This window comes from Pedobacter sp. L105 (assembly GCF_009765875.1).
In the GTDB taxonomy this organism is placed as follows: domain Bacteria; phylum Bacteroidota; class Bacteroidia; order Sphingobacteriales; family Sphingobacteriaceae; genus Pedobacter.
Genome location: NZ_LMUP01000006.1, coordinates 1 through 115,343 on the forward strand (window position 1 = coordinate 1; position 115,343 = coordinate 115,343).

The 115,343-nt window shown below is 40.7% G+C and carries 89 protein-coding genes and 1 tRNA gene (1 of these 90 running past the window's edge); 51 read left to right on the forward strand and 39 right to left on the reverse strand.

Translation table 11 applies throughout. The features are described 5' to 3' along the window. Window positions 1–429: 429 nt before the first annotated feature. Entirely contained in the window at window positions 430–1,926 is a 1,497-nt protein-coding gene (locus tag GSQ84_RS12260; RefSeq protein ID WP_158797567.1) for a TlpA disulfide reductase family protein, read from the reverse strand. 449 nt (window positions 1,927–2,375) lie between these two features. Between GSQ84_RS12260 and GSQ84_RS12265 the strand changes: the two genes are divergently transcribed. Beyond that, complete coding sequence (locus GSQ84_RS12265; RefSeq protein WP_158797568.1) at window positions 2,376–2,693, forward strand: helix-turn-helix transcriptional regulator; 318 nt, start codon at window positions 2,376–2,378, stop codon at window positions 2,691–2,693. Between the two features lie 10 nt (window positions 2,694–2,703). Then, on the forward strand, window positions 2,704–5,811 hold the full coding sequence (locus GSQ84_RS12270) for an efflux RND transporter permease subunit (RefSeq protein ID WP_158797569.1): 3,108 nt from the start codon (window positions 2,704–2,706) through the stop codon (window positions 5,809–5,811). A 29-nt stretch (window positions 5,812–5,840) separates the two neighbouring features. Here the strand turns inward: GSQ84_RS12270 and GSQ84_RS12275 are convergent, their stop codons facing one another. Genes GSQ84_RS12275 through GSQ84_RS12285 form a run of 3 tightly spaced genes read right to left on the reverse strand, consistent with a single transcriptional unit; the run spans window position 5,841 to window position 11,408 of the window. Continuing rightward, window positions 5,841–7,241 carry a TolC family protein gene (locus GSQ84_RS12275; protein WP_216848916.1) on the reverse strand — a complete coding sequence of 467 codons (1,401 nt, stop codon included), beginning with the start codon at window positions 7,239–7,241 and terminating at the stop codon, window positions 5,841–5,843. 25 nt (window positions 7,242–7,266) lie between these two features. Beyond that, a complete protein-coding gene (locus GSQ84_RS12280) occupies window positions 7,267–10,302 on the reverse strand; it encodes an efflux RND transporter permease subunit (protein ID WP_158797571.1) in 3,036 nt (1,011 codons plus the stop codon). Between the two features lie 29 nt (window positions 10,303–10,331). Further along, a complete protein-coding gene (locus tag GSQ84_RS12285) occupies window positions 10,332–11,408 on the reverse strand; it encodes an efflux RND transporter periplasmic adaptor subunit (protein ID WP_158797572.1) in 1,077 nt (358 codons plus the stop codon). Between the two features lie 366 nt (window positions 11,409–11,774). Between GSQ84_RS12285 and GSQ84_RS12290 the strand changes: the two genes are divergently transcribed. From GSQ84_RS12290 to galB, 6 genes are all read left to right on the forward strand, one after another. Further along, the gene (locus GSQ84_RS12290; RefSeq protein ID WP_158797573.1) at window positions 11,775–12,491 is read left to right on the forward strand and encodes a LytTR family DNA-binding domain-containing protein; all 717 of its coding nucleotides are present in this window, start codon (window positions 11,775–11,777) and stop codon (window positions 12,489–12,491) included. A 251-nt stretch (window positions 12,492–12,742) separates the two neighbouring features. After that, a complete protein-coding gene (locus GSQ84_RS12295) occupies window positions 12,743–12,961 on the forward strand; it encodes a hypothetical protein (protein ID WP_158797574.1) in 219 nt (72 codons plus the stop codon). 57 nt (window positions 12,962–13,018) lie between these two features. Continuing rightward, entirely contained in the window at window positions 13,019–14,251 is a 1,233-nt protein-coding gene (locus tag GSQ84_RS12300; protein WP_158797575.1) for a DUF4221 family protein, read from the forward strand. After that, window positions 14,248–14,727 carry a hypothetical protein gene (locus GSQ84_RS12305; protein ID WP_158797576.1) on the forward strand — a complete coding sequence of 160 codons (480 nt, stop codon included), beginning with the start codon at window positions 14,248–14,250 and terminating at the stop codon, window positions 14,725–14,727. The genes GSQ84_RS12300 and GSQ84_RS12305 overlap by 4 nt, the downstream gene beginning before the upstream one ends. Before the next feature lie 290 nt (window positions 14,728–15,017). After that, window positions 15,018–15,923, forward strand: a complete 906-nt coding sequence (locus tag GSQ84_RS12310) for a class I SAM-dependent methyltransferase (RefSeq protein ID WP_158797577.1) — start codon at window positions 15,018–15,020, stop codon at window positions 15,921–15,923. Between the two features lie 180 nt (window positions 15,924–16,103). After that, entirely contained in the window at window positions 16,104–18,581 is a 2,478-nt protein-coding gene (gene galB / locus GSQ84_RS12315) for a beta-galactosidase GalB (RefSeq protein WP_158797578.1), read from the forward strand. Window positions 18,582–18,623: 42 nt separating this feature from the next. Here galB and GSQ84_RS12320 read toward each other — a convergent pair whose 3' ends face one another. Continuing rightward, on the reverse strand, window positions 18,624–19,388 hold the full coding sequence (locus tag GSQ84_RS12320; protein WP_158797579.1) for a DeoR/GlpR family DNA-binding transcription regulator: 765 nt from the start codon (window positions 19,386–19,388) through the stop codon (window positions 18,624–18,626). Window positions 19,389–19,678: 290 nt separating this feature from the next. On the opposite strand from GSQ84_RS12320, the gene GSQ84_RS12325 reads away from it, so the two are divergent. From GSQ84_RS12325 to GSQ84_RS12340, 4 genes are read left to right on the forward strand one after another with little or no spacing between them, the layout of a single operon-like run. After that, window positions 19,679–21,271 (forward strand): glycerol-3-phosphate dehydrogenase/oxidase, encoded by a 1,593-nt coding sequence (locus GSQ84_RS12325; protein ID WP_158797580.1) that lies wholly within the window; start codon window positions 19,679–19,681, stop codon window positions 21,269–21,271. A gap of 57 nt (window positions 21,272–21,328) precedes the next feature. Next, window positions 21,329–22,846 carry a glycerol kinase GlpK gene (gene glpK, locus GSQ84_RS12330; protein WP_158797581.1) on the forward strand — a complete coding sequence of 506 codons (1,518 nt, stop codon included), beginning with the start codon at window positions 21,329–21,331 and terminating at the stop codon, window positions 22,844–22,846. A 27-nt stretch (window positions 22,847–22,873) separates the two neighbouring features. Further along, window positions 22,874–23,605: an MIP/aquaporin family protein gene (locus GSQ84_RS12335; RefSeq protein ID WP_158797582.1), complete on the forward strand. Its 732-nt coding sequence runs from the start codon at window positions 22,874–22,876 to the stop codon at window positions 23,603–23,605. Between the two features lie 35 nt (window positions 23,606–23,640). Continuing rightward, window positions 23,641–24,420 (forward strand): hypothetical protein, encoded by a 780-nt coding sequence (locus GSQ84_RS12340; protein WP_158797583.1) that lies wholly within the window; start codon window positions 23,641–23,643, stop codon window positions 24,418–24,420. 164 nt (window positions 24,421–24,584) lie between these two features. Here the strand turns inward: GSQ84_RS12340 and GSQ84_RS12345 are convergent, their stop codons facing one another. Next, a complete protein-coding gene (locus GSQ84_RS12345) occupies window positions 24,585–25,499 on the reverse strand; it encodes an AraC family transcriptional regulator (protein ID WP_158797584.1) in 915 nt (304 codons plus the stop codon). A 285-nt stretch (window positions 25,500–25,784) separates the two neighbouring features. Between GSQ84_RS12345 and GSQ84_RS12350 the strand changes: the two genes are divergently transcribed. The 7 genes from GSQ84_RS12350 (at window position 25,785) to GSQ84_RS12380 (ending at window position 38,727) form a co-directional block, all read left to right on the forward strand. Further along, complete coding sequence (locus tag GSQ84_RS12350) at window positions 25,785–26,561, forward strand: SDR family NAD(P)-dependent oxidoreductase (RefSeq protein ID WP_158797585.1); 777 nt, start codon at window positions 25,785–25,787, stop codon at window positions 26,559–26,561. A 15-nt stretch (window positions 26,562–26,576) separates the two neighbouring features. After that, a complete protein-coding gene (locus GSQ84_RS12355; protein WP_158797586.1) occupies window positions 26,577–27,809 on the forward strand; it encodes an enolase C-terminal domain-like protein in 1,233 nt (410 codons plus the stop codon). 11 nt (window positions 27,810–27,820) lie between these two features. Beyond that, complete coding sequence (locus tag GSQ84_RS12360; RefSeq protein WP_158797587.1) at window positions 27,821–29,476, forward strand: sodium:solute symporter; 1,656 nt, start codon at window positions 27,821–27,823, stop codon at window positions 29,474–29,476. A gap of 91 nt (window positions 29,477–29,567) precedes the next feature. Continuing rightward, window positions 29,568–32,723, forward strand: a complete 3,156-nt coding sequence (locus GSQ84_RS12365) for a TonB-dependent receptor (RefSeq protein ID WP_216848917.1) — start codon at window positions 29,568–29,570, stop codon at window positions 32,721–32,723. Window positions 32,724–32,733: 10 nt separating this feature from the next. Beyond that, on the forward strand, window positions 32,734–34,254 hold the full coding sequence (locus GSQ84_RS12370) for a RagB/SusD family nutrient uptake outer membrane protein (protein WP_158797588.1): 1,521 nt from the start codon (window positions 32,734–32,736) through the stop codon (window positions 34,252–34,254). Window positions 34,255–34,323: 69 nt separating this feature from the next. After that, window positions 34,324–36,666: a glycoside hydrolase N-terminal domain-containing protein gene (locus tag GSQ84_RS12375; RefSeq protein ID WP_158797589.1), complete on the forward strand. Its 2,343-nt coding sequence runs from the start codon at window positions 34,324–34,326 to the stop codon at window positions 36,664–36,666. Window positions 36,667–36,681: 15 nt separating this feature from the next. After that, window positions 36,682–38,727, forward strand: a complete 2,046-nt coding sequence (locus tag GSQ84_RS12380) for an alpha-galactosidase (protein WP_158797590.1) — start codon at window positions 36,682–36,684, stop codon at window positions 38,725–38,727. A gap of 119 nt (window positions 38,728–38,846) precedes the next feature. On the opposite strand, the gene GSQ84_RS12385 is transcribed toward GSQ84_RS12380, so the two are convergent. After that, window positions 38,847–38,920 (reverse strand) — tRNA-Met (locus tag GSQ84_RS12385). Window positions 38,921–39,025: 105 nt separating this feature from the next. Here GSQ84_RS12385 and GSQ84_RS12390 point away from each other — a divergent pair. The 3 genes from GSQ84_RS12390 to GSQ84_RS12400 all read left to right on the forward strand — a co-directional run bounded on the left by GSQ84_RS12390 (window position 39,026) and on the right by GSQ84_RS12400 (window position 42,348). Next, complete coding sequence (locus GSQ84_RS12390; protein WP_158797591.1) at window positions 39,026–39,406, forward strand: START-like domain-containing protein; 381 nt, start codon at window positions 39,026–39,028, stop codon at window positions 39,404–39,406. A gap of 155 nt (window positions 39,407–39,561) precedes the next feature. Beyond that, window positions 39,562–40,989, forward strand: coding sequence for an LptF/LptG family permease (locus GSQ84_RS12395; protein WP_158797592.1), 1,428 nt, complete (start codon window positions 39,562–39,564; stop codon window positions 40,987–40,989). Window positions 40,990–41,133: 144 nt separating this feature from the next. Beyond that, window positions 41,134–42,348 (forward strand): bifunctional 3,4-dihydroxy-2-butanone-4-phosphate synthase/GTP cyclohydrolase II, encoded by a 1,215-nt coding sequence (locus GSQ84_RS12400; protein ID WP_158797593.1) that lies wholly within the window; start codon window positions 41,134–41,136, stop codon window positions 42,346–42,348. Between the two features lie 81 nt (window positions 42,349–42,429). Here the strand turns inward: GSQ84_RS12400 and GSQ84_RS12405 are convergent, their stop codons facing one another. Beyond that, window positions 42,430–46,824, reverse strand: a complete 4,395-nt coding sequence (locus GSQ84_RS12405) for a translocation/assembly module TamB domain-containing protein (RefSeq protein ID WP_254070848.1) — start codon at window positions 46,822–46,824, stop codon at window positions 42,430–42,432. A gap of 102 nt (window positions 46,825–46,926) precedes the next feature. On the opposite strand from GSQ84_RS12405, the gene tsaD reads away from it, so the two are divergent. Then, window positions 46,927–47,928: a tRNA (adenosine(37)-N6)-threonylcarbamoyltransferase complex transferase subunit TsaD gene (gene tsaD, locus GSQ84_RS12410; RefSeq protein ID WP_158797594.1), complete on the forward strand. Its 1,002-nt coding sequence runs from the start codon at window positions 46,927–46,929 to the stop codon at window positions 47,926–47,928. 19 nt (window positions 47,929–47,947) lie between these two features. Beyond that, a complete protein-coding gene (locus GSQ84_RS12415; protein ID WP_158797595.1) occupies window positions 47,948–48,130 on the forward strand; it encodes a hypothetical protein in 183 nt (60 codons plus the stop codon). A 367-nt stretch (window positions 48,131–48,497) separates the two neighbouring features. Here GSQ84_RS12415 and recA read toward each other — a convergent pair whose 3' ends face one another. From recA to GSQ84_RS12435, 4 genes are all read right to left on the reverse strand, one after another. Next, window positions 48,498–49,511, reverse strand: a complete 1,014-nt coding sequence (recA, locus tag GSQ84_RS12420) for a recombinase RecA (RefSeq protein ID WP_158797596.1) — start codon at window positions 49,509–49,511, stop codon at window positions 48,498–48,500. A gap of 130 nt (window positions 49,512–49,641) precedes the next feature. Beyond that, complete coding sequence (gene nth, locus GSQ84_RS12425; protein WP_158797597.1) at window positions 49,642–50,316, reverse strand: endonuclease III; 675 nt, start codon at window positions 50,314–50,316, stop codon at window positions 49,642–49,644. Window positions 50,317–50,375: 59 nt separating this feature from the next. Beyond that, the gene (locus tag GSQ84_RS12430) at window positions 50,376–50,573 is read right to left on the reverse strand and encodes a hypothetical protein (RefSeq protein ID WP_158797598.1); all 198 of its coding nucleotides are present in this window, start codon (window positions 50,571–50,573) and stop codon (window positions 50,376–50,378) included. Between the two features lie 97 nt (window positions 50,574–50,670). Beyond that, window positions 50,671–51,246: an RNA polymerase sigma factor gene (locus GSQ84_RS12435; protein WP_158797599.1), complete on the reverse strand. Its 576-nt coding sequence runs from the start codon at window positions 51,244–51,246 to the stop codon at window positions 50,671–50,673. 264 nt (window positions 51,247–51,510) lie between these two features. Between GSQ84_RS12435 and uvrA the strand changes: the two genes are divergently transcribed. Both uvrA and GSQ84_RS12445 read left to right on the forward strand, forming a co-directional pair. Beyond that, window positions 51,511–54,330, forward strand: a complete 2,820-nt coding sequence (uvrA, locus tag GSQ84_RS12440) for an excinuclease ABC subunit UvrA (protein ID WP_158797600.1) — start codon at window positions 51,511–51,513, stop codon at window positions 54,328–54,330. Window positions 54,331–54,410: 80 nt separating this feature from the next. Further along, window positions 54,411–55,034: a LysE family transporter gene (locus GSQ84_RS12445; RefSeq protein ID WP_158797601.1), complete on the forward strand. Its 624-nt coding sequence runs from the start codon at window positions 54,411–54,413 to the stop codon at window positions 55,032–55,034. Window position 55,035: 1 nt separating this feature from the next. Here GSQ84_RS12445 and GSQ84_RS12450 read toward each other — a convergent pair whose 3' ends face one another. From GSQ84_RS12450 to GSQ84_RS12480, 7 genes are read right to left on the reverse strand one after another with little or no spacing between them, the layout of a single operon-like run. Continuing rightward, window positions 55,036–56,073 carry a DUF2157 domain-containing protein gene (locus GSQ84_RS12450; protein WP_158797602.1) on the reverse strand — a complete coding sequence of 346 codons (1,038 nt, stop codon included), beginning with the start codon at window positions 56,071–56,073 and terminating at the stop codon, window positions 55,036–55,038. Between the two features lie 43 nt (window positions 56,074–56,116). Further along, window positions 56,117–57,058 carry a bifunctional riboflavin kinase/FAD synthetase gene (locus tag GSQ84_RS12455; RefSeq protein WP_158797603.1) on the reverse strand — a complete coding sequence of 314 codons (942 nt, stop codon included), beginning with the start codon at window positions 57,056–57,058 and terminating at the stop codon, window positions 56,117–56,119. 11 nt (window positions 57,059–57,069) lie between these two features. Beyond that, window positions 57,070–57,933 (reverse strand): YitT family protein, encoded by an 864-nt coding sequence (locus GSQ84_RS12460; RefSeq protein ID WP_158797604.1) that lies wholly within the window; start codon window positions 57,931–57,933, stop codon window positions 57,070–57,072. Between the two features lies 1 nt (window position 57,934). Then, complete coding sequence (truB, locus tag GSQ84_RS12465) at window positions 57,935–58,657, reverse strand: tRNA pseudouridine(55) synthase TruB (RefSeq protein WP_158797856.1); 723 nt, start codon at window positions 58,655–58,657, stop codon at window positions 57,935–57,937. 52 nt (window positions 58,658–58,709) lie between these two features. Then, window positions 58,710–59,504 (reverse strand): undecaprenyl-diphosphate phosphatase, encoded by a 795-nt coding sequence (locus GSQ84_RS12470; RefSeq protein ID WP_158797605.1) that lies wholly within the window; start codon window positions 59,502–59,504, stop codon window positions 58,710–58,712. A gap of 4 nt (window positions 59,505–59,508) precedes the next feature. After that, window positions 59,509–59,730 carry a DUF3098 domain-containing protein gene (locus tag GSQ84_RS12475; protein ID WP_174238657.1) on the reverse strand — a complete coding sequence of 74 codons (222 nt, stop codon included), beginning with the start codon at window positions 59,728–59,730 and terminating at the stop codon, window positions 59,509–59,511. Beyond that, a complete protein-coding gene (locus GSQ84_RS12480; protein WP_158797606.1) occupies window positions 59,730–60,608 on the reverse strand; it encodes an ABC transporter permease in 879 nt (292 codons plus the stop codon). Before GSQ84_RS12480 ends, GSQ84_RS12475 begins: the two co-directional genes overlap by 1 nt. A gap of 219 nt (window positions 60,609–60,827) precedes the next feature. Between GSQ84_RS12480 and leuS the strand changes: the two genes are divergently transcribed. After that, entirely contained in the window at window positions 60,828–63,632 is a 2,805-nt protein-coding gene (leuS, locus tag GSQ84_RS12485) for a leucine--tRNA ligase (protein WP_158797607.1), read from the forward strand. Window positions 63,633–64,294: 662 nt separating this feature from the next. Here the strand turns inward: leuS and GSQ84_RS12490 are convergent. The 3 genes from GSQ84_RS12490 to GSQ84_RS12500 form a co-directional block, all read right to left on the reverse strand. Continuing rightward, a complete protein-coding gene (locus GSQ84_RS12490) occupies window positions 64,295–65,872 on the reverse strand; it encodes a SusD/RagB family nutrient-binding outer membrane lipoprotein (RefSeq protein ID WP_158797608.1) in 1,578 nt (525 codons plus the stop codon). A gap of 106 nt (window positions 65,873–65,978) precedes the next feature. Further along, window positions 65,979–69,263 carry a SusC/RagA family TonB-linked outer membrane protein gene (locus GSQ84_RS12495; protein WP_158797609.1) on the reverse strand — a complete coding sequence of 1,095 codons (3,285 nt, stop codon included), beginning with the start codon at window positions 69,261–69,263 and terminating at the stop codon, window positions 65,979–65,981. Between the two features lie 188 nt (window positions 69,264–69,451). Further along, window positions 69,452–70,033 (reverse strand): phosphonate degradation HD-domain oxygenase, encoded by a 582-nt coding sequence (locus tag GSQ84_RS12500; protein ID WP_158797610.1) that lies wholly within the window; start codon window positions 70,031–70,033, stop codon window positions 69,452–69,454. A 210-nt stretch (window positions 70,034–70,243) separates the two neighbouring features. Between GSQ84_RS12500 and GSQ84_RS12505 the strand changes: the two genes are divergently transcribed. The 6 genes from GSQ84_RS12505 (at window position 70,244) to GSQ84_RS12530 (ending at window position 79,216) form a co-directional block, all read left to right on the forward strand. After that, the gene (locus GSQ84_RS12505; RefSeq protein ID WP_158797611.1) at window positions 70,244–70,822 is read left to right on the forward strand and encodes a helix-turn-helix domain-containing protein; all 579 of its coding nucleotides are present in this window, start codon (window positions 70,244–70,246) and stop codon (window positions 70,820–70,822) included. An 87-nt stretch (window positions 70,823–70,909) separates the two neighbouring features. Continuing rightward, on the forward strand, window positions 70,910–71,596 hold the full coding sequence (locus tag GSQ84_RS12510) for an HAD hydrolase-like protein (protein WP_158797612.1): 687 nt from the start codon (window positions 70,910–70,912) through the stop codon (window positions 71,594–71,596). Between the two features lie 11 nt (window positions 71,597–71,607). Beyond that, complete coding sequence (locus GSQ84_RS12515; RefSeq protein WP_254070849.1) at window positions 71,608–72,909, forward strand: DUF5690 family protein; 1,302 nt, start codon at window positions 71,608–71,610, stop codon at window positions 72,907–72,909. Then, entirely contained in the window at window positions 72,906–74,045 is a 1,140-nt protein-coding gene (locus GSQ84_RS12520; RefSeq protein ID WP_158797614.1) for a TIGR03364 family FAD-dependent oxidoreductase, read from the forward strand. The genes GSQ84_RS12515 and GSQ84_RS12520 overlap by 4 nt, the downstream gene beginning before the upstream one ends. Window positions 74,046–74,055: 10 nt before the next feature. Further along, window positions 74,056–76,605: a phosphocholine-specific phospholipase C gene (locus GSQ84_RS12525; RefSeq protein WP_158797615.1), complete on the forward strand. Its 2,550-nt coding sequence runs from the start codon at window positions 74,056–74,058 to the stop codon at window positions 76,603–76,605. Between the two features lie 193 nt (window positions 76,606–76,798). Beyond that, a complete protein-coding gene (locus tag GSQ84_RS12530; protein ID WP_158797616.1) occupies window positions 76,799–79,216 on the forward strand; it encodes an outer membrane beta-barrel family protein in 2,418 nt (805 codons plus the stop codon). A gap of 96 nt (window positions 79,217–79,312) precedes the next feature. On the opposite strand, the gene GSQ84_RS12535 is transcribed toward GSQ84_RS12530, so the two are convergent. Beyond that, window positions 79,313–80,944 (reverse strand): ABC transporter substrate-binding protein, encoded by a 1,632-nt coding sequence (locus GSQ84_RS12535; RefSeq protein WP_158797617.1) that lies wholly within the window; start codon window positions 80,942–80,944, stop codon window positions 79,313–79,315. A gap of 45 nt (window positions 80,945–80,989) precedes the next feature. Here GSQ84_RS12535 and GSQ84_RS12540 point away from each other — a divergent pair, with 45 nt between their 5' ends. Further along, window positions 80,990–81,448 (forward strand): hypothetical protein, encoded by a 459-nt coding sequence (locus GSQ84_RS12540; protein ID WP_158797618.1) that lies wholly within the window; start codon window positions 80,990–80,992, stop codon window positions 81,446–81,448. A 16-nt stretch (window positions 81,449–81,464) separates the two neighbouring features. Here the strand turns inward: GSQ84_RS12540 and GSQ84_RS12545 are convergent, their stop codons facing one another. Next, window positions 81,465–81,986: an NADPH-dependent FMN reductase gene (locus tag GSQ84_RS12545; protein ID WP_158797619.1), complete on the reverse strand. Its 522-nt coding sequence runs from the start codon at window positions 81,984–81,986 to the stop codon at window positions 81,465–81,467. 177 nt (window positions 81,987–82,163) lie between these two features. Here GSQ84_RS12545 and GSQ84_RS12550 point away from each other — a divergent pair, with 177 nt between their 5' ends. Genes GSQ84_RS12550 through lepB form a run of 5 tightly spaced genes read left to right on the forward strand, consistent with a single transcriptional unit; the run spans window position 82,164 to window position 86,536 of the window. Then, window positions 82,164–82,967, forward strand: coding sequence for a ParA family protein (locus tag GSQ84_RS12550; protein WP_158797620.1), 804 nt, complete (start codon window positions 82,164–82,166; stop codon window positions 82,965–82,967). Between the two features lie 11 nt (window positions 82,968–82,978). Continuing rightward, window positions 82,979–83,902, forward strand: a complete 924-nt coding sequence (locus GSQ84_RS12555; protein ID WP_158797621.1) for a ParB/RepB/Spo0J family partition protein — start codon at window positions 82,979–82,981, stop codon at window positions 83,900–83,902. After that, window positions 83,902–84,546 carry a DUF5683 domain-containing protein gene (locus GSQ84_RS12560; RefSeq protein ID WP_158797622.1) on the forward strand — a complete coding sequence of 215 codons (645 nt, stop codon included), beginning with the start codon at window positions 83,902–83,904 and terminating at the stop codon, window positions 84,544–84,546. The genes GSQ84_RS12555 and GSQ84_RS12560 overlap by 1 nt, the downstream gene beginning before the upstream one ends. Before the next feature lie 45 nt (window positions 84,547–84,591). Continuing rightward, the gene (gene dapB, locus GSQ84_RS12565; protein ID WP_158797623.1) at window positions 84,592–85,329 is read left to right on the forward strand and encodes a 4-hydroxy-tetrahydrodipicolinate reductase; all 738 of its coding nucleotides are present in this window, start codon (window positions 84,592–84,594) and stop codon (window positions 85,327–85,329) included. Window positions 85,330–85,339: 10 nt separating this feature from the next. Beyond that, window positions 85,340–86,536 carry a signal peptidase I gene (gene lepB, locus GSQ84_RS12570; RefSeq protein WP_158797624.1) on the forward strand — a complete coding sequence of 399 codons (1,197 nt, stop codon included), beginning with the start codon at window positions 85,340–85,342 and terminating at the stop codon, window positions 86,534–86,536. A 498-nt stretch (window positions 86,537–87,034) separates the two neighbouring features. On the opposite strand, the gene GSQ84_RS12575 is transcribed toward lepB, so the two are convergent. The 7 genes from GSQ84_RS12575 to rpmB all read right to left on the reverse strand — a co-directional run bounded on the left by GSQ84_RS12575 (window position 87,035) and on the right by rpmB (window position 92,817). Beyond that, complete coding sequence (locus GSQ84_RS12575) at window positions 87,035–88,117, reverse strand: Ldh family oxidoreductase (protein WP_158797625.1); 1,083 nt, start codon at window positions 88,115–88,117, stop codon at window positions 87,035–87,037. A gap of 21 nt (window positions 88,118–88,138) precedes the next feature. Further along, a complete protein-coding gene (gene bshC / locus GSQ84_RS12580; RefSeq protein ID WP_158797626.1) occupies window positions 88,139–89,725 on the reverse strand; it encodes a bacillithiol biosynthesis cysteine-adding enzyme BshC in 1,587 nt (528 codons plus the stop codon). Between the two features lie 47 nt (window positions 89,726–89,772). Then, window positions 89,773–91,107 carry a 30S ribosomal protein S12 methylthiotransferase RimO gene (gene rimO, locus GSQ84_RS12585; RefSeq protein WP_158797627.1) on the reverse strand — a complete coding sequence of 445 codons (1,335 nt, stop codon included), beginning with the start codon at window positions 91,105–91,107 and terminating at the stop codon, window positions 89,773–89,775. A 31-nt stretch (window positions 91,108–91,138) separates the two neighbouring features. Beyond that, window positions 91,139–92,101, reverse strand: a complete 963-nt coding sequence (ftsY, locus tag GSQ84_RS12590; RefSeq protein WP_158797628.1) for a signal recognition particle-docking protein FtsY — start codon at window positions 92,099–92,101, stop codon at window positions 91,139–91,141. 72 nt (window positions 92,102–92,173) lie between these two features. Beyond that, window positions 92,174–92,338: a DUF4295 domain-containing protein gene (locus GSQ84_RS12595; protein ID WP_158797629.1), complete on the reverse strand. Its 165-nt coding sequence runs from the start codon at window positions 92,336–92,338 to the stop codon at window positions 92,174–92,176. A gap of 22 nt (window positions 92,339–92,360) precedes the next feature. After that, window positions 92,361–92,543: a 50S ribosomal protein L33 gene (gene rpmG / locus GSQ84_RS12600; RefSeq protein ID WP_008242799.1), complete on the reverse strand. Its 183-nt coding sequence runs from the start codon at window positions 92,541–92,543 to the stop codon at window positions 92,361–92,363. Between the two features lie 40 nt (window positions 92,544–92,583). Then, entirely contained in the window at window positions 92,584–92,817 is a 234-nt protein-coding gene (rpmB, locus tag GSQ84_RS12605; RefSeq protein WP_158797630.1) for a 50S ribosomal protein L28, read from the reverse strand. A 302-nt stretch (window positions 92,818–93,119) separates the two neighbouring features. On the opposite strand from rpmB, the gene acs reads away from it, so the two are divergent. Both acs and GSQ84_RS12615 read left to right on the forward strand, forming a co-directional pair. Continuing rightward, window positions 93,120–95,015 (forward strand): acetate--CoA ligase, encoded by a 1,896-nt coding sequence (acs, locus tag GSQ84_RS12610; protein WP_158797631.1) that lies wholly within the window; start codon window positions 93,120–93,122, stop codon window positions 95,013–95,015. A 97-nt stretch (window positions 95,016–95,112) separates the two neighbouring features. Further along, the gene (locus GSQ84_RS12615; RefSeq protein ID WP_158797632.1) at window positions 95,113–95,298 is read left to right on the forward strand and encodes a CsbD family protein; all 186 of its coding nucleotides are present in this window, start codon (window positions 95,113–95,115) and stop codon (window positions 95,296–95,298) included. Between the two features lie 76 nt (window positions 95,299–95,374). On the opposite strand, the gene GSQ84_RS12620 is transcribed toward GSQ84_RS12615, so the two are convergent. Beyond that, window positions 95,375–98,308: a pitrilysin family protein gene (locus tag GSQ84_RS12620; protein ID WP_158797633.1), complete on the reverse strand. Its 2,934-nt coding sequence runs from the start codon at window positions 98,306–98,308 to the stop codon at window positions 95,375–95,377. Window positions 98,309–98,465: 157 nt separating this feature from the next. Between GSQ84_RS12620 and surE the strand changes: the two genes are divergently transcribed. The 3 genes from surE to lpxB are packed head-to-tail and all read left to right on the forward strand — an operon-like array spanning window position 98,466 to window position 100,607. Continuing rightward, window positions 98,466–99,245 carry a 5'/3'-nucleotidase SurE gene (gene surE, locus GSQ84_RS12625; protein ID WP_158797634.1) on the forward strand — a complete coding sequence of 260 codons (780 nt, stop codon included), beginning with the start codon at window positions 98,466–98,468 and terminating at the stop codon, window positions 99,243–99,245. Then, the gene (locus tag GSQ84_RS12630) at window positions 99,238–99,507 is read left to right on the forward strand and encodes a stationary phase survival protein SurE (protein WP_158797635.1); all 270 of its coding nucleotides are present in this window, start codon (window positions 99,238–99,240) and stop codon (window positions 99,505–99,507) included. Before surE ends, GSQ84_RS12630 begins: the two co-directional genes overlap by 8 nt. After that, the gene (gene lpxB, locus GSQ84_RS12635; RefSeq protein WP_158797636.1) at window positions 99,504–100,607 is read left to right on the forward strand and encodes a lipid-A-disaccharide synthase; all 1,104 of its coding nucleotides are present in this window, start codon (window positions 99,504–99,506) and stop codon (window positions 100,605–100,607) included. The genes GSQ84_RS12630 and lpxB overlap by 4 nt, the downstream gene beginning before the upstream one ends. 8 nt (window positions 100,608–100,615) lie before the next feature. Here lpxB and GSQ84_RS12640 read toward each other — a convergent pair whose 3' ends face one another. The 3 genes from GSQ84_RS12640 to hxlB form a co-directional block, all read right to left on the reverse strand. Next, window positions 100,616–100,987 carry a response regulator transcription factor gene (locus GSQ84_RS12640; protein WP_158797637.1) on the reverse strand — a complete coding sequence of 124 codons (372 nt, stop codon included), beginning with the start codon at window positions 100,985–100,987 and terminating at the stop codon, window positions 100,616–100,618. Between the two features lie 112 nt (window positions 100,988–101,099). Then, complete coding sequence (gene hxlA, locus GSQ84_RS12645; protein WP_158797638.1) at window positions 101,100–101,732, reverse strand: 3-hexulose-6-phosphate synthase; 633 nt, start codon at window positions 101,730–101,732, stop codon at window positions 101,100–101,102. A gap of 40 nt (window positions 101,733–101,772) precedes the next feature. Then, the gene (gene hxlB / locus GSQ84_RS12650) at window positions 101,773–102,357 is read right to left on the reverse strand and encodes a 6-phospho-3-hexuloisomerase (protein ID WP_158797639.1); all 585 of its coding nucleotides are present in this window, start codon (window positions 102,355–102,357) and stop codon (window positions 101,773–101,775) included. Window positions 102,358–102,541: 184 nt separating this feature from the next. Here hxlB and GSQ84_RS12655 point away from each other — a divergent pair, with 184 nt between their 5' ends. Beyond that, on the forward strand, window positions 102,542–103,405 hold the full coding sequence (locus GSQ84_RS12655; RefSeq protein WP_158797640.1) for a helix-turn-helix domain-containing protein: 864 nt from the start codon (window positions 102,542–102,544) through the stop codon (window positions 103,403–103,405). A 44-nt stretch (window positions 103,406–103,449) separates the two neighbouring features. Continuing rightward, on the forward strand, window positions 103,450–105,228 hold the full coding sequence (locus tag GSQ84_RS12660) for a DUF885 family protein (RefSeq protein WP_158797641.1): 1,779 nt from the start codon (window positions 103,450–103,452) through the stop codon (window positions 105,226–105,228). Here GSQ84_RS12660 and GSQ84_RS12665 read toward each other — a convergent pair. The 4 genes from GSQ84_RS12665 to GSQ84_RS12680 all read right to left on the reverse strand — a co-directional run bounded on the left by GSQ84_RS12665 (window position 105,221) and on the right by GSQ84_RS12680 (window position 107,642). Next, entirely contained in the window at window positions 105,221–105,475 is a 255-nt protein-coding gene (locus GSQ84_RS12665; protein ID WP_158797642.1) for a hypothetical protein, read from the reverse strand. The two genes, GSQ84_RS12660 and GSQ84_RS12665, sit on opposite strands and share 8 nt — an antisense overlap. Before the next feature lie 12 nt (window positions 105,476–105,487). Then, window positions 105,488–105,847 carry a response regulator transcription factor gene (locus GSQ84_RS12670; protein WP_158797643.1) on the reverse strand — a complete coding sequence of 120 codons (360 nt, stop codon included), beginning with the start codon at window positions 105,845–105,847 and terminating at the stop codon, window positions 105,488–105,490. A 157-nt stretch (window positions 105,848–106,004) separates the two neighbouring features. Beyond that, the gene (locus tag GSQ84_RS12675) at window positions 106,005–106,376 is read right to left on the reverse strand and encodes a response regulator transcription factor (protein WP_158797644.1); all 372 of its coding nucleotides are present in this window, start codon (window positions 106,374–106,376) and stop codon (window positions 106,005–106,007) included. Window positions 106,377–106,454: 78 nt separating this feature from the next. Then, a complete protein-coding gene (locus GSQ84_RS12680) occupies window positions 106,455–107,642 on the reverse strand; it encodes an ROK family transcriptional regulator (protein WP_158797645.1) in 1,188 nt (395 codons plus the stop codon). Window positions 107,643–107,873: 231 nt separating this feature from the next. On the opposite strand from GSQ84_RS12680, the gene GSQ84_RS12685 reads away from it, so the two are divergent. The 5 genes from GSQ84_RS12685 to GSQ84_RS12705 all read left to right on the forward strand — a co-directional run. Then, a complete protein-coding gene (locus GSQ84_RS12685; RefSeq protein ID WP_158797646.1) occupies window positions 107,874–109,130 on the forward strand; it encodes a YdcF family protein in 1,257 nt (418 codons plus the stop codon). A gap of 122 nt (window positions 109,131–109,252) precedes the next feature. Beyond that, window positions 109,253–109,867, forward strand: coding sequence for an RNA polymerase sigma factor (locus GSQ84_RS12690; RefSeq protein WP_254070850.1), 615 nt, complete (start codon window positions 109,253–109,255; stop codon window positions 109,865–109,867). A gap of 60 nt (window positions 109,868–109,927) precedes the next feature. After that, a complete protein-coding gene (locus GSQ84_RS12695; RefSeq protein ID WP_158797647.1) occupies window positions 109,928–110,908 on the forward strand; it encodes a FecR family protein in 981 nt (326 codons plus the stop codon). Window positions 110,909–110,991: 83 nt separating this feature from the next. Beyond that, window positions 110,992–114,561 (forward strand): TonB-dependent receptor, encoded by a 3,570-nt coding sequence (locus GSQ84_RS12700; protein WP_158797648.1) that lies wholly within the window; start codon window positions 110,992–110,994, stop codon window positions 114,559–114,561. Window positions 114,562–114,617: 56 nt separating this feature from the next. Next, window positions 114,618–115,343: the 5' portion of a RagB/SusD family nutrient uptake outer membrane protein gene (locus GSQ84_RS12705; RefSeq protein WP_254070851.1), read on the forward strand. It continues 804 nt past the right edge of the window; the window shows 726 of its 1,530 coding nt (coding positions 1–726); it begins with the start codon at window positions 114,618–114,620; its stop codon lies beyond the right edge, outside the window.

Here is a 115,343-nt window from a genome sequence, read left to right on the forward strand (position 1 = left end):
TAACACGTGGGAGAGTAGGTCGGTGCCAAATCTTAAAGAAAGCCTTTCAGGAAACTGAGAGGCTTTTCTGGTTTTTAACCTTTTTTTATTTAGATATATCGCTTAAGCTTATATCCTTTTTCTTAGTTTTCTGCTAATGATCGGCGCAAAGCTTTCCCTCATAACTTACCGGTTTATACTATCCTCTCACTATGGGCGTAATCATATATTCCAACAATTGCTCTGGGTCTTCTTTACAGATAGCTTTCTCCTGGGGATCAGGAGTTGATGCAATAGCTTCTAGGTATCAGTATGAAAGCTGACAGGGATTATAGATGTTGAAATTTACAATTTTTAGTGAATCCTGCAGGCGTCTAATAAAATTGCCTGCAGGATTAGCTTAAAGCTTGTCAAGTATGTTTTATATACAAAGGTAAATTCTTCCAGAATTTATTTAAGTAAACCATCCAGTGCAGATCGAAACTCTTTATCAGATGGCCTAAACTTATTATCTACTTGCTTACCCTGTCTGTCATAGATAAAATATTGAGGGATCGAACTCATATGATAGAACATAGCCATAGGTGATTTGAAATTATTTATTATCCGGTAATTGTTGTTATTAACTTTCATTTCTTTTGATTTTGATATCCATTCGGATTGATTGTTATCAAATGAGAGGTAAATAAAGTCTACTTTGTCTCCGTATTCTTTTTCTAATACACTTTCATATGGCATTTCATAAAGACAGGGTTTGCACCAGCTTGCCCAACAAATAACGAGTACCGGTTTTTTATTTAAAAGACTTTTTAATGTTCTTTTGGTATTTGTAGAGTCTTTGATTTCAGAACTCATTGCTTGATCAAGGGTATAAACAGGAATTTTTTCATTCCTATTAATTACGATGTCGCTATCCAGGAACGCAATGTAGTTTTGAGTTGTACAATAACCTTTGAAATCAGTATAAAGAGAGTCAATCTGTTTTGAGAAGCTATGATATTGAGTAATATACTGATCGAGATGCACGGTGATTTGATGATCACGTATCTTTCCCTTATTGTTCTTTTTTATGAATTTGTATATTGATACTAAAGATTGGCTGGAAAAAGGCGGGCGGGATGACGTTTCATTATTTGTTTTTGAAAACTGGTAGGCTAGAAGCTGATATTGATTCGTTTTAAAATAAAGGTTCTTATCGTTGAATTTGTTGTTTTTGATCAGGTCTGCAAATTCTTTTGGATAGGAATCAAGATTAAATTTTACGCTGTTCAATGGAATTGTGAGGTTAAGTAGATACGAGCAATAAATCTCTGATAATACCATCTTTTGAATATTTACAGGGATTAAGTATTCTTTAAAATAGTCATTCACAAAATTAAGCCGCCTTACATAACGTTCCTTAACAGCATGACAGAAAGGGGAAAGGGTGGAATCAGTTTTTGATAATCTTTCACTGCTTCCGAGCCTAAGGTCACCTTCAAGGTTTGATAATGAATCGAACAGGCCATAGATATATTTATTTTTACCGGAATATGTAACGTCATGAGCCCATTCTTTGAAATATTTCCCCGCCAGTTTGTTGTGGTTTCTCGGTCCGATATTGATTGTAATATGATCGCCAGGAATTACAACGATCTCATGGCCATATAGGTCACCTAAAGTGGCGCATGTTGTATCCTTTATGCTATACTCACAAGTAGTTACACAGGTATCTCCCATTTGCGTGAACGAAATGATTTTTTGAGGGAATCTGTCACTCGGCTCAAATGACCATCCATTTAAAGGCTTATCAATTGGGAAAGCAAAAGAATCAACCATGTATGAATCTTTAATATACTTAAAAATGATGGTGGTAGTCTTTTCCTTTTGGGAATAGGATTTTGATGGTAAAATTAGCGCGATGATCGCAAGGAGGAACCTGAAGCTTGAACTTGTTTTGATGGACATACAGATGATGTTTAATAATTGTGATTTTCTATATTTACTTTGATCTTATAAAGATAAAATATATTTATAAGATATAACTAAGAAATTAGTTATTAAATTATAAAAATATAAATATCCGGGTAGAAAGGGAATGAGATCAGTCTGTAATATGATATCCGCCTCTTAAATTTCCCATCAGAGAAGTTAAGTCATTAAGACCTTTGATACACAAGCAATATGAAAAAGAGGAGTATTTATGACTAGGAATTTTATAAACTCTTTGCGGATCATATAATTAAATCTCAATCGGCAAACAAAATCTATATTCATCTATCAAAAATTTAGATACGTGTAAATTATTCTTATAAAACGATCATATTCTCTCATACTTGTTTTATAACTAAATATACTTTACCCTGGCATTTTTATTCTTGTTGGAAATAGAATTAGCTAACCTAAAATATCAGCCTGTGAATATTAAATATGGTTCTTCACTCATCAAATTAAGAAAGGGGCATAATTTTACCCAGCAACAAATTGCAGATGAATTATTTGTTTCCAGATCTACCTATGCTTCCTGGGAATCTGATAATAATGAAATTCCACTCACAAAATTCCTGAAGCTTTCCAAGTTTTATAACATTAGCCTTGTTGAGTTTATCCATCTGATTGAAACTGAAAATCATATTGTTTTATTGAAATCCGTGGAAAACGCTGAAACCCAGGTGATGCTTTTATTAAAAGAAGAACTGGCCAATATAAGATCTTTGCTCTCCAATAAGATGTAGCTGCCTAACTATGTCGAGCCCGTTTAGAATAGTCATTATTTTTATTGCAATTGCACTAAGCTGTTTATTATTCCTTCCTGATTTAAATATAAACCTGCTGCCTGAAGATACGGGTAATGAATTGGTTGTTTCTTTTGCACTTCCCGGTGCAACTCCAGATATCATTGAATTACAAGTCACTTCCTTACTGGAAAATGTTTTTTCACAGCTACGCGATCTAAAAGAGATTAAATCAGTCTCCTCCTATAGTCTGGGACAAATACAACTGCATTTTGATCGTAATGCAGACATGGAAATGAAAAGGTTTGAAATCTTATCCCTGATCAGGCAAGTTAAAAGTCAATTACCAGAGCAAATTTCCTATCCAACCGTTAGTCAGGCCATAGATGAACAGGCCGCGAAAATTAAGTCGCCAACACTAATCTATACGGTAAATGCAAGGGAAGCCAGCTATAAAGTAAAATACAATACGCAGGAACTGATTAAAAAGTCACTGTCTGCCGTTCCGGGGGTAGGAGAGGTTGAAGTTACAGGTGCAAGCGGGTTGCAGGTAACGATTAAATATAACCAGGAAAAACTAAAAAGTTATCAGCTAGAACCCTCGCAGCTCTTAAAGCTCATCGGTGAACAAACCAGGACTTCTTATCCAGGCAGCATAACAACCAGTAATCACCAGGAATTATTTATTAAAGTAAATAGTAATCAATTGGATATTAAGTCACTTCAGGACCTTGCTATATCAAAGCACGATCCGGCACTGCGATTAAAAGACGTGGCTGATGTTTATTTCGAAGAAGAAGAGCCTAACCAGTTTTTCCGGATAAATGGTAAAAACTCTGTTAATGTGAGTATTTATCCTAAGGTGGGTATCAACATCATCAAATTTGTTAAAGATGTAAAAGAACAGCTAAAAAATATTGAAGCTAAATTACCCCAGGGATATGAATTAAGATTAAGTTATGATGATACTGAATTTCTGCATAAAGAACTGACTAAAAATTATAGCCGGACAGTTATTGCCTTATTGATTTTGCTTTTATTCGTTCTATTGTCTTACCGTAACTGGCGGTATCTTTTAAACCTGTTTTTAAGTTTAACCATGAATTTTTGTTTAACCTTATTAATGGTGGGATACCTGCATATTCCTATACATATCTACAGCCTTGCCGGTTTGTCTATTGCATTTGGAATTATGATCGACCATGCTATCATTATGGTAGACTATTATAGCCAGTATAGAAACCGTAAAGTATTTCTGGCACTGCTTGGAGCTACGCTGACCACGATAACCGCACTCTTATTGATTTTCTTTTTGCCCGAAGAACAAAAGAAAGACTTGAAAGATTTTGCAGTCATTATTATCATCGCCTTAACCACCTCTTTGTTAACAAATTTATGGTTTACGGTAGGGTTACACCGAATATTTTTTCAAACGGAACCAATCAGGCGTGGTAATTATATTAAAAAGATATCCAGGATTAAGTTTCTCCGGTTTAAAAAATATAGCCATTTGATTGGCTTTCTGGCCCGGTACAGGAAGGCGTTCGTTATCATCATCGTATTCCTATTTGGACTTCCTTTGTTTATGCTGCCGGATAAAATTAATCATAGTGAATTATATAAAAGAACACTGGGTTCAGCGCTTTACCAGGAAAAGATCAGACCCATCACTGATCGATTGCTTGGAGGAACATTGTATCTTTTTAAATCGACGATTTACGAAAATAGTCGCCCCAGTGAGATTGGCAGGACTAAATTGTTTGTCAATGCTGAATTACCCATCGGAAATACGATCTTCCAGATGAATACTATATTCGAAAATCTGGAAAATTATCTGTCAGGGATTAAAGGAATCGATACATACGTTACCAATGTTTACTCCGGTCAGCAGGGGTCTATGGTGATCACATTTGATGAACAAGCTGAAAAAAGCAATTTTCCATTTGAACTCAAATCATTACTTACTGATAGGGCGCTGGAATGGGGTGGAGTGAAATGGAATATTTTTGGTTTTGGGCGGGGCTTTAGCAATGAGGATTTGAATGAGGTTCCTACATTCAAAATCATTGTAAGAGGTTACAATTATGATGAACTACAGCGCATCACCAACCAGCTTGCACAAGAACTCTCCATCAATAAGCGTATTCAAAATATCAACATCAATGCGAGTTTAGCAGATAATACAAAAGTTGGAATGGAATACAGGCTTAATTTAAATAATGACCGGCTTGGCTTCTTTAAAACTAATCCCCAGGAATTACTTTCTGCGCTGGTTGGTTATGCCAAACCGGGAAGCGCAGCTGCGCATATACTGATCAATAATGAATTGTACCCTTTAATGATAAAGGAGAAAAATTCTGATGAGTATAGCCAGTATCAAATGCTCAACGGGAATACAGAGATCAGCAGTGACAATCAGGTTAAGATAAAAGATATGGGCAGCGTGTCATTACAAAAATCAGCTACCCGGATCTATAAGGAAGACCGGCAGTACATCAAAGTAATCGGATTAGAATATATGGGCTCTTATGAGCTGGGTACCCATTTTCTTTTGGAAAAATTAAATTTGATCAATAAAAAAATACCAATAGGTTATTTGGCCAGGATACAACGAGATCATAGCCGCGATCAGTCGAAAGATGTACAATTCTTTTTGGTCCTGATTCTTTTGGTCCTCAATTATGTGATCATTGCTATTCTCTTTGAAAACCTGCGGCAGCCACTCTATATTATTTGTACCATTCCTATTTCTTTCATTGGTCTGTTTATGGCTTTTTACCTCTTCGATTTTCCATTTGACCAGGGGGGATATACCTCTTTTATCATGCTTGGCGGACTAATTGTCAATGCAGGAATATTTATAGTCAATGACCTGAACCAGGCAAAACCATTTTATAAGTCCTATAATAAGACTTTGATAAAAGTGGTTATAAACAGGGGAAGAACTATTTTTCTTACAACGGCAGCAACCATATGTGGCTTAATTCCCTTTTTAATTGACGGCCCTAATGAACCGTTTTGGTTTTCACTAGCTATAGGAACAATAGGTGGCTTGATCTTCTCGTTCTTTGCCATCTTTATAGCACTTCCTGTCTTTTTATATCAAAAGACAAAATGAGATCCGCAAAAGGCTTTGAAACTTGATGTTTATAAATTGTAGAGCGTAAGTACCCTAAGCTGATAATAAGATTCCCAGAAATTTCTTAGCGCAGAGATATAGGATCTCTTCGCTGTATCCTTCTCATTTAATGCGATGTTTAATTCTGTTACGGTAGTTTTCCCAAACCGGAACTGTTCCTGTGTCAATTCATAACGTTCTTCCGCAATAGTGTCGGCCTGCTGAGTGATAGAGATATTGTTTGATACCAATTGAAGGTTATCTACCAGGTTCGTAATTTCATGTTTTAATTCTATTTCTTCCTGGGCAATGGTATAGTTTACTGTTTCCAGGTTTGAGGTCGCAATATTAATCTTCTGTTTGGTCCTGCCCCAATCGATAATCGGAATGGCTAAAGTAAACGTAACGTTTGCCTGCGCACGTGTTTGGTTATAGAATAAACCTAATGTTTCACCTACACCGCTTAATCCATAAGCAGCTATCAATTTTACATTATACCTGTCTTTTTTTGCCTGATCAAGATCTCTCTGGGATTCCAGTTTTCTTCTTAAATAGGAAATGAACTCGGCGCGGTTTTTTTTTGCCTCTTCTATTGCTTTTTCTGCTGTAATACTGAGTTTCGGCAGCTTTTCAGGAACCAGTAAGTGAATTTTAACAGAATCTGCCAGCCCGGAATAATTGACCAGACTGGACAGCGCTGTTTTGATATTTACTTTTGCGGATTCCAGTTCCTGCTGGGAATTGAGAAGCTGTAACTTAATCTGCAAAATTTTATCTTTCGTTGTTGTTCCAAGGCTCACCCTCTTGTTTTCAATCTCATAAATGATTTTTTGACTCTCTAAGTTCTTCTTCGCAAGTTCCAGATTTGCCTGGGCATCTAATACATCAAAATAATCTTTTGTGGCCTGCAGTGATATACTTTCAGTATCTTTTATGTATTGTTTCTCTGCCTCCTGTAATTTTAGCGGTTCTATTTTCTTTTTCCATTTATATTCATTGAACGCTAAAAAAGGCTGTTCAAGACTTACATTTAAAGGAATGCCACTATACTGTTTGCTTTTTAATCCAAAATCGTCAAAACGCTGTAACCCGCTGTTAATGGAGACTGTACCTCCTGTGGATTGGATGGGCTCAGAAAAAGCCAGACCAAAATTGGCGTAATTCTGTGTTACGGGTAAAAATACTACAGTTCCATCTGGCTGTGTAACGGGAGAATAATTTTTGTTAAAATTCAGCAGGTTACCTGTCAGGGACAAAAGCGGCTTGTTGCCGGCCTGATAACTTAAGTATTGATAATACAGGTTAAACTTTGTGCTCTTTGCAATCTTTGAAGATAATGACTCCCGTTTAGCCAGGGAAATGATATCTTCCAATGCAAATGATTGTCCGGTTTGGGCCCAGGAAGAACAAATGCTCAAATAAAGTATCATACAGATTATTAATATAGTCTTCATTTTATTTCCCCTTTTTTGTTAAAAACCAATAAGCAAGCGGTATAAACCAGAGTGTAAAAAAAGTTCCGATAGTGAGGCCACCTACAATGACATATACCATTGGCTTCTGCAGGTCGTTTCCTATGCCGCCGGTAAATAAAACCGGAATTAATGCCAGGCTTGTGGTTAAGGAAACCATGAGCAGCGGTTTGAGACAAATTTCACCGGCGCCATGTAAAGCTTTGATCAGGATTTCTCGTTTATCTGTTAGTCCCTGCTCTTCCAGTTCTTTTCTTAGCCGATTAATCGTTTCCACTTTTAAGGTAGGGTCGTCTACGATAATGCCCAGTACAACGATGAAACCTATCGCTGCCATTACATCCAGTTTACCTCCTGCAAGAATTAAAATGAACATGGCCCCGGCAACACCCAAGGGAATTGTAAACATGACGATAAAGGGATGAACCAGGTTTTCAAATTGTACGGCCAGTATGAAGTATAACAACAGGAATGAAATGATGAAAATGACTACAAGTTCACGGATTTGAGATTGGTTTGAGTAATATTTACCAGAGAAAGAAAGGGAAAGTCCGTCTTTCGCGGCCAGGAACATTAATTTCTTTTGTAAAGCAGGGACGTCAGTTAGGGCATCGTCATTAAAGGTCACCGATTCATACAGACCTGCTTTATCCGATGTTAAATATTTCTTTTCTACACCATAATTGTAACTGATAAATGTATTCAATGGATAAAGTGTGTTGTCTTTTCCTGCAATGAAACTTTTCAGCTTGTCGTCAATATCCTTTTCAGGGGATGTGATCCTTAAAATTTTCACATCTCCGAACCTTTTAATTTCTGCCACGTTGTACGTACCAAATAACCGCTGCAGATTTGCTTCTATGTCATCTTTACTAATCCCGTAAAGCAGCATTTTATGATTATCCAGATGCATTTCAACATTTGCTTCTTCAACAAAGTTCAGCCCTTTCTCCCAATGCGGGTAAGGAATTTTATGGAGGAATTTTTGCAGGCTTGCCAGATTGTTTCCAACACTCTGCTCATTGAGCGACCGCATTCTTACTTCAATAAAAGGTTCATTGTTGCCAAATAATTGGGTAAAGGCGTTTGGTGCACTTTCTATTTTCCACGTTGAGGATGGGTAGTGCTGCTTTAGCCAGGAGTTAAGTTTAAGGTCCAGCGCTGCCTTTGTGTCTTCAGACCCGCATTTATAGTAAATCTCAGCACTCTGAATATTGTTGTTCTCCTGCTGCAGTAAATATTGTGTAATACCAATATCACTCTCCCAAACGGCGTTGTTTTTTAATATTCCGCTTAATTCCAATAATCTCATCCTGTTTTCCTGTATACCCACAGGCTGGTTCCAGTCAATTTTCAGTAAACTTTCAGTTTCAGTAATATGAGGAAGGGCGGTAACCTTGATAAAATTAAAAAGGAAGAATCCCACTGGCATAATTAGTAGGGTAGCTAAGAAATATAACCTCTTTCTTCTGAAGATGTTATCTATCATTTTATGGTAACCATTTAAAATCCAGGTATATAAACGGGTATCTTCTTTTAACTGCTCGGGAGTAGCTTTTAAGAATAGTTTATACAATACGGGAGTGAGACAGAAAGCAACCAGTAAGGATACGGCAAGAGAAATGGTTAGTGAGACAGCCTGGTCATAAACCAAAGCGCCGGCCATTCCATTAAGATAGATCAGTGGTGCGTAGATCGCAACAGTAGTGAGCACCTGGCTGATGATGGGCACAATCACTTCATTGGTGCCGGTGATGCAGCTTTCTTCCATCGAATATCCCATTCGTCTTTTTCTGGTAATGTTGTCCAGTACCACGATCGAATTATCAATCAGCATACCTACGCCCAGCGCCAATCCGGATAGAGAAATGATGTTAAAGGAAATATTAAAAGCATAGAAAAAAATGAAGGTCATTAACAGGGAAATGGGGATGCTGATACTCATTAAAATCGGGGACGCATAGTTCCCCAAAAACATAAAAAGTACAGCTACACATAAAATTCCGCCGTAAACTAAATCTTGCTGAAGATTGGATATCCCGGAGTCCAGGAGATAAGTCTGATCTTGTGTTTTATTAAAGCTAACCGAAGGATAATCGTGCTTGAATTGAGAAATAGCAGAGTCTATCTTCGGCATCAGCTCGTTCATTTTTGAGCCTGACTGTTTATGGACGGTAATAATTAATCCTTCTTTACCATTAAAATAATGAAAACCTAAAGGTTTTTCGGTATCCAGGCTAACCTTACACAACTGGCCTAGAGGAACACTGACATTATTGTTTAATTTTACGGGTACGCTGACTATCTGTTCCGGCGTCTGTAGATCGCTGATCAGTTTCACGAAAAATTGATATTGACCATTTTTAATGGAAAGATCTCCGAGTTGTATATTTGCGGCCTGTATAGCCTTTGCGATTGCTGTCTCATCAAGGCCTAAGGCCCATAGTGATTGCCTGTCGGGAGTGATGGCAATAAAGCCAGATCTTTTACCATTGATATCCACCAGAGAAATTCCATCAATTTCTTCCAGTCTTTTTTTGATCACCTTTTCAGTCAGCTGGGAAACCTGTAAATAATCATTTTCATTTTTCGGAATGACCTGAATCCTGACAATAGGAATATCTGAAGTATTAATTCTGATTACCTGGGGCCTGGGTAAATCTTTAGGCAACCCATTGATGATCCTGTCTAATTTTTCATTGACATCTATATAAGCGAAGTCCATTCTGGTACCATAATCAAACGTAAGATTGATGGTTGCCGCATGATTGGCAGACCTGCTTTCAATGTTGGTCAGTTTATTTAAGGTGGAAAGATTCTCCCTTATGGGCTTTGTAATATTCTCTTCCAGGGCTGCCGCAGCTGTATTGGGATAAGCTATTTTAATGACGATTTGCGGAATATCTATTGTAGGTAGAAGCGATACGGGTACTTTTTGCATGGATAAGAACCCTCCAATCAACAGTAGGGAGAAAGTTAGGATGACTGCAATCGGGCGCTGGAGCAGGAATCGGACCATCGTTTAGCTAGTTGTAATCATAACCTTCATTATTTTTCTTCTTTTACGGGTGCGTCATGGGCAAGCTGCAGGTTATTGGTCAGGATAACTTTCTGGCCTGATTTTAAGCCCTCTTTGATTTCGATATCCTTTCCGTTATCCCTGCCTACAGTTACATAGTTCCATTTGGCCAGCCCATTTTCGTAAGTAAATATGACTTGTCGGTTGCTCCTGTTTACGATTGCTTCTTTGGGAACGCTTAAAACACGCTGCTGGGGAATAAGGATGTTCGTACTAGCATTCATACCCGGTATAAGGCCTCTGGTATCAACTAATTTGAGTTTAATCGAAATCATTCCATGATCATCAACCATAGGGTTGATTTCAAAGACAGTTGCTTTATATTTAGTAACCGAAGAAATTGGGGTAACGTATGCTGTTTGTCCCATTCTGATTAAACCAATATCTGTCTCAAGGATCTTTGCTTCCAGATAAAGTTCATCCTGGGAAAAGATGGTGAATAATTCATCGCCATTTTTTACATACATACCTTTCTGAACCTTTACATTCACTAAAGTTCCTGAAAAAGGGGCCGTAATGGTAGACTTAGCCAAATCAAGCTTTACCAGTTTGAGATCCAGTTCGGCACTGCTTAATCCGTTATTTCCTTTTAATTTCCTGTAAACGGTATCTATTACCCCTTGCCGTTTACCTTTTAAAAGGCTTTCCTGACTTAGAAGATCACTTTTATAATTTGTTTCGCTGTTAAAGATGGACTCTTCTATTCTTTTTAATCCTATTTGCAGATCCTTGGTATCCAATTGAATAATTAGTTTGCCTTTGGAAAAACTCAGGTTGTTTCTGGCCAGGCAAATATCTATGAGCCCATTACTGGCTGCCATCACTTTTTGTATAAAAAAGGGTTGTATTTTCCCGCTACTCTCTATCGAATAGTCAAACTCTGTTTTGGCGCACTGATATGTTTTTACGTAGGTAACTGGATTTTCAATTTTGTTTTTTAATAAGAGAGAACTTGCCTGAGCCGGTGAATTTCTGCAACTACTAACAGCTAATGATAGGAACAGAAGTACTAAAGTTAAATAATTGATTAATCGACAAATTTTCATAAGCTGCTATTTTATTTCAATTACTTTTTATGATCTGTATGTTTAGGAGTAAATAATAAAAATTGATGTGCTGATTATCAAAATACTGGTCTATTTGGTTACGATATCAAGAATAGACGGCTAACCCTTTGAAAAAAAATATATTACACGAACACTTATTTTAAGTAGATATATTTTTCTATTAGAATCCTTATGTACTTGATTTATATAATATGTATAATTATCTACATTTGTTTGTAAACTTAGAATAGAATATTTTTTAATTCAAAATATTACTATGAAAATAATTATGTATTTTAGCAAAGTAGGATTAACAAAAGGTCGTTATTGTGAAATTGAATTTAATATTTATTGCTGTTTATTAGAATGGAAGATTTAAATTGTTTTGTGATTGATGATGAATCTCATTCCATCGAAATTTTAAGACTTTATATTGAACAAACTCCAGGTCTGAGGCTTATAAAAACATTTAATAACCCGTATGATGCGATAGAAGAAGTTAAAATTCATTTACCTGACATTACGTTTTTGGATATTGAAATGCCTCAGCTTTCTGGCATTGATGTGCATCGTCTAATCTCCGATTACACTACAATAATTTTTATCAGCGGTTTTAAAGAGCATGCCGTAAACGCATTTAATCTGCAGGCGCACGACTTTTTATTAAAACCTTTTTCCTTTGAAAGGTTCCAGCAATCTGTGCATAGAATTAAAAGAATTGATGCTTCTACTCAGGAACATATCGATTCGTTTTTCATTAAAACCGATAAAGGCAAGTTTGTAAAAATCCTCAAAAATGAGATCCTATATATAGAAGGCGCGCTTAATTATGTAAAAATACATACCACGAAAAGTGATCAGCTTACCTATTTGACCATGGGTGAAATGGAAAAACTTTTGCCACGTTTAAATTTTCTGCGTATCCACAAATCTTTTCTGATCAATACGGATAAGATTATAGAGATTGATGGCAATACTGTTATACTTGAGGATAGGAGCAGGGTTCAACTAGGAACGACTTATAAAGAAACCTTTTTTAAGTTAATAGAAGACAGTACTGTTAAAAGTAAACGAAAAATTTAAATAAAGAGGGTTGTCTTTGCTGTAAACCTTCCCGGGGCTATTCTATAGTTAATCATCATCCAAATTTCTATGGATTGACTGGTCATGTCAATTATCAGCCATAACAGATGTCTGAAATAGCGACATAATGTAAAGTTTACCGTCTTTATCAGAAAAAATATATCCATAATTTTAAATTAAGCAATTGTACAATGCCTAGGGATTGTCGAAAACCTATGATAGAGTAGACTTCAACCAATTAATTTAAAACTATGAAAAAGTTAATTTCCTCTTTGGTAGTAGCGGTAGCTTTCGCTGGAACAGCTTACGCTGGCGGTATTTTTATTAGTACTGCTTGTTTAAGTCTTGCCTCTGGCCCTGCTGTAGGCTTCTGTACTGCAGGAACCTATGGTAATGAATGTAATCACTCTGCTACTTCAGGTAGTCAATGTGCTGGTACAAGAACTATCATCGATAACGTTGGTGGTTAGTAAATTATTTACCGTTAGATCTTCATTCGTGATCTAACGGTTCTTTTTCCTAAAAATATGAAGCAATATTATCCTCTCATTTTCTGTGTTTTCTTAATTGTCGTTTCCTGCCGGCATAAAAGTGATCAGCAGCCTTTTTACACTAAAAAGAATTCGGTTCAGTATGAAGATAAATCTACTTTGGCCTATAAAGACTGTCTCGAGTTGCCGGCAGATACATCAACTACCAGTGATCTGCCCGGGATTGATATTTTTAAAGATCGAAAGTCGGGTAAAACTTACTTGAGTTTTTTAAGTCCCGTTTCAAAATCTATCCTCATCTATGATTACGATGCTAAAATATGTATTAAAAAAATTCCGCTTTTTGTAGATGGCCCAAATGGAACAAATCCCAATACGGTTCCTTCTATGATCAAGATGCTTAGTTTAGATACGGTTGCCTATTTCAATTTCGATCATTTGTATTTACTAAATGGAGAAGGAACCGTGCTGAAGAAATTTAACCTGGGCAGGGATGCATCTTCAAAAGAGTCTAAGAACGAGTCATTTATCGCCAAGCCTAATCCGGGCACTTATTCTCCTATTGTTCATTATGGTGATGATTTGATTTTAATGTGTTCTTATAATTCTATGGCAGAGCCGCAAACAATGCTAAAGGATATTATTAAAATAAATTATAAGACAGGAAAAAAATCGGCCTATTTTAACAGGCCACAGATATTTGATTATGGCTATTGGGGCTATAATGAAAAATTATATTACCTGTATGGTGCTTTGAATACGAAAGAAAACAAAGTTATTCTGGGTTATGCTGCTGAGCCTTTCCTGTACAGTTATGATCTAAAGAACAATCGTGTTAAGAAGGAACCATTTATTGGCAGTCAGTTTTTTGAAGAGATCAATCCTTTTCTTAAAAACAGGGAGGATGTTCAAAAAAGAATTGATGGTGAATTAATGGCTAAATCTGCTGAACATGAAATATGTAATCCTTCTTATTACGCCATTTTTTATGATGATAAAAGTGATACCTATATCAGGGCTGCATTTTTACCCAGGACAAAGGAAGAGTATAGGAACCCTGAGAAACGCTTTAAATTTAAATGTACTTTTTTGCTGTTCGACCATAATTTTAATAAAACGGGCGAACAGGTCCTGCCCGATTTTTCGGTTTTAGATTTCAGGCTGATGTTTATGCTAAATGGTTATTTGCATGTTTTAAACAGGGAAAAGTACAATAATAACAATGATAAATTATTTTTTGACCGCTATCAAATCGTTAAAAAACCATGAAAAATGTAAATCCGCTTTTTAAAAGAAATATTGTTCTTATTTTCTTGTTAGTTCTCTCAATAACGGTATTTTCCTGCCATAGTAAAAAAACAGACCCTAAACAGGAAAGATATTTGAATGCAATTCATTCCAATCAGATCAAAACCAATTACATCCTTGTGGTGCCAAGGGCCGGTTGCGGGGGTTGCATCAGCGATGCTACTTTTTTTGTGGTAAAAAACAAAGCTAAGTTAAAAGGTGATCTGACGATCGTGTTTACAGGCGTGGGTGATAAAAAGTTACTGGCAGTTGAACTGGGTAATAGTTTTCTGAAGAATAAACAAGTGAAAATTGATGAAAAAAATTACTTTTTGGCCCCTGAAATTGCATCTTCTTATCCAACGTTAATTTGTGTAGGCCCGGAAGATCAGATCAATTATGTTAAAGATTTCTCACCCTCAGACAAAAAACTAGCTTCTAATATCGTTAATGAATGAGTATGAGATAAACGTGTGTATTCCTTTAGTTTCCATCGGTTATGGTATTTAAACAGCGAAAACTTCTGTTAAACCGAAACGTAAAGTGTAGTAGAAACGATAAATTCATCTATCGGAAATGTAAATACGTGTAAAATATTGCCAAAATGAAATCCGATCAGTCATACTTGTAAATTATTTTAAAATCCCGGTTCTGTCAAATTAGGTTTGATTCAATAAAAGACTAAATAATTAATTTTAACTAGTTTTTTATTATATTTGATCGTATTAATAAGTAAATATATAGTTGGATGTTCCACGAAGAAAGTTATGATCGTCATATTGAATGGTATAATCAGCATTTCCCTACAGCATCGGATAAGGTTGATTACTATAGAAAAACTAAGGCCATTCCTGAAAATACCATCTCCGTATGGCTTCAGAACATTTTCTTTCACTGTTTAGATCCTTTATTAAGTATTCCAACACAGCATTGGTTAACAGTAGGAGATGCATACGGCTTTGATGCACAATATATTTTATCAAAAGGCAACAGTTCTTTAGCGACGGATTTGAACACCGATTTTTTATCTGTTGCAAAGGAAGAGGGAATTGTTAAAGAATACGCAGCTGAAAATGCTGAGCATCTGTCATTTAATGACAATAGCTTTGATTATGTACTCTGCAAAGAGTCTTATCATCATTTCCCCAGGCCTTATGCTGCATTATATGAAATGATCAGGGTAGCAAAAAAAGGTATAGTGATTATAGAACCTCAGGACCCTGTTTCTAAAATGCCTTTGTTGCTGATGATGAATAATTTGCTCTCAGGGAAAGCGGGTTTGCTGAAAAAAGTTTGGAAAAACCGGTTCTCCTATGAACCAGTGGGCAATTTTGTATATAAAGTTTCTGAAAGGGAATTTGAAAAATTTGCAGCAGGACTAGGCCTTCCTATGGTAGCTTTTAAAAAAATCAATCCGAATTTCTACTTTAAGGGAGCTGAAAATATAAAGACAAACGACACCAGCAGAAAGGTATTGGCTATAAAGGCAAAAAAAGGGCTTCTCGATCTGCTGTCTAAGACAAAGTTAGTTCCCGCTCAGGTAATGGCTGCAATAGTTTTTAAGGAAGTACCTGAAGAAAGTACTCTTCAGCAATTAAAAGCAGACGGCTACCATTTGGTCAGCATCCCTAAAAACCCATATGTGAACAACTAAGCACCTGATTTTAATTTTTGCTACTATCCGGATTTTAACCCTTTTGCAAACCGGAGTTAACGTAAATTATCCTCTTTGCTGTAGAGCCTCAAAAGCTGCTGTATTATCTGCTGGGATCTGATATAATTTAATACCTTGTCGTATAATTATTATTTCAATCCTTATAGCTCAAAGATAACAATGACTGGTTCCATCAGCTCTAAAATTAAATACAGCGGTTTCCTGTCTGTATTGATCTTATTCACTTTATTTATCAACAAGGGATTTGCACAGGCTCGTAAAGAATATACCTTAACACATAACTGGAAATTTAGCAAAGGCGATGTTGCCGGTGCCGAAAAGACAGGTTTCAATGATAAAAGCTGGGAAAGTGTAACTGTACCGCACGATTGGGCTATTAAAGGGCCTTTCGACGGGAACAATGATGTGCAGGACGTACAAATTGTGCAGAATGGAGAAAGTGGAAAAAGCAGAAAATCAGGACGTACCGGCGGCCTTCCATTTGTAGGGGTGGGCTGGTACCGCACACAATTAAATGCTGCCGTTTTTAAAACCGGCCAGCGTGCAGTTTTACTGTTTGATGGTGCAATGAGTTATCCTAAAATATTTGTAAATGGCGTAGAAGCCGGACATTGGGCTTATGGTTATACTTCGTTTTCTGTAGATATCACTTCCTTTCTGAAGCCAGGCCAAGAAAACACACTGGCGGTAAGACTGCAAAATCTTCCTGAAGCATCCCGCTGGTATCCGGGTGCCGGCTTATATAGAAATGTACATTTAATCGTTACCGATGATATTCACATTCCGGTATGGGGTACCTATATTACTACACCAGAGATCAACAGCACTTTTGCAAAGGTAAAAGTGAAAACAAAAGTAGAAGGTCAATCTGTTAATACAGCAGGTTTACGCCTGGTCACAGCAATTAAAGATGCTGCCGGAAAAGAAGTGGGTACCACGACTTCTGATTTAACAGAAACAGATCAATCTGAATTTGAACAGCAGCTGATTGTTAAAACACCTGCTTTATGGTCGCCGGAAACACCTAATTTATATACGGCGGTTTCCAAGTTATACGCAGGGGATGTTTTAAAAGATGAATATACTACCACTTTTGGTATCCGTACCATAAAATTTGAGCCTGTAAAGGGATTTTCCCTGAATGGCAAATACAGGAAGTTTAAAGGGGTAAATAACCACCACGACCTTGGGCCACTTGGTGCCGCTATCAATGTTGCCGCTTTGCGCAGACAGTTAACCATTTTAAAAGATATGGGTTGCGATGCGATCCGCACTTCGCACAATATGCCCGCTCCGGAATTGGTAAGGTTATGTGATGAAATGGGTTTCATGCTAATGGTAGAATCTTTTGATGAATGGAAATCGCCAAAGGTAACCAACGGTTACAGTCACCTGTTTGATGAATGGGCTGAGAAAGACATGGTAAATATGGTGCGCAGGGACAGGAACGACCCGGCGGTGATCATGTGGAGTATCGGTAATGAGGTGCCCGACCAGGCTTCTGTAAACGGGAACAAGATCCTTACCTTCCTTAAAAATATTTGTCATCGTGAAGATCCTACACGTCCGGTAACGGCTGGCATGGACAGGATCAAGGATGCTTTAGATAATAATTTTGCCGCTGCGCTGGATATTCCGGGATTTAACTATAAACCAGCCTGGTATGAAAGGGCTAATACACGCTTGCCACAGGGATTTTTGATGGGCACGGAAACAGCTTCTACTGTAAGCTCCCGTGGTGTGTACAAGTTTCCTGTAGAGTTCTTTAAGAATAAAATGTATGCCGATAACCAGAGTTCTTCTTATGATTTTGAATTTTGTGTATGGTCGCAGATCCCCGATGATGAGTTTGTAAAACAGGACGACCTGGAGTATGTAATGGGAGAATTTGTGTGGACAGGTTTTGATTACCTGGGCGAGCCTACACCATATGATGAAAAATGGCCTTCGCATAGTTCTTATTTCGGGATCATAGACCTTGCGGGAATACCAAAAGACAGGTATTATTTATACCGGAGCAGATGGAATACCACCCAGCCTACTTTACATGTTTTACCTCACTGGACTTTTCCTGGCAGGGAAGGGCAGGTTACCCCGGTGTTCTGTTATACCAGTTATCCTTCCGCCGAGCTTTTTGTTAACGGAAAAAGTATGGGCAGGCAGACAAAGGATAAGAGTTCAAGTATTAAAAGGTACCGTTTGATGTGGAAAGATGTTACTTATGCGCCTGGAAATATCAGGGTGGTAGCTTATGACGAAAATGGAAAGGCTGCTGCCGAAGAAACTGTCCGCACCGCGGGAAAACCAGACCATTTGGTTTTAGAGGCCGATAGAAAGGTAATAGATGCTGATGGCAAGGATTTAAGTTATGTAACAGTGAAAATTTTAGATAAGGACGGCAATCTTTGTCCTGATGCTTCCAATGAGCTGAGTTTTAAAGTAACGGGCGCCGGGGAATTTAAAGTTGTTGCGAATGGTGATGCTGCAGATCTGGAATTATTCCATTTGCCCCATATGAAAGCTTTTCATGGTATGCTGGTGGTTACGGTTGCTTCCGGAACGAAAGCTGGTAAAATTAACCTGACTGTAAATGCTAAACAAATAAAAGGTGCGAGCCTAAGCGTGACCACCAAATAAAAAAAACGAGGCCCTGATAATCTCATCAGGGCCTCGTTTTTTTTAAGCGATAGTTACTGTTATTCCTTTTTCTTCCATAATCTTGATCAATTCTTTTGAAATTCCACTATCGGTAATGATGTGCTGAATCTGATCGAGGCTGCATATTTTCCCCAATCCCCTTTTTCCGAATTTTGAACTGTCGGCTAAAACAACTGTAATCTGCGCGGCATCTATCATTTTTTGATTCAGTCGTGCTTCCATCAGGCTGGTGGTAGTTAGTCCCATTTCCAGATCGATTCCATCTACACCTAAAAAAAGCGTGCTGCAGGAGATGTCGTTTAATATTTGTTCTGCATAAGGGCCCATTACAGAAGATGAATTTTGACGGAGCTGACCACCCAGCTGTAGGACCTCTACATTCAGGTGGTGAGATAGTTCCAGTGACACATTCAGCGCAGAGGTAATCACGGTGAGATGTCCCTGCGGTTCCAATGCCCTGGCTAAAGCCAGCATCGTTGTTCCTGATGCAATGATAACAGAATCATTGTGACTAATCATTTTAGCTGCAGCTTTCGCGATATCACGTTTTTCTCCTGCATTAAGCCTTTCTTTTTCTGCTACAGGTTTGTCGTTGGCATAAGGATTTGCTTTTGAAGCTCCGCCATGTGTCCGGAAGAGCAGTTTTTTGTCTTCCAAAAGTTTCAGGTCTTTACGAATGGTTACATCAGAGACTTTCATTTGTTTACTCAGTTCCTGTACATTCACATGGCCGGTATCCTGTAATTTCTTAAGGATAGTTTGATGTCTTTCAGTTATACTTTTCATTCTTGTAGGATATATATATTCGGTAGATGGAGCCAAAAATAATAAATGTGAATTATTTTTTTAGCCAAAACCACTTTTAAATTATTATTATTTTTTAAATGAAACTTTCGTTTGATTTCGATGTTATAATAAGTACCTGTCTGGAAAATTTAATTAGGTAGGTAATGGTGTCAAATCTAATAGAATATTTATAAAAATATATTTTATTTCATTTTTATTTGTTTTGATATGTTATGTTTTGTAATTTAGATTATGCAAAACGGAATAGTTTGTATGTAAATAATAAGGAAATGGTAACTACTGAAAGAAGTAAAATAATAGAGGGACTGTCTGATCCAGAAAAAATCTGGGATGTAATTGTAATAGGTGGTGGGGCTACAGGGTTAGGTACTGCCCTGGATGCAGCATCCCGCGGATATAAAACTTTGTTATTAGAGCAGATCGATTTTGCCAAAGGAACATCAAGCAGAAGTACTAAACTGGCACATGGCGGGGTAAGGTATCTTGCACAGGGTGATATCGGTTTGGTAGTAGAAGCTTTGCATGAGCGTGGACTGATGCTTAAAAATGCTGCCCACCTGGTGAAAAACGAAACTTTCATTATTCCTAATTACGAATGGTGGGGCGGTATATTTTATACTATCGGATTAACATTATATGATCTGCTGGCAGGAAAACTTGGATTTGGACGTGCTAAATACCTGTCTAAAAAAGAAGTGATCGAAAGATTGCCTACTATCCAGCCAAAAGGTTTGTACAGTGGTGTAGCCTATCATGATGGTCAGTTTGACGATTCAAGGCTGGCTTTAAATATTGCACAAACTGCCTTAGAGCAGGGTGCAACTGTATTGAATTATTTCAAGGTAACCAACCTGACTAAAAATGATCAGGGAAAAGTTTCCGGTGTGGTGACCAAAGACATAGAATCTGGTGTATCGTATACTATAAAAGGTAAAACAATCATTAACGCAACCGGCGTTTTTGCCGATGAGATCCTGCAAATGGATAAACCTGGAAGTCAAGCCTTGTTAAGGCCAAGTCAGGGTATTCACTTGGTAGTAGATATGAAGTTCATGCCTGCTGAAGATGCGCTGATGATCCCTAAAACTTCAGACGGACGTGTGCTTTTTGCTGTGCCATGGCATGATAAGCTGGTGATCGGTACTACAGATACCCCACTAAAACAACACAGTCTGGAACCTAAGGCCCTGAAAGAAGAAGTAGACTTTATCATGCGTACCGCAGATCAGTACTTGACTAAAGCGCCTCAACCTGAAGATGTATTGAGTATGTTCGCCGGTTTACGTCCATTGGCTGCTCCGCAGGGAGGATCTGAAAAAACCAAAGAGATATCCAGAAGTCACAAGATCATTGTTTCAGATACCAATCTAATTACCATTACAGGTGGAAAATGGACCACTTACCGCAGAATGGCTGAAGATACGGTTAACAAAGCTATTCAAATTGGTAAACTGGAAAACAGACCGGTTAAAACGAAAGACCTGCCTATTCACGGAAGTACACCAGATGTAGATCGTAAGAATCATTTATATGTATATGGTACCGACAGTGCCGCCCTCCTGGCATTGGTTAATGAAAATAAAGCCTGGGGTGAAAAGTTAGATCCAAGGGCTGAGTACATGGCTGCTGAGGTAATCTGGGCAGTAAGAAACGAAATGGCCAGAACCTTGGAAGATGTATTGGCCAGAAGGGTGAGGATTTTATTCCTTGATGCCCGTGTTGCTTATGACGTAGCCCCTAAAGTAGCTTCGTTAATTGCGGGCGAATTGAAAAGGGATGCGAAATGGGAAGCTGATCAGGTGGCAACCTTCAGGGCATTAGCACAATCTTATCTGCTGGTACCTTATCCGGCAAAAGCATAGCATAAAACAAAAACCTAATATAAATAACATTTTTAAACCAAGTATTATCCAAAAACCATGGAAGATTACATTTTAGCCTTAGACCAAGGCACGACAAGCTCTCGCGCTATTGTTTTCGATCATAAAGGACAAATCAAGTCTGTTGCTCAAAGAGAATTTAAACAAATTTTCCCCCATTCGGGGTGGGTAGAACACGACCCAAATGAAATCTGGTCCACTCAGGCCAGTGTAGCTGCAGAAGCTACCGTTAAAATGGGAATTAATGGAACCAATATTAAAGCGATAGGGATCACCAATCAGCGTGAAACCACCATCGTTTGGGACCGTAAAACCGGAGAACCGGTGTATAATGCCATTGTCTGGCAGGATCGCCGGACTGCTGCTTATTGCGATGAGCTTAAAAAAGCAGGACACGAGGATATGATCAGGTCTAAAACCGGATTGGTGATCGATTCTTATTTTTCAGGCACTAAAATTAAATGGATCCTGGATAATGTTGAAGGTGCACGGAAAAGGGCTGAAGCCGGAGATCTGGCTTTTGGTACTGTAGACAGCTGGCTGGTTTGGAAATTTACCAGGGGACATGTACATATTACTGACATTACCAATGCCAGTCGTACCATGTTATTCAATATCATCACTCAGGAATGGGATGAAGAATTGTTGAAGCTGCTTGAAATTCCTAAAAGCATGCTGCCTGAAGTTAAACAGTCGAGCGAGATCTATGGCGAAACTGCTACAACGATCTTTGCTTCTAAAGTTCCAATCGCAGGTATCGCAGGTGATCAGTCGGCCGCTCTTTTTGGCCAGATGTGTATCGATAAAGCGATGGTTAAAAATACTTACGGTACAGGCTGTTTCATGCTGATGAATATCGGTGATAAATTTATCGAGTCAAAAAATAACCTGTTAACTACTGTTGCCTGGAAGATTGACGGTAAAATACAGTATGCTTTTGAAGGAAGTATCTTCATTGCAGGCGCTGTAGTTCAATGGCTGCGTGATGGTTTGGGTATCATTAAAAAATCTGCTGATGTAGAAGCACTGGCATTAAGTGTGGAAAATACAGATGGCTGCTACTTTGTTCCTGCTTTTGCCGGGTTAGGTGCGCCATATTGGAAACCGGATGTAAGAGGTACTATTGTTGGATTAAGCCGTGGAACAACTGCCGGTCATATTGCCCGTGCTGCGTTAGAATCTATTGGTTACCAGACAAGGGATGTATTAAAAGCGATGGAAGCGGATTCCGGAATGGAGATTAAAGAATTAAGAGTGGATGGTGGTGCTACAGCAAATAACCTGCTGATGCAGTTTCAATCTGACCTGTTGAGCTGTAAAGTGATCAGGCCTGAGATTGTTGAAACAACTGCCCTGGGGGCTGCTTACCTGGCTGGTTTAGCTGTTGGATATTGGAAAGATATTGCTGAAATACAGCAGTTATGGAAAGTGGAAAAAGAGTTCAACCCTGATGGTGACAAAAAAACAATAGAAGAAGGTATTGCCGGATGGAAAAAAGCCATTCATGCTGCCCAGGCTGTTGAAGATGCCCCATCTAAAAAATCTGAATTAGTTTAATTATTCATTCACTTAAATTTTAATAGTATGACTCCTTTTATGGCCGAATTTCTCGGCACCATGTTAATGATACTATTGGGCGATGGTGTTGTAGCTAACGTTCTTTTAAATGATACCAAAGGAAATAATAGCGGATTAATTGTAATTACCACTGCCTGGGGACTTGCCGTTTTTGTAGGTGTAATCATTGCCGGCCCTGTTAGTGGTGCGCATTTGAACCCTGCAATTACTATTGGACTGGCTATTGCCGGCAAATTCCCATGGGCAAATGTACTCCCATATATCTGTGCGCAAATGCTGGGGGCTTTTGTAGGTGCTTTCTTAGTTTGGATCATGTATTATGATCACTTTAAACGGACTACTAATCAGGCTAATATATTAGCCGTTTTCTGTACTGGCCCGGCTGTGCGTAATTATATAGCCAATATCAGCAGTGAAATTATAGGCGCTTTTGTACTGTTCTTTACCATCATGTATATTGCTGGTGCAGAAGTTACAACAACTAAAGTTGCTATAGGTTTAGGTTCAATAGGTGCCTTGCCAGTTGCTTTTTTAGTATGGGTAATTGGTTTGTCACTTGGTGGAACAACCGGTTATGCAATTAACCCTGCCCGTGATTTGGCACCCAGGCTGATGCATGCGCTGTTGCCCATTAAGACTAAAGGAACCAGCGATTGGGCCTATGCATGGATACCTATTTTAGGTCCCATTATAGGTACATCCATTGCTGCACTTTTATTCCTGCAGTTACAACCTTAATTAATTATTTCCTTTTGATATAAAACCAAATAGTTATGAACATATTTTCTAGAGTATGCCTGCTGGCTATACTTGGGCTATGCCTTTCTCTTCCTGGTAATGCTCAGGAACTGGCAAAAAAAACGGATACCACACAGGTGAAGAAGGATCTTCCTTTTGACATCAACCTGCAGTTGCGCAGTATGTATATCTGGCGTGGGTTCAGGGTTTCAGATGGACCCATATCTGATGTGGATATCAACATTGCACTAACCAAAGACAAAGCATTGGCTGTAGGTTTTTGGGGCGGGACAAGTTTCAACGGATCATACAAAGAGTTTGATTATTACGTAAGTTACACCAAACCCAATTACAGTTTCTCTGTATGGGATGTAAATAACTTTAGTGGTTATCCAAATGCAAACCTGTTTAATTATAATCCTAAAAGTACATCTCACTTTGTGGACGTAAGGGCAGGGTACAAGTTTGGTGATTCTTTTCCTTTAAGTGTAGACTGGACTACAATTATTCTGGGACGTGATACACACCCCGTAGGTGATAATGGCGATGTGAAAAACAGTTATTCCAACTATGCCGAACTGGGCTACAGATTCTGGAAATACGGTACCACAGAACTGCACGTATTTGTGGGAGGTGGTTTCGCCTTTGGCAGACAGGTTAACTTTTATGGAAGTAAACCTAATGTAGTGAATACAGGTGTAACGGTAAATAAGGATCTGGTGATCTTTAAATACCATATGCCAATTGCTGCAACAGCGATGTTTAACCCTGAAGCAAAAATAGGGGGACTCTCTTTAGTAGTGAACGTATTCTAAGATTTCTTAACTCATAAAAAAGCAGCAGGTGATTTCGCCTGCTGCTTTTTTTTATCCCGAATAATCCATCATTTTCGTGATATCACCTATTTTATTTTAATTGATAATCAGAGAAATTTGAAGATCATCTGTGCTTTAACCCAATGAAGTTAAATAATTCCAACTTAAAGGGCAGCTGAGGCTGTCCTGTTTGCTGTCAATTTGTATTGTTCCGGTGATAAACCCATATATTTTTTAAAGAGCCTGGAAAAATAATAAGGATCATCATAACCCAGGTCCATAGCAATCAGCTTGATCTTGGTTTCATTTGAATACAACAGCTGACAGGCTTTTTGCATCTTTAAATGAATGAAATAATCAATTGGAGGCATACCTGTAGCTTTTCTGAACAGATTGGAGAAATGAGAAGCAGATAACAGATGCTGTTTCGCCATGTCTTCTACTGTTAGTTTTTTATCTATACAGGCTTTCATGTTGACAATGGTACTGGTGATAATATCGTAAGGATTGTCTTTTTTCGTTTCTATATGTTTATCATAAAAGAGGAAGGCTGCAATTAAATGGTACAGGCAAAAGCTGGCGTTGCACAGGTTTTCAATACTGTAGCCCAATTCCAGACTTTGGTAAATGTTGTCCCAGATCTCTAAAGCTTTAGCATTAAAGGGTATTTGTACCGGCCCTTTTAAGGATTTTATATCTAATGAAGTGTTAAAGTTTTCAATGATGCTCCCCGTGAAATGCACCCAGTAGATGGTCCAGGGCTCTTCTTCGTCGGCCCAGTAACGTGTATACTCACTCGTGGCAGGCAACAGGAAAAACTGGTTGGGATGTACTTCAAACCGTTTATTGTTGATCATATAATAACCCTTTCCCTGTAAACAGTAGATCAGTATGTTGTCGTCACAGCCCGTTTTTCTTTCCCTGTAATGGAAAGAAGCTTTTGGGAAATAGCCAATGTGCGTAATATAGATATGAAAAAGCTCAGGAAATTTTTTCAGACAGTCTTTCCAAACTTTTGGTGGGATACTGATTATTTTTTCCCCTTCAAAACCGTCCCTGCGTTTAATGACATTATTCATGAAGTTTATATTTGGTTAATACTATTTGCTGTAAGAGCTATCTAATATAATGCTAGTATATAGTATTTAATACAATTAACAAAGTCATTTTATCTTAAATGCAGCATCCTGCTGTCTGTATTTACCATTTACGGATTGTACGGGGACAGGATTATCCATTAAAATAGCCGGATTGACTATTACATCCCGCAGCCCTGTTCCCTACATTTGGCTATCACAATTTTCACTCATTGAATCGATAAAGCAGATATAAACCATCATGAAGCCATTTAATCTCACATTAAAATGCAGTTACTAGACAATAAGGTGGTTTTTTTAACCGGCGGTACAGAGGGCATCGGGCTGGAATGCGCTACAGCTTATCAGCGTGCGGGTGCAAAGCTCTGTATCATTTCTAATACTGCCGAAAGCATCACCCTCGCAAAGGAGCGGCTGCTGGATCAGGATATTCTTTTTGTGCTGGCCGATGTGTCGGTAGCAGATGAAGTGAAGGATGCTACAGCGCAGGCTGTGCTGAGGTTTGACCGGATAGATGTGATCCATAACAATGCAGGTATTTCCAGTCCTTCAAAAACACTGGCTGATACTACCGAAGAAGAATGGACAAAGTTATTTGATACCAATGTAAAAGGTATTTATCACACCACTAAGGCCGGTATCGGGGAGCTGATCAAAACCAGAGGGGTGATCTTAAATACAGGAAGCCTGGTAGGTGAAATTGGCCAGGAGAGACATGCTGTTTATAGTGCTACCAAGGGTGCCGTTAGTGCGCTGACCAAATCTATGGCGCTGGATTATGCAGTCCATGGTATACGTGTAAATGCTGTGGCCCCGGCAGGTGTATGGACGCCGATGCTGAAAAATTGGAGCAGCCAGCAGCCTGACCCTTCTTCTATTGAGAATTACCTGAACGAGATCCATGCTTTAGGTTACTGTCCGGAAGGGGATGTGGTTGCAGACGCCTGTTTGTTCCTGATTTCAGGTCTCGCAAGGTTTATTACCGGCTGTATACTGCCTGTAAGCGGTGGTGCCGAGTTGGGATATAGAAGGATGATGGTATAATTTCAATAAGATATAATGATAAAAAAGACAGTAATCAGAGATATGCGTTATGCACTGGATGGCAACGCCGGCAGTGATGCTGTTCACCGTAAGCCTGTATATTCTTATGCGGTAACACAGTTGATAGACGATAGCGGGATAACCGGTGTTGGATTTGCCTTTACGCTGGGTGAGGGTAACGACCTGGTGTGTAAGGCTGCCCAATATTATGCTCGGCAGCTGGTGGGGAAGGATATTGAAGAGACGATGGCTGATTTTGGACAATTGTTCAGACAATTGTCAGATGATCCGCAATTCCGCTGGCTTGGGCCGCATAAAGGTGTAGTGCAGCTGGCACTGGCTTCGGTAACCAATGCCTGTTATGATCTTTGGGCTAAAAAAAGGGGGCTTCCTTTGTGGAAACTGCTCAACGACCTGGCACCCGAAGAACTGATTGCTACGCTCGATTTTTCTTACCTGGAAGATGAGCTGACCAGGGAACAGGCGCTAGCCATATTGGTTGCAGAACAGCAGGGGAAAACGGCAAGGGAACAAATTCTCACTTCGGGTTATCCCGGTTATGATACTTCCATCGGGTGGTTCAACTATTCTGATGAAAAAGTAAGGGAGAATTGCCACAAAGCTATTGCTGAAGGATTTAAGGCCATGAAGCTGAAAGTAGGTTCTGAAGATTTTAACCGGGATATCCGCCGTGCCTTTATTGTAAGGGAGGTGGCTGGTGAGGATGTTAAAGTAATGCTGGATGCCAACCAGCAATGGAACCTGCCACAGGCGATAGAAATTTGTGGTCAGCTAAAAAGCATGAACCCTTACTGGATAGAAGAGCCTACGCACCCGGATGATATTCTGGCACATCAGCAGCTCGCGCAAATCATTGCTCCGGTAAAGATCGCTTTGGGAGAACATGTACCTAATAAAGTGTTGTTTAAAAATTACCTGCAGGCGGGTGCAGCGGCGTTTATCCAGGTAGATGCCGTAAGGGTAGGCGGTGTTAGTGAATTTTTGACAGTGAGCCTGCTTTGTAAGAAGTTTGGTATTCCTGTGGTGCCTCATGTAGGGGATATGGGGCAATTGCATCAGCACCTGGTTTTATTTAACCATATTTCTATGGGGCATGAAGCTTTGTTTTTGGAACACATTCCTCATTTAAAGCAACACTTTGCTCATCCTGCACAAATTACCGGAGGTTTTTATCAAACACCTATGGAGCCCGGAAGTAGCTGTGATTTGTTAGCTTTAAAGGATTAGCGTTCAATAGCATGATACATTCTTTAGATACGGGTATTGCCATCGTTTATATCGCTGCCATTTTTGTCATTGGCTTATGGTCAGGAATCAGGCATCAGTATAAAAATGCTAAAAACAAAAATGCCGCAGGAGAATATTTCCTGGCCGGTAAAAGCCTGCGCTGGCCGGTGATTGGTATGGCTTTATTTGCCACGAATATATCTTGTGTCCATCTGGTCAGTTTAGCTCAGAGCGGTTTTGATACTGGTTTGCTAAATGGAAATTTTGAATGGATGGCTGCCTTTACGCTGATTTTACTGGCGCTGTTCTTTGTACCTTTTTATATCCGGTCGGGGATCACCACCCTGCCCGATTTCCTGGAGAAACGTTATGACCGTGCCAGCAGGGACTGGCTTTCTGTTGTTTCTGTTTTATCTGCCATTGTTGTTCATATTTCCTTCTCCCTGCTTGCCGGTGGCATTGTACTGCAAACCCTGTTTGGCGTAAATCTATATACCAGTATCATCGTGATCTCAGTGATCACGGCCATTTATACCGTGATCGGCGGTTTAAAAGCAGTTGTGGTTACCGAATCTATTCAAACGGTAGTCCTGTTGAGCGGGGCGATGATCATGAGTGTGGTAGCCTATCAGAAAATGGGGGGCTGGGAACCTATGGTAGCGGTATTGGAGAAGAATCATCAGCTGGAAAAATTGTCTATGATGAGGCCGCAGGGGGATAGCAGCGGACTGCCCTGGTATGCTGTTTTTTTAGGATACCCTATCCTTGGGATATGGTACTGGTGTGCCGATCAGACGATTGTACAGCGTGTACTAGGTGCCCGGGATGAAAACAATGCACGGATGGGACCTTTGTTTTGCGGTTTCATTAAGATCCTGCCGGTTTTTATTTTCGTGATGCCTGGACTATTTGCTTATACTTTATCTAAAACGGGGCATCTGGATATTTCTGCGCTGAAAACTTTTGTTAATGGGAAAGAGGTGGTAAATAGTAAAGGTATTTATACACTGATGATCGTACAATTAATCCCAAAGGGATTGGCGGGTGTGCTGGTGGCGGCACTGCTATCAGGATTGATGAGCCAGATATCCGGGGCACTAAATTCCATTTCAACACTGGCCAGTTATGATATTTACCGTCGGCGCAAACCTGAAGCTACGGATAAACAGCTGGTGAATGCCGGCAAAATCGCCGCAGCGATATCACTGGTGTTCTCCTTATTGTTATTGCCTTTGTTGAACAACTATGAGAGTATTTTTAACGGACTGAATGATATCATCGCACATATTGCGCCGCCTATCACCTGTGTGTTTTTACTGGGCGTTTTCTGGAGTAAGGCATCGGCCCTTTCTGCCAGGTACACCTTATATATTGGGTCTGCTACCGGGCTGGTTACTTTCATCGCTGGAAAGGTTTTTCCAGCTTCTTTCATCGGGCAAATCCCTTTTATGATGATTGCCTTTTACCTTTTTTGTTTTTGTGTTTTTATCCAGGTAACATTCTCTTATATCTACCCTGTTCAGCATACGGCTGAAAGTGCAAGGCTCTATTGGAAGACCCCATTGGAAGCTTTGCAAAGTAAGGGATGGAAAGGATTGGGCAATTATAAGCTGTTATCTGCCCTGCTGATCATTATCATGTCAGCATTATTTTGGTTTTTCAGGTGATTTAATCGAATAATCCATCTAGGTTAATGATTAATCCATTTATAAGGAAAGGATTACCAAATACATTTACCTAACCAAAGTAAACACGATTATGAACAGAAATGCTACCCAATTCTCTTGGAATAGTACTGATTTAAAAACTCTCTTCCGGGTATTCCAATTTTATTTCTCTAACAGGTTCACCAGGTTGCTGGCCCTGTGTTTGTTCCTCCTTCAATTGATGACTTTACCTGCCTTTTCTCAGGATCTGTTGATACAGGGAAAAGTATCTGATGCACAAAGCCCGCTGCCGGGAGTGGCCATTAAGATCCAGGGAGTTAATGCCGGAGGAACATCTACCGATAATGATGGCCATTATGTGCTGAAGGTATCGCCGGGAGCAGTACTTGTTTTTTCTTCTATCGGCTATAAACCGCAAACGATCACAGTAGGTGTACTTAAAACGATTAATGTTGTGCTGGAAGCAGATGCCAAATCCCTGACCGAAGTAGTGGTAGTGGGTTATGGTACGCAGAAGAAGGTAAACCTTACCGGTGCGGTAGCCACCGTTAGCGGGGATGACATGATCAAACGACCGGTAGTGAATACCGCATCAATGCTGCAGGGCACTATGGCCGGGGTGCAGGTAACACAAAGCACCGGGGAGCCGGGCAATGAAGGGGTATCCATCAGGATTAGGGGGAATGGTACTTTTAGCGGTGCAGGATCCGATCCGTTGGTACTGGTAGATGGTGTTCAGGGAAACCTTACCGATATTAATCCTAATGATATTGAGAATGTTTCCGTTCTTAAAGATGCAGCATCAGCTTCTATCTATGGATCAAGGGCAGCCAATGGCGTAATTCTGGTAACCACCAAAAAGGGGAAATCAGGTAAAATGGTGATTGAATACAGCGCCAATGTAGGGATCTATAAACCTACGGAAATGCTAAAGCTGATCACCAATTCGGCTACCTATATGGACCTGTATAATGAAGCAAGGATCAATTCGGGATTGACAGATGTAAACAGTCTCTATCCGCAAAGCCAGATTGATCTTTACCGCAACAGTACCGATAGGGTGCATTATCCAAACACCGACTGGTTAAGCCTGATTTTTAAAACAGCGCCGACACAAAACCACAACCTGACATTTAGCGGCGGTAATGAAAAAACTACCTATAATGTTTCGTTGGGTTATATCGATGAAAACGGGATCATGAAGGGCTTTAATTATAAAAAATATAATGCCCGGATCAACCTTACCTCAGCCGTAAATGACCACATTAAGTTCGGTACCAATATTTTATTAAAGTCGGGTACTACCACTTCTACGCCTTTTGGTTCAGAGGATATGTTTTTATCGGCAATGTCGCAGGCACCTACGTATGGTCCGTATTTAACAGATGGAAGCGGGCATTTAACTTATAAAGCTTATGATTTTGAATACAATAATAAAAATCCATTCGGGGTTTTAAATAATAATATATCGCACAATACCAATGATTATTCGGCCAATGTCCAGGCATGGTTCCAGGTGAATTTTACTAAAGACTTCTCCTGGTATACCAAAGGGGCTGTGAATGCAGAGTTTGATAAGTACAAAGATTTCCGGAGCCAAGTGCCTGAATACAATTGGCAAACCAACCAGCAGGCAACTTTATTGGATCTGGGTAGCGGTTTAACAGATCAGGATCAGCAAACGATCTATACCAATTTATACAGTTACCTGAATTACGACCATACGTTTGGCAGTCACAATATCAAGGCTCAGGCAGGTTACAGTTTAGAGCAAAATCATTACCAGTATCTCCAGGGATACAGGAAAGATTTTCCCGATCCGGACTTGAGGGAGTTAAACGGCGGCAGTCCCTCTGTTCAAACCACTTATGGTACAGGTAATCAATGGGCACTGATGTCTTTTTTCGGCCGTCTGGATTATAATTATAGAGAACGCTATTTACTGGAGGGCAACCTGAGGTACGACCAGAGTTCAAAGTTTTCACCAGGACACCGGCTGGGGGTATTTCCTTCTTTCTCTGCAGGATGGCGCGTAACTGAAGAACCATTTTTTAAGCAGTTGGATCTTACCTGGGTTGATAACCTGAAAGTACGGGGTTCATGGGGTAAGCTGGGTAACCAGAATATTGTGATCAATGGTAATGGAGTGAATTATCCTTATCAGGCACTGCTTAATCTAACCGGGAATTATTCTTTTGATAATTCATCTTTATCTACAGGTGTAGCACAATCAGGCTTAAACAATCCGATCATCCAGTGGGAAACAACAACCATGACCGATATAGGATTAGACCTGACGTTTTTCAAGAATTTCACCTTAACAGCAGATTATTATAATAAGAAAACATCAGATATTTTAAGACAGTCGCAGGTTACTGCGGTGGTAGGTTTGACTGCGCCCACTATCAATGATGGAGTGGTTGATAACAAGGGAGTAGAACTTGGGCTGACTTATAACAATAAGATTAAAGGCGGTTCACTGAGTGGGTTTACGTATAGTGCAGGGATCAATCTGGATCACAATACCAATAAGCTGGTACAATTTGGCCAGCAGGAAATTGGCTCTTATTCCATTAACCAGAATGGACAACCCTGGAATTCTTTTTATATGCTGCAGGTAACGGGCATTTTTCAGACTGCTGCGGAAGTGGCCAGTTCACCAAAACAGTATAACGACAATACCTTACCCGGTGATTTAAAGTATAAGGACGTTAATGGCGATGGTAAGATCGATGATAAAGACCGTACCATTATTGGCGGTGTTTATCCTAAACTAAATTACTCCCTTAATTTTTCTGTCAGCTGGAAAGGATTTGATCTTTCGGCCATGATGCAGGGTGTTTATGGAGTGAAGTATTTTGTGAATAACTGGGGTACAATTCCTTTTGTACAGGGGGCACCACCAACTACCGACTGGCTGAACCGCTGGACACCAGATAATCCTTCCACCACCATGCCGAGGATTTACTGGGGAGGAGATGCACCGCAGAAGATTACCCGTGCGTCTACCTTTTTCTTACAGGACGGATCTTACCTGAGGCTTAAAAATCTGGTCTTTGGTTACACCATTCCTTCAGCAATAACAAAACGGGCGGGGATTGAAAGGTTAAGGGTATACTTTTCCGGGGATAACCTGTTCACTGCTACCAAGTATCCGGGGCTTGACCCTGAACGTGGCGGCAGCGGGGACTACCTGCAGTATCCTGCCAATAAAATCTATTCTTTGGGTGTAAATGTTACTTTTTAACTGCTCAGCTATGAAAACTAAATTATTCATCACACTATTTATTACAGGGCTTATTTTGAGTTCATGTAAAAAAGCGCTCGACCTAAACCCGCTTGATCAGATCTCCACCGCTACCTTCTGGAAGTCGAAAGGTGATTTTGATAAAGCACTGACCGCAGTTTATGCTTCTATGCAGTCTGCTGAGTTCACTTCTGAATTGCCGGCAAGGGATAACCTGACCGATAATTCTTATGGCCAGTTTAATACAGGTAATATGAACGATGTTGACCAGGGAAATTTAAATACTTCCACCCAGGGTTATGAACTCTCTTTTTATAATGACAGTTATAGCGGAATTGCAAGGATAAATATTTTTCTGCAGCAGCTCACCGCTTATAATGGTGCAGACGTTACCGATGCGATTAGAAAACAATACCAGGGTGAAGCACAGTTTATCCGCGCGTTTTATTATTTCCAGCTGTACATGACTTATGGCGATGTGCCCCTGGTTTTGGAACCGCTAAGCCTGGAGACACAAAAACAACCCAACGTGGCTGCGGCTAAGATACTGGCACAAATAGAGAGCGACCTGGATTTTAGTATCGCCAACCTGAGTACCAACCCTTATTTTAGTAATGGCGGCCATGCTGCTGCCTCATCAGCGCAGGCTTTTAAAGCCAGGGTACTGCTTTATGCCGCTTTTGGTACTACAGGAACTCCTGATCTGACCATATTGGCACAGGTAAGGGATCTTTGCAAACCCCTGATGACACAGTATACGCTGAGCAAAAATTTTGAGGATGTATTCCGCGATGCGACGCAAAAGAACAATACAGAGATTATTTTTTCTATTAATTTCCTGGCGCCAAATAATACCAATTCCCTAGATCTGTATTATGGCGACTGGGATATGGCGGCGCCGCTCCAAAATTTTGTGGATAGTTTTGAGTGTACCGATGGCCTGCCTTATGGGGTTTCTCCATTAACCAATACCAGTGCACCTTTTACTAACCGTGACCCAAGGCTGGCAAAAACGGTATATGTAGATTTTGTTGATTTCGGAAACGGGCTTGTGCATCATCCTTCCAATCCAAGGCCTATGGGATATGGCGTCATTAAGTTCCTGGAACCATCCAATATCCCTTATGGTTTTTCTACATTGAGCCAACAGGATGTAGTAGTCCTTCGTTTGAGTGAAGTGCTCCTGATGTATGCAGAAGCAGAGAATGAAATTTCGGGCCCTGATGCAACGGTTTATCAGGCAATGACTACCCTTCGTGCACGTGTAAATATGCCGCCTTTTCCTGCGGGACTTACCCAGGGAGAGATGCGGGACAGGATAAGACATGAGCGCAGGATAGAACTTGCCTTTGAAGGCGGCTTGCGTTATTACGATATTGTAAGATGGCATGCCGGCGACCAGATCTTAAATAATGTGAAGGATAGTTTGTTACCTTATCATTTTGAAGATAAGTTTTATAAATGGCCGCTTCCACAAACAGAAATAGATAAAAGCGGTGGTGTTTTGATTCAAAACCCGGATTACAAATAAGAGAGAAGACGGATGAGATTATTCTTTAATTTCATCCGTTGCCTAATACCTGTTTAACCCCTATACCTGATGATGAAAAAGTATTTTTTGATAGTCATAGTCTGCTGTCTTAGTCTGCACGAATTGAGTTACGGCCAAAGCCAGCCTTTGCGGTTATGGTATAATCAGCCTGCACAATTATGGGAAGAGACCCTGCCCCTGGGCAATGGAAGGCTGGGCATGATGCCAGACGGAGGGGTAAATAAGGAAAATATAGTATTGAATGATATTACCATGTGGTCTGGGGCGCCGCAGGATGCCAATAATTATGAGGCCTATAAACAATTGCCGGAGATCAGAAAGTTACTGATAGCGGGTAAAAACGATCAGGCACAGGCTTTAATCGATAAATCTTTTATCTGCACTGGTAAAGGATCGGCAGATGTGCCTTTTGGCTGTTACCAGATACTGGGGAACCTTCATCTGGATTACAGTTATGGCAGCGGAGATCATCCTGCGGTTAATTACACAGATTACCATAGGGAGCTATCTTTGAAAACAGCTATTGCCAGTTGTAGCTACCAAATCAACGGGGTGACCTATAAAAGAGAGTACATCACAAGTTTTGGCGACGATGTAGCTATGATCAGAATCACAGCAGATCATCCCGGGGCAATTAACTGTCGCATAAGCATTGACCGCCCTGAACGGTCGGTTACAAAGGCCAGCAGCAATGAACTCCGTTTATCCGGACAGCTGGATAATGGAACGGATGGTAAAGGGTTGCAGTATCAGTCGATTATAAAGGCAAAACTGAAAGACGGGAAATTGTTTGCCGAAGGAAATTCATTACAGGTGAAGAATGCAACAGAGCTGATCATTTATGTGGCGGCAGCTACAGATTTCCGGAAACCATTGGCTGGAACTAATGAACTTACCCTAAGCAGGGCAATGCAGAAACCATTTGCTCTTGAGCAAAAGCAGCATGTAGAAGCCTACCAAAAACTATTTGACCGCGTTAGTGTCAATTTGGGTGGCGGGAATGCAGCAGATGAGCCGACAGATAAAAGACTGATTTCTTTTCATAAAAATCCGGATGCTGATAAAGGCCTGCCGGTCTTGTTTTTTCAATATGGCCGCTATTTAACCATTTGCAGTACCCGTGTAGGTTTATTACCGCCCAACCTCCAGGGATTATGGGCCAACCAGGTGCATACGCCATGGAACGGAGACTATCACCTGGATGTGAATGTGCAGATGAACCACTGGCCGGTAGAGGTAACCAATCTTTCGGAGCTGAACCTTCCTTTGGTGGAACTGGTGAGAGGGTTGGTTAAACCAGGTGAGCGAACAGCAAAAGCCTATTATAATGCCAATGGCTGGGTAGCCCATGTGATCACTAACGTATGGGGATTTACCGAACCTGGTGAAAGCGCTTCATGGGGAGTAACTAAAGCCGGGTCAGGCTGGTTATGCAATAATATCTGGCAGCACTATGAGTTTACCAATGATGAGCATTACCTGAAAAGTATATATCCTATTTTAAAAGGGTCGGCAGAGTTTTACAACAGTATCCTGATTAAAGATCCTAAAACGGGCTGGCAGGTAACAGCACCTTCTTCATCACCAGAAAATTCTTTTTATATGGCTGATGGCAGTGGTAAGCAGGCCAGTATTTGCATGGGGGCTACCATCGATAACCAGATTATCCGGGAGTTGTTTAACAACGTGATCAGGGCTTCAGAAACATTAGGTACGGATGCTGCTTTCCGAAAAACATTGCAGGCCAGGCTAAAGGAATTGCCCCCGGCAGGAGTGGTGAGTAAGGACGGCCGTATCATGGAGTGGCTAGAGGATTACAAAGAAACGGATATTCATCACCGCCATATTTCCCATTTATATGGCCTTTATCCAGCATCGCTGATCACTCCTGAACATACACCGGCTTTAGCTGCTGCGGCAAAGAAAACGCTGGAAGTAAGGGGCGATGACGGGCCAAGCTGGTCTATTGCTTATAAACTGCTGTTCTGGGCGAGGTTGCATGATGGTAACCGGGCATATAAATTGTTTACAGAGATCATGAAACCTACGCTAAAAACAGACGTTAATTACGGTGCTGGTGGGGGTATTTATCCCAATCTGTTATCCGCAGGGCCACCTTTTCAGATCGATGGGAATTTTGGTACGACGGCCGGAATAGCAGAAATGCTGTTGCAAAGCCACGCCGGGTTTATTGAGTTCATCCCGGCAATCCCGGATAGCTGGAAATCTTCGGGCGAAGTGAAAGGCTTAAAAGCCAGAGGTAATTATACGATAGATTTTAAATGGAAAAATGGTTTGGTGACCAGTTATCATGTGAAATCTAAGAATGCCCGAAAGATGAAAATAAAGGTGAACGGGCAAATAAAGGAAATACAAGCTGAACTTATTTAATCAATTCTGAGTAACATGTTTAAAAAATTAACGGTTATTGTTTTAATTGCTTTGACTACAAAGTGTAGCTATTCTCTGCCTTTCCATCGTGTTTTGGCGCCATCTCAAACCATTCATATCTTATATGGTCATGGAAATGAGATGATCTATTCGCTGAAAAGTGGTACAATGGATGTGATCATTCATCAAAAAGCTATTCTTTATCAGCTGTACGGAGTGGTTAAAACCGGTGGAAAGACCATCTCCTCGAAAGATTATACCTTGCGCACTTATAAACAAATACCTATTACAGATCATCTTGGAAAAGGAATTAAACATATCGTTACGCTAAGTGGGGCAGGGCTGCCGGAGATGAGGCAGGTATTTTATACTTATCCAGGAAGAGTGTATTTCTTTGCAGAGATAGAGTTGAGGGGAAATAACCTGTCGACAAATTATATGGCACCGCTGGTTGGGCAGTTTATGTCTGTTGGAAATGAAGCCCGTACTTTGTTTGTCCCTTTTGACAATGATACTTTTATCAGTTATGATGCAAAACCATTTGCTGGTACTATGGTAAACACCAGTTCTGAAGTGGGTACTGTGTATGATAATAAAAGTCGTGCGGGTATCGTGACTGGTTCTGTGGAACATGGTTTATGGAAAACAGGTGTAAAAACTTCTGCCGGTAAAGGCAGTGCTCCTCAGCTGGAAGTATGGGGAGGTTATACCGAAGAAAGTGTAACCAGAGATTCTATTCCCCATGGGATGGTTAGTGGAGATGTGGTTAAATCGCCAAAGGTATTTCTCGGCTTTTTTCCCGACTGGAGACAGGGACTGGAAGAATATGCAAAGGTTAACCGTTTGCTTGATCCGCCTTATGTTTTTAACTGGAAGAAACCAACCCCTGTTGGCTGGAACAGCTGGGGTGTAATGCAGGATAAACTTACATATGCAAAAGCCGTGAAGGTGGTTGATTTTTTTGCAGACAGTTTAGCCGGTTTTAGGGTAGGGCACACTGCTTTTATTGACCTGGATTCTTATTGGGATAAGCTGGTTACAAATGGTGATGACCGCATGCTGAAGCAGTTTGCTGATTATTGCAAATCAAAAGGATTGGAACCAGGTATCTACTGGGCACCATTTACAGATTGGGGAGATAAAAATAACGGCGACCGAAAAGTAGAAGGCAGTAATTACCATTACAGTGATTTATGGACAAAAGTTGGCAAGGGTTACCACGACCTGGATGGCGCCAGGGCACTCGATCCCACACATCCTGGTACAAAACAGCGGATAACATGGTTTATGAACAGGTTTAAAGCCTGTGGTTTTAAAATGATAAAAATTGATTTTCTGGGGCATGCGGCCATTGAGTCTGACCATTTTTATGACCCGCGGATCACTACGGGTATGCAGGCTTACAGGGAAGGGATGGAATATGTAGTTAACCAGCTGGATAGTAAAATGTTTATCTATGCTGCGATTTCGCCCAGTTTAGCTACCGGCAGGTATGTGCATAGCCGCCGTATTGCTTGTGATGCGTTTAAAACGATAGCCCATACCAGTTATACCTTAAACAGTTTGAATTATGGCTGGTGGCAGACTTATCTGTATAATTATGTAGACGCAGACCATATCGTTTTCGCTAATGAACCCATAGGAGTAAACCGGGCAAGGCTGCTTTCATCTATCATCACAGGTACAATGATCACCGGTGATGATTTCTCTGTTCATGGGCCATGGTCATCGCGGGCAGGCCATTTTTATCAGGACAAGGAATTGCTGCGGCTGGTGCAAAACGGGAAAGCCTTCCGGCCGGTTGAAGGGGATAGCGGTAACGGTACTTCGGAAATGTTTACGAAACAGATTGGCCCTGATTTTTATCTTGCTGTTTTTAATTACGGAACTAAGGCTAAAAATTATCCTATAAACCTTAAAAGAATAGGCTTGTCGCCAGCTGGCCATTATCAAATCTCTGAGCTGCTGCAGCATGGTGCTGTTCCTATCACAGGATCAATGCACATTAGGGTAAATGGGGCCGATGCTGTGTTGTATAAGTTTACCAGGGTGCAACATTAGTATTTGCTGCCATCCAATTCCCGTCAATTATATTATTTTCCTGAAAATGCTGTAAAGCGGAATGTTTTAGCTATTATGCGATGCAACGAAAAAAAGCCCATCTTTCGATGAGCTTTTAGTAGCGGGAAGCAGGATCGAACTGCCGACCTCAGGGTTATGAATCCTGCGCTCTAACCATCTGAGCTACCCCGCCATGGGGAGGTTCTTTTTTAAAGAGTTGCAAATATAGAATAAAATACTTTTCTTTAGAAAAAAATAAAAAAATAATCTACAAATAACAAGATATAAGCGATTTAAGATGTCAGAAAAGAAAAAGTTTACACTGGAATATGAGTTAAAGTCGTCTCCGCGTATTTTGTTTAGCTTTATTAGCGAGCCCAACGGTTTATCACAATGGTTTGCTGATGATGTAGTTTTCCGTGATCAGGTCTATACTTTTACCTGGGATGATGAGGTGCAAAAAGCAAAAATGTTAAGTTTCAAAGAGAATAAAATGGTAAAGTTCAAATGGATTGATGACGAGCCGCAATGTTATTTTGAGATGGAGATTGTGCAGGACGAATTGACTAATGATGTAGCCCTGTCTATCACAGATTTTGCTACTGAAGATACGCTTAAAGAAAGAACACAGATCTGGGATAATCAGATTACCTATTTGCATAGCGTAATTGGTGCATAAGGCTTATATCAACACAATTATCAATCTTTAAAAGCGTTAAGCTGATGCAGGTTTTAGCCGCATATTTTTATTGATTATGAAACCATCATGATCTTTTTACTTTTTGTAATCTTTAAGATCATGATGGTTTCAGTTGCATTGTATACATTTGTACATTGAAAAAGATTCATAAACTACTACTCCAGGCATTCATCAGACCATTTTTCGTCACTTTTTTTATCGTGATGTTTATCCTGCTGATGCTTTTCCTGTTTAAATATGTTGATGATTTAATAGGAAAAGGGTTTGAATGGTATACTATCCTGGAGCTGATGTTCTATGCTTCGGCCTCCAATGTGTCCATGGCCTTGCCGCTGGCCATATTGTTATCTTCCATCATGACTTTTGGAACGCTGGGAGAGAATTATGAGCTGGTAGCTATTAAATCGGCAGGCATTTCCCTGCAGAAAGCGATGATGCCGCTGCTGATCCTGATCATTGGTATTGCTTTTGCCTCTTTTCTATTTTCTGAATACATGTTACCAAAGGCGAACCTGAAGTATGGGTCGCTGTTATGGGATGTGCGGAACAAAAAACTATCTTTTTTAATCAAGGAAGGCGTATTTAACAACAGCATACCCGGTTACTCTATTCGTGTGGATAAAAAAGGTGAGGATGGAACTACACTGACGGGGATCATGATCTACGACCATACCGGTAACAACGGGGTTGCCAAGATCATTATTGCGAAAGATGGAACCATGAATACTACCAGGGATAAGCAGTACATGGTGCTTAAGCTCAACAATGGGATCAGGTATGAAGAATCCAGCGGTCAGGATGCAGCCTATAATCCAAGACAGCAGTTTACCAGGATGCGGTTTGGGCAAACGGTACAGAAGTTTGACATTTCCAGCTTTAAGATGAACAGGACCGATGAAAAAAGTTTCGGATCTAATAACCAGATGCTGAACCTGAAAGGATTGACGCATAAAAGGGATTCGCTGACTAAAGAACTGGATAGTGTAGACCGTTTTGCGAGGCTAACTATCGGAAGTTATCTGAAGCTCAATAATTATACAAAAGGATATACAAAAGTTAAAATAAAACCCATTGTGATTAAAGGGCCAATTTTGAACAGTATACCACAGGATAGAAGAATGACTGCGATGCAGGGGGCTATAGATCAGGCCTCATCGATCAAGCAAACCACAGAAGGCAGGCTTCCCGATCATAAGGACCGTGTGGGTAACCTGATCAGGATCAGGATTGAATACCAGCGTAAATTTACCCTGGCAGTTTCCTGTTTGATGCTGTTTTTTATCGGTGCCCCACTGGGCGCTATCATCAGAAAGGGTGGCCTGGGTTTACCCGTGGTGATGGCCATTGTTTTCTTTCTTTTTTATCATATTATATCTACAGTAGCAGAGAAATCAGCTAACCAGGGCAATATCAATCCAATACTCGGCATATGGATGGCTGTGATTGTGCTGACGCCGGTAGGAGGCTTTTTAACCTATAAAGCTACTGTGGACTCTGCTATTTTTGATATTTCAGTATACAAAACATTCTTCAATAGCCTCTTCAAAAAAAAGAAGAACTAAAAACCCAAATAATAGCCGCTTCCCTTCCTTACTTAAGGATGATATATAAACATTAAATATTATCATGGAAGGTTGTAACTTTGTTTAACATTCTTACGTATGGGTAATATGTTATATCTTTAAATAAGAGGAATAAAGCTCAAAATGGAAATTAAACTGAACGCAATAGAAGATGCTATTGCAGATATAAAAGCAGGTAAAGTGGTGATCGTTGTTGACGATGAAGATCGTGAGAATGAGGGTGATTTTGTTACCGCTGCTGAGAATGCTACTCCTGAAGTGATTAACTTTATGGCTACCTATGGCAGGGGCCTGATCTGTGCCCCGCTTACTGAAGCCCGCTGCGATGAGCTGAACCTGAATTTGATGGTGGGCAAAAATACAGCTCCCCATGAAACGAATTTCACTGTTTCTGTAGATTTGGTTGGCCATGGCTGTACCAGTGGTATTTCTGCGTCAGACCGCTCTAAAACTATGCTGGCATTGATTAATCCGGATACTGACCCTGAAGAATTGGGCAGGCCCGGACATATCTTTCCTTTGCGTGCCAAAGATGGCGGCGTATTGAGACGTGCCGGACATACCGAAGCAGCAGTAGACCTGGCCAGATTGGCTGGAATGGCTCCTGCAGGGGTAATTGTAGAGATCATGAAAGTTGACGGAGAAATGGCCAGACTGCCAGACCTGATGCTAATCGCTGCACAACACCAGTTAAAAATAATTTCTATTAAAGACCTGATCGCCTATCGGCTGAGCAAAGAAAGTTTGATCAGGGAAGAGGTAACGATCAACCTGCCGACAGAGTGGGGCGATTTTAAAATGACCGCTTATACCCAACTGGAAAATAATGCTACCCATCTGGCTTTAAGTAAAGGAGAATGGACAGCAGATGAAGCCGTTCTGGTAAGGGTACACAGCTCTTGCGTTACAGGTGATATTTTTGGCTCCTGCCGATGTGATTGCGGCCCTCAGCTGCACCGCGCTATGGAAATGATACAGGCGGAAGGTAAAGGGATTGTTGTCTATATGAACCAGGAAGGCCGCGGTATTGGACTGGTAAATAAGTTGCTGGCCTATAACCTTCAGGATGCCGGTTTTGATACCGTTGAAGCAAATATACAGTTGGGCTTTAAAGGCGATGAACGTGATTACGGCGTGGGTGCACAGATCTTAAGGGCACAGGGTGTTACAAAAATGCGACTGATGTCAAATAACCCAACAAAAAGGGCCGGCTTAATTGGTTACGGATTAGAGGTTGTAGAGAATATTCCGATTGAAATTCTGAGTAATACGCATAACGAAACTTATCTGAAAACCAAAAGAGATAAAATGGGTCATACCATTATGAAACCATTATAGTTTCAGCATCCGTTATAAAATAGAAAACCTTCATCAGTTGTAATTGATGAAGGTTTTCTATTTTATAACGATTCCATTTTATCAATGCAATTGTCTCATCTTCTTCTGCTCTTCGGTGATCGCATCTTTATTTAAAGACTGGTTGGCATTTTTCTTTTTCTCTGACTCTTTCTTTTTCTGGTTCCTGCGGTATTCACCGGTAACCTTTTGTAAGAACTCCCTAAAGCTGTCAAATTGCTGTGAATAAGCAAGTCCAAATGAGGTCACATTTGTGTTTGGGTTAATTCCCGGGTTAGCGAAAATACTTTGTGTGGTTTGTGGTTTATTCGCAATTTTAGCGATCAGCGTACCATCTTTTTTGATCAGTGCCTGAAGCTCTACTTCTCCACCAACATTATTTTTTGCAAAACCAATCGTGGAGAAGTCACCGGTAGTATTTCGGTCAATTACACCGGCATTTAACACAATCCTGTTATCAAAGAATCTGAAAGAAGCATTGGCTTCACTTAAAGAGCGGATGTTGATATCCACAAAATCAAGATTTAAAGAAGACAGTACGTTGTTGAACTGGTTAAACAATAACTCTGTTGCTGTACTGGCCACTCCTGAGGTTACCTGTCTGCCCAGATCTTCTGTGCCGGGGCCGGGGGCAAAACTACGGCGGATAATTAAACTAAATGCCTGAAGGTTCAGGTTGTTCGGATCGCTGAAATAAGCCTGGAGCTCTTCCTTGATGGATGGATTGGAAGGGAAGAAAATATCAAGCTTAATCTCAGGCTGTAATAACAATCCTGTCAGGCCCATTTCTACTTCCACAGGAACCCTTAAAGATGAGTTACTGCTGTTTCCCCTGTTAGCGGCAGAGTAAAGGTCTGTAAGGCCCGCTCTTAGCTCATAGATAGCCTTCAGGTTAATCTGTGCCTGGTTTGGATTACCTGTCCACCGGATGGTACCTCCCTGACGTATACTTAGTTTTTTACTGATCACTTCCTGGGCGGTAAAATCGAAACTTCCTGTTTCAATGATATAATCCCCTGTCATATCAAAATCGCCCAGGCTATTGATTTCCAGGTCGAGGTTAGCATTACCTTTACCGCTTAAGTTACCCAGGGAAGTGAATATATTTGCTGTGCTGCCGGGGTCTACCTGAAGTTTTAAACTCATGGTTAGTCCGTCAAAATTCAGTTTCCTTTTTGAGTTGGCAGTGGTATCCTTGCTCAGGAAAGTGATGAAATCTTTTCTTGTTACCGTTTCTGCGGTATTGAGCGGCAGGTTAAAAACTGTTCCCTTTTCGGCTTTTGCATCGATACCGATATATATTTTATTGGTTGGCCCCTTAAAGATAAAGGTTCCCGTACCGTAGGCTTGCCCAAAATAAGTGTCGTTATCTTTTGCTGTGGTGTTGAGGGCCATGAAGTTTTTAGCCTTAATAGTAATGTCAAGGGTTGGATTATTAACATCGTTCATGTCTACGGTACCGTTTGCGGTAGCTTTATTTCCCCCAACATCTGTGAGGACGAGATCTTTAATGTTGATCACACTGTTTTGTACCTCTACTTTATCATCCAGTGTATACGCAGTTTTTAAATAATTAACTGTCATCTGGGCTTTATCCAGCGTGATATCTCCATTGATCTTCGGCGAATCAAAAGCACCGGTAACCGTTAGGTCGCTTGAAATATGTCCTTTAAGGTCAGAAACCAGGTCGCTAACGAAAGGTGCCAGCACTGTCGCTTCACTTTCATTCATTTTGACAGTAAGGTTCAAATCTTTATCTTTAAGATTTACCTTTCCGGCAACTTTAAAGGTTTCCTTATTGTTGGTTTCGATACGCATGAAAGCACTTGCCATATTGCTCTCCTGATTAAAAGAAGAGGTATCCGTTAGTGTACCGATATAGGTATCATTAAAATTGAGGGAATCGATTTTGAGGCCATCGATGATGATTGGTTTGCCAAGCAGCCCGTAAAGTTTGGTCTGTCCATTTACATTACCTGCCAGTTTTACGCCGAGCGTTTTGGTAAAGGGGTTGATTGTTTTGAGGCTGAAAGCTTTAAAGCCGACCGTTACTACGTCACTGGGATTAGGGGACAGGATACCATCTATAGAGAGTATCTGATTTCCATTTTTCAAATCAAAATTATTGATCTCGGTTTTTCCGTTTTTAAAATTGATGCGCACTTTGTCCTGTATCGCCCAGTCTTCACTATTGATCTTTAGCAATGATGGGAGAATACTGATCCTGGCGGTGGTATCTTTTCCAAATTCTACCAGTCCGTTTAAATCCAGCTGATTGGCATCATCGGCATTGGATAGCTTAACGTTTAAGGCCAGGCTGTCATTACGCAGGATGTTTGAAATGTTGACATCTTTGATGTACAAACTATCATTCAGGTCTACGCGATCTGAAGTAATAATTGCCTGCAGCTGGTTGGTGGTGGTATTTTCATCTACAATGATGTTGTTAACAATTACGCCATTGTAGGTTAGTTTTTTGATAAAGCCATTTAAGGTGGCTATTTTTTTCTTGGAGTCGAAATTCCCTATGAGTATGGCCTGGCCATCAATCACCAATCCCGGGGCAAATAATTGGGCTACAGGTTCAAATCGTTTAATGTTCAGGTTAAACTGGAAGATTTGGTCGTTAAACTTAACGATATCGGTTTTAAGGGAAGGGATATAGGTTTTTGCCAGTGATTTATAATAAGAAGGCAGCGTATTAAGGTCATATTGTCCTCTGATGCTGGCATCCAGTACATCCGAGCTGATTTTTAAGGTTCTGTCGGCGCCGATGCCTTTAGCCTGTAAACCTACAGAGTCAATGTTATAAACCCCTTTAACATTGTCCAGTCTTATTTTCTGGATGAGCAGGTTCCCCTGGATGTTGTTCAGATTGCTGCCCGAAAAGTTAGTACTGAAGGTAGCATCAACTTTCAGGGAATCCTGATACAGGTGCAGCGACTTCAGTTTTGCATTTTTTATGGTCGCTTTGAAATTGAAAACAGGAAGTTTTGGATTTAAGTTTACTCCTCCGTCAAAGTTCAGCTGTACATTTTTATCATTGATCTTCAGGCCTCCATCAAAGTATTTTTTGTCAAACGTTCCGTCTATACTTACATTGGAATAACGGTAACCGTTAAAATCTATGTAGGTGATATCTCCATTAATCTTTTCGGTAAGGCTGTTAATTTCAGTTCCCTTTCCTTTGATGTTTACGGCCGCGGTAACTTTACCCAGGCTTTCTTCATCGAGCAGGTCACCAAGGTTAAAATCATAGGCCTTCACATTTCCGGAGTAGGTAGGGACGCCCTTAGGGCTGATTTTCATATTTACATCGGATACCACCCTGCCCAGCTTAGTTTTAAATTCACCAAAAGCAATAAAGTCATTGGCAAAACCCGTAAAGTTCCCTTTGAAATAAATGCTGCCAAATTTTTCAACAATTACCGGGATTACCTTTGTTTTGTTACCTGTAGTGTTACCCAATATCTCATCCAGGTCTTTTTTATTGGTAGATGCCATGTCAAAGCTCATTTCCATGAAAGTCTCCTGCAGGTGGGGCAGGCCTTTAATATTGAAATTACCTTTTACATAAGTGGCTTTACCTGCTTTTACAGACAGGTTTTTGGCTTTGAGGTTATTTACCAGTCCGGTGATCTGTCCGTCAACATCAATATCCAGGTTCATCCTGGCCAGTTCCGGAGCGAAAAAGGAAATATCTTTTGAAGCCAGGTGGCCGTTTTTGAAATGTGCCTTCATCCACACCTTATCGATATAATCATTGAAGTCGCCAAATTTCCTGAACCTCATTTCAAAATAATCGGTCAGCCTGCTTTTATTGGTAACAAGCAATAATTTTTTCAGTATAACTTTATTACTGTCTATCGTGGTAAAAGCACTCAGGTTTTTGAGGTAAAAACCGCTTTTTTCCTTAAAGGTCAGGTTTTTAACATTGGCCTGCATCAGGTGGTCTTTGGTGTTCAGGTGCTCAAAAATACCGTTCATTTCCCTGAGCTGTATGTCGTCGTAATTTACGCCATTCACTACCGAATCTACACTCAGGTCTTTGTATCTTAATTTCAGGTTATTCAGGATCACCCTGTCCACAGAGATTTGGAAAGGTTTGCTTTTCTTTTTGGTAGATGGCCCGGAATCAAAATAATCAATGATAAAATCAAGATTGGTGCCCTTATTTTTTTCTTTATACTGTTTGAGGTAGAATGCACCATTATTCACCTGCACCGTATTGATGTCCAGGATTTTTTTGTCAATAGACAGACGGTTGAGGTCTACGATGAATTTGGGGGTACTCAGCAGTGTATCTTTTTGCAGATCGAGTACCAGCAGGTCTTCAATCACCACAGATTTAAAAGGTTTTATATAAATACTTTTTAATGACACTGTAGTGTTCAATTCTTTAGACAGGTAAGCAGCGGCTTTTTTAGCTAAAAAGGTTTGTACAGGCTTAAACTGCAATGAAAATAAAATTATCGCCAGCAGCAGCAGTATTGATGCAATAAACCAAAGAAGTATTTTTAATAGTTTTTTGATAGTTTTGTAGCTTAATTATAATTCAACGTGTCAGTAATCCTTGCCATCGAATCTTCATGTGATGAAACTTCTGTTGCGATCTGTACCAATGGCAAAATTACGGCCAATGTTATCGCAAACCAAACTATTCATCAAAATTATGGTGGTGTAATTCCGGAATTGGCTTCCAGGGTGCATCAGCAAAATATTGTTCCTGTCATTCAACAGGCTTTGATTGATGCTAAAGTTAGCAAAAAGGAGATCAATGCCATAGCTTTTACGCGCGGACCAGGTTTATTAGGCTCTTTGTTAGTGGGTGTATCCTTTGCTAAATCTTTTGCCCTGGCATTAGATCTGCCACTTATCGCGGTAAATCACATGCATGCGCATATCCTGGCCCATTTTATTGATGATCCAAAACCATTATTTCCTTTTTTATGCCTTACTGTTTCGGGCGGGCATACCCAGATTGTTCTGGTGAAAGATTATTTTGATATGGAAATTGTTGGTCAGTCGCTGGATGATGCTGCCGGTGAAGCCTTCGACAAAACGGCGAAGATCTTAAACCTGCCTTATCCCGGTGGTCCGCTGATCGACCTGCATGCTAAACAGGGCAATCCGCTGGCCTATACTTTTCCAAAGCCGCAGATCAAAGATCTGAATTATAGTTTTAGCGGATTAAAAACCGCGATCTTATATTTTATCCGGGCGCATGAAAAGGAGAATCCTAATTTCATACAGGAACACCTGGATGATATCTGTGCCTCTGTGCAGCATAGCATTGTCCATATTTTACTCAACAAGCTGCAAAAAGCAGCAGCGCAATATAATATCAGTGAAATCGCTATTGCAGGAGGGGTTTCTGCCAATACCGGCTTACGTAAAGCGTTGGCCGAAAGGGCAGAACAGCTGAACTGGAATGTTTATATTCCTGCCTTTGAATATTGCACAGACAATGCGGCCATGATTGCCATTGCCGGCCACTATAAGTATATCAATAAAGAATTTGTAGGACAGGATACTGCCCCTGCATCAAGAATGGACTTTTAATAATATTAAATATTTTGTTATGAATTCGATGAGCTTTTTATTTTTTGGATTAATGCTGATTCCCCTGATAGCTTTCCTTGTTTGGATTGTAAAACAGGATAAGAACAGAAATTATATCGGTTTAGCTGTCCTGGCTGTTGCCGTGATCATCGCAGCCTATGTAGCGATCAACGTAGATTTGAAGTTTATGAGTCCACAATAAAAAAACATATATACTTATTTTGTGGCTGCCATGCGCTAACGCGCCTGAAGGTCAAAAAATAGTATATGTGTTTTTTTATTAGCGTACTCTGGAGAGGAGTCCGGGGGATATCCCTGGGATAATCCGGAGGATAGTTTTCGAGCGTGGCTACATTACTTAAAAGCTGTTCTTATGTTCTCCCGGATTCTCAGGCCTGGTGAGTTTACCCTTTGGATGACCCTTTATATTATTCCAGAGATGATCTTAAAAAAAAGAGATATGCTTATTTGTTGCCTCGAAATTTTGCAAGCGAAGCGAGCAAAGGTTTCAGCAACAAATAAGCATACCTCTTTTTTAAGCGAAGCCTGGAAAAACCCAGCCCCTGATTTTATTGAAGTTCTTCCAGTTTTTCTCCGGTAACTTCAGCCCTGATCTTAGCTTCGATCTCATCAGCCAGTTCCGGGTTATCCAGTAACAACTGCTTAACGGCATCTCTACCCTGTCCCAGTTTAGTATCTCCGTAAGAGAACCATGAACCGGCTTTCTTCACGATATTAAAATCTACTCCTAAATCGATGATCTCACCAACTTTAGAGATCCCCTGACCAAACATGACATCAAATTCTGCAATACGGAAAGGAGGGGCAACTTTATTTTTAACGATTTTCACTTTAACCCTGTTACCTGATACTTCATCAGCATCTTTAATTTGTGACATCCTGCGGATATCCAAACGTACAGAAGCGTAAAATTTCAATGCATTACCACCAGTAGTGGTTTCCGGGTTACCGAACATTACACCAATTTTTTCACGTAATTGATTGATGAAAATACAGCAACATCCCGTCTTAGCGATTGTTCCTGTCAGTTTTCTCAAAGCCTGTGACATTAAACGAGCCTGCAGACCCATTTTAGAATCACCCATTTCACCTTCAATCTCCGCTTTAGGAACCAATGCAGCAACTGAGTCAATTACGATCACATCAATTGCACCGGAGCGGATCAGGTTGTCGGCAATCTCTAAAGCCTGTTCTCCGTTATCCGGTTGAGCAATCAGCAGGTTATCTACATCAACACCTAATTTCTTCGCATAAAATTTATCAAAAGCATGTTCCGCATCAATAAACGCTGCTACACCACCTTTTTTCTGGCATTCGGCAATGATATGCGTTGCCAGGGTAGTTTTACCTGAAGATTCAGGGCCATAGATTTCGATTACACGACCTTTAGGCACGCCACCAATACCTAAAGCAATATCTAAACTAATAGAGCCGGTTGAAATAGATTCAATAGATTCTGTTGGTGTATCACCTAATTTCATTACGGCGCCTTTACCGTAAGATTTTTCCAACTTATCCAGTGTAAGTTGTAAAGCTTTTAATTTATCTGCGTTCGGGGTCATCTTGTTAAATTGTATGCGTAAATATAAAATATTTATTCTTTATAAAAACTACCTGTTTAAATATTGTGGCTAATTATTTTAGCAAACGTAAGTATTATTTTTCAATAAATAGCAAATTGTAAAAATAATACTAATTCCCTTCCGGGATTTGGCTAATTTCTTTAGTTGCTTTGTTTAATCTTTCGTAATATCTGCAAATTGAAGTCAATTCACAAATGCTGCATTTTGGAGAACGCGCCACACATACATATCTGCCATGCAGGATGAGCCAGTGGTGGGCTACGTGAATACTTTCCTGGGGCAGGTGTTTCACCAGATCTTTCTCAACGGCTAAGGGAGTTTTTCCATTGGTGAGGCCAATGCGGTTCGCTACGCGAAAAACGTGGGTATCTACAGCCATTGCCGGTGCATTGTAGATCACCGAAGCTATTACATTGGCTGTCTTTCTCCCTACGCCCGGCATTTTTTGCAGCTGGTCTATATCAGAAGGTACTTCATTGTGAAACTCATTGACCAGCATATTGGCCATACCTACCAGGTGTTTGGCTTTGTTATTGGGATAACTTACGCTCCGGATATAATCAAAAACAATATCCGGCGTAACGTCGGCCAATGCTTTGGCATTGGGGAAGCGCTGAAATAGTGCGGGCGTAACCTGGTTAATTCTTTTATCGGTGCACTGGGCTGATAAAATTACCGCAACCAGTAGCTGAAAAGGGTTATTATAGTGCAGTTCTGTTTCAGCATCTGGCTGTTTGGCAGAAAAATGGGCTACAAATTGTTTATACCTCTCTTTTTTTAGCATGCGCAAAGATAAAACAAAAAAAGCTGTCAGGGTGATGACAGCTTAATCTTTTAACTCATTTACAATGATCTTGAGTAGGCTAATATTTTTGAGATCGTTTCCTCTTCGGGGTTCCTTTTAAGCTGGTCCATTTGTGATTTGATGCTTTCGTAGAACATTAAATCAAGGTCGTTAAAAAACTCATTACTTAAATTTTCGGCCTGCTGATTTAAGGGATTCACATTTGGAACAGAAGTAGAGGTTGTTATCATAAGCATAAATATGTGTTTTTGTTTTTTCTACTATTAGAACGAAACAAGTTACTATTTATTTTGGGCTTATTAACAATAATTTTAATGAGTTTTTAATCCATTTTTAGGTGACCTCTTTTACCTTCATCATCTTCCTGAGGTTGCTCAGTGCGTATCTCATTCTACCCAGGGCAGTATTGATACTCACATCGGTCAGGTCTGCAATTTCCTTAAAGCTCAGATCGGCATAATGACGCATGATCAGCACCTCTTTTTGTTCATCAGGAAGCAGCTGGATCAGCATTCTCAGATCGGTATGTGTCTGGTCTCTAAGAATTTTGTCTTCTGCACTTTCCTCATGGATCTGCAGCATATTGAGCACATCTGTTCCATCCGCACTTGTAATTACAGGAGCACGTTTTTCACGTCTGAAATAATCAATTACTAAATTGTGTGCGATACGCATCACCCATGGTAAGAATTTACCTTCTTCATTATACCTTCCTGAACGGAGGGTATTGATCACTTTTATAAAAGCGTCCTGAAAAATGTCTTCTGCCAGGTATTGGTCTTTTACCAGTAAATAGATGGAAGTATATATCTTGGACTTGTGTCTGTTTAACAATTCTTCTAGAACTGTTTCATCACCCGTCAGGTATAACTTTACTAGGTCCTGATCACTATATGATTCTAACTTCATAGGTATATCGATACTAAATTCCCTTGCTGTTTGCTAAAAAATACTTAGTAAATGTTTTTTTCTATAGAGCTTCTCCTATGGTTTTAAATGATGACAGATTTAATTGGTTGTGTAATAACATCAAAAGAAGCATTTTTTTATCACATTATTACAATAAAATACTAAAAAAAAATAAAAGTAGTTAAAGAGCCGTATTTTTGCGTTCCCCCGAAAAACTAATATTGTGTTTTTTGGGTTATATTAGCAAATCCCAGAAGGAATTAAATGAGTAAGGAAACCGAAAAAGATCCACATAAAAATATTATTATAAAGGGGGCCAGGGTACACAACCTCAAAAATATAGATGTTGCGATACCAAAAAATAAACTGGTGGTGATCACCGGGATGTCTGGTTCCGGAAAATCTTCACTTGCTTTTGATACGCTTTATGCTGAAGGACAGCGGCGTTATGTAGAAAGCCTTTCTTCTTATGCCCGCCAGTTTATGGGAAGGATGAACAAACCCGATGTAGATTATATCAAAGGGATTGCCCCGGCCATTGCAATTGAACAGAAAGTAATTACGTCAAACCCAAGATCTACAGTAGGTACATCAACAGAGATCTATGATTATCTGAAGCTGCTGTTTTCGCGGATTGGAAAAACTATATCTCCGGAATCGGGAACTATTGTAAAAAAAGACACTGTAAGTACAGTGGTAGATTTTGTTTCCAAATTAGGTAATGATGCAGTAGTCACTATATTTTGTCCGCTTCATCCGCACAATAACCGGTCGGTTAAAGAAGAACTGGCTGTATTGCTGCAAAAAGGTTTTCTTCGGGTATACCTGAATGATAAGGTGGATAAAATAGAAGCTATCCTTGAAGACGAAAATTTTAAAGATTTTGAACTGACAGATTCGGATACGGTGAAGATCCTGATCGACCGTATCGTTTTTCATGATGATGACGAAACGATGAGCCGGCTGGCAGATTCTGTTCAAACAGCTTTTTTTGAAGGTAAAGGCGATTGTTATGTAGAACATGAAGGGCGAACCACTCACTTCTGCGACCGTTTTGAACTGGATGGCATCCGCTTTGAAGAGCCTACACCTAATTTTTTCAGTTTTAACAATCCCTATGGGGCCTGTAAACGCTGCGAGGGATATGGAAACGTAATCGGTATTGATGAAGATTTAGTCATCCCTGATAAAAGCAAGAGTGTTTATGACAGCGCTATCGCACCCTGGAGAGGGGAGAAAATGCGTGAATGGTTAAATAAACTGATCAAGAGTGCTGATAAATTTGATTTCCCTATCCACAGGTCATTCAATGAACTGACAGAAAAGCAACAGCGTTTACTTTGGACGGGAAATAAATATTTTGCAGGTCTGGATGATTTTTTCAAAGAACTGGAAGAACAGACCTATAAAATTCAGTACCGGGTAATGCTGTCGCGCTACCGCGGAAAAACGATCTGCCCGGATTGTAAAGGTTCGAGGTTGCGTAAAGATGCTTCTTATGTAAAGATTGGCGGGAAATCCATTGTAGATGTAGTATTAATGCCTTTGTCATCTATTCAGCATTTCTTTGACCACCTGGAGCTATCTGAAACCGATATCAAGATCTCTAAACGCCTGCTGGCGGAAGTTACCAGTCGTGTGTTATACTTGAATAATGTAGGTTTAGGTTATTTAACCCTCAACAGGTTATCAAATACGCTATCTGGTGGTGAATCCCAACGGATCAATTTAGCTACTTCTTTGGGTAGTAGTTTAGTAGGGTCTATTTATGTGCTGGATGAACCCAGTATTGGTTTACACCCGCGTGATACGAACAAGCTGATTGAAGTTTTGCTTTCCCTGCGTAATGTAGGAAACACTGTTCTCGTGGTAGAACATGAGGAAGAAATGATGAAAGCGGCAGATCATATTATTGATATTGGCCCGGAAGCAGGCACATTGGGTGGACACCTGGTGTTTAGCGGAACCTACGATCAGATTATAAAAGACAATAAAAGCCTTACCGGTAAGTATCTCTCTGGTAAGGAAAGTATAGTAGTACCCGCAATGCGCAGGAAATGGAACGACCATATCCTGATCAAAGGCGCCAGGGAAAATAACCTTAAAAATATAGAGGTGAAATTCCCGTTGGGAGTTTTCACCGTGGTAAGCGGTGTTTCCGGATCGGGGAAAACCAGTCTGATCAAAAAGATACTGTATCCTGCATTGCAGAAAGCCATCGGTAACTATGCAGGGGAGCAAACGGGATCATATGATGGGATATTCGGAAATTATGACCTGATTAGCCAGGTGGAAATGGTAGATCAGAATCCTATAGGCCGTTCTTCAAGATCTAACCCGGTTACTTATGTAAAAGCATGGGATGATGTACGTGCTTTGTTTGCTGCGCTGCCAGCTTCAAGAGCTGCGGGATTAAAACCTGCTGCGTTCTCCTTTAACGTTGAGGGAGGCCGATGTGATGTTTGCCAGGGAGAAGGGGAAGTGAAGATAGAGATGCAGTTTATGGCCGATCTTTACCTGCCTTGTGAAACCTGCGGCGGAAGGAGGTTCAAACAGCAAATCCTGGATATTACTTATCAGGATAAGAATGTGTCTGACATCCTTGATCTAACGATCGATGAGGCGGTTGAATTTTTTAAGAATGAGCCTAAAATATTAAATAAACTGCAGCCACTGGTAGATGTTGGTTTGGGTTATGTACATCTGGGGCAATCTTCGAATACCCTTTCTGGCGGGGAAGCACAGCGGATTAAACTGGCTTCGTTTTTAATTAAAGGGAACAATGCCAGCAAGACGATGTTCATTTTTGATGAGCCTACTACGGGATTGCATTTTCACGATATTAAAAAACTACTGATCGCTTTAAATACGCTGATTGAACAAGGGAATACAATCCTGGTGATAGAACATAATATGGATATGATTAAATCGGCCGACTGGGTAATTGATATTGGTCCGGAAGGTGGTGATAGAGGTGGAAACATTGTATTTGAAGGTACGCCTGAAGATCTTATCCACGCCAAGGATTCATATACCGCAAAATATTTAAAATCACATTTGAAGCCGTCACTTGCTGACAGTTAATCACAAATTATAGCTGATAAGATCATACTTATCAGCTATTTTTTCATCTGTCCTACGGGAATAAACCTTTATCTTTACGCATGCTTTTTTTAACGTTTTTTCTCGGAGTAATTCTAAATGCTATAGGTTATATCCCTCCGGGAAATATTAATCTCACCGTTGTCCAGATCACTATTACCAGAGGTATAAAACAAGCTGTATATTTTATTATGGCTTTTTCCTGCGTAGAAGTGCTTTTTACACTTGGTGTAATGCGTTTTGTACAGTGGCTATCGAGTGAAATTAAGGTAGGCGATTACATTGACGGCGTAATGGTGATCATGTTTATGGTGCTGGGTGTAATCACGTGGCGATCGCGCAAAGAAATGCCGAAGACTGATTATTCTAATAAAGACAGTATCCGCTATGGCCTGCTTATGGGCGTGCTTAACCCCATGCAGATCCCTTACTGGTTATTTGTTGGTACTTACCTGATCTCCCATGAATGGATCAATGTAGGTGCTATTTCCATTGGGGTATTTAGCCTGGGTTCAGGATTGGGGGCTGCCATTGCTTTATATGGTTTTGGACGTTTTGCACAGTATATTCAAACCAAGTTTACGCTAAATAATTATGTGCTGAATAAGGCTATTGCAGGTTTATTTTTTGCGCTTTCCGCCTACCATATTGTTAAACTGGTATACGTTCACCTGATCAAACATTAGTTTATTTCTTTAGAAATTCTACGTTCCAGATCTTTTCTGCCCTGCGGCCGATAAACCAGAAGGAAGCAGCCAGTACACTGAAAAATAAGGCTTTGTGCCAGGTATCCCAGAAATATTCAAAATACCGCGTGTACAGGTTTAGAAATAGAAAGGTGATGCCAAATTCCCGGGCTACATCATCCCTGTATTTTAACCCTGCGAAAATACTGATTGCGCAAACTGCTGCGGAGATCAATGCCCAGTAGAACAGCGAAATCTGTTTAATACCATACCATTGATCAAGTGTTCCGAAATTACCGAAGACAGAGATGAGCCAAAGCGAGGCAAACAGGTATAACATGCCACTGATATAGGTAGTGAGATAAAAGAAGCTGAACGCTTTAACATTTCTCAGCAATAGCGATAATGCAGTGAGTACAAAGCCAAAAATAACAAAACGGAGGGGATAGTTCATCCCCAGGAAATAGAGGTTACCTCTGGAAAGATATCCGGTCTCTGTGCCGAACCATGCGCCAAGTGAGATCAGTACAAATATCCAGATGAGGCGCGATCTGAATTTAAAAGCGAGTATACCATAAACAAATACAGAAAAGAGTATGAGTAAAGAAAAGTGATCTCCCCCTTTACTCACCGCTTTACCCAGATAGGCGATGGCATTAGCGGTAAGCATCACTGCAGAAAAGACCATGGCATCATTGCTGAATACCTGCATAGGTAAGGATACTTTTCTTTTGAAGCTGATCCAGTAGAGAAAGGCTGCTGCGGCAGCAGATAATAAGCTGATCACGCCATCTGGCGTATCGTATAACTTTTTCAGGTAATTGAGGATGCTGTTATCTACCAGCAGGGCACCCATAGAAATGACCCCGCAAGCCATGGCGATCCAGAAAGAATATTGTGCCAGCCGGCGCCAGTCGAAGGATTTAACTTCGTAGCTCTTCCTTAGTTTTTCGGCATCGGCTTTTGAAAGCAGGGTTTCTTCCTGCCAGTAGTCCAGCATTTCATCTAAGAATTCACTTTTTTCCTGGTCGATCTTCATAATTTAGTTGCGTACAAGATAAACAAAAGATTGACTTTTATTTTTATGCGCCGGGATGCTGCGCAAAATACGTCCTTGTGTCTTCTTTATCTTTTTGCAGTTGCAGTTTTAAAGCTTCCAGACCTGTAAATTTTACATCATGGCGTAAGAATTCACAGAAGTTCATTTTGATATACTGCCCGTAGATCTCCCGGTTAAAATCAAAAATGTTGACTTCGATGTTCCTGGTCATTCCATTAATTGTGGGGCGTTGTCCGATGTATGCCATACCCTGGTATGATTCATTGTCCATTTCTATGGTAACCGCATAAATGCCATCAGAGGGTATGAGTTTGTAGGGTTGTTCAATAAAGATATTGGCTGTAGGGAAACCGATCGTACGTCCGATTTTATCCCCTTTAATCACGGGTCCATACAGCGAAAAATTGTAACCCAGATATTTTGCTGCCAATGCCACCTGTCCGCTGAGCAGGGATTCCCTAACCCTTGTAGAACTTACTGCCACGTCGTTCACATCCTGCTCGCCGATTTCCTCAATTTTATAACCATAAGAGCCGGAAAAGGCTACCAGGTCTTTCATTCCGCCGGATCTGTTTTTGCCAAAACGGTGGTCGTAACCTACAATTAATTGTTTAATGCCGATGGTATCTACCAGAATATTTTTGATATATTCTGAAGGACTGAGGTTAGAAAAATCACGCGTAAAAGGGGTAATGATTAGATGATCTACACCCAATGAGGCAAGGATCGCTGCTTTCTCCTCAATTGTATTGATCATTTTAAGGTCTTTGTTCTCCGGATCAATAATCATTCTTGGATGAGGGAAGAAGGTAAGGATCACACTTTCTCCACCAGTGGATTTCGCCAGTTCACAAAGTCTGTTAATGATCTTCTGATGTCCAAAATGTACGCCATCAAAAGTACCTATAGTGGCAACGGCATTGTTAAGTCTTTTAAATTCAGACAGGTTGTTGTATATCTTCAAAATCTTATAAATTAATGCAGGGCATGGCGTTTAACCACCCCTCCTTTGATATCAGAAATCTGTTGTTGCACTACAAAAGCATCCGGATCGATCTGCCGGATTTCCGTTTGCAGTTTTCCCATTTCCAGTTTTGTTACTACCGTATATAAAATATCGATCTCTTTTTTCTCTCCATAACCGCCCTCACCTTTGTAGATCGTTACACCGCGTTTCATCTCGTTAATCAGGAATTGCCGGATCTCATCTTTTTTCTCCGATATAACAGTTACACCGATATATTGTTCCAATCCATTCACCACAAAATCAATGGTTTTAGAAGCAGATAAGTAGGTTAATATGGCGTACATCGCTGTTTCTACACCCAAAAAGAGGGCAGCCACGGCGAAAATAAGAATGTTTAAAATGAGGATGATGTTCCCTACGGTGAGCATGCTGTTTTTGCTGATGTAGAGGGCCAGTACTTCAGTACCATCAATTACACAACCGCCACGCATGGCCAGGCCGATACCACCGCCCAGAAATAATCCGCCAAAGAAAGCGATAAGCAGCTTATCGTGCGTGATAGGCTGAAAGGGCATGATGATCAGGAAAATAGCCAGTATAGCGATAGCAAATGCTGTTTTTATAGCAAATGTTTTTCCTATCTGTGAATAACCCAGGATCACAAAGGGAATATTGATGATCAGGATCAGGTAGGATAACTTAAAACCCGTTACATCGCTGATCAGCAGGGAAATACCAGTAACACCACCATCAATAAAACCGCTGGGCATAAGGAAACTCTTTAAGCCAAAACAAGCAGATACGATTCCGCAGGCAATGAGCAGGTAATCCCTTACATAGCGTAAATACTTATTTTTAAAATGGCTGTGCATATTAGCTATTCTCAGAAGGTAGTACTGCTCTGGCTTCTTCTCTTTTATGACGAAGATACTCAACCAAATCGGATACCTCAAATGCATTTTCTAAAAGAAAATTGCCACTTCTGGTACGCGTTAGTACTGAAAGGTATGCCCCGTTTTGGAGGTGTTTCCCGAAATCAGATACGAGCGACCTGATGTAGGTGCCTTTACTGCATACAATTCTGAAGTCAACTTCAGGTAAAGCGATACGTGTGATTTCAAAGACAGGGACATTTACAAAACGCAGGCGTAATTCCTGTTCTTCTCCTCTTCTGGCTTTAACGTATAAACGTTCCCCATTTACTTTAACTGCAGAATGGGCAGGGGGGTATTGCTGAATCTCTCCTTTAAAAGGAGCTGTAGCGGCGTGAATGGCCTCTTCAGTAAGATGGTCTGTAGGATATTGTGCATCTACTTCTGTCTCCAGATCGAAGGAGGGAGTAGTGGCACCAAGGATCATGGTGCCGGTATATTCTTTATCTTCTGCCTGGAAGGTATCAATCTGTTTGGTCAGTTTTCCTGTACACAGGATCAGCAGGCCGGTAGCCAATGGATCAAGTGTGCCTGCATGGCCTACTTTTAGTTTTAATGGTTTGAGGGAATTTCTGATTTTCCCTACCACATCAAAACTTGTCCATTTATAGGGTTTATTGATCAGTAACAACTCACCTTCAGCAAAATTGAAGGTCCTTTCCATTAACTTTTCTACGCTCAAAACGGTAATCTAAATGAAGCGGCAATTTACACAATTAAATTGTTTGCAGGTTATGGCCACTGTACATTAGTCCGATGATGATCAGCCCGGCAACAATACGGTACCAGCCAAACATTCTGAATCCATTTTTTTCAAGGTAACCGATAAATGTTTTGATGGCAAGAAGCGCAACTACAAAAGCAATTACATTACCTATGATCAACAGGTTCATCTCATCATGCGAAATGGTGTTACCTTCTTTATAAAAATCAAGCAGTTTTTTACCTGTAGCTGCAAACATGGTAGGCACAGCCAGGAAGAATGAAAATTCTGCCGCAGCTTTTCTGCTGAGTTTAAGGTACATACCGCCAACAATACTGGCACCCGATCTGGAAGTCCCGGGAATCATGGCCAGACACTGGAAAAAGCCGATCTTGAAGGCTGTCATATAGCTGATCTCTTCTTCTTCGTCAACGGTTGGGTTAGCAAACCACTGGTCAACAAAAAGCAAAATCACACCGCCAACTACTAGAGATACTGCAACAGTTTTTGGGCTTTCCAATAATGCGTCGATCTTTTTGCTGAACAGCACTCCAAAAACAGCTGCCGGTATAAAGGCAACCAATAGTTTAAGGTAGAAATTAAATGTTCTGAAAAAGCGTTTGAAATACAGTACGACTACAGATAAAATGGCGCCCAACTGTATCGCAATGGTGAATAATTTAACAAATGGGTCGGACGCGATGCCCATAAAAGAAGAAGCCAGGATCATGTGTCCAGTGGAAGAAACGGGCAAAAACTCGGTGATTCCCTCTATAACAGCGAGAATAATTGTTTGTACAATGTTCATTCTGTTATTTCTTCAGGACTGCGTAAATGCCAAATCCAAATCCAAAAAGGACAACCATTGGAGCCAATAAGGTTTTTCTGAAATCATAAATGTCAGTTGTACCCATCATTAATAAAAAGCCTACCACTACAATGGCCATGCTGATGAGCAATAACTGATAGTTCTTTTTGGTGAAAACCAATTCATTTTTCGAAGCCTGGCTAGCAGGAGTTGCTTTTTTTTCCATTATCTATAAAGATCGTATATTTTTAAACGTAAATATTTGCTTACTGCAAAGGTGGTGCTGAGTGCGGTAATAAAAATTCCAACACCCAATAAAAATAGCAATACTATACCAAATTCTGTATAATTCCTTAAAATAATAATTTCAGGAATCTCTTGTTGTGCATAATATAAGAGGCCAAGGAGGATAATCACTGCAATAATAGAGGCAATTAATCCGTGCAGCATGGCCACCAGAATAAAAGGCTTACGGATGAAACCTTTGGTTGCACCTACCAGCTGCATACTTTTAATCAGGAAGCGCTGTGAGTAAATGGCCAGCCTGATGGTGTTGTTGATCAACGCCACAGAGATTACCAGCAATATGGCAGCGAAACCCAATACAATCAAACCGATCGTGTTGATGTTTTTGTTTACCATATCGATCAGTGAACTTTGATAGATCACTTCTTTTACCACAGGGTTTTTACTGATGCTGGCTTTTAAGGCGTCGATGCTTTTATTATTTGCATAGTCTGCTTTCATGTAAACATCTACAGTAGACAGCAGCGGGTTATAACCCAGGAAGTTGACAAAATCCTCGCCCAGATCCTGTGTAAGGTTCCTTGCTGCCAGTTCTTTGTTTACATATTGTGTTTGTTTGACCGCAGGATTGGCATTCAGCTCTTTTTGGAACTGCAATACATCGGCCTCTTTTGCACCTTCATCCACAATGATGTTTAATACAATATTTTCCTTTACATAGTTAGATAGGTTTTTTGCGTGCACCATAATTAAGCCCAGCACACCCAGCATCACCAAAACCAGTGTTATGCTAAATATGGTAGAGATATAAATGGTTTTTGTCTTTTTAGAAGCATCGCTAACTTCAAATTCTTCCATGTTGTTTATTTATTGTCCTGCGAAAATAAAAAAATATACGCACAAAAATTAAATTATTATGGCTTTTAAACGGTTAAAATCTATTAATAGATATGCAGACAGCTCAAAATAAGCAACAAAACTGCCTGACAGTGAAGGTTGAAATGCAAAGATCTTTGCAGAACCTTTCTGAAACACCCTTTATTTCTTTATTTTCGCGCTATAATAAGGAAAGACTGAATGGATTACCAATTTAAAGAGATAGAGCAGAAGTGGCAGGCGTTTTGGGCAGAGCACCAAACATTTAAAGCAGAAAATGATTCTGTAAAACCTAAGTTTTATGTGATGGATATGTTTCCTTACCCTTCAGGGGCAGGTTTACATGTGGGCCATCCGCTGGGCTATATTGCTTCTGATATATTTTCAAGGTATAAAAGAATAAAAGGATATAATGTTTTACATCCTATGGGTTACGATTCATTTGGGCTGCCGGCAGAACAATATGCAATTCAAACGGGACAACATCCGGCATTGACTACCGAGGTGAACATTAATACTTATCGCCGTCAGCTTGATCAGATTGGTTTTTCTTTCGACTGGAGCAGGGAAATCCGTACCAGTGAGCCTGATTATTACAAATGGACACAGTGGATCTTTATGCAGCTGTTCAATTCATGGTATAACCTGGAAACAGATAAAGCAGAAGCAATCAGCAGCCTGATAGAAAAGTTTAGTACCAGCGGCAGTGCCGGTGTGAAAGCGGTATGCGATGAAGAGGTTAAAAGCTTTTCCGCAGCAGAATGGACTGCATTCAGTGATGGAGAAAAGCAGAAGGAATTGCTCAAATACCGTCTGACTTATTTAAGGGAAAGCACAGTGAACTGGTGCGCTGCACTAGGAACGGTACTGGCCAATGATGAAGTGAAAGAAGGTTTTTCTGAACGTGGCGGCCATCCTGTGGAACAGAAAAAAATGATGCAGTGGAGTATGCGTATTTCTGCCTATGCAGAACGTTTGCTGCAGGGCTTAAATGCAATCGACTGGCCGGAGCCGGTTAAAGAAATGCAGCGTAACTGGATCGGTAAAAGTTCTGGTGCCAGCGTGCGTTTTAAAATCGATACCGTAGCAGGTGCAGCAGCTTTACCTGCTGAATATATTGAGGTCTTTACTACCCGTGTGGATACCATTTTCGGGGTTTCTTACCTGGTGCTTGCACCGGAACATGAACTGGTTGCGGCACTGACCACTCCAGAGCAGGAGAATGACATTAAAAATTATATCACCCAGACCAAGAAGAAGTCTGAGCTGGACCGCATGGCGGATACAAAAACCGTTTCAGGTGCTTTTACTGGAAGTTATGTAGTAAACCCAGTAAGCGGTGAACGTGTTCAGCTATGGATTGCCGATTATGTGCTTGCTGGTTATGGTACCGGAGCAGTAATGGGTGTGCCGAGCGGAGACCAGCGCGACTGGCTGTTTGCCAAACATTTTAACCTGCCGATGGTTCAGATCCTTGACGGACAAAAAGATATTGACGTTCAGGCCGATCATACCAAGGAAGGAAAGTATATCAATTCTGGCTTTATCAATGGAATGGAATATAAGGAAGCGGTAGAAACTTTAAACAGCTGGCTGGAAGAAATGAAAGTAGGGAAGGCTAAAATCAACTACCGTATGCGCGATGCCATCTTTGGCCGTCAGCGTTACTGGGGAGAACCTATTCCGATTTATTTTAAGGATGGTTTGCCTTATTTAATTAAAGAGGATGAACTGCCTCTAGTATTACCTGAAATTGATAAGTATTTACCTACAGAGAGCGGTGAACCGCCATTGGGCAGGGCGGAAAACTGGAGCTACGAAGATCAGTATACCTATGAACTGAGTACGATGCCGGGATGGGCTGGTTCCAGCTGGTATTGGTACCGTTATATGGATGCACAGAATAAGGATGCTTTTGCTTCGAAGGAAGCGATTGCCTACTGGAAGGATGTGGATTTATATATCGGAGGTTCTGAACATGCTACAGGACATTTATTGTACAGCCGCTTCTGGAATAAGTTCCTGAAAGATATGGGTTATGTGAATGAAGAGGAGCCTTTCAAAAAACTGATCAACCAGGGAATGATCCAGGGCAGAAGTAATTTTGTTTACCGCGTAGTAGCGGAAGACGGAAGGGCAACCAATACACTGGTTTCACATGGTTTGAAGGATCAGTATAAAACTGCTGCTTTGCATGTGGATGTAAATATAGTTGACAATGAAGTGCTGGATATAGAGAAATTTAAATTGTTCAGACCTGAATTTACCGATGCAGAATTTATCCTGGAAAACGGGAAGTATATCTGTGGGGTAGAGGTAGAGAAGATGTCTAAATCTAAATTCAACGTGGTTAATCCTGATGTGCTGATTGCCAGTTATGGTGCAGATACGTTAAGGATGTACGAGATGTTCTTAGGCCCGCTGGAACAAAGCAAACCCTGGAATACCAATGGAATTGAAGGCGTGTTTAAGTTCCTGCGGAAGTTCTGGAGATTGTTCCACAATGACGCATGGGAGTTTAAAGTAAGTGACGAAGAACCAACCAAAGCTGAGTTAAAGGCTTTGCATAAGATCATCAAAAAGGTACAGGACGATATTGAGAGATTTTCATTCAATACTTCGGTTTCCAGCTTTATGATCGCAGTGAATGAACTGACCGATCTTAAATCTAACAAAAGAGCTATTTTGCAGGACCTGGTGATTGTGCTTTCCCCATATGCCCCGCATATTACGGAAGAGTTATGGTCGCTGTTAGGGAATACGGAGAGTTTATCTTTTGCTGCTTATCCTGAGTTTAATCCTTCTTATATGATAGAGGATGAATTTAGTTACCCGGTTTCGGTAAACGGTAAAACAAGGTTGAATTTAAACCTGAGTTTAACGCTTGATGCTGCGGAAATTGAAGCATTGGTATTGGCGGATGAGCAGGTGCAGAAATACCTGGATGGCAAGACACCTAAGAAAGTGATCGTTGTAAAAGGACGTATCGTGAATATTGTGATTTAGTTGATAGAAGATTCTCCTGTTTGATTTATCAGGGGATTTTCCTGCTTTGCTTAAAAAACGGATACCCTCTTTTGTTGCTGAAACCTTTGCGGCGCTGCGCTTGCAAAATTTCTAGGCAACAAAAAAGGGTATCCGTTTTTTTTAAGATGATCTGTTGCAAGGCGGTCTGGTATATCCCGGAGGAAACCCTCAGCTATGATAATCTCAATTTTTCCGGGAGAGGGCAAAGCCAATTCTTAGAATAATTTGCAGCAGCTTGGTTCAGGATATGCTTAGCAATAATGATTTTAATTATCCCGGGAGAGGGGAAAGCCAATTCTTTAGAATAATTTGCAGCAACTTGGTTCAGGATATGCTTAGGAATAATGATTTTAATTATCCCGGGAGAGGGGAAAGCCAATTCTTTAGAATAATTTGCAGCAGCTTGGTTCAGGATATCCTTAGGAAGGATGATTTCAACTATCCCAGGAGTTGGAAGACTAATTCTTTACAATAACCCTCAGCACGGTGGTTAGAATTGCCCAAAGAAAATCTATAAAAAAATAAGGTGTACTATTTCAATGCCTTCAAGCGCGTTTCAGCGGTTGGCAGCATTGAAATAGTACACCTTATTTTTCAAATCAGATCATCTTTTGGATAATTGATGATCCCGTGTCAGCAGGTTATTGTAAAATCCACATGACACCATTAATATCGTCATTGCCGCCAAACTGACTAGCCAATGCTTTATTGTAATTGGTGGTATTGGCTGTTCTTTCAGCGGCAGGATACTGGAACCTTGAAGCGATACGTGTTCCGTTTCCGGTACCCGGGCCTGTAGTAAAATTAGGTATTCCTGTTCTGCGGTAAGTGAAGTACGACTCTAAACCTGAATGGCGGAAAAGGGCCAGGTACTTTTGCTGCAGGATCTCTGTTAAACCAGTTGCACCGGCAGCGTATTTTACACCTGCCTGGCTGTAATAGGTAGCGAAATTAGTGGGGATACTGTAGGTGTCATAATTTGCCAGGGCAGTTACATCTGTAGATCCCGGGCGATAAAAATAAGCAGTTATTGCACCATTATCAGGGATGCTATAAGATGCCATTGAGGCTTTGATCCCTGCTGTGTAATAGGTTTCTGCATCTCCTGTTGCCCATCCGCGGTTAATTCCTTCAGCGATATTAAACATCAGCTCTGCATAACCAATAATGATACTTGGCTCGCCGGTAAAGGTGGAGTAAAAATGCTTTCTGTTGATGAAGGAATATCTTTGCTGACCAGCATTGTTGTACATGATACTTAAATCCTGACCCGGATCTGCACCTACAAATGAAGTGAAAGCAATTGGACTTTGTTTCAGTGAATCTACCAGATAACGGGCAGGTTCGGCTGTAACGAATACCCTTGGATCTTTTAAGCTGGTCAGTAAGCCAATATAAGTAGAAGACGTGTTTTTACGTGAGCCACTCTGACCAAAGTTATTTGGATTTGAAGGATAGTAATTGTTTGGAATAACAAAGGTATATTGAAGATTATCACTGGCACTGGTCATTAAGGGATACTTCGTAGGATTGCCAACTACAGTTGCAAATTGTGAAGCCACATTTAAATCCGTATCTGATGTTTTTTTACTCAATTGTATCAGCAAGCGTATTCTGAATGAGTTCACCACCTTTTGCCAGGCGATTAAGCTATTGCCTAAATAAATATCGCCGCCCAGGCTGTTATCGCCACTGGCAATCAACGATGCCAAGTCAGTATTGGCACCATCCAGCCAGTTCAGGCATTGCAGCATCACGGATTTTTGTGTATCATAAACCGGATCTAACACAGTTAAGCCCTGCAGCGCCTGGGTCATTGGAATATCGCCCATTTCCAGGCTCATTTTGCTAAAATAGAAAGCCCTGAAGAATTTCCCTAAGGCACTGTAAGGGTTCAGTGCAGGTGATCCTGCTTTAGTAGCCGCAGCTTCCATGGCCACTACGTTTTTCAATGTAGTGTACTCATCATCGCCGCTTCCAAAATCATAACGGTTGTTCCCGTAATAATCGTAGTTGTACAAATAATACTGATCATAGGTTTCATCAGAAGTTTCCGGAAGGACAGCCATACTGTTGGCAACCCCGTTAAAAAGCAGGGAAGCCGGAACAGTGGAAGGTTTATTGTTATTGAGTGTTAGCTCATCAAAATTCTTTTTGCAACTGCTTACTGCCAGTAAAGTTACGAAGGACAGTAAGTAGATTTTATATGTGTTTTTCATCTCTGTATAATTGTGTTTTAAAGGTGATGAAGCTATCATGATCTGAAAATCATTGGTGATACAATTTGAAAGATCATGATGGTTTCATATTTATGCTGTTGATCAATTAAAATGAAACTTTGAAATTGAAACCATAACTGCGCACTGTTGGAGATTGTAAAGAAGTAGAAGCTGTAGCACCATTATACTGATCTAAATCCACATCCTTGAAATCTTTGTTGGCGTAGAAATATAAAAGGTTCCGTCCGTAGATAGAGAAGGATACCTTTTTGAGGAACGATTTCTCCAGGAACTTTTTAGGCACATCATAACCAATAGTTACCTCACGCAGTTTTGCATACGTTTTGCTCATTAAATTGGCTTCATCTGCATTGTAATACGTACTTACATAACCCTGTACAAGACTTGCAGTTGTATTAGGGGCATATTGTAAAGCTCCATAATTTAAAACAGCACCTGTTTGTGAGTTATAATTAATAGGCACTCCGTTAGAGATCACCACACCCGGGCCAACATATGATCCGGTATAACCAGCCTTACCGTAATTTAGCCAATCCTGGTAGCGTGCAGCACCTAGTTCGCCTTCGGCAGTTTGGATATTACTACCACCGCGCATGGTTTTATTATGCATATAATCTACCATTACACCACCTACAGATCCATCCAATTGGAAGCCTAAACTCCAGCTTTTGTATTGGAAATTGTTGGAGAAGCTCCAGGCAAATTTGCCATTCTCATTGCCCAGGTATTGTGGAACCGGGTTGATCAATGGTTTACCTGTGGCGTCATTGATGATTTTTCCGTCTGGTGTTCTTACGAAAGCTGTACCGTATAACTTATCTGTACGGTCGCCGGCTTTAAAGAATTGTGCATAGATGTCTTGTCCTTCCGGCAGTTCTTTGTACACTTGTTTGTAGGTAGAGATATTGGCCATGATGTTCCATGAAAAACCGGTTGATGTTTTAACTGGTGTAGCAGTTAAGGAACCTTCATATCCTGTTTTCTTTGTTTTCAAAGCATTCAGGTACTCAATGGTATAACCAGTAGAGGTAGAAATCGTATTAGCTAAAATTTGCGGGCCGTCAATATACTGGAATGCAGTACCACTAAAACCGATACGGTTATTCAAAAACTTGATGTCAAAACCTTCTTCATAATTTAAACGGGTAGATGTTTTGATACCGTTTTGATAAAGTAGGTCGGAAGCATAACCTGCAGTCTGGCTGTTATAGGGTTTACTGGTAGAATAAGATGTTGCCAGTGAATAATCGGGACCATTGTAAGGGGAGGCATAAGTTGATCCGTAACCCAGTGGATTATAGAATAACGGGCCGGCACCAGAGGTTGTACCACCGTAAACGGAGATGGAGTTATAAGGGGCAGGGCCAATAGTAGTAGAGGTTGCATCAGAACGGATGTTGGAATAAGAAGCCCTTCCTTTTAAATAGGATATAAAGCTAGGCATCTTCACATAGTCAGATACTACTGTTGCTAAAGATAAACTTGGGTAGAAATAGGTTGTTGGTACCTGGAAAGCAGATGATTTATCTACACGTCCTGTAGTGGAAATGGTAGCATACTTACCTAAACTTGCGTCCAATGAATAGTAAGCACTCAGTACGCGCATTTGTGAACTGAAGCTGGTAGATTGTACAGCATTTTTTGAATTACTGAAGGCATATACTTCAGGAACGTTCAGGTAATCTGTAGAGGTCCAGCTGGAGTTATAACTAAATTCCCTTAAATTACTACCCACTACTCCGGATAGGTTCAGGAACCTTTTAACCGTATAATTGTAGTTCAGCATCAGCTCTGTATTGTTATCAAACAGGTCGCGGCGGTCTTCACGATAATCACCTTCATTTCCTTCACGTCCATAAGGGTGGGCAGAGAAAGGCAGGTCTTCTGTACGCAGGATATTATATGTGTCAATTTGTGAACGCAGGGTTGCATTTAAGTGGTCATCGATTTTATAGTTTCCACTGAAGTAACCGTATACGTCATTTTTGTAATGACCACGTGTCCATTCCTGTGTTAATAAATAAGGGTTATGGTAGCGGGTATACTCTTCAAATTCTGATTGTGTACCTACTTTACCAGGCTGCCATATGGCTTTGATGTCTGGTGAATTTACACTCCAATCGGCACCTGTCCAGATTGCTAAATTATAGATCAAACTGTTTGGACCGTATTGAACATCAGGAAAGTTATCTGTTGACTGTCTGTTGAAATCTAGGTTTCCTTCAAACTTCCAGCGTTTACTTGGCGTAAAAGCTGCGTACAGGTTAAAGTTTGCGATATCCAGGTATTCACTTGGAATATAACTTTGCTGGTGCTGTTGGGAAGCTGAAAACCTGGTGGTATAATTATCTCCTGTGGAAGAGATGGAAACGTTATTGTTCAGTTGATATCCTGTTTGCAGGAAGTTAGCTAAGTTATTTGCTCCACGGGCTGTCCATGGTGTTGGCTGTCTAACGCCATTCACGATAGGGCTATCATACTGAGCGATCAGCTGCCCATTAAAATAAGGTCCCCAGATATCATAATCACTATCCACACCACCTGGTGCTCCGCCTTTACCATCTACGAAAGTGTAAAAAGTGTTTTCTCCCGGACCGTAAGAGTGTTGTACCCTTGGAAAGGCGAGAAATCCTTTATTGATCACCGTACTGCTATTAAAATCAACTGCCAGGCCATTACCTGTTTTATTGGCTTTTTTAGTGGTGATCAGGATTGCGCCGAAAGAAGCACGGTTACCATAAAGTGCTGCCGCAGCAGGGCCTTTCAGTACAGTGAAACTTTCAATATCGTCCGGGCTCAGGTTATAAGTATCTGTATTGATGGGGAAACCATCCACTACATATAAAGAGACGGTATTACCCCTGATGCTTACGTTTGGTGCACCCAGTAATTCTGCTGAAGGGCCAACCGATAAGCCTGCCACTTTACCAATCAGTCCTGTAATAGGATTAGGGTCACGTGCAGTGGTCAGTTCCGATCCGCTTACTGTTGATACAGCATAGCCGATACGTTTGGTTTCTTTCTTAATACCCAGGGCAGTTACCACTACTTCTGTTAGATCACTGCTATTGGCGATCATGTTTACCATTACACTCTGGCTGTTGGTGAGCGTAACTTCCTGTTGATTGTACCCAACCGAATGAAATACCAATACCTGGCCTGGTTTGGCGATAATCGTAAAATGACCTGAACCATCGGTGATCGTTCCTTTGCTGCTACCTTTTAGCATAATGCTAATGCCCGGTAGAGGCTGGTTGGTTTCATCATTAACTGTACCGGTTACTCTGGATTGCCCATACCCTAGTATAGGAGCAAGGCCGAGTAACAGCACGGTTATCACTATTTTTAATGACTTGTAAATGTGTTCCATCTGCTTTAGATTAATTTGGAAAAAGAATGAATTTCTATACAGCAATACTAAACTTTGTTTATTATTTGTAAACTAAGATTAGGTTAAGTGTAGTTTAATATTCCGTGTCCAAATCGTTAAGCAGGTGGGATTTCTTAATAGATGAAAGTAGGTGTTTTGACAATTAATTAATACTGCCGAAACAATTATTAGTGTGTATTTTTGGCTAAGTGTCTTGTAGCCATTGATTTTAAAAATTCAACATTGTCAACTTTTACATTTGTTTCTTTGGCCTTATCGTCCCAGTAGCGTAACTGTATCATTAACTCGGCATCTGGCTGACGTTCAAATTCTGCAGCTTCTTCAGCGCTCATTACACCTCCCTGGAAGTCTAAGGTAACCCTGCTTGCGGGAGAAAGCTTTTCATAATACTCCGGGAACTTAAAAGTGAGATAACGTTTGGCTACCACATGGCTTTTAACCAGTTCAGTAAGCCGTTTGGAAAAACCTCTTTCCAGCAGGTAGTCGGCGCCTAACTTTTCATGGTCTACATTGCCCATTCCATCCATGCTTTCTACTTCATTACTGGCACATAAATGGCCGATATCGTGAAAGAAGGCAGCTAAGATCACTTCATCATCATATCCTCCATCCGCTGCAAGCGATGCTGCCTGCGACATATGTTCTATTTGCGATACGGGTTCGCCGATATAATCTTCATCTCCATGTCTTTCATATAAGGAGAAAATTTCATTTACAATGAGTTCAGGTGTGTTGGCTGCTATGGTCATGGGATTTGTTTTTTGACAAAGGAAACAGGTCGGTGTTAAGTAATTGTTAACCAGATGATATAAATGTGTTGCGCCATTCTATTACCGGAATTATCAATCCCGTTAATTAACAGTAATTAACATTCCTGTTTTTGCATCGGCTACATTTATTTTTTACTTTCGCCGAAGTCAGCAGAGGAAATTTTTGGAGTTGCTGATAATTAGCTATCGATGAAGAACGACATTTTACTGCAAATCAGCAACCGTATAAAAGACAGAAGGCGCGAAAAAAATATCACTGTTCAGGAGTTATCTGTACGGGCCAATGTGAGTAAAGGATTGATTTCGCAAATTGAAAATAGCCGTACCATTCCTTCACTGGTGGTATTGATTGATATTATCAAAGCATTGGAAATTGACCTGAATGCTTTTTTCAAAGACATCCGGGATAAAGACGACCAAAGCCCGGTGATCATCAAACGCAAAGCAGAATACGATCACTTTGAAAAAGAACATGCGGAGGGATTTCATTACCAGCGTATCTTTACCCAATCAATTACTCATTCTACCGTTGATATTGTTATCCTGGAACTGGAACCCAATGCCCTTAGGCCTTTGGTAGAAACCGAAGCCTACGAATACAAATATGTGCTGGAAGGAAAAATAGAATACCAGTTTAATGAAGAGAGCTATGTTTTAAATGAAGGAGATTCCATGCTTTTTGATGGCCGCATTGCACATACCCCTAAAAACCTGGGCAAAAAGACTGCGCGAATGCTGGTGGTTTATTTTTTTGAAAATAAAAACTAACCGCATACTTAATCAAATCTTAATATGGAATTAGTTTGATGTTAATAAACTAAGTTTAGTATTGCTTAACATTTTAATAAGCAATATATGTCCGTTAAACTAGTAGTTTTTGACTTGGCCGGTACTACGGTTAAAGATGATCATGAGGTAAGTAAGGCCTTTCAGTCTGCACTGAAAAAACACGGTTATGAGATTCCTTTGGAGATGATTGACCCTATCATGGGTTATGAAAAAAATGAGGCGATCACCAAAATGCTTACCGAGCATGAGCCGGATAAATACAAAATCAATGCTGCATTAGTTGGCAATATTCACGAGGAGTTTATTACACAGATGATTCTCCATTATCAGTTTGCTGATGGTATCGAAGCATTGCCTCATGTAGAGGCCACTATGGCGGCGCTCCATGAAATGGGTATAAAAATAGGTATCAATACCGGTTTTTCGCGTAATATCGCTGAAGCCATAGTGACCAGGCTGCAATGGCGGGAGAAAAACCTGATCGATTACCTGGTTGGATCTGACGAGGTAGAAAAGGGGCGTCCGTATTCTTTCATGATCCATAAAATGATGGAAGCAGCTGGGATCACTGAACCACTGGAGGTGGTAAAAGTAGGAGATACTGAAGTGGACGTTCGTGAAGGACAACAGGCCGGCTGCCGTTTTGTTATCGGTGTAACTACCGGTTCTTTTACCCGTGCAGAACTGGAAAAATATCAGCCAACACATATCGTGGATGATATTGCAGCTATTCTGGATATTATCAAAAACTGATCATGCAGCTGATGGAACGGCTAAGAGGCAGGGTAGGCCAATGGCCTTATAGCCTGCATTCGGTACTGGCAGCATTGGCGGCCTTTGGTACTTATACCTGTATGTATGCCTTTCGAAAAGCTTTTGCTGCGGGGACCTATACCGGGCACCAGTATTTTCATATCGACTATAAGGTATGGCTAGTGATTGCACAGGTGCTGGGTTACACGCTCAGTAAATTTTATGGCATTCGTTTTATTGCTGAAATCAATCCCCGCAACAGGGCTAAAAGCATTTTACTGCTGATCGGCGTGTCATGGCTGGCGCTACTGGGTTTTGCACTGATCCCTGCACCCTATAATATTTTAATGCTTTTTATTAATGGTTTTCCTTTAGGAATGATCTGGGGACTGGTTTTTGGTTACCTGGAAGGACGAAGGTCAACCGAATTTATGGCAGCAGTATTGTCCATCAGTTTGATATTTGCCTCTGGTTTTGTGAAAACTGTTGGCCGTACACTCATGAGCAGCGTTCACGTAAATGAATACTATATGCCTTTTTTAACAGGGGCACTTTTTGTAATCCCGCTGTTGTTATTTGTTTTTTGCCTTGAACTGATGCCTGCACCAACAGAGCTGGATAAACAATTGCGGGTAGAACGAAAACCGATGTCGGCAGATGACCGGAAGAAGTTCATGATGCGTTTTTTGCCGGGCATTGTGCTCACCTTAATCATTTATGTGATGTTAACAATGATGCGTGATATCCGTGATAATTTTGAAGTAGAGATCTGGCAGGGGCTGGGGATAAAAAGCAACAATATCTACGCTAACATCGATGCAGTTATTTCTATTATTGTGCTGGTGGCGATGAGCCTGCTGATCCTGATCAGGAAGAATATTTTCGCTTTTAAGCTGATCCATTTCCTGATTATTGGCGGTTGTATCCTTGCAGGTGTGGCAACAGTGCTGTTTGATTTAAAACTGATTAATCCTGTAACCTGGATGACGATGGCGGGTCTTGGCCTTTACTTAGGTTATGTGCCTTATAACGCTATTTTTTTTGAACGTATGATCGCTTCTTTTAATTATAAAAGTAATGTGGGTTTTGTAATGTATCTGGCAGATGCAATGGGCTATCTGGGCAGTATCAGCGTTTTATTGGTCAAAGAGTTCCTAAAACCAGGCATCAGCTGGGACATATTTTTCAAAAACGGATTGTTAACCCTGGCTGTAATTGGAGGCACCGGAGCTGTGTTATCCTTACTCTACTTTATGCAAACGGCGAACAAAGAAAAAAAAGAACAGCAAAAACTTAATTTATACACAGCATGAGTAAACCATCGGCCATCATAATTGGCGCAGGAATAGTAGGGCTGGCTACGGCAAGGGCTTTAGCGATAAGAGGTTATCAGGTAACAGTATTTGAACGTAATGAAAGGGCTGTAGGTGCTTCCATTCGTAATTTCGGTATGGTATGGCCTATAGGGCAGCCAACCGGGCCTTTATTTGACCGGGCGATGTTATCCCGGAGTATCTGGAAAGAGATCTGCACCGAAGCAAATATCTGGCATGATGAAGTGGGCTCTTTGCATATTGCTTATCATGATGACGAACTGAAAGTAATGGCAGAGTATGCCGCAGCTAATTCGGCCGAACGTGATTGCCGTTTGCTTTCGGCTGAAGAAACTCTTCTAAAGTCGCCTGGCGTTAATCCTGAAGGATTAAAAGGTGCTTTATGGAGCGGGACAGAAATGATCGTAGAAGCCAGGGCCGCCATACAGGAAATCGCTGATTATTTAATAGAAAAGTACGGTGTAGAATTTCACTGGAATACAGCCATCAGCCTGGTGAATCATCCTGAAGTAAGGTCCGGAAAAAGAAGCTGGCATGCAGATGAGATCTATGTATGCAGTGGTGCCGAATTTGAAACACTCTATCCGGAATTGTTTCGTGAGGCAGGGATCACTAAATGTAAATTGCAAATGCTGCGAATGGCCGCACAGCCTGAAGGCTGGCGTATAGGCCCTTCGCTTTGCGGAGGTTTGTCGATGATCCATTATCCTGGCTTTCAGTCGGCCCCTTCATTGCCCGAGTTACGGAAACGTTATGAAGAACAATACGCCGAGCATCTAAGATGGGGCGTGCATGTAATGGTTTCACAAAATCACCTGGCTGAACTTACCGTTGGCGATTCACATGAATATGGCCTGGTACATGATCCTTTTGATAAGGATTTTATCAACCAGCTGATTTTGGGTTATCTCCAGACTTTCACTTCGCTAAAAGACAGCCGCGTGATCCAGACCTGGAATGGTATCTATCCGAAAATGCTTAACGGGCAGACAGAACTGGTGATGGAAGCCGCACCGGGTGTAACCATTATTAATGGCATGGGCGGAAATGGAATGACTTTATCTTTCGGTCTTTGTGAGCAAATTATTGCAAAGCGAACCAATAAAATATCTTAAATTCAAAATCATGGATAACAGAAGAGAATTTATCAAAAAAGCAGCCCTTTTATCAGGCGCAGCCGGATTGTTCACTGTATTGCCAATGTCTATACAGAAAGCACTGGCTATCGATCCTAAAACAGGAAGTACTTATCTGGATGCAGAACATGTTGTGATCCTGATGCAGGAAAACCGTTCCTTTGATCACTGTTTTGGTACGCTGAAAGGTGTACGCGGATTCAATGATCCGCGGGCGATAGACCTGCCGAACAAAAATAAAGTATGGTTGCAATCTAACCTGGCCGGCGAAACTTATGCACCCTTTCATTTAGATATTAAGAATACTAAAACCACCTGGATGGGCTCTCTGCCGCACGACTGGTCTAACCAGGTTAATTCGCGTAATGATGGTAAACATGATCAGTGGCTTAATTTTAAGCAGCAGGGAAATCCAAAATATGCGAAAATGCCCTTAACACTAGGCTATCATAAAAGGGAAGATATTCCATTTTATTATGCCATGGCAGATGCTTTTACGGTATGTGATCAGAATTTCTGTTCTTCCCTGACAGGGACTAACCCCAATCGCTTGTATTTCTGGTCGGGCACCATTCGTGAAGAACAGCACGAGGACTCCAGGGCCAATGTGTGGAATGAAGATATGGATTACGGAACACTGAACTGGAAAACCTATCCTGAGAGGCTGGAAGAAAATGGCGTAAGCTGGAAGTGTTATCAAAATGAGATGAGTATTGATGTGGGTTTTGAAGGCGAAGGAGATGCATGGCTGTCAAATTTTCAGGATAATCCCCTGGAGTTTTTCTCCCAGTATAATATCCAGCTGCATCCCAAACATCTGGAGCAGTTGAGAAAAAGAGTAGAACTTTTCCCTGCTGAGATTAAAGCGCTGGAAGATCAGATCGCAGCCCTTAATTCGGGAGATGCACATATCGCACATCTGCAAAAACAGCTGAACCAGAAACAGCTTGACTATAAAAATGCCAAAGAAAATATAGAACCAGGAAAGTTTGAAAAGTTATCTCAGCATCAGCAGAATATTCATTTAAAAGCTTTTGATACCAATAAGAATGATCCTGATTATCATACCCTAACCGATCTTCCTTATCATGATGATGGTGTAGAGCGCAATATGAAGGTGCCTAAAGGAGATGTATTGCACCAGTTCAGGGAAGATGTAACGCAGGGTAAATTGCCTACGGTATCATGGATCACTGCACCGGAAAACTTTTCTGATCATCCAAGTTCGGCCTGGTATGGTGCATGGTATATTTCTGAAGTGATGGATATCCTGACTAAAGATCCTGAAGTGTGGAAAAAGACGATATTCATTGTTACTTATGACGAGAATGACGGATACTTTGACCATGTTCCCCCATTTGTTGCACCTCATTCGCATAAAGAGGGTACCGGTAAAGTTTCTGATGGCATAGATACCCGTGTAGAATTTGTTACGCTGGAGCAGGAGCTTGCCCGCAAAGATTTTCCAAGAGATTATAAACGTGAAAGCCCCATTGGGTTGGGTTATAGGGTACCGATGATTGTTGCTTCTCCATGGAGCCGCGGCGGATATGTAAATTCTGAAGTGTTTGACCATACGTCTACCTTACAGTTCCTGGAAGATTTTCTCTATAAAAAAACGGGTAAAAAAATTGAAGAGTCTAATATTAGTAACTGGCGCCGGATGGTTTGTGGCGACCTGAGTTCTGTTTTCAGGACTGAAGATCAGGAGAAAGCAGTTAACCCGGACCCGCTGGTTAAAGATGCTTTTTTAGAGAGTATCCATAAAGCTAAATTTAAAGTGGTACCATCAGATTATAAAGTACTGAACCCGGAAGAAATAGCTCTGATCAACACTGCACCGCATCAATCTTCCTATATGCCGCAGCAGGAAAAAGGAATTCGTCCTGCTTGTGCTTTGCCTTACCAGATCTATGCAGAAGGTAAATTAAGTGCAGATAAAAAGTTTTTTGATATCAGGTTTGAGAATAAAAATGAAGTATTCGGAAAGTTGACTGCAGGAGCGCCATTTAATGTTTATGCACCGGGGAAATATAAGAACCTGCATAGTGGCCAGCTGGAACAGGTACGTACCTGGGCTTATGGCTTGAAACCCGGAGATCAGCTGGGGGATAGCTGGGCACTGAATGATTTCGAAAATGAGCTTTACCACTTGCGGGTATATGGTCCCAATGGTTTTTACCGTGAATTTATGGGAGATGCAAATGACCCTTTAGCAGATATCAGTATAGCCTATCAGCATAATCTTGTTCATAAAGGTCTTTTGACTGGAAATATTGAACTGAATGTTACCAATTCCGGTAAACAGTCTTATGCTTTTGAGGTGATTGACCATAGTTATAAAACCAATAATCATAGTGTGACAGTAAAGCCGGCAGGTACATCTGCTATTGTCCTTAACCTCAGCAACAGTTATGGCTGGTATGATTTCAGTATAAAGCTGAAGGGGCATGAACCTTTCAGCAAAAGATATGCAGGCCGTGTAGAAACTGGTAAAACCAGCTTTAGTGATCCTTTTATGGGGAAAGTTATCGGTTAGCCTGATCCCTGAATTTTAAAATAACGTTATATAATTAGGATGCCTAAACAGCATCCTATTTTTTTTACCGGTAATTTCCCTCCATTTGCCGGTGATTTAAATACGGTTAACCAAAAACTATTTTTTAATCCTTGTAACAAAAATATATTTGTACAGACTAATATAGAAGATCTATTAACGCTATTATTTTACGATGAAAAAAATTCTACTCTTACTTACTATTGTCTTTTTAGTACAGCATGCCAATGCCCAGTTTTCAATGGGGGGAGCGCAAAAGGTTACTATTACAGGACGTATTACTGCTACTATTATAGATTCAGCTACTAAAGCGCCGATTGATTATGCCACTGTTTCACTGATCCGCATCAAAGACAATAAGTCTGTTAACGGAGGGGTTACTGACCCTAAAGGAAAAATTAACATGCAAAATGTTGCCCCCGATCAGTATAAACTGGTTATTGGTTTTATGGGGTATAAAAGTAAATCGGTTGTGTTAAAAACAACGCCTGAAAAGCCCGATCTCAATGCAGGTTCTATTTATATTTCAGGTACGCAGAGTAACCTGAAGGAGGTAAACATCCAGGGCAAAACCCCGATGATAGAAAATAAAATTGACCGGGTAGTTTATAATGCTGAGCAAGACGTAACTACCGCCGGAGGCACCGGCGGCGATGTGATGCGTAAGGTACCTATGGTTTCTGTTGATATTGATGGTAACCCTACCTTAAAGGGCGCTGCGGTTCAGGTGCTGATCAATGGCAAGCCCTCAGGAACATTGGCCAACAGTGTGTCAGATGCATTAAAAATGATTCCCGCAGAAGAGATAAAAAGTATAGAGGTGATCACCAGCCCTTCAGCTAAATATGATGCAGAAGGAGCGGGAGGGATTATCAATATCATTACTAAGAAAAAAACGGCACAGGGTATCAACGGAAGCGCAAACTTATCGGCCGGAACGAGACAGAATAATGGTAACTTCAGTTTAAACGCTAAAAAAGGGCGACTGGGAATTACGAGTAATTTTGGCGGTCAGTATGCCATTCCGCAGAATACAAAGTATGTGGCGCTGAATGATTATGATGCTTCTAATACTTCTATTTTACAGGATGGTTATACCCGTGCAAAACGATACGGCTACAACGGAAGCTTCGGTTTGGATTATGATATCAATGCCTACAACAACCTCTCTACCAATGTGAAATATAATAACTTCTCCAATGGTTCCAACGGAACGTTTGATGTAACACAAAGTGTAGGAGACTCCATTAGCAAGTATCAGCGTTTTTCTGAAAATAAATACAGGCTCAATAATATAGACTGGAGTGCAGATTACCGAAGGACTTTTAAGAAAGAGGGCGAAGAATTTACCGTTTCAGGCCAGGCCAGCTTCGGCAGGAATACCACAGGATACAGTACTTATGATATTATTCCTGGTCAACCCAATACACCGACCGTTAATGGCGATAATACAGGTAAAAATAATGAGTATACTGTACAAACGGATTATACCTATCCTTTCTCTAAAGGAGTAGTTCTGGAAACTGGGGCTAAGGGTATCTTCAGGGATATCACCAGTAAATATGCAAGCAGCGATCAGGATTTTGACTATAACCAGGATGTAGCGGCAGCCTATGGGGTGATCACCTTTAAAATAGCTAAATCATTTGATGTAAAAGCTGGATTAAGAGCAGAATATACGGATATCAGTGGGGTGTCTGGTACTTCACTTAATTTTAACAATGATTATTTTAATCTTTTTCCAAGTGCTATTATCTCCAGGAAGTTTGGCAAAAACTCTACATTAAAACTGAGTTATAATAAACGTGTACAACGGCCAAGCTTAAATTTCCTGAATCCTTTCCTGAATCAGAATGACCCCAACAATAAATCCCAGGGTAACCCTAATCTAAGTCCTGAGATCAGTAACTCACTGGAACTGGGTTATTCAACCTATATCAAAGGATCGGTGATCAACGCCTCGATATTTTACCGTGAAACGCAAAATGTAATTGAAAGTTTGTACCAGCCAGATCAAAAACTGACCAGTTATTTTAACATTGGAAAGAACAAATCATTTGGTGCCAATATCTTCGGAAGTTATAATCCTTTGCCAAAATGGACTTTGATGGGGAATTTTAGTGTGAATACCTATGATGTGACCAACTCTCAAACTAATGTGAATACTGGATTATACGCCACTTATACGGCTTTCGCAAGATCGGCAATCTCCTTTAAAGGAGGATGGAACACAGAGATCTTCGGGGTGTACAATGCCTCTAAAAAGACCTTCCAGGGAACTACCGGGGCAATGGCATTCTATGGAGGAGCTTTCAAGAAAGATATCATGAAGAAAAAAGCTACAGTAGGGGTGAATGTGTTGAATCCCTTTTACCGTGACCTGCATATCGCTACTACGAATACGGGAACCGGCTTCGTGCAGAGCACTAATATCTATTACCCATTACGTTCTTTTGGGGTTAACTTTAGCTACAAGTTTGGTAAAGTTACTTTTAGCCAGCCTAAAAAGAAAAAGGGAATTGAAAATGACGATTTGAAACAGCAGGAAGGAACCGGCGGCGGCGTAGGCGGAGGAACAGGCACCCAGCAATAAAATATTCTTTTTTTTAAAATCCCCGCAGCAGGCAATGCACTGCCCCATAAAGTGTGTAACTTTTTTGGGCCAGTGCAAAAATACAGCGGGGATTTTTTATTTCTTTTTCACCCGTTTTAAGATCATCAGGCTTAGAGGGTTGATGGAATAACCGCTGATATTATTCTGCAGCATAGTCACCGACTGGTCGTAAAGTACAGGGACAACAGAGGCATTTTCCATTACCATATTATCCATCTGCTGGTACAACTGGTAGCGTTTTTTTATATCTTTCTCATAGTAACTCTGCTCAAAAAGACGGTCGAAGTCTTTGTTAAAATAAGCGGTGTAATTCGGGCCGTAGGGCACTTTGTTCTTCGAATAAAATACGGATAGATAATTTTCTGCGTCCGGGTAATCTGCAATCCAGGAACCTCTGAAAAAGGTGACTTCGTTTTTAGACATCAGCTCCCGCAGGCTGGCATTGAGGGTAACGTTTACTTTAACCTTTATACCCAGTGTGCCCAATTCTCCCTGTACAAATTCCATCAGGTCTTTGTAGTTGGTTGAGGTGGTCAGTGTCAGTTCCGGCATCCCTTTTCCGTTTGGATGACCTGCTTCGGCAAGTAATTTGGCGGCTTTTACCGGGTCATAATGGTAGCCTTTTACCAGGGTGCTGTCAAACCCGGGCATCCCTTTGGGCACAAAACCAGATGTGGCCGGCGTGCCTACACTATTACGCAGGTATTTGATCAGCTTTACCTTGTCAATACTATAATTGATCGCCTGACGTATTTTTTTGAACCTTAAAGGAGAGTGTTTCACAATGGCCTGATTGGTATCTACCAATATGCCGATATATTCTGTGCATAAATAGGGGCTTTTGATCAGCTGGAATTTTCCTTTGTATTTGCTGGTCATGTGCCCGCTTTTGGTCAGGATATCATCGCGGTAGCTGCCGTCAACATTTTTAAAAAAATCAAGGTCTTTTTTGATGAAATTCATAAAAGCACTTTGCTTATCACTGATAAAAGATACTTTCACGGCATCCAGATAGGGGAGGCGTTCCTTGCCATCCTTTTCCCAATAGTTTTCATTTTTAAGCAGCACCAGGATCTCATCTTCTTTCCAGTATTTCAGTCGGAAAGGGCCGGTGCCCACTGGATGGCTCCTGAAATCTTTACCGTAATGTTCCACTACTTCCCTGGGAACGACTACGCAATACTGGGCAGTGAGCAGGTTAATAAATGCCGGGAAAGGTTTAGTCAGGATAATCTCAAAAGTGCTGTCGTTCAGTGCCTTGAAATTGTGAATATCCTTTACTTTATCACTGAATATCCAGCCGCCGGATGAACCTACCTTTGGATCGATCAGCCGGTTAAAGCTATAGACAAAGTCTGATGCAATTACTTTTCTTCCCTTGCCATTTTTAAACAGCGGGTCGTCCTGAAAATAGACGTCGTTACGCAGATGAAAGATATAGCGCTGCCCGTCTGTTGTTACTTCCCAGGATTTTGCGATGGCAGGCACTGCGTTGAGCTGGTCATCAACCTGTACCAGTCCGTTAAAGACCTGGTTCACCATCCATATGGCCTGCTGGTTCCGCGCAAAAGCCGGATCAATGGACGTTAGTATTTCATCGAAGTTGATATTAAAGACTTTTTTACCTTTATCTTCAGCAGGGCGATCGCAGCTGCAGAGGGCAAGGATGCCTAAAGTGTAAAAAATATTTTTTATAATTCGGAGCATCAATTCAGGAATACTATTTTTGCACAAAGTAATAAATTAATCGCTATGTCTTTTTTAAATGCCGTTATAAATAATGTGGAAGATGAGACCCTGCGTGAAGATCTGCAGGATCGGGTAGATATTGTGCTGCATAAGATTAAGTTTATGGACAAGGTTCCGGTGTGCTGTCTGGATACACAGAACATACCAAGCAGTATCCTGGATGTATTACTGGAAACTGCGGGAGCTGAAATACAACAAGATCCGCTGCAGGCAAAGGTAGTGCTCTATCAGGAACCCCTGTTTAGTATGTCCGACCTGATGGGTTACGTACCTGCTTTAATGGAAAAGGAATGGCCGGCTGTAGAGTTCAATAGGGTGTATCTGCTGTCAGATGATACCTCAGCCTTTTTGAGTGACCCCGAATCTTTTGTTGCTTCCCTGGAAGATATTGCAGAGATCCTTTACCCGGGTTATTTCGTGTTTGGCAATGAAGGAAAAACCTGGATGTCTTTCGGCGTTTAACTCAATTCCCTTCGGCTTAGTAAGCGATAAATTTGTCGATCTGTGTACCGGTGAATTTTAAGGTATCTTCTTTGTAAAAAGCATCGTTTTCATCCAGCTCGGTTTTAATAGCCGAAATGTGCAAGCGCAGGGGAAGTACATTGAGGTGCAGGTAGGCGCAAACCCCTCCAAAGTGATCTATACCCCGGATGTTTCCATATTTACCAGACGATATGCCCACCAGACAGGCTTTTTTATCATAAAAGCTTTCCGGGAAATCACAGGCATCGATAAATGTTTTTAGAATACCGGGAAAGCTGCCGTTGTATTCGGGAATGATAAAAACGAACTTTTCTGTCGCTGTCATCAGCTGTTGTATTTTTTCAAACTCAGCAGATCTTTTTCCGTAAAGATCGGATACGATTAAATTTCCGGGAAGGTCTGTAAGGCTCAGGACATTAGCTTCCTGTCCTTTTTTAGCCATGCTATCCTGATAATATTTTGCGACTTTCAGCGTATTGCTACCAGGTCTGTTTGTGCCGGAAATGATCGTAACCATGTTTGATTGTTAGTAATATGTTTAAAACAATAACTGTTTAACATATATATTGTCATTAAGTTTGTATCTTAGCTAATTGTTAAAAAGCGCCTAAATATAGGTAAAAATCGTGTTTTTATAAAAAGAATCTAATTCACAAATTCTCAGGGAAATAATTGGTAATTATTAAAAAGATAAATGAGTAAAATTATTGCATTGGCAAATCAGAAAGGTGGTGTAGGTAAAACAACTTCATCTATAAATTTAGCCGCCAGCCTGGCCGTATTAGAATACAAAACTTTATTAGTAGATGCCGATCCTCAGGCCAATTCTACCTCAGGAATTGGATTTGATCCAAGAAGTATCAAAAACAGCATTTATGAGTGTATCATCAATGATGTTGAGCCTTCTGAAGCCATTCAAAAGACAGAAACACCTAACCTCGACCTTTTACCGGCACATATTGACCTGGTAGGGGCAGAGATTGAGATGATCAATCTTCCCAACAGGGAATACAAGATGAAAGCTGTTTTAGAGAAAATCAAAGATCAGTATGATTTTATCATTGTAGATTGCTCCCCTTCACTGGGCCTGATCACTATCAATGCTTTAACAGCCGCCGACTCTGTGATCATTCCTGTACAGTGTGAATATTTTGCGCTTGAGGGACTAGGTAAACTGCTGAATACCATAAAAATTGTACAGAACAGGTTAAACCCTGAACTGGAAATTGAAGGCATCCTGCTTACCATGTACGACGTGCGTTTGCGTTTATCCAACCAGGTAGTGGAAGAGGTGAGAACACATTTCCAGGAACTGGTTTTTGATACCATTATACAGCGGAACACCCGCTTGAGTGAGGCGCCAAGTTATGGGGTATCTGTAATCATGCATGATGCCAACTGTAAGGGAGCTATTAATTATCTGAATCTTGCCCGGGAGATCGTCCGTAAAAACGGATTGGTTAAAGAAACCCAGGGTGTGACTTCTGCAACTATTTAAATTATCATTCAATGACATCTTTTCAGCGAAAAACAGGTTTAGGCAGAGGGTTGAGTGCGCTTTTGGATGACTCCGATTCGGTACACCCTCCGAAAAATGCAATGAATCCGGTCAGTGAAACTGAACAGAAGGCACAACCGAATAATACGAATATTGGTAATATCAATATCAACGATATAGAGACCAATCCTTATCAGCCAAGAACGGAATTTGACCAGGTAGCTTTAAATGAGCTGGCCGATTCTATCCGGGTGCAGGGATTGATCCAGCCAATCACTGTCAGGAAAACTGAAAGCGGTGGTTATCAGCTTATCTCTGGTGAAAGACGTTTACGGGCATCCAAATTAGCAGGACTAAAGGAGATCCCGGCTTATGTTCGTCTGGCGAATGACCAGCAGATGCTGGAAATGGCACTGATTGAGAATATTCAGCGTGAAAACTTAAATGCAATAGAAGTGGCCCTGAGTTTTCAGCGGATGCTGGAAGAGTGCAACCTGAAACAGGAGCAGTTGGGAGAACGTGTGGGTAAAAATAGATCGACCGTAACCAATTACCTGCGCCTGCTGAAATTGCCTCCGGTAATACAGATATCTATCCGCGACCAGAAAATATCTATGGGACATGCGCGGGCACTGATCAATGTAGAACAAGCCGATAAACAATTGTTCATCCATCAGGAAATTATCGATAAGGGATTATCTGTAAGAAAAGTTGAAGAACTGGTAAGAAGCATCAACAGCCTGCAGCTGAAACCTAAAAGTAAAGCGCCGGTTCCCGGAGTATCTTTTGAATACCAGAAACTGCAGAAAGACCTGGCTTCCAGATTTGCCACCAAGGTGAAACTGAAAGTAGGGGAAAATGGAAAGGGAGCTATTGAAATTCCTTTTGTTTCTGATGACGACCTGAGCAGAATATTAGAATTATTAGATTGGTAATGCCAAAAATAGTATTGTTGTTGGTTTTATTCTGCTGCTCGGTATTATTTGCCAGTGGACAGCAGATCATAGCCGTTAAAGGTGATAGTTTGATTCGGGGCGACAGCACAAAGCTGAGCGCTAAAAAAACAGACACCGTAAAGTATATTAATTATGGTAAGATCGCAGCCCGGAAAGCTCTTTTCAGGTCTATGATTATCCCCGGCTGGGGGCAGCTAACTACCGGACCGAGCGTTTACCGTCTGCTTAAAGTGGCGGCTATTTACGTTGGTGAGACTGCCTTGATTCTTTCATATAAAACTAATAGCAAGAATTATCATCATTATCTTTCAGAAATCCAGTGGAGAGACGGACATGATGGAACACCCAAGCCTGGAAACGGGCTGGGGTCCCAGTATTCTACCGATAACTTAATTACAGCTAAAGAAGTTTACCGTAGAAACAGAGAGGTAGTTATCATTTCGATATTTGGTGTGTACGCGGTCAATGTGATTGACGCTTATGTAGACGCAAGGCTGAAGTATTTTGATGTAGGGGATAACCTGGCCATTAAAATCTCTCCTTCAGTAATTAGCCAGAGTTCGATGATGTACGGATACAACCCTAGTTATGCACCTGCCCTGAAATTTTCTTTACGTTTTTAGAATTGCTAACTATGCTTCTCCAATTCCCTTAAAAATTAATATAAAATGAATATAGCTTTAATCGGTTATGGTAAAATGGGTCAGATCATTGAACGTTTTGCGATAGAAAGAGGACATGATATTGTGCTGAAGATCGGCTCTAATAACTTATCGGACCTCACTGTTTCCAATTTGAAAAAAGCCGATGTGGCCATAGATTTCAGTTTGCCGGATGCTGCTCTTAAAAATATCTATACCTGTTTTGATGCCAATGTACCATTGATTGTAGGTACAACGGGCTGGTACGGACAGTTGCAGGAAGTAAAAGATGAATGTTTAAGCAATAATCATACGTTGCTATACGGATCTAATTTCAGCATCGGCGTGAATTTATTCTTCCACATCAACCAGGTACTGGCTAAAGTAATGAATAACTATCCTGTATATGATGTACAGGTAGAAGAGATCCATCACACACAAAAACTGGATTCACCAAGCGGAACAGCGATGACTATCGCAGAGGATATCATCGAAAACCTGGACCGTAAGAAAGAATGGGTAAATGAGCTAGATGGCAAAGTATCTGTTGATGTGCTCAAACAGGATCAGCTGCTGATCGCTTCCGAAAGGATTGAGAATATCCCTGGAACACATACTGTGATCTACAGTTCTGAAGTGGATGAAATAGAAATCAAACATACAGCTAATAGTCGCGCGGGTTTTGCCCTGGGCGCAGTGGTTGCTGCAGAATGGCTGCAAAATAAACAGGGATTTTACAATATATCTGATATATTTAATTTTTAATAAATAACATATGAAATTGAAGTTCTGGCAAAAGGATAAAGGAGCCGCGCCAAAAATAAAAAAAACCAAGAGCAGGGAATGGTTTGATGCCATCGTTTTTGCTGTGATTGCGGCAACGATTATCCGTGTATTTTTTATTGAAGCTTATACTATCCCTACGGGATCAATGGAAAAATCACTATTGATAGGTGATTTCCTGTTTGTGAGTAAAGTGAATTATGGTGCCAGAATACCGATGACACCGGTAGCTTTTCCTTTTGCACACCATACGATGCCCATCACCGGCACTAAAGCTTATTGGGATGGCGTACAATGGAAGTACAGAAGATTACCTGGTATACAGGAGATCAAAAGAAATGATGTTGTGGTGTTCAACTTCCCGGATGGAGATACTGTAGCACTGGAAGCCCAGGACCGTGATTATTATGAAATGGTACGTTCGGCAGGATGGCAGGCAGTGCATAGCCAGTATACCGTAACCAGTCGCCCGGTAGATAAAAGAGAAAATTATATCAAACGCTGTATTGGTATCAGTGGAGATGTAATGAGCATGTCTAATGGCCTGGTGTCTATCAACGGCAAGGCTGAGCCAATGAAAAACACCGGACAGATCGATTATACTGTGAAGTTTAAAAGCAGTGATGTTAATTTCAGTGTTTTTGAAGAAATGGGCTTTATAATTGAAAGGGATATCATGGCAGTTTCTCAGGATACTTATAACTTTATTGGGACACCAGAAATGATGGATAGGGTGAAGAAGCTTGACTTTGTAGCTTCAGTAACTACCCGTACCGCTAAACCCGGAGAAGCCGAACCAAGTATATTCCCTCAGGATCCGAACCGCAAATGGAACGCTGATAACTGGGGGCCGATCCAGATTCCTAAGAAAGGATGGACGGTTAAGCTGGATAGTGCAACCATGCCTTTGTATAAACGCGCAATAGAAGTTTATGAAGGAAATAAGCTAGAGAAGGTTGCTGGCGGATGGATGATTAATGGTGTTAAAACAGATAGTTATACTTTTAAAATGAACTATTTCTGGATGATGGGGGATAACAGGCATAATTCGCTGGATTCACGTTACTGGGGATTTGTTCCGGAAGACCATATCGTGGGTAAGGCTTTGTTTATCTGGATGAGTTACAGTACTGAAGGTTCGTTCTTCAATAAGATTCGCTGGAGTAGGATATTCAGGGGGATTCACTAAACGATAAGCTGGCTGGGGTATCCTTGCTTCGCTCAAAAAACGAGTATCATATATTATTGCTGGAATAACGCTGCGCTACGCTTGCATGAATCCTAGGCAATAATATATGATACTCGTTTTTTTTATGATCATCTTTTGCAGGGTGCTTTATAGCGATCGCTTTAATTAGGTGCCCCCCAGATAACCGGGTAGATTCTTTTTGAAATTGATGTACATTTTGTGTGACGCTTTAGGAAAGCTGAACATCCAGCATATTTATTGTGAGTTTGAATATCCCTGTATGGCGCCTTATAGCACTTGCTTTAGAAGAAACCTTAATCATGATAGAGTTTTTCCTGAAGATTATCTATTGGATATCCTTCAATGGATACCCTCCAGATCATCTGTGAAAAATAATTTTGTGTGCGCTATGACGGCCTAGAAATTTTGCAAGCGCAGCGCGGCAAAGGTTTCAGCCGGAATAGCGTATACGAAATTATTTTTAACCAGATAAACCTCTTACAACCGCTCTAACCCTAGTTTGTCTGCCAGATCGTTCAAATCATTAACTACAGGTTCTACCAATGGGATGCCCGAGATATGGCGTTCCTTTTCAAAGGCATATTCCGGTTCTCCGGGAATGATAACTTTTTTGGACGGATCTACAGTTTTGGCGCTCTTGAAACGCTCAATCCAGTTATCCAGGTGATGCTTGAAATCTTCTGCCGGGCGGAAACCATCTACGCGCATGGCGCCAAAAAAATGTCCCAACCCTTCACCTACAGGGTCTGAAGAAGGTTCCAGGAAAGCCACAAATGGAGGCACCCATGGACCGTAATTGGCACCGGAAAGTACTGCTGTGAGAATATCTACTGTAGCGCTTAATCCATAGCCTTTATGGCTGCCGTGATCCTTATCACTGCCCAAAGGCAACAATGATCCGCCAGCTTTGAGTTCATTGGGGTCTGTGGAAATATTGCCGTTTTTATCCTGTACCCAGCCTTCAGGAACAGGAAGATTAGCGCGTTGCGCTATTTCCAGTTTGCCATTGGCTGCAGCTGCGGTAGCCATATCTACCACTACTGGCGGATACTTTCCTGCCGGAAAAGCATAACACATCGGGTTAGTACCTAATAAGCGTTCATTAGCATAGGTCGGGGCAACCAGCGGACTGGCATTGGTCATGCTGATACCGATCATGTCCTTTTCTACGGCCATTAATGCATGATATCCTGCAATACCAAAATGATTGGAATTTTTCACAGCCACCCAGCCTGTACCATAAACCGCAGCTTTTTCCATCGCTATCTTCATGGCAAATGGTGCAACTACCAGGCCGAGACCTGCATCACCATCTACTGTTGCAGTGGTTGGGGTTTCGTGAACTATCCTGATGTTTGGCGTAGCATTGATACGTTTCTTTTCCCATAAACGGATATATCCGCTTAACCTCGCTACGCCATGAGAGTCTATACCCCGAAGATCCGACCGCAATAATACATCTGTTGCCAGATCAGCATCGGTATCATTACATCCCATTTTCAGAAAAACAGATTTAGTGAAACTTCTGAGGCGTTCTTCGGTGAAAGTATAAGAGATCATCTGAATGGATTAAACGTATGACTAAGCGTACAGGACCGTAAATTTATAATCCAGGGGTTTGAATGCGGTAAACAGGCTTTCAATAAAATCATCACCATATAACACATACATTGGTGCGATATTGAGCACACGTTCCTGCAATACACCTGAAGGGAAAAGTTTATTCTTGAGGTTATCTATCTGCTGTAAAGATGTAGTATGCTTGCGCTTTTCTGCGCGCAGCAGTTTTTTCTCCAGGCTAGTTACCAGTTTCAAGGCCTTTGTTTTGGCTGCTTCAGCAGAAAGGGAAAGTGTTTTATCTATTTTATAAGAATTTAGCTTGATCTGGTCAAATACAGCGCGGATAGCCCTTTGTTCATCATCAAGACAAAGAGAATCGCCAACATGGGCTTTGATCCAATCGTTCTTTAACTGCTCATTAGTATGGAACAAACTGATAGGACTGATATCCAGAATCTGCATTTTACGGGCGCTTCTGTCGTCAATAACCAGTGCAGAATTACGTAGCAATAATACGGGGAAAGGAACACCGTAAAAATCAAAATTAGCTTTTAACTGTAACCAGTAGGTAACTTCGGCCCCGCCGCCGATATAAGCAAGGTTGGGGAGAATCACTTCCTGGTAAACGGGGCGCATCACTACATTCGGACTAAAGCGTTCCGGATGGGTAGTGATTTCCTCCTGTAAGGCTTCCTGTGAAAAGCTGATAGCAGTGTTCAGGACTTTATACTCATCGTTCTCTTTTACAATTCGTTCCCTTAAGCGGTCGGTCATGTAAAAGAAATTGATCTCTCTTGGATTTACCTGTGGTTTATAACCATGCTCCTCCAGCAATGCACTGCTTTTAGTGATTTGCTCGAAACTATGCCGTTCAACGATATCGCGGTAGATGATTGGGGCAAACTGTGCTTTTAAAGCGGCATCATCTGCATCTACACAAACCAACCCTTTTTTGCCAAACAGTGCGTCTACCAGTTCGCGGGTTGCATCGGCCAGTGTATCGTGATTAGTGTAGGCTTTCTCTACCAGTGCAGAAAAGGCCGCGCCATTTTCACTGATTCCCAGATAACCTTTATAACCAACTAAAGCCTCAGTTATATCTGATGGGTTTAACCTGCCGGTGGCTCCCGCAGCGTTGGTTTTCCAGGTGAGCATTTTATCTTCTACCTTTACATGGTTGATCTCTTCAAAATCGTGATCTTCAGTCGCCATCCAGTAAACCGGCACGAAATTGTAATCAGGAAATTGCTGTTTAAGATCGGCAGCCAGTTTAATCGCCGTAACGATCTTATAGATAAAATAAAGCGGGCCGGTAAATATATTGAGCTGATGACCGGTAGTGATCGTAAACGTACGGTCATCAGCTAATAGGTTGATGTTTTCTGCTGTTAAAGCTGAAGGGTTCAGCTGCGCATATTGTCTTTGCAGGGTGGTAACAAGCAGCTTTCTGTCGCCAGAGAACTTTCGTTCTTTAACTGCCTTTTCAAAACCCTGAATAGAAGGGGAGTACTTATAAAAAGACTCCAGGTTATCTTTTTCATCTATGTAATCCAATACAACCGATGAGAAAGAATGTGTTTGCTGATAAGAGATGTACTTGGCCTGCATTTGGCACGAAATTAAGTTAATAATCTACAATTCCTCAAACAGCAATTTTATTTTACAATCTGTCCATATAGGTCAAAGTCTTCAGCACGGTCGATCTTTACCTGGACAAAGCTTCCATTGGCAGCGTAACCTGTAGCGGCATCGATCAGAACCTCGTTATCTACTTCAGGAGAATCATATTCTGTACGTCCGATAAAGAAATCTCCCTCTTTACGGTCTATCAGTACTTTGTAGGTATTACCTACTTTTTCCTGGTTAATATCAAAAGATATTCCCTGTTGTAACTCCATGATTGCATCTACGCGTTCCTGTTTTACTTCATCAGGCACATCATCTACCAGATCGTGTGCATGTGTTTTCTCTTCGTGGGAATAGGTAAAACAACCTAACCGGTCAAAACGTGTATCTTCTACCCAGCGCAGCATTTCTTCGAAATCTTTCTCTGTTTCACCAGGATAACCACAGATCAGCGTAGTACGCATAGCGATGCCGGGAACTTTATCCCTGATCTGGTTTACGATATCAATTGTTTTTTGTTTGGTAATGCCGCGGCGCATAGACTTCAGCATATTATCTGTAATGTGCTGTAAAGGCATATCCAGATACTTGCAGATATTCTCGCGTTCATTCATCGCATCCAGGATCTCCATAGGGAATCCTGAAGGATAGGCATACTGTAACCTGATCCACTCAATACCATTGATATCAGACAAGCGTCTCAACAACTCATCCAGGTTACGTTTACCATAAATATCCAGTCCGTAATAAGTAAGGTCCTGTGCAATCAGGATCAGCTCCTTTGTTCCGTTGGCAGCCAATATTTTAGCTTCATGTACCAATGCTTCCATTTCCGTAGAAACGTGTTTACCACGCATCAGCGGAATGGCGCAGAAAGAACAGGGGCGGTTGCAGCCTTCGGCAATTTTAAAATAAGCAAAATGTGAAGGCGTGGTCAGTAACCTTTCTCCAATCAGCTCGTGCTTGTAATTTGCGCCCAGGGAATGTAAAATATTCTGCAGGTCGTTCGTTCCAAAAAAAGCATCCACATTGGTGATCTCTGCTTCCAGTTCTGGTTTATAACGTTCAGAAAGACATCCGGTAACGATTACTTTGCTTACTTTTCCAGCTTCTTTCAGCTGGCTGTATTGAAGGATCGTATCAATAGATTCCTGTTTGGCATTGTCGATAAAACCGCAGGTATTGATCACGATGATATCGTCTTTATTGATATCGTTAGCCTCATGAACCACGTTTAAATTGTTTCCTTTCAGTTGCCCCATTAAAACTTCGGAATCATAAATATTCTTGGAACAGCCCAGGGTAATTACATTGATCTTAGGTTTTTTAACAGGTATAATTCTGGAAGTGGTTTTTGTGTTCATGTTGTATGTATATATGCTTTAAACTGACAACCTATTTAAACAGGCCGTCGACAAAAGCTTTTTTATCAAATAATTGAAGGTCGTTTACACCTTCACCAACCCCGATGTACTTAACGGGGATCTTAAACTGGTCGGAAATACCGATCACTACACCGCCTTTGGCCGTGCCGTCCAGTTTGGTAATCGCTAATGCATTTACGTCTGTAGCTTCAGTAAACTGTTTGCATTGTTCAAACGCATTTTGACCTGTGGAACCGTCTAGTACGAGTAAGATCTCATGTGGTGCACCGGGAATTACCTTCTCCATCACTTTTTTGATCTTGCCCAGCTCATTCATCAGTCCGATCTTATTATGCAGACGTCCTGCGGTGTCGATAATCACTACATCGTCGCCATTGGCTACGGCAGATTGTATGGTGTCAAAGGCTACCGAAGCAGGATCTGAACCCATTGCCTGTGCAACTACGCGTACATCAATACGTTCGCCCCATAACTTGATCTGTTCTACGGCGGCAGCCCTGAAAGTATCGGCGGCGCCCAGTACTACTTTCAGCCCTTCTGCTTTCAGCTTGTAGGCCAGTTTGCCAATGGTAGTAGTTTTACCTACGCCATTTACACCGACTACCATGATCACATAAGGTTTATGGTCGCCATACTCAAAGCTGCGAAAATCATTACTGTTATTCTCAGCCAGCAGCAGCTGGATCTCATCGCGGAGCAGGACATTCAGCTGGGAAGTAGATAAATATTTATCCCTGGCTACCCTTTCCTGTATCCGCTCAATGATCTTCAGTGTAGTAGTTACGCCTACGTCGGAAGTAACGAGAACTTCCTCCAGATTATCGAGTACATCATCGTCTACTGTCGACTTTCCGGCAACAGCTTTGGTGATTTTGCTCAGGAATCCTTCTTTAGTTTTCTCTAAACCTTTGTTTAATGCTTCCTGGGCCTCAGGAGCAGTTTCCTTTTTCTTGAAAAAATCAAATAATCCCATAGAAATGTAGATGAAAACAAAAAAAGCCCTCCCAGAATGAAGGGACGGCTTTAATATGATTAAATATTAAAATTACTTACCTTGAGGATCAGTAATAGCATCGTTAACGTGATCGTTATGAACGATAACTTCTTTGAAAGAGTAAGCACCTGATTTAGGTGATTTTGTCATCGTGATAACTTTTGAATATTCTTTACCTTTACCCGTTTTTAGGGTTGCAACTACCTTTTTTGCCATGATCTAAATAGATTGAAAGTTATTACTTAATTTCTTTATGTACAGTTACTTTTTTCAACACTGGATTGAATTTTTTCAATTCTAATCTCTCTGTAGTGTTTTTACGGTTTTTTGTAGAGATATATCTAGACATACCAGGCATGCCGCTAGTTTTATGCTCTGTACATTCTAGAATAACTTGTACTCTGTTACCTTTTTTTGCCATCTTTTTATTATTTTAGTTGATTTCACATCAACAATGTTTTTTACAAAAATCCTTTTTTAACGAAACGGTTGATCGCTTCAGTAATACCAATCTTATTGATGGTTTTAATAGCTGAAGTAGAAACTTTCAGTGTTATCCAACGGTCTTCATCAGGAATATAAAATTTCTGAAGTTGTAAGTTGGGATAAAACTTACGTTTAGTTTTAGTGTTTGAATGAGAAACATTAAAACCACTCATTGCCTTTTTTCCGGTTAAATCACAAACTCTAGACATGCCTTAATATATATTTTAAATTGTTCTTCGCTTAATTTTTTAAGAGTGTGCAAATATCACTAAAATAATTGTAACGATCAATACTACATGCGATTATTTTTCAAAATAATATAAAATCAGCCAGCTGTCTGAATGCAATTTCGTGTAAACGCAGCGCAAATATAAGCCTTATCGCGTTTAGATCTTCCTATGCCACTAATTATCTGCAACAGATCTGTTAATAATTTTGCAATAAGAATGATTTTTATAGATTGCATTCCTATATATTTGACTATTATAGTATCTCCAAATTAACAAGTTTTATGCAAATCAAGTCTTTAACCGAGTATGAGCAAACGTATCGTTTCAGTGTGGAATGGCCAGAACAATTCTGGGCCGGAATAGCTGAAAATTTTCTATGGAAAAAGAAGTGGGACAAAGTATTGTCCTGGAATTTCACCGAGCCTAATATCAAATGGTTTGAAGGGGCAAAATTAAATATTACTGAAAACTGTCTGGACCGCCACCTGGCAGAAAATGGCGATACGCCTGCAATCATCTGGGAATCCAATGATCCTGAGAAGCCGAGCGTAACCTTAACTTATAAAATCCTTCATGAGCAGGTTTGCCGTTTTGCCAATGTGCTGAAGAAAAATGGCGTGGTAAAAGGCGACCGTATCTGTATCTATATGCCTATGGTACCAGAACTGGCTGTTGCCGTACTGGCCTGTGCCCGTATTGGTGCGGTGCACTCCGTGATCTTCGGTGGTTTTTCTGCCAAGTCTATTGCCGACAGGATCAACGATTCTGCCTGTAAGCTGGTGATCACCGCTGATGGTTCGTTCCGTGGTAATAAGCAGATACAGCTGAAAGACGTGATCGATGATGCGCTGATCGGCTGCCCTACTGTAGAAAAAGTGATTGTACTGACCCATACGCGTACACCAGTATCGATGTTAAAAGGTCGCGATTTGTGGTTTGAAGATGAAATAAAACTCGTAGATACCAACTGTCCCCCTGAAATGATGGATGCGGAAGATATGCTGTTTATCTTATATACTTCCGGCTCTACGGGCAAACCTAAAGGCGTGGTACATACGGTTGGAGGTTATATGGTTTATGCCGGTTATACCTTCTCCAATGCGTTTAATTACCAGCCGGGAGAAGTGTTCTTCTGTACAGCTGATATTGGCTGGATCACTGGTCACTCTTATATCGTTTACGGGCCTCTGTCACAAGGAGCCACTACATTGATGTTTGAAGGAGTACCTACTTATCCTACACCTTCAAGGTTATGGGAAGTAGTAGAAAAACATAAAGTTAATATTTTATATACTGCACCAACAGCTATCCGCTCCTTAATGAGTTATGGTAAAGAACCGCTGGAAGGTATCGACCTGAGCAGCTTAAGGGTGCTGGGCTCTGTAGGAGAACCGATCAACGAAGAAGCATGGCACTGGTTTGATGAAGAGGTAGGACATAAAAACTGCCCTATAGTAGATACCTGGTGGCAAACTGAAACCGGGGGGCTGATGATTTCTCCGATTGCTTTTGTTACACCATTAAAACCTGCCTGTGCAACACTGCCTTTGCCTGGTATCCAGCCTATCCTGGTGGATGAACAGGGTAATGAAATTGAAGGGAATGGGGTAAATGGAAACCTATGCATCAAGTTCCCATGGCCAGGCATGCTGAGGACAACTTATGGCGATCATGAACGCTGTAAGCAAACCTATTTTTCTACTTATCCAAACCTCTATTTTACAGGTGATGGTTGTATGAGGGATGAAGATGGTTATTATAAAATAACCGGAAGGGTAGATGATGTGATCAACGTTTCAGGACACCGTATTGGCACAGCCGAAGTGGAAAATGCGATTAACATGCATGCCGGGGTGGTTGAAAGTGCCGTGGTAGGTTATCCGCATGAGATCAAAGGACAGGGAATCTATGCCTTTGTGATCTATCCTAAGCTGCATAGTGAATCTGAGCTGACTAAAAAAGATATCCTGCAAACAGTTACCCGTGTGATCGGTGCGATTGCCAAACCGGATAAAATTTTATTTGTAACCGGATTGCCAAAAACACGTTCCGGAAAAATCATGCGTCGTATCCTGAGGAAAATTGCCGAGGGCGATACGGAGAACCTTGGAGATATCAGTACGCTGCTGGATCCGACGGTAGTAGAAGAGATCATTACCGCTGCTAAAAAATTATAGTCATTGTCCTTAAATTTTAATCAGCCTTTGGTTGTATCAAAAACAATTTTTATGCTGCTGTGTTTTTATCAGACTACTCATAAAAAAACATACGATCATGGATAATTTAGAATTAAAAGGAAAATGGAACGAAATAAAAGGTAAAGTTAAACAAGCTTATGGCGACCTTACCGAAGATGATTTGACACATGAAGAAGGTAAGGATGATGAGCTTTATGGAAAATTACAACAAAAAACGGGTAAAAGCCGTGATGAGTTGATCCATTGGCTGAAATCTTTGTAAGCCTTTACCACATCACATAAAAAAAGCGATCCTGGCCTTGGCCGGGATCGCTTTTTTTATGTGATAGACAGCTATCTTAATAACCGAATATCTGCTCCAGTGTAAGCGTATTCAGCTTGCCGAATTTCTGCAGGTCTTCTGTTTTTACTTTTTTATCAGAAGCCACAATACAATAATTGTATGGTTTATTAGCTACCCTTTCATCATGGAAAGTTTTGATGTCAGTAAAGGTGAGCGGTTTTAAACCATTGTATTCATCCATTCTTGCTTCATGATCCAGTCCCAGTCTTTTATCTGCATAATAATGAAGAATAATATCGTTTTTGGTGATCCTGGAAGTTTCGATTGAATTCATCGCATTAGATCTGGACGAAACAAAGTTCTTTTCAGATTCTGGCAATACATTCAGCAACTCGTTCATGGCGCCTACGGCATCAGTCATTTTATCAGCCTGGCTTCCTACATAAGCTATCAGCGTATAATCTTTGTCTTTTTTATCCGGGCTAACAAAAACGGCAAATGTGGAATAGGCCAGTGCCTTAGATTCCCTGATGGTCTGGAAAACAACAGAGCCCATACCGCCGCCGAAATAATTGTTAAACAGGTCGATCTTCGCACCCAATGCAGGATCATAAGCACCATTGTTCCTTACCCAGCGAATCTCTGACTGCACCATATCGTAGTTGGCAAAATAAACCTGGTTGTCTGTATTCGCCATATAGTTGAAATGTTGTGCCGGTGCTGCTTCTGTAAATGCTGCTGGCAGCACATGTACTTTTGTGATGTCCTTACTAAAAGCATCCAGTGTTTCAGGACCGTAATAATTGATCGTGTGTTTGTATTCTTTCAGGTGGTGAATGATATCCAGCAATTGAGCAGATGTCATTTGTTTCACTTCGTCATTAGACAATACAAAATTAGAAGGGTTTTGCGGGCCGAATTGTGCATAGCTGGTTAAACCGTTTAAAATAGCCCCCTTGTTCAATTTATTGTTTTCCCTAAGTTTTAATGTACTGCTTTTTAACTCTTCCAGCGCATGCTCATTGGCTTTGCAATTGGCAAAAACATGTTCTACCAGATTAACAGCCTGATCAAAATTCTCCTGCAGTCCGCTGATATTTATGGTAGTTACGTCATTGGTTACTGTAAAAGTATAGGTACAGGCAATGTTATAAAATTGCTTGCTGATCTCTTCTGCAGTATATTTATCTGTACTTAAATAGGTAAGGTACCTGGCTGCATAAGGTGCCAGTTTATTGTTCCATGCACCCATTTCAAAGCGGTAGCTGAGGTTGAAAATACTGTTATTCTTATTTTGAACGGTTACTACATCAGCGATACCTGCTTTACCGAAATTCAGGTCTTTAGCATAATCCAGGAATTTGGCTTCTATAGGTTTAGAAGGTATTCCCAGCAGGTTTTTTGTGAATGCTGAAGTTTCGTTAGCATTGGTTTTTACCGCTGTAATAGCGGGTTTTTCAACCTTAATGATGCTTTTGTCTTCACCTTTGTGTTTTAAGATCACTACGTAATCATCCTTAAAGAACTGATTGGCGAAATCCACTACTTCTTTTTTGGTCACCCTGGCCATTTCATCATTACTATTCAGGTCTTTGTCCCATTTCGTACCGCGGTTCAGGATAAACTCATTGGCTACTGTTTCTACGCGGAAGTCGTTTTTATCAAAAGCTTCCAGCAGGGCCAGTTTGGTATTGGCTACTGTAGCTTTGATCAGGCTTTCATCAAAATCACCTTTTTTCAATAGCGTGATTTGATCCATCAGCAGTTGTTTCGCTTCTTCCAGTGTTTGTCCTTGTTTAGGCTGGGCCGTTAAAATGAAAATTCCATAATCTTTCATTTGCTGATAACCGGCTGCTGAGCTCAGTACCATTTGTTTTTTATTCAGGTTGATGTCCATCAAACCAGCTTTGCCATTGGCCAGGATGCTCGACATTAAGTCCAGCAGAAGGCTTTGCCTGGTAGTTTCTGCATAACCTCTGTAACCTATTCTTACAGACTCTGCACTGGGGCCGTAAATATCGGCTACCTGAATCTTGGTCAGTGGTTTTTCAGGTGCAGGACTATAAGGTGCAAAAGGTTTAGGCTGCATATAAGAGAAATCTGCATCTACCTTTTTAATCATTTCATCGGCTTTAAAATCACCTGATAAAACAATGGCCATATTGTTAGGCACATAATATTTGTTATAGAACTTTCTGATTTCTACCAATGAAGGGTTTTTTAAATGTTCAATGGTACCAATGGTGGTTTGCTGACCATAGTTATGCGTAGGGAAAAGCAGGGCGTTCATTTTCTCACCTACCTTTGCAGCATCATTATCCAGTCCGCGGTTTTTTTCCTCATAAACAGCTTCCAGTTCGGTATGGAAAATACGGAACACCGGGTTGCGGAAACGTTCGGCCTGCAGGGCCAGGAATTTATCTGTGTTATTGGAAGGGAAATCTTCATTATAAATCGTTTCCTCATACCAGGTGTGTGCATTGGTTGACTGTCCGCCGATCGACTTCATCATTTTATCATACTCATTGGCGATAGAATAGTTAGAGGCTTCGCCCGAAGTTTTGTCGATTTCTGCGTAGATCTCTTTGCGTTTTACCGGATCTGTAGTGGCGTGATATTTCTCATACAGCGCTTCTATTTTATCCAGATATGGTTTTTCTTTAGCGTAATCCATCGTTCCAAAACGGTCGGTCCCTTTAAACAACAAGTGTTCCAGGTAATGGGCCAGTCCGGTAGACGTTCTGGGATCGGTATTACTACCTGCCCTTACGGCCATACGGTATTCAATACTCGGTTCCTTGGCATTCTCGGAAAGGATTACTGTTAATCCGTTTTTTAGCGTGTAAAAACGTGATTGGGTAGGGTCGTTGGTTACATACTTGTAAGTATAACCTGCAGAACTGGCTGTTTTCCACTGATAACTGTTTTGTGCGAACAGTGCCGACCCGGAAAATAGAAAACAGGAGAGCATTAGTAAATTTTTCTTCATTTGGTTGTAATTAGGTTTAATGTAATTCGCTAACTGTTACATATTGCTATTTCAGTTAACATCATTACGGCTTCTCATTAAATAAGTTATCTTCAAATATACTTTTGAAATATGAATTTTTCACAATATTGACCTATTATCTTGTACTTTTACCCTTATGAAGAGAGATCACTCCAAACCCAATATTTTAGTGGTAAACGATGATGGTGTAACTGCACCGGGTATAAGAAATCTGATTGAAGCAGTTAAAGAACTGGGAAACGTAGTTGTAGTAGCGCCCGATGGGCCTCAGTCTGGCATGGGACATGCCATCACTATCGGAAAACCACTGCGTTTTGATACCGTGCATCTGTATGAAGGTGTAGAAATGTACAAGTGTTCGGGTACGCCGGTTGACTGTGTAAAATTGGCTGTCAACAAAATATTTAAAGGTAAAAAACCTGACCTGTGTGTTTCAGGGATCAACCACGGATTGAACAATTCCATCAATGTCATTTATTCAGGAACCATGTCTGCTGCTGTTGAAGGGGCAATTGAGGGTATTCCGTCAATTGGTTTTTCGCTGGATGATTATAGTGAAGAAGCTGACTTTAGTCATTGCTTAAAGTTTGTTACTAAAATTGCCCGTCAGGTACTGGAAAATGGCTTGCCACAGGCTACGCTGCTGAATGTCAATTTTCCAAAGGGACCGGGGTTAAAAGGAATAAAAATATGCCGTCAGGCCAATGCAAAATGGGCTGAAGAATTTGATGAACGTAAAGACCCTTACGGACGTCCATATTATTGGCTAACGGGGGTATTTCAAAATAACGATAAGGGAGAAGATACTGATGTTTGGGCCCTGGATAATGGATTTGTCTCTGTAGTTCCTGTTCAGTTTGATCTGACCGCACATCACGCTATTCCGGTATTAAATTCATGGACATTTAATGATTAAAAGAATTCAGGATAGCGTTTGGTCGGGCTTTGGCATAGGTATTTTTGTTCCTGGCGCACTGCTGGCTATAGTATGGTTTATCATGCACAGGGTGGCGATGCTGGCTAAGGCAGATCTGCTGCTGATTGGCTGTATCGCGGTTAATGCCTTACTGCTGAAATACTTTTTTAAGGTTAACCAGGAAAATACAGGCCGGGGAGTTTTAAGTGCCACCTTTATCTGGGCGCTGCTTTTCTTTGTTTATAAAATATCAAAGCCATGAAGTACTACCTTGTAGCAGGGGAAGCCTCGGGCGATCTCCATGGAGCTAACTTAATGAAGGCGCTGAAAGAGAAGGACGCAAAAGCATCATTCAGGTACTTTGGCGGCGATAAAATGAAAGCCGAAGGGGGAGATCTGGCTAAACATTATTCGGAACTGGCCTTTATGGGTTTTACCGAGGTAGTGCTCAACCTGCAAACGATCCTGAGGAACATGAAAACCTGTAAGGCAGATATTCAGGCCTATGCACCTGATGTGCTCATCCTGATTGATTATTTTGGCTTTAACGCAAAGATTGCCGCTTTTGCCAAAGAAAAAGGGATAAAAGTGTTCTATTATATCTCTCCTAAGGTGTGGGCATGGAACCAGAAAAGGGTCCTCAAAATAAAAATGATAGTCGACAAAATGTTCTGTATCCTTCCTTTTGAGGTAGATTTTTATCGGGAATGGGGGATGGAAGTAGACTATGTGGGCAATCCTTTGCTGGATGAAAAATCAGCTTTTGTACCGAATGAAGATTTCAGGCAGAAGAACAATCTGGGCGATACAGAAATTATTGCGCTGCTGCCGGGAAGCCGGAAACAGGAAATAGAAAGGTTGTTACCTGTGATGCTGAGCGTGATAGAAAGTTTCCCTGATCATGTATTTGTAGTAGCCGGGGCGCCGAGCTTCCCTGTTGTCTATTACCAGCAGTTTATCGGGGCAAAAAATGTAAAACTGGTATTTGGCCAGACTTACGATCTGTTACATGTTGCCAGCACTGCCGTTGTGGCTTCAGGTACAGCTACGCTGGAAACTGCCTTATTTAAGGTACCACAGGTAGTAGTTTATAAAGGAGGGGCTATTTCTATTGCTATTGCCAGGATGCTGGTCAATATTAAATTTATTTCATTGGTTAACCTGATCATGAACAGGGAGGTGGTAACCGAGCTGATCCAGAACGACTGTAATACAATTAATATTACTGATGAACTTGTAGGATTAGTATCAGGACCAAAAAGAATGATGATGATGGAAGACTATAATGATTTAGCAGGGGTAATGGGAGAGCCCGGTGCTTCGGCCCGTACAGCCGGTCTGATGTTAAAATATCTGAAATAAAAATTGGGTTAAACCTTCTTTTTATTCAACAGGTTATTGATCCTTTTCACTACATCATCCAGGTCAAATGGCTTGCTGATATAATCATCCGCACAAGCCTGTGAGCTCATCTGCTTACTTCTTGGATTTGCAGACATCACAATAACGGGAATATGTTTGGTAAACATATCATTTTTTAGGTCGTCGCAAATTTCTATACCATTACCATCAGGCAGCATGACGTCAATGATAAACAGATCGGGCAAAGCGTCCCGGAGTTTGTTTTTTAGTTCACTTACTGATGAAGAAAGCTGAAGTTCATAACCCTCATCTTTTAGCAAATACTCTATAATATACCTGATATCGCTATCATCTTCCAATACGTGGATTCTTTTGGTCATATGTTGTTAAATTTGGCCATTATTTTTTATTTATCTGCAAATATTGTTCCAACACAAAGGAGGATTGACGTTTCTATCGTCTAATCCTCCTTTGTAATACTATTGCTACTTATTATACCGCATCAATTGCTTCACGCAATGCTTTAGCTGCGGCAGCAGGATCTTCTGCACCGTAGATTGCAGCACCGGCAACGGCTACAATAGCGCCTGCTTTAATCACAGCGGCTACATTGTTGATGTTTACTCCACCAGCTATAGAAACAGGTACGCCTGCGCTTGCCGCTTCATCAATTAACACCTGGATAGAATAGCCTGCTGTCCATTGTTCATCTAAACCTGCGTGTAATTCTACAAATTCAGCACCCAATTTGGTGACTTCCTGTGCACGTTTAACACGGTCGGCTACTCCGATCGTATCAACTACGATACCTTTTCCATGTGCTTTAGCAGCTTTGATTGCACCTATAATTGTTGCATCACCTGCAGCCCCCAGAACAGTTACCAGGTCGGCACCAGCTTTAAAAGCGATATCTGCTTCTAATTCTCCTGCATCCATAGTTTTCATATCAGCAAAAACCAGTTTATCCGGATGTGCCTGTTTCATTGCTGTTACTACAGCAAGACCTTCCTGTTTGATCAGAGGGGTACCCAGTTCAATAATGTCAATATAAGGGGCGATTTTTGCAACTAACGCCAATGCGTCTTTAGTGGTTAACAGATCTATTGCGACTTGTAATTTTGCCATGATTTTGTTTTTATTTTTTATGTAATTGTAAGCTATTGGATTATTCCAGGTTGGCATGTCTTTTCCATAATTCTTCTGCGGGCGTTCCGTCTGCATCCCACATCGTTTGAAAAACAGCGTCTGTTAATAAAAGCAGGGCCTGTTCAAATAAACTTCCTGCATATTGTGCCGAAATGGTTTTACCATGATCTTCTTTTTGTGCTGCGGGAAGCACCATTACCGCAGCGGAAAGTTTAGCCAGTGGTGATTCTGTGCCTGTAGAAAAAGAAACTACCTGTGCACCTGCAGTGACAGCTTTTTCTGCGGCTTTAACAATGGTACTGGTAGTGCCAGATCCGGAAGCAGTAATCAGCAGATCGCCATTGCGGATAGCCGGTGTAGTAGTTTCCCCGGCAACAAATACGGTGAGGCCAAAATGCATCAGCCGCATTGCAGCGGAACGTAAAGCCAAACCGGAGCGGCCTGCGCCAGCCAGAAATATACGGTCGGCCTGCTGAATATAGGGAATCAACAAAGCGAGCTGATTAAAATCAAGCTGTTCTGATAGTTTTATATTTTCTTTTAAGATCAGGTCCAGGTTAGCTTTTAACCCGGCAGCCGTATCTTGAAGTTGCTGATCACTCATGGCTTCAAAGGTAGCCTTAACCGCTGCCGGCTGCGTTATACTATATGCGCATTCTATGGGACTTTAAGGAAAAAGTTTGGCTTAAGATCACAGTAATGACATAAAAAAACAGAGATTGGCAATAAATACACCTCAATTTCCTGATCGTCCAATACGATCATTTAGGATAAAGTATATTTGGACAATGGAAAAAAATACAAGCCTGGGATTGGAAACCTCATTGATCTATATCCGGAACCTGGAGAATTGCCCCCCAAGTTACCTGAATGATCCGGGGCGGAAAGATTTTTTTGAGATCGTATGGTTACAGAATGAACTTCCATTACATGCAATTAGAGAAGAAGAAGAACACGGGCGGGGCGACTGGATTTACCTGATACCTCCCTATCGGGTTCACCAGTTAAATAAAGCAGGTAAAAATGGAATATTGTTATCCTTTAAAAGGGATTTCCTGGAGGAGGGCGATAAGGAATTTTACCTGGATATTTTCAAGATCTTTAATATACAGGGAGAATTTTCCTGCCTGCCGCTTAGTATAGAAAATGCAGAAGAGCTAGGAAAGATCTATCCGCTGCTGGAAGAAGAATACAGCAAGCCATCCAACAGCTTCTTTATTCTAAAAGCATTGCTTAAAGTTTTCCTCCTTAAGCTGATCCGCATTAAAGAACATGTATTTACGGCACAGGATGTGAACCAGAAAAGAGTGTATGAATTTATGATGCTGCTGGAAGAAAATTATCAGCAGGAACGTAATGCAGAATTCTATGCTTCTGCGCTAGGTATCAGTTCCAAGCGCCTTAACCAGATCTTAAAGGAAAAACTCGATAAAACAGGGATGCAGCTGATTCACGACAGGATCATCATGGAAGCTAAAAGGAAGATCATCCATAGTGAATATACATTGAAAGAAATTGCCTACGACCTGGGCTTTACCGATCGTCCTTATTTCAGCAGGTTCTTTAAAAAACAGACAGGCACTTCACCGGAAGATTTTCAGCAGCATGCCAGGCACCATATTGAATCCCGGTTCAATACCCTCGTTGAATAGAAAAAAAATCCTATCTTCATTTCGTAAAAACAGGAATCAAAAATATGAAACGAATAGCTCTTGCCCTGATTGTAATGGGCGCTGTAGTAGGATGTAAACAAAAAGACAAAGGCACAGCGGCCACTGGAAATGCACAGTTCAATAAGTTATGCGCACAATATTACGAGGATTATTTAAAATTAAATCCATTTACAGCTACTTACAATGGTGATAACAGGTATAATGACCTGTTGCCTAATGATGGTTCTGTTGCCTATATTCAATCGTTCAAAAAATTTGACCAGCAATACCTGGACAGTTTAACCAAATACAATCCTGAACAGCTTAGTGAAAATGATAAATTATCTTTTAATATTTTAAAAGACGAGCTGGAAACAAGTCTTGAAGGTTTCAATTACCATTTCGAATATCTTCCTTTTAACCAGATGTTCGCATTGCCATTAACTATGGGGCAGTTAGGATCTGGTACAGGTGCACAGCCATTCAAAACCGTAAAAGATTATAATAACTGGCTAAAACGGCTTACCGCATTTTCGGTATGGGCAGATACTGCTATTGGAAACTTCAAAAAAGGTGCCGCCGCCGGTATCGTTCTGCCTAAAGCCCTGGTGGTAAAGATGTACCCTCAGATGCTGGGTATGGTAGTGACCGACCCTAAGAAAAGCCTTTTCTATGGCCCGATTGATAGTCTTCCAAAATCATTTTCAGCAACAGATAAGCAAAAATTCACTACAGCTTATAGCGAAGCTATTCTAAACGTGATCGTTCCTACGTATAAAAAACTTGGTAATTTCTTAAAGAACGAGTACCTGCCAAAAGCCAGGACTACTTCCGGGTATTCGTCTATGCCAGGCGGGACAGCCATGTATACTTACCTGGTCAAACAGCAAACCACTACAACAAAAACTCCTGAAGAAATTTATCAGACAGGTTTAAAGGAAGTTGCCCGTATACATGGGCTGATGGACAGTATAAAAACTGCAACCGGTTTTAAGGGAAATCTGCAGGCCTTTTTTGAATACATGAAAACGGACCCTAAGTTTACGCCCTATAAAACACCGGCGCTGATATTGGCAGCATTTGACAATATTCACAAACGCATGGAGCCGAACCTTAAAAAGATGTTCACCCATGTGCCTAAAACGCCATTTGAAATCCGTCAGACAGAGGCTTTCCGCGCAGCTTCGGCCAGTGCAGAATATAACCAGGGATCAGCAGATGGTAAACGTCCGGGAATTTTTTATGTACCAATCCTTGATGCTACCAAATTCAATACCACCTCGGGAATGGAATCTTTGTTTCTTCATGAAGCTATTCCCGGTCATCATTACCAGATCTCGTTAACCCAGGAAAATACTTCATTACCGAATTTCCGTCGTTTCGGTGGGCATAATGCCTACATAGAAGGATGGGCGCTGTATTGTGAATCTTTAGGTAAAGAGCTGGGCTTGTATACCGATCCGTACCAGCATATGGGGGCTTTGGGTGATGAAATGCTGCGGGCAGTGCGTTTGGTAGTGGATGTGGCCATACATACAAAAAACATGACCAGGGAACAGGCAATCCAGTATATGATGGACAATGAGGCACTCAGCAAAGAATATGCTACTTCAGAAATAGAGCGTTATATGGGTATACCTGCACAGGCCCTGGGTTATAAAACAGGGGCAATGAAGATCCGTGAATTAAGAAACAGGTATGAAAAGGAACTGGGTGCTAAATTTAATCTGGCAGAGTTTCACAACCAGGTATTAAAAGACGGTTCTATGCCTTTAGGCGTGTTCGAAACTAAAATGGATGCCTGGGCAGCAACGGTTAAATAGGAGTGGCGGAAGGAAATGCCAGTAAAATAAACAGCCGGTAATAGTTTTCTATTTCCGGGCCAATCTGGAAAGCTTCGGTGTCGTTATAGGAGCTGGAATTAAATAAAGTAGTCCAGGTTCCTGAAGAGGGATTTTTATAGATCTCCATAAATCCATCGTGATGCATTACTTTAAACAGGGGAACGGTTAGTGATAACCGTTTCACCTGGAAAACAATACCTTCAATTTCGATTTTATAGTAGCTCATAAGGCCGGTAGATTAAGCTAATTGTTTTTCTATACGTTTTAGCAATTCATCCAGATCAAAAGGTTTAGCAATAAAATCATCTGCATAAGCTTCTTTACTGCTTTCTTCTGCTGTAGCATTTGCAGACATGATAATTACAGGAATATGCCTGGTGTCCAGACTTTGTTTAAGTTTCCTGCATAATTGTATGCCATTTCCATCCGGAAGTTTTACATCCATCAAAATCAAATCAGGCAAGGTATTAAACAGGTTCACCTTAAATTCTTTGGCGTTGGATGCTACTGTAACATCATATTCAGACTGCTGTAAAATGTACTCTATCACGTCCCTGATAGCTTCATCATCTTCTATGATTTGTATTAATTTGGACATTATCTAATATAGTTAATTTTAAGAATAAAATAGTCATCATTCACAATTTTTAGCCGGTGCGATAACCAATCAGTTTGTGGAACGAAATTTAAGAAGTTTTGTTTTTTTTAGATATAAATCATCTAAAATAATACATAATTCTTACTATCACCTGGTATTATGAATGGTGACCATGAAGATGTTTTTCAATTCTGGCAACGAGGTCATGAAGATCAAAAGGTTTACTGATAAAATCATCAGCGCAGCCCTCAGTTCTTACCTCGTTTTCATTGGAATGGGCCGACATAATAATAACCGGGGTATGTTTGGTGCGTTCGTTGGTTTTAATATGTTTGCAAATCTCTAATCCATTACCGTCAGGAAGCATTACATCCAGAAGGTACAAGTCGGGCAAGGGGCCCTGCATACTCGAAATAAAGTCTTTCACATTTGCTGATAACTGTACTTCATAGTCGTAATCCGACAGGAAAAATTCTACAATGTACCTGATATCCTCATTGTCCTCTACTACGTGTATATATTTCTTCATCAGCCAGGTTAATTTTTGTGATTCAATGATAAGCAATCTGCAAAGACAACCCCGGGAAGGCCTGAATAGTTTTAAATTTTATGCTTTGACAGTTTTTTGTCTTACAAAAAGTTCTTTGCTGATGTGATCAATAGCCAGGGCGGCCGATCCTGCCAGTTGGGCGTCAAAACCCATTTTTGATAGTACGATATCTGTACCTTCAGTTAAAATTGGAATGCTGTAATCATTGATGGCCTGTTGTACAGGGGCTAGCCAGAATTTTCCGGCTTTGGTAGCGCGGCCACTAAGGACGATCACTTCGGGATTTAGAATATGGATCAGGATGGCTATGGCCCTTCCAATCTGGTAGCCTGCAAAAGAGATCAGTTTTATAGAGAGGGAGTCGCCTTTTAAGGCCTCTGCGATCACTGCTGAGATCGTTACTTTATCATTTTCCAGCTTAAGACTGCTAAATGCCCCATTACGGATTTCTTCTGCTGCATTGTTTTCGATAGTGATCAGCGAAGCCTGTGTTTCCAGGCAGCTTCTTTTTCCACAGCTGCAGATCTGGTCGTTATCAAAAATAGGAATATGACTAAACTCACCGGCATATCCCCTGAACCCTCTGTAGATTTGATTGGAAATGATCATCCCTAAGCCTATACCCCAGCTCAGGTTGATCACCATGATCTCGCTTTTAACCTTACCCATGCCAAATTTCAGTTCCGCGAGGGCTATCACACTAGAGTCATTGTCAATAAATACAGGTAAACCAAGCTGTTCTGTAAGTGTGTCACGAAGGCTCTTGTCTGTAGTAAGGAGGTAACTGCGGTTGTTCCCTTCCTGCACATCTATAAAACCAGGCATCGAAACACCTGCGGCGATGAGCTTGCTTCTCTTGATGCCAGACTGATCAACAAAATGGTTAACAGTACTAATCAGGTCATCCAGGGCTAGCGGGTTGTTATAAAGATTAAGTGCCGTTTCAACAGTTTCTGTTACAAAATTGCCGTTCATATCTACAATCACCATTCGTGTATAAAACTGATCCATTGCCACAGAAAGAATAAAATGCTTGTCGGCCACCAAAGAATAAACCATTGGTCTTCTTCCCGTAGGAGACAATGCAAGTCCCTTTTCAACAATGTAACCCTCTGCAATCAGATCTTCAATGTGTTTGGTAATCGTAGGAATACTAACACCAGTTGTTTTACTAATTTCTAAAGAGCTGGTCATCGTACTAAAGTACATTGCCTTAATAATGGACAGGTGAGTATCGGATAACATGAAAGGCTTGTTTTGAGCGTGAGTGATATATTTTAAATTTAAGAAACAAAAATGGTAGAATAAAATATTTTGTTAGTTATTAAAATGTTTTTTAGAATTATGAATATTTAATAAACTAAAACATATTGGCCATTTGTTGGCTTAAAAAACGATTTTGCTAAAAAGGTCAAGATTTTTTGGATTTAATGGTGTATTACCACAGACTTAACGTTCATTTGTTATTTTAGGCGCATGAAATCCATTACTCTTCTTTTGTTTTTATTTCTGCTTTCCACTACTGGTTTTTCGCAGAAAAATTTGCCAGATCGCCATTATCATTTAATCAGGGGATATAGTTATGTACAGTCTAAAAACTACTACCTGCTTACCTTGTTTAGCGAACTCCCAGGTTTAAAAACGATGCTGCAGCATGATCCTGTATTATCTAAGTTAAGTGCAGATAAGCGGGCTGATCTTTTGGCTGCGGTAAAAAGTAATACTAAAGATTTCCGCAATTGCGCGGAGAAATTTAAATTCAGTAATGAAGAGATTATTCAGATCGGAAACAGGCTGGGTGAACTTTATCAACCTGCTAATGAATTGGGAAAACTGGTTGGTCAGCATTTGATCCCTTCCGGTTGTTACCAGCTATATAACGGGCAGGGCGATAAACAGTTGCTGATCAAAGCATGGGAACAGGATGCGAAAGCGATCAACCATACCATCAATGTATATACAGAGGGAGAGAAGCCAAATTATCCGCAAATAGATTCTATAGGTTTTAATATAAAGGAACGCAGTTATCCCGAGATGGTTTCCTTAAACGCAGGACTTGCATTAAGTGAAACACAAAAAGACGGGCTTTTTTATGCTCCTTCAATGTTCTTTGCTTTACAGTCCCTTGAAATCAATGAAAGAAACCGGGCGGGGGACTTTGAACCTCTGGCAGAAACTGTTAACAAGGCGGCTTTAACTTATGCTGCTTCAGTGAAGTGGAACCATTATCCTTATACCCTAATCCTGATACCCGGAGAAGGGCCCGAAGAAAAAGATGTGGAGCTCAGTGCCGGAGGAATGTTACGGTGCCGTCTGGCAGCACTGCAATACCATCAGGGAATGGCACCATTTATCATGGTTTCCGGAGGCTGTGTACACCCTTATAAAACAAAATATAATGAGGCTGCTGAAATGAAAAAATTCCTTATGCAGGCACTTCATATTCCTGAATATGCCATACTGATGGAGCCCCATGCCCGTCATACCACTACTAATTTGCGGAACTGCGTTCGGTTGATTTACCGTTATGGTTTCCCGATGGATAAACCCTGTATAACTTCTACTGCAAAATCTCAGAGTATGTATATCTCACAGGTGATGACGGGAAGATGTGAAAAGGAATTGGGTTATGTTCCTTATACTAATGGCAAGCGACTGTCTGATACTGAATTAGAATTTTATCCTTTGGCGGTATCTCTTCAGATTGATTTTGACGAACCAATGGATCCTTAATCAATAAATTTACGTGCGAGGTAAATGTTAAATTAACCTTGTGCGCTTTTTCTTAACATTAAATTCACATCCTGCACACACCGTTACCCTACTTTTGCTGGTGCTCAGGCTGAAGAATAATCATGATGGAGAGAAACTTACCAGAACAAATACTATTGCAGCAAAGTAGTGAAGGTAATGCAGCAGCATTTCACGAACTTTATCAATTGCATAAAAAAGGTGTTTTTGCTGTTGTTAATTTGCGGATTCCAGACCTGGATGATGCAAAAGATGTAGTACAAGAGGTTTTTCTGGAATTATGGCTCAAAAGAGAATCCCTGTCATCCATCCGCGACCTTAAACCTTACCTCTATATAGTGGCACGAAACCAGGTTGTTTCTGCCTTTCGGAAAAAGCACATTCAGATGAGGAATGAAGGTATCCTGCTGGAAGGATTAAATACGCTGGATCATTCTGCGGAGGATAGTGCCATAGCACGGGAGTTGTACCATCAGATCAATCATCTGGTAGAAAGGCTGCCTGAAACCACCCGCCAATGTTATCACCTGAGTAAAAACGAAGGCAAGAGAAATGGCGAAATAGCCGATATCCTTAATATCTCTGAAAAGACCGTACGTAACAATATTTCTGAAGCCCTTAAAAGATTAAGGTCAAGTTTGAAGGAAACACATCCCGAAATGCTGGCGCTTTTGATTTTTATGCTAAAATGTTTTAGTGTTGTTAAAAACCTAATGTAAGCTTAACAATTCCTTAAAGGACATTCGGTGTTCGAGCACGAGCTATAATAAAGCGAACACTTGAATAACAGAATTAAAATATTATTTGAACGGTATCAAACAGGTAAAGCCACTCCGGAAGAACGTGAACTGGTAGAGGTATGGTTTGAAAGCCATTATGGACAGCAGGGAAGAAAGCTGAGCCGTAACCAGGAGACAGAAGTTTTCGAAGACCTTGATACAAGGATAGCGGCAATACTGACCGAATCCAGCCCGGTACGTAAACCTAACCTTCGCTGGCTGCAGGTTGCTGCAGTTTTTGTCACTTTGATGGGAGCCGGGCTATACAGCTATCATCAGTTCGTTCAACAAACCCAGGTACCCGAAACCTATACTGAATTCAGGTCACGCAACGGAGAAAAAAAGCAATTCACGCTTCCGGACGGAACTACCATCTTTTTAAATTCAGGATCGAGTGTATATGTTTCCTCCAGGTTCGGACAACAGAGAAGAGAAGTAAAACTAAGCGGTGAAGCCTTCTTTGATGTACATCACAATGCTGCCCTGCCTTTTATTATTCATTCCGGTAAATTACAAACCACGGATATAGGAACTTCCTTTAATATCAATGCTTATCCTGATGAAAATAAAGTACAGATCACTGTAGCCAGCGGATCTGTTAAAGTTGAGACCAATTCTTTATCAGGCAAGTCTGAGCTGTATACAAAAAGGCTGACCATTAATCAATCGCTGGTCTATAATAAATTGAAAGACAGTCATGTTGTGACTATTGTCAATTCGGATTCTATCAGTTCGTGGAGAACCAATCACCTGAACTTTGATAATGCCACCTATATAGAAATAAGCAGGTCCATTGCCCGCTGGTATAACCTGGATATTACCCTAAGCCCCAAAATCCACGACTCCAAAAAATACACACTTAGCTTTATTAACGAACGGCCAGATAAAGTGCTGAACGTATTATCCAATTTAACACACACCACTTATATGATGAAAGGAAGAACAGTAATGATTAACCCTATGAAATCTGAAAAGATGTAAAACAGAACAGCGCTTAAGAAAACCAGGTGCGGGAAAAGCACCTGAAACACCGAATTCCTTTTAATTTTTTATTTAAATCAAAAATGCAAAAATTCTATCCAACCAAATTTTTATCAAAGGCCAAACCGCGACTTAGATCCGGAGCACTGAAATTAGTGCTGGCCCTGATCTTTATTTCTCAGCTAATCCAGCCGGGTTTTGCTGCAGAAGCACAAACGATTAAAAACACTACTATTTCATTTAATGCCAAAGACCTTACCTTAAAAGAGGTTTTTAAAATCATTGAGAATAAATCGAACTTCCTGATCGGTTACGACAATAAAATCGATACCCGGAAGAAAGTTACCATTGATGTTAATGCTCAATCGGTTTATTCAATTCTTACCCAGTTATTAAAAGATTATAAAGGCACCATTTCCCAGGTAGATGACCGCCATGTACTCATCAATGTTGAAAAAAATGTTAAGATAGCAATAGTTCCGGTTAAAGCGGTTAAACCGGCAGTACAAATTCAGGTACACGGTATCGTAATTGATTTTAAAGACGAACCTTTACCGGGGGTTACAGTAGTAGATAAAACTTCAGGTAAAAAAGTAGGTACTGATGAGAATGGTAAATATTCGATCAGTTCTTCTACAGGATCAACTTTGAGCTTTAACTATATCGGTTATGATAAAACAGAAGTTTTAATCACAGACCAGAGCGTAGTGAATGTACATTTGAAAGAGTCAAGTAATTCACTGCAGGAAGTAGTGGCTATTGGTTATCAAACGGTAAGAAAATCTGATGTAACAGGTGCGATCAGCAGTGTAAAAGCTTCTGATTTAAACTTAACCACTCCATCCCTTGGTCAGGCTTTGGTAGGTAAAGTTGCCGGTGTGCAGGTTTCACAAACAGACGGTGCGCCTTATGCAGGAATGAAAATACGCGTTCGTGGTGTAGGATCATTAAATGCAAGTACAGATCCATTGTATGTAATTGATGGTTATCCCGCAGGAAACAATATCAGTATCAATTCTGAAGATATCGAATCCATAGACATCCTAAAAGATGCGGCTTCTGCTGCGATCTATGGTTCAAGAGCCTCTGGCGGTGTCGTTTTAATTACTACCAAAAAAGGAAAAGATGGTAAAGGTAAGTTTGAATATGACGTTCAGTTTGGTATTTCTCAGTTAGAGAAGAAAATTAAATTGATGAATTCTACCCAGTTTACGAATCTGGTGATTTCTGCCCGTAACAACTCTTATAAAGATTTGTGGATTGCCAAAGGCAAAACCTGGAATGACTCGATGTATTCTGATGACAATGCCACCAGGGTTGCCAATGTAGGTAATTCAGGCGCTGTGAGTATTCCTACATCCATGTATAACTTTGCTACCCAGAGTGCCATTGCACCTCAGTACAATACGGATTGGCAGGATGTATTATATGACAATTCCGCAGCCTTCCAGCGTCATAACCTTTCCTTTTCTGGTGGTACTGATAAAGTGAAATATTTTGTAAGCAGTGGTTATCAGGATAATAATGGTATCGTAACCAACACTGCGAGTAAAACGATCAACTTCAGATCTAACATTGAAGCACAGGTAAATGACCGCATGAAAGTAGGTGCTAACGTATCTTATACACAAACTAACAATAAAGAAGTAGGCGAAGGTCGTTTCAGTCCAATGATGTCTGCTTTATTATATCTTCCAACTTTACCTGCAATAGATGCGAGTGGTAACCCGATCCAATATGGACAGGATGCACTGGCTAACCAATACGGTTTTCAGGGTATTGAAAACCCACTGGCTACCGTTCAGCAGATGAAAGTCAACAGAGTTGGATACAGAAGTGTTTATAATGCTTTTGCTACTTATGATATCTTAAAAGGTTTAACTTTTAAAGCTAATTTAGGCGCACAAACGTATAATGAAAAATACGATTCGTACCAGCCAACCAGTTTGAGTGATGGTGCCAATAATCCTCCTTTTTCTACCCAATCACAAACTGATGCCAATGCAGTGGCACAAACCCTTACGCAGACAGATAAATTGGCCGAGTTTACTTTAAATTATGGTAAAACAATAAACAAACACCATTTTGATGTAATAGGCGGTTACTCTGCTCAAGAAAGTACTGCTGATTTAATCAGGGTAACAGCGAAAGGTTTTACCAGTGATAATGTTGAAGAAATTAGTGCAAAAGGTGCAGACGCAAGTTTTTTCACCCTTAATTCTGCAGCTAAAACAGTAACAACTTTACTTTCTTATTTCGGTCGTGTGAGCTATAATTATGATAGCAGATACTTCCTAGCAGGTACTTTACGGACAGACGGTTCATCAAGGTTTGGTCCTAATAACAAATGGGGAACATTCCCTTCAGTATCTGCAGGATGGGGCCTTTCGCAGGAACACTGGTACAACGAATTCTTAGGCGCACAATCATCTGTTAAAATCAGGGCGAGCTGGGGCTTAAGTGGAAACAATAACATTCCTGATTACAGATCTGTACAAACCGTTGCCTCACCAACAGGAGCAGTATTTGGATCAGGCACCGTTGCCTCAGCAGAGTATGCCAATAGTATTCAGGATGCCAACCTTGGATGGGAATCTACTTCACAATATAACTTAGGAACCGATATTACCATTTTAAAAGGTCGTATATCTCTTAGTGCTAACTATTACCTGAGTGAATCTTACAATTTACTATTCAACCAGCCAATTTCTGCGGTTTCCGGTACTTCAAGTATCCTGACCAATTTAAAAGATAGCAAGATCCAGAATAAAGGGTTTGATTTCCAGGTGGATGGAAAAGTGGTCAAAAGCAAGGACTTTAATTTCGGAATTAGTGGAAATATTTCCTTTAACCGCAATAAAGTATTGAACATGGGTGGTGCAAGTACAATCTACACCGCAGGTGCCGAGCGTTCTTATATCACCAGTATAACTGAACAAGGTCAGCCGGTAGGTATGTTCTATGGTTATAAAGTAGCCGGACAAGTAACCGCACAAAACATTAAAACAGTAGCGAACTCATCATTTTCTACTACTCCTTTAAAAGTAGGTGATTTATACTTTGAGGATTTAAACCATGATGGGGTGATCAACTCTGCTGATCGTCAAATCATAGGAAGCCCTTATGCTAAGTTTACTTATGGATTTGCTTTAAATGCTAGTTATAAGGCATTTGATTTCCGTGCTGCATTCAACGGATCTTATGGAAATAAAATCTTAGACGGTCAGGATTATTACCTGTACAATGGCGAAGGTTCAGGTAACAACTACGCTATCGAATCAGATCCAAATGTATTAAACTACCCTCCATCACGCGCGGGATCGCAAAGTAATAGTACAAGACTTTCTTCTTTTTACATTCAGGATGGTTCTTATTTGAGGGCAACTGAAATTAGTGCCGGGTACACCATTCCTAAATCTATATCTCAACGTTTAAAAGTGCAGAATATTAGGTTCTATGCTGCAGTATCTAATGCATTTACACTAACCAAATACAGAGGATATAACCCTGATGTAGATTATCAATATAATCAGTATAACACAGGAACAAATACTACTGGTAGTAATGCGTCTGCAAACTTGGCTCCAGGTGTAGATTACGGAGGTTATCCATTAGCAAGAACATACAGTCTAGGTCTTAAAGTAACATTCTAATTTAACGATGAATCTATCGTGGTGATTACGATAGATTCATTCATAAAATATCTAAAATGATGAAAAAATATACAATAATCGTATTCGCCCTTGCGTTGGTTTCATTTACCTCATGTAAGAAGAGCTTTATCGAGCAGAACAATCCAAATGCTGTAACTGTTGGAGACTATTTCACTACACAAAGTGCCGTTTCATTAGCTGTGAATGGTCTTTATGCTGGTTTAAGAAGCGGTAATAACCTTGGAGAAAACAGCTCTTTATTTAATGATCAGCATTCTGATGATACTGGAACAAATGATATCAGCAGTAACTCTGGTGAACCTTTTCAATTTGCAAACTATTCATTAATTGCCAGTAATAGTTATATTAATGCACACTGGTTAGATTTATATTCGTTAATCTCAAAATGTAATGTGATTACGTCAAATATTAATAACGTAACTTTTACCAGTGCGGCAGTTAAACAGGAATATATTGCCCAAGCTGAGTTTATCAGAGCCTTAATGTACTTTCACCTGGTAAGAAAATGGGGTGCAGTACCATTGGTAACCACACAATTAAACAGTGCAACGGCAGTAGCTGCCCAAACTTACAGACAACCAGAATCAGCTGTTTATGCGCAGATTGTTGCAGATTTAAAGGATGCTTTAACCAGCGACCTGCCCAACCTGCAAACCGGTGCAAATGCTGGTTTAATAGGTAAAGCAGCTATGAATGGATTATTGGGAGAGGTTTATTTAACAATGGCTTCTACGTTAACTGATAATAAAGTAGAAAACTTA

Coding starts and splice junctions, on each gene's coding strand:
- GSQ84_RS12260 (WP_158797567.1), bottom strand. CDS start 1,926: ATGTCCATCAAAACAAGTTCAAGCTTCAGGTTCCTCCTTGCGATCATC.
- GSQ84_RS12270 (WP_158797569.1), top strand. CDS start 2,704: ATGTCGAGCCCGTTTAGAATAGTCATTATTTTTATTGCAATTGCACTA.
- GSQ84_RS12275 (WP_216848916.1), bottom strand. CDS start 7,241: ATGATACTTTATTTGAGCATTTGTTCTTCCTGGGCCCAAACCGGACAA.
- GSQ84_RS12280 (WP_158797571.1), bottom strand. CDS start 10,302: ATGGTCCGATTCCTGCTCCAGCGCCCGATTGCAGTCATCCTAACTTTC.
- GSQ84_RS12285 (WP_158797572.1), bottom strand. CDS start 11,408: ATGAAAATTTGTCGATTAATCAATTATTTAACTTTAGTACTTCTGTTC.
- GSQ84_RS12290 (WP_158797573.1), top strand. CDS start 11,775: ATGGAAGATTTAAATTGTTTTGTGATTGATGATGAATCTCATTCCATC.
- GSQ84_RS12295 (WP_158797574.1), top strand. CDS start 12,743: ATGAAAAAGTTAATTTCCTCTTTGGTAGTAGCGGTAGCTTTCGCTGGA.
- GSQ84_RS12300 (WP_158797575.1), top strand. CDS start 13,019: ATGAAGCAATATTATCCTCTCATTTTCTGTGTTTTCTTAATTGTCGTT.
- GSQ84_RS12305 (WP_158797576.1), top strand. CDS start 14,248: ATGAAAAATGTAAATCCGCTTTTTAAAAGAAATATTGTTCTTATTTTC.
- GSQ84_RS12310 (WP_158797577.1), top strand. CDS start 15,018: ATGTTCCACGAAGAAAGTTATGATCGTCATATTGAATGGTATAATCAG.
- galB (WP_158797578.1), top strand. CDS start 16,104: ATGACTGGTTCCATCAGCTCTAAAATTAAATACAGCGGTTTCCTGTCT.
- GSQ84_RS12320 (WP_158797579.1), bottom strand. CDS start 19,388: ATGAAAAGTATAACTGAAAGACATCAAACTATCCTTAAGAAATTACAG.
- GSQ84_RS12325 (WP_158797580.1), top strand. CDS start 19,679: ATGGTAACTACTGAAAGAAGTAAAATAATAGAGGGACTGTCTGATCCA.
- glpK (WP_158797581.1), top strand. CDS start 21,329: ATGGAAGATTACATTTTAGCCTTAGACCAAGGCACGACAAGCTCTCGC.
- GSQ84_RS12335 (WP_158797582.1), top strand. CDS start 22,874: ATGACTCCTTTTATGGCCGAATTTCTCGGCACCATGTTAATGATACTA.
- GSQ84_RS12340 (WP_158797583.1), top strand. CDS start 23,641: ATGAACATATTTTCTAGAGTATGCCTGCTGGCTATACTTGGGCTATGC.
- GSQ84_RS12345 (WP_158797584.1), bottom strand. CDS start 25,499: ATGAATAATGTCATTAAACGCAGGGACGGTTTTGAAGGGGAAAAAATA.
- GSQ84_RS12350 (WP_158797585.1), top strand. CDS start 25,785: ATGCAGTTACTAGACAATAAGGTGGTTTTTTTAACCGGCGGTACAGAG.
- GSQ84_RS12355 (WP_158797586.1), top strand. CDS start 26,577: ATGATAAAAAAGACAGTAATCAGAGATATGCGTTATGCACTGGATGGC.
- GSQ84_RS12360 (WP_158797587.1), top strand. CDS start 27,821: ATGATACATTCTTTAGATACGGGTATTGCCATCGTTTATATCGCTGCC.
- GSQ84_RS12365 (WP_216848917.1), top strand. CDS start 29,568: ATGAACAGAAATGCTACCCAATTCTCTTGGAATAGTACTGATTTAAAA.
- GSQ84_RS12370 (WP_158797588.1), top strand. CDS start 32,734: ATGAAAACTAAATTATTCATCACACTATTTATTACAGGGCTTATTTTG.
- GSQ84_RS12375 (WP_158797589.1), top strand. CDS start 34,324: ATGATGAAAAAGTATTTTTTGATAGTCATAGTCTGCTGTCTTAGTCTG.
- GSQ84_RS12380 (WP_158797590.1), top strand. CDS start 36,682: ATGTTTAAAAAATTAACGGTTATTGTTTTAATTGCTTTGACTACAAAG.
- GSQ84_RS12390 (WP_158797591.1), top strand. CDS start 39,026: ATGTCAGAAAAGAAAAAGTTTACACTGGAATATGAGTTAAAGTCGTCT.
- GSQ84_RS12400 (WP_158797593.1), top strand. CDS start 41,134: ATGGAAATTAAACTGAACGCAATAGAAGATGCTATTGCAGATATAAAA.
- GSQ84_RS12415 (WP_158797595.1), top strand. CDS start 47,948: ATGAATTCGATGAGCTTTTTATTTTTTGGATTAATGCTGATTCCCCTG.
- recA (WP_158797596.1), bottom strand. CDS start 49,511: ATGACCCCGAACGCAGATAAATTAAAAGCTTTACAACTTACACTGGAT.
- nth (WP_158797597.1), bottom strand. CDS start 50,316: ATGCTAAAAAAAGAGAGGTATAAACAATTTGTAGCCCATTTTTCTGCC.
- GSQ84_RS12430 (WP_158797598.1), bottom strand. CDS start 50,573: ATGCTTATGATAACAACCTCTACTTCTGTTCCAAATGTGAATCCCTTA.
- GSQ84_RS12435 (WP_158797599.1), bottom strand. CDS start 51,246: ATGAAGTTAGAATCATATAGTGATCAGGACCTAGTAAAGTTATACCTG.
- uvrA (WP_158797600.1), top strand. CDS start 51,511: ATGAGTAAGGAAACCGAAAAAGATCCACATAAAAATATTATTATAAAG.
- GSQ84_RS12445 (WP_158797601.1), top strand. CDS start 54,411: ATGCTTTTTTTAACGTTTTTTCTCGGAGTAATTCTAAATGCTATAGGT.
- GSQ84_RS12450 (WP_158797602.1), bottom strand. CDS start 56,073: ATGAAGATCGACCAGGAAAAAAGTGAATTCTTAGATGAAATGCTGGAC.
- GSQ84_RS12460 (WP_158797604.1), bottom strand. CDS start 57,933: ATGCACAGCCATTTTAAAAATAAGTATTTACGCTATGTAAGGGATTAC.
- truB (WP_158797856.1), bottom strand. CDS start 58,657: ATGGAAAGGACCTTCAATTTTGCTGAAGGTGAGTTGTTACTGATCAAT.
- GSQ84_RS12470 (WP_158797605.1), bottom strand. CDS start 59,504: ATGAACATTGTACAAACAATTATTCTCGCTGTTATAGAGGGAATCACC.
- GSQ84_RS12475 (WP_174238657.1), bottom strand. CDS start 59,730: ATGGAAAAAAAAGCAACTCCTGCTAGCCAGGCTTCGAAAAATGAATTG.
- GSQ84_RS12480 (WP_158797606.1), bottom strand. CDS start 60,608: ATGGAAGAATTTGAAGTTAGCGATGCTTCTAAAAAGACAAAAACCATT.
- leuS (WP_158797607.1), top strand. CDS start 60,828: ATGGATTACCAATTTAAAGAGATAGAGCAGAAGTGGCAGGCGTTTTGG.
- GSQ84_RS12490 (WP_158797608.1), bottom strand. CDS start 65,872: ATGAAAAACACATATAAAATCTACTTACTGTCCTTCGTAACTTTACTG.
- GSQ84_RS12495 (WP_158797609.1), bottom strand. CDS start 69,263: ATGGAACACATTTACAAGTCATTAAAAATAGTGATAACCGTGCTGTTA.
- GSQ84_RS12500 (WP_158797610.1), bottom strand. CDS start 70,033: ATGACCATAGCAGCCAACACACCTGAACTCATTGTAAATGAAATTTTC.
- GSQ84_RS12505 (WP_158797611.1), top strand. CDS start 70,244: ATGAAGAACGACATTTTACTGCAAATCAGCAACCGTATAAAAGACAGA.
- GSQ84_RS12510 (WP_158797612.1), top strand. CDS start 70,910: ATGTCCGTTAAACTAGTAGTTTTTGACTTGGCCGGTACTACGGTTAAA.
- GSQ84_RS12515 (WP_254070849.1), top strand. CDS start 71,608: ATGGAACGGCTAAGAGGCAGGGTAGGCCAATGGCCTTATAGCCTGCAT.
- GSQ84_RS12520 (WP_158797614.1), top strand. CDS start 72,906: ATGAGTAAACCATCGGCCATCATAATTGGCGCAGGAATAGTAGGGCTG.
- GSQ84_RS12525 (WP_158797615.1), top strand. CDS start 74,056: ATGGATAACAGAAGAGAATTTATCAAAAAAGCAGCCCTTTTATCAGGC.
- GSQ84_RS12530 (WP_158797616.1), top strand. CDS start 76,799: ATGAAAAAAATTCTACTCTTACTTACTATTGTCTTTTTAGTACAGCAT.
- GSQ84_RS12535 (WP_158797617.1), bottom strand. CDS start 80,944: ATGCTCCGAATTATAAAAAATATTTTTTACACTTTAGGCATCCTTGCC.
- GSQ84_RS12540 (WP_158797618.1), top strand. CDS start 80,990: ATGTCTTTTTTAAATGCCGTTATAAATAATGTGGAAGATGAGACCCTG.
- GSQ84_RS12545 (WP_158797619.1), bottom strand. CDS start 81,986: ATGGTTACGATCATTTCCGGCACAAACAGACCTGGTAGCAATACGCTG.
- GSQ84_RS12550 (WP_158797620.1), top strand. CDS start 82,164: ATGAGTAAAATTATTGCATTGGCAAATCAGAAAGGTGGTGTAGGTAAA.
- GSQ84_RS12555 (WP_158797621.1), top strand. CDS start 82,979: ATGACATCTTTTCAGCGAAAAACAGGTTTAGGCAGAGGGTTGAGTGCG.
- GSQ84_RS12560 (WP_158797622.1), top strand. CDS start 83,902: ATGCCAAAAATAGTATTGTTGTTGGTTTTATTCTGCTGCTCGGTATTA.
- dapB (WP_158797623.1), top strand. CDS start 84,592: ATGAATATAGCTTTAATCGGTTATGGTAAAATGGGTCAGATCATTGAA.
- lepB (WP_158797624.1), top strand. CDS start 85,340: ATGAAATTGAAGTTCTGGCAAAAGGATAAAGGAGCCGCGCCAAAAATA.
- GSQ84_RS12575 (WP_158797625.1), bottom strand. CDS start 88,117: ATGATCTCTTATACTTTCACCGAAGAACGCCTCAGAAGTTTCACTAAA.
- bshC (WP_158797626.1), bottom strand. CDS start 89,725: ATGCAGGCCAAGTACATCTCTTATCAGCAAACACATTCTTTCTCATCG.
- rimO (WP_158797627.1), bottom strand. CDS start 91,107: ATGAACACAAAAACCACTTCCAGAATTATACCTGTTAAAAAACCTAAG.
- ftsY (WP_158797628.1), bottom strand. CDS start 92,101: ATGGGATTATTTGATTTTTTCAAGAAAAAGGAAACTGCTCCTGAGGCC.
- GSQ84_RS12595 (WP_158797629.1), bottom strand. CDS start 92,338: ATGGCAAAAAAGGTAGTTGCAACCCTAAAAACGGGTAAAGGTAAAGAA.
- rpmG (WP_008242799.1), bottom strand. CDS start 92,543: ATGGCAAAAAAAGGTAACAGAGTACAAGTTATTCTAGAATGTACAGAG.
- rpmB (WP_158797630.1), bottom strand. CDS start 92,817: ATGTCTAGAGTTTGTGATTTAACCGGAAAAAAGGCAATGAGTGGTTTT.
- acs (WP_158797631.1), top strand. CDS start 93,120: ATGCAAATCAAGTCTTTAACCGAGTATGAGCAAACGTATCGTTTCAGT.
- GSQ84_RS12615 (WP_158797632.1), top strand. CDS start 95,113: ATGGATAATTTAGAATTAAAAGGAAAATGGAACGAAATAAAAGGTAAA.
- GSQ84_RS12620 (WP_158797633.1), bottom strand. CDS start 98,308: ATGAAGAAAAATTTACTAATGCTCTCCTGTTTTCTATTTTCCGGGTCG.
- surE (WP_158797634.1), top strand. CDS start 98,466: ATGAAGAGAGATCACTCCAAACCCAATATTTTAGTGGTAAACGATGAT.
- GSQ84_RS12630 (WP_158797635.1), top strand. CDS start 99,238: ATGATTAAAAGAATTCAGGATAGCGTTTGGTCGGGCTTTGGCATAGGT.
- lpxB (WP_158797636.1), top strand. CDS start 99,504: ATGAAGTACTACCTTGTAGCAGGGGAAGCCTCGGGCGATCTCCATGGA.
- GSQ84_RS12640 (WP_158797637.1), bottom strand. CDS start 100,987: ATGACCAAAAGAATCCACGTATTGGAAGATGATAGCGATATCAGGTAT.
- hxlA (WP_158797638.1), bottom strand. CDS start 101,732: ATGGCAAAATTACAAGTCGCAATAGATCTGTTAACCACTAAAGACGCA.
- hxlB (WP_158797639.1), bottom strand. CDS start 102,357: ATGAGTGATCAGCAACTTCAAGATACGGCTGCCGGGTTAAAAGCTAAC.
- GSQ84_RS12655 (WP_158797640.1), top strand. CDS start 102,542: ATGGAAAAAAATACAAGCCTGGGATTGGAAACCTCATTGATCTATATC.
- GSQ84_RS12660 (WP_158797641.1), top strand. CDS start 103,450: ATGAAACGAATAGCTCTTGCCCTGATTGTAATGGGCGCTGTAGTAGGA.
- GSQ84_RS12665 (WP_158797642.1), bottom strand. CDS start 105,475: ATGAGCTACTATAAAATCGAAATTGAAGGTATTGTTTTCCAGGTGAAA.
- GSQ84_RS12670 (WP_158797643.1), bottom strand. CDS start 105,847: ATGTCCAAATTAATACAAATCATAGAAGATGATGAAGCTATCAGGGAC.
- GSQ84_RS12675 (WP_158797644.1), bottom strand. CDS start 106,376: ATGAAGAAATATATACACGTAGTAGAGGACAATGAGGATATCAGGTAC.
- GSQ84_RS12680 (WP_158797645.1), bottom strand. CDS start 107,642: ATGTTATCCGATACTCACCTGTCCATTATTAAGGCAATGTACTTTAGT.
- GSQ84_RS12685 (WP_158797646.1), top strand. CDS start 107,874: ATGAAATCCATTACTCTTCTTTTGTTTTTATTTCTGCTTTCCACTACT.
- GSQ84_RS12690 (WP_254070850.1), top strand. CDS start 109,253: ATGATGGAGAGAAACTTACCAGAACAAATACTATTGCAGCAAAGTAGT.
- GSQ84_RS12700 (WP_158797648.1), top strand. CDS start 110,992: ATGCAAAAATTCTATCCAACCAAATTTTTATCAAAGGCCAAACCGCGA.